Origin of the sequence: Georgenia satyanarayanai (assembly GCF_900116375.1) — a bacterium.
In the GTDB taxonomy this organism is placed as follows: domain Bacteria; phylum Actinomycetota; class Actinomycetes; order Actinomycetales; family Actinomycetaceae; genus Oceanitalea; species Oceanitalea nanhaiensis.
On the sequence record NZ_UETB01000001.1, the window covers coordinates 668,400 to 781,958 of the forward strand.

Below are 113,559 nucleotides of genomic sequence, written 5' to 3' on the forward strand. Positions count from 1 at the left end.
AGGTCGTCGACGACGAGGCCCTCAAGGACGAGCTCGCGGCCGCCGCCCCGTACGCGGACTGGCTGGCCGAGCACACGCTCCACCTCGCCGACCTTCCCGACCGCGAGCACGTGCTGCACTCCCGGTCCTCGGTCACGCGGCGTCAGCAGGTGTTCGGCTACAGCGAGGAGGAGCTGCGCATCCTGCTCGCGCCGATGGCGCTCACCGGCGCGGAGGCGCTCGGCTCGATGGGCACCGACACGCCCCTCGCCGTGCTCTCCACCCGGCCCCGGATGCTCTTCGACTACTTCGCCCAGCAGTTCGCCCAGGTGACGAACCCGCCGCTGGACTCCATCCGCGAGGAGCTCGTCACGTCCCTCGGCGGGGCGATCGGCCCCGAGCCGAACCTCCTCGCCGAGGACCCCGAGCACGCCCGCAAGCTCGTCCTGCCCTTCCCGACGATCGACAACGACCAGCTCGCCAAGGTCGTCAACGTCGGCAGCGCACGCGCCGGCAAGGGCCTGCGCTCCGTCGTCGTCTCCGGGCTCTACCCGGTCGCGGGCGGGGGAGCGGCGCTCGAGCAGCGGCTGGAGGAGATCTTCGCGGAGGTCGACGCGGCGATCGAGGACGGTGCCAGCTTCATCGTCCTGTCCGACCGTCACTCGACGGCGGCCCTCGCCCCGATCCCCTCGCTCCTCCTCACGGCGGCGGTGCACCACCACACGCTGCGCCGGCGCACCCGCACCAAGGTCAGCCTGCTCGTCGAGGCGGGGGACGTGCGCGAGGTCCACCACGTGGCGCTCCTTGTCGGCTACGGCGCTGCCGCGGTCAACCCCTACCTCGCCATGGAGAGCGCCGAGGAGCTCGTCCACACGGGCGTCGTCACCGGGCTGAGCCCCGAGCAGGCGGTCTCCAACGTCATCCGCGCCCTCGGCAAGGGCGTGCTCAAGGTGATGAGCAAGATGGGGATCTCGACCGTCTCGTCCTACCGCGGTGCGCAGGTCTTCGAGTCGCTGGGCCTGTCCCGCGAGCTCGTCGCCCGCTACTTCACCGGCACCCCCGCCCCGCTCGACGGCGTCGACCTGGACGTCCTCGCGGCCGAGGTGGCAGCCCGGCACGCGACCGCCTACCCGCCGTCGGGCATCTCGCCCGCACACCGCAGCCTGCGCAGCGGCGGGGAGTACCAGTGGCGGCGGGACGGCGAGCCGCACCTCTTCGACCCGGAGACGGTCTTCCGCCTCCAGCACGCGACCCGCTCCCGCCGGATGGACGTGTTCCGCGACTACACCCGCCGGGTGGACGAGCAGTCCGAGCGCCTCATGACCCTGCGCGGCCTGTTCCGGCTGCGCGAGCGCGCCCCCGTCCCGGTGGACGAGGTCGAGTCGGTCAGCGAGATCGTCAAGCGCTTCTCCACCGGCGCGATGTCCTACGGCTCGATCTCCGCCGAGGCGCACGAGACCCTCGCGATCGCGATGAACTCCCTCGGCGCGAAGTCGAACAGCGGTGAGGGCGGGGAGGACGCCGACCGGCTCCACGACCCGCGGCGCCGCTCGGCGATCAAGCAGGTCGCCTCTGGCCGGTTCGGCGTGACCGCGGACTACCTCACGAGCGCGGACGACATCCAGATCAAGGTCGCCCAGGGCGCCAAGCCCGGGGAGGGCGGACAGCTGCCCGGCACCAAGGTCTACCCGTGGGTCGCCGACACCCGCCACTCCACCCCGGGCGTCGGGCTCATCTCCCCGCCGCCGCACCACGACATCTACTCCATCGAGGACCTCGCCCAGCTCATCCACGACCTCAAGAACGCCAACCCCGAGGCGCGGGTGCACGTCAAGCTCGTGAGCGAGGTCGGCATCGGCACGGTCGCGGCCGGTGTCGCCAAGGCGCACGCCGACGTCGTCCTCGTCTCCGGCCACGACGGCGGGACGGGCGCGAGCCCGCTCACCTCGCTCAAGCACGCGGGCGGACCGTGGGAGCTCGGGCTGGCCGAGACGCAGCAGACGCTCATCGTCAACGGCCTGCGCGACCGGATCGTCGTGCAGACCGACGGGCAGCTCAAGACCGGGCGTGACGTCGTCATCGCGGCGCTGCTCGGTGCGGAGGAGTACGGCTTCGCGACGGCGCCGCTCGTCGTCGCCGGCTGCATCATGATGCGCGTGTGCCACCTGGACACCTGCCCGGTCGGCATCGCGACGCAGAACCCCGAGCTGCGCGAGCGCTTCACCGGCAAGGCCGAGCACATCGTCGCCTTCTTCGAGTTCATCGCCCAGGAGGTGCGCGAGCTGCTCGCCTCGCTCGGCCTGCGCTCGCTCGACGAGGCGGTGGGCCGGGCCGACCTGCTCGACACCGGCGAGGCCGTCGGCCACTGGAAGACGGCGGGCCTGGACCTCTCCCCGATCCTCGCGGACATCGACCCGGCGCCCGGCTCCGCCCGCCGCCGCATCCGCGAGCAGGACCACGGCCTGGAGAAGAGCCTGGACGTCACGCTCATCGAGCAGGCGCGTCCCGCGCTCGACGACGGCACCGCGGTGCAGCTCGAGCTCCCGGTCCGCAACGTCAACCGCACCGTCGGCACGCGTCTGGGCCACGAGGTCGTCAAGCGCCACGGCGCGGCGGGCCTGCCCGACGGCACGATCGACATCACCCTGCGCGGGACCGCCGGCCAGTCCTTCGGCACGCTCCTGCCGCCGGGGATCACGCTGCGCCTGCTCGGCGACGCGAACGACTACGTCGGCAAGTCGCTGTGCGGAGGGCGCGTCGTCGTGCGGCCGGAGGAGGAGTCGCGGCTCGTCGCCGCGGACAACACCATCGCCGGCAACGTCATCGGCTACGGCGCGACGTCGGGGGAGCTGTTCCTCTCCGGACGGGTCGGTGAGCGCTTCTGCGTGCGCAACTCCGGCGCGACCGCCGTCGTCGAGGGGGTGGGCGACCACGCCCTCGAGTACATGACCGGCGGCACCGTGCTCATCGCCGGGCCCACCGGCCGCAACCTCGGCGCGGGCATGTCGGGCGGCACCGCCTACGTCCTCGACCTCGACCGCGGGCGCGTCAACGCCCCCGCCGTGGCCGACGGCGAGCTCCTCCTCGTCGACCTCGACGCCGAGGACCGCTCCATCGTCCTCGACCTGCTCCGTCGCCACCACGAGCACACCGGCTCCACCGTGGCCGCCGAGCTCCTTGCCGACGCCGACGCCGCGTGCGCCCGCTTCGTCAAGGTCCTGCCCCGCCGCTTCGCGGCCGTCTCCGCCGCCCTCGCCGACGCCGCCCAGGAGGGTCTGGACGCCGGTTCCCCGGACGTGTGGAGCACCATCCTGGAGGTGTCCAATGGCTGACCCCCGCGGTTTTCTCACCTACCGGGAGCGGGAGCTGCCTGCCCGCCGCCCGGTCCCGGTCCGCATCCTCGACTTCCGCGAGGTCTACGAGCGGCGGCAGGAGGACGCGCCGGCGCTCACCCGCCAGGCCACGCGCTGCATGGACTGCGGCGTGCCGTTCTGCCACGCCGGCTGCCCGCTGGGCAACCTCATCCCCGAGTGGAACGAGCTCACCCGCCGCGAGGACTGGGAGGCGGCGATCGGCCGTCTCCACGCGACGAACAACTTCCCGGAGTGGACCGGCCGTCTGTGCCCGGCGCCCTGTGAGAGCGCGTGCGTCCTGGGGATCAACCAGCCCCCGGTGACGATCAAGAACATCGAGCAGTCCATCGCGGACAACGCCTGGGACCAGGGACTGGTGACCCCCCAGGTGCCGGACCGGCAGACCGGTCGCACGGTCGCCGTCATCGGCAGCGGCCCCGCGGGCCTGGCCGCGGCCCAGCAGCTCACGCGGGCGGGCCACACCGTCGCCGTCCTCGAGCGCGACGACCGCATCGGCGGGCTGCTCACCTACGGCATCCCCGACTTCAAGATGGAGAAGGTCCAGGTCGAGCGCCGGGTCGCGCAGATGGAGGCGGAGGGCACGATCTTCCGCCCCGGTGTCGATGTCGGTACCGACGTCACCGGCGAGCAGCTGCGCGAGCGGTACGACGCCGTCGTCCTCGCGCTCGGCTCCACGGTCCCGCGCGAGGTCCCGGTCCCCGGCCGCGACCTCGACGGCGTCCACGTCGCGATGGACTACCTCGTCCAGTCGAACCGGGTCGTCGCCGGCGACGACGTCCCGGACCAGGCGACGGCGGCCGGCAAGGACGTCGTCATCATCGGTGGCGGCGACACCGGCTCCGACTGCTTCGGCACCGCCCGTCGTCAGGGCGCCCGGTCGGTCACGCAGATCGACATCAACGTCCGCCGCGGCGACGAGCGAGCACCGGGGGAGCCGTGGCCGATGGACCCGCGGGTCTTCACGGTCTCCACCTCCCACGAGGAGGGCGGGGAGCGGGTCTTCGGCTCCGCCACGCTCGAGTTCGTCTCCGACGGCAGCGCCGGCCCCGGGAAGGTGACCCACGTCCGGATGGTCGAGGTCGTCCGGCACGCCGACCGCTCGACGACGCCCGTGGAGGGCACCGAGCGGCTCATCCCCGCCCAGCTCGTCCTCATCGCCATCGGCTTCGAGGGCGTGCCCCGCGGCGGGCTCGCCGACCAGCTCGGAGTCGCCGTCGACGAGCGTGGGCGTGTCGTCCACGACGAGATGTTCGCCACGTCCGTGCCGGGAGTGTTCGTCGCCGGTGACGCCGGCCGCGGGCAGTCGCTCATCGTCTGGGCGATCGCGGAAGGCCGGTCCTGCGCGGCAGCGGTGGACCGTTACCTCGACGGCGGCAGCGAGCTGCCCGTCCCGGTGACGGCGTCGAGCGCCCCGCTCGGGGCCGGGATCGCGAGCCTGGGCGCATAGCCGAGCGGGAGGGACGTTCGCCGGGCGAACGTCCCTCTCGCGAGGACGGATCGGGCGTTAGGCTGATCACCATGCGTAGAGCAAAGATCGTGTGCACCCTTGGCCCGGCTACAGAGTCGGCCGACCAGATTCAGGCGCTCGTCGACGCCGGCATGGACGTGGCCCGGATCAACCGAAGCCACGGCTCCGCTGCCGAGCACGAGGCCGTCTACAACCGCGTCCGGGACGCCGCCCAGGCTTCCGGCCGCGCCGTCGCCGTCCTCGTCGACCTCCAGGGGCCGAAGATCCGGCTCGGGCGGTTCGTCGAGGGGGAGGTCGAGCTCAGCGAGGGCCAGACCTTCACCATCACCACCGAGGACGTCCCCGGCACCGCGGAGATCGCGTCGACGACGTACGCGGGCCTGCCCGGTGACTGCACCCCCGGCGACCGCATCCTCATCGACGACGGCCGCGTGGCCGTGCGGATCCTCGAGGTCGACGGCCCCCGCGTCGTCACCCGCGTCGAGGTCGCCGGCCCCGTCTCCAACAACAAGGGCCTCAACCTGCCCGGCGTCGCCGTGAGCGTCCCGGCCCTGTCGGACAAGGACAAGGAGGACCTGCGCTGGGCGCTGCGCCTCGGCGCCGACGTCATCGCGCTGTCCTTCGTCCGCTTCGCCGCCGACATCGACGACGTCCACGCGATCATGGACGAGGAGGGACGCCGCGTCCCGGTCGTCGCCAAGATCGAGAAGCCGCAGGCCGTGGAGAACCTCGTCGAGATCGTCGACGCCTTCGACGGCATCATGGTCGCCCGCGGCGACCTCGGCGTCGAGCTGCCGCTCGAGGAGGTCCCGATCGTCCAGAAGCGGGCCGTCGAGCTCGCCCGCCGCAACGCCAAGCCGGTCATCGTCGCCACCCAGGTGCTCGACTCGATGATCACCAACCCGCGCCCCACCCGCGCGGAGGTCTCCGACTGCGCCAACGCCATCATCGACGGCGCCGACGCGGTCATGCTGTCCGGTGAGACCTCGGTGGGCCAGTTCCCGATCGAGGCCGTCCGCACCATGGCCCGCATCGTCGAGCACACCGAGGAGGAGGGCAGCGAGCGCATCGCGCCGCTGGGCACCACGCCGCACACCCGCGGTGGTGTCATCACCAGGGCCGCCGCCGAGATCGGTGAGCTGCTCGGCGTGAAGTACCTCGTCACCTTCACCCAGTCCGGCGACTCCGCGCGCCGCATGTCGCGGCTGCGCTCCTCGATCCCGCTGCTCGCCTTCACCCCGCTCACGGCCACGCGCAGCACGCTGGCGCTGAGCTGGGGCGTGCAGACCTACGAGGTCCCCGAGGTCGCCCACACCGACGAGATGGTCGCCCAGGTGGACAAGGTCCTCACGAGCTCGGGCCTCGCCGAGGACGGGGACCGCATCGTCATCGTCGCGGGCATGCCCCCGGGCCAGGTCGGCAGCACGAACTCCATCCGGGTCCACAAGGTCGGCGAGCTGCCCAGCTCCAACTGACCCGCGGTCGCCTGACGACTGCACGACACAGCCCCGCCGGGCCAGCCCGGCGGGGCTGTGTCGTCCCGCGAGGGCGGGCGACGACGGCCTGGGCCGGCGAGCGTGCGGGCGGTCAGGCGGTCGTCGCCTCGCCGGCCGCCGGCGGCGACCCGAGCGCTCCCGCAATGCGCTGCTCGACGGCGTCGGTGGCACCGGTGGGCAGGACGACGAGGCCCTCGAGCTCGCGCGTGGCCCGGCGGTAGGCGGACTGCCGCTCGGCGTGGCCGGCACCCGGGTCCTCCGCCAGCGCGAGGAATCGCTTGGCGCGCAGGAGCGCCTGCTGCTCGGCGGGGGAGAAGTCCGAGGTGCGCCGCCGGCGTGCCTCCTGCTCGGCCCTGTCGAAGGCTGTCTCGTAGCGGCGGACCGCCTCCCGGTAGGCGGCGAGGTCGGCGGGCTCGGTGAGCAGCTGGTCGGGGTCGTCGGGCCGGGCGGCCTCGGCGTCGCGCCGCGCCCGGTGGAAGTCGACCGTGAGCGGTTCCCGCATGCACCCGCATCGGCTACACCGACCTGGTCCTCGCCCCCGGCCTCGAGCCGGACGTCGCGGCGACCCCAGGGCTGACGGAGGCGATCGAGCTGGGCTGGTCTCGCACCTCCTACCTGCGCGACACGGTCGAGGCCACGTGGGACGCCATCCGGGAGACCGGCAGCGGGCGCGTCGTCTTCACCGTCCCGCCCGAGCCGTCCCCCGCCGGCGGCACAGCCCTCAAGCCACTCTTCCTCGCCTGCGACCACTGGCGGGCGCGCGGCGTCCTGGACCGCGTCGACGTCCACCTCGTCACGCCCTACGACGCCGTCCTCGACCTGCCCTTCCTCGACCGGCACCTCGAACCCGCGCTCGAGCGCTTCGGCGTCACGGTCCACCACCGCGCGACGGTGGCGGCCGTCGACGCCGCGCGCCGCACCGTCACCCTCTCGAGCGACAACGGCACCCGTGAGCTCGACGGCGTCGGCTGGGCGTCGGTGGTCCCGCACTACCGGGCCCCGGAGTGGGTACGCCCGTTCGCGGGGGAGCACCCCGCGGGGCTGGTCGACGTCGACCCCGAGACGCTCGCGCACCGCACCGTCCCGCGGCTGTGGAGCCTGGGGGACGTCGCCGACACCGGCACGCGCCCCTCCGGTGGCGCGCTGCGCCGCCAGGTCCAGATCCTTGCCGACAACATCCAGGCCGCGCGCAAGGGCCGGCCGCTGCGGCGCTACGACGGGTACACGGTCATCCCGATCACCGTGGACCGCCGGCGGCTGCTGCTCGCCGAGTTCGACCGTCACGGCGCGCCCACGCCGAGCATCAGCGCGGTCGACCTCACCGTCCCGCGCCGGCCGCTGTGGTTCTTCGACCGCTACGTCGAGCCGGTGGTCTACTACCGCCGCCTGCTCAAGGGCAAGGTCTGAACCTGCGCGCCTGGTGCCCCGGGCGGGACTTGAACCCGCACTGTGCTGATTTTGAGTCAACCGCCTCTGCCAATTGGGCTACCGGGGCGAGCGCACCGTCACCTTAGCGGGCGCGTCTGCCAGGGCCCAACCCGCACCGCCGTGCGGAAGATGCGGTGGATCACTGGATCCGCCGGAGCGCCGTCGGGCGGTCCGGGCGGGCGGGCGAGTAGTCTTGGCGCCGTGAGTGAGAACAACGAAGCCGGCCCGGTCGAGGCTGCCACTGCCGATGACATCGTCCTGCCCGTCCGCGAGGACCTGCCGAAGGCCCCGGAGGGCGACGCACGCCGCGTCGTCGTCGCCGAGGACGAGACGCTCATCCGGCTCGACATCGTCGAGACGCTGAAGGAGGCGGGCTTCGACGTCGTCGGCGAGGCGCCGGACGGGGAGACCGCGGTGCGGCTCGTCTCCGAGCTGGAGCCCGACGTCGTCGTCATGGACGTCAAGATGCCCGGGATGGACGGCATCTCGGCGGCCGAGAAGATCATGGCCGACCGCACCTGCGCCGTCGTCATGCTCACCGCCTTCTCCCAGGCCGAGCTCGTCGAGCGGGCGCGTGACGCCGGGGCGATGGCCTACGTCGTCAAGCCCTTCACGACGGCGGACCTGCTGCCCGCGCTCGAGATCGCCATCTCGCGCTTCCAGGAGATCAGCTCCCTGGAGTCGGAGATCGCCGACCTCAACGAGCGCTTCGAGACCCGCAAGCGCGTGGACCGCGCCAAGGGCCTCCTCATGACGAAGATGGGCCTCAGCGAGCCGGAGGCCTTCCGCTGGATCCAGAAGACGTCGATGGACCGCCGCCTCACCATGCGCGAGGTCGCCGACGCCGTCATCGACCAGGTCGGCGCGAAGTAGTCGCCGTCGGCCGCCTACGGGCGGTCGACGAGCATGCACGTGAGACGGGCGGTGCACACGCGCCGCCCGTCCTCGTCGGTGACGGTGACGTCGTAGGTCGCCAGCCGCCCGCCCAGGTGCAGCGGGGTGGCGACGGCGGTGACGAAGCCGGAGCGGACCGCGCGGTGGTGCGTGGCACTGAGGTCGACGCCGACCGCCCCGCGTCCCTGCCCGGCGTGGAGCGTCGCCGCCACGGAGCCGACCGTCTCCGCCAGCGCGGCCGACGCGCCCCCGTGGAGCAGCCCGACGACCTGTGTGTTGCCCTCCACCGGCATCCGGGCCGACACGTGCTCGGGGCCCGCCGTGAGGAACTCGATGCCGAGCCGCTCGGTGAGCGTGCCCAGGCCGCCGACGGAGTCCTGGAGGCGCGCGAGGAGGTCGGGGTCGGTGCTCGTCATGGGCCCAGCCTGCCACGGTGATCCCGCGCACCGGCCCGCCACTGGAGCGCGGTGTCGGTGGCGCCGCCTAGGGTTGGGGCGTGAGCACGAGCACCGACCGCCCCCGCCTCCTCGTCGTCGACGGCCACTCCATGGCCTTCCGCGCCTTCTACGCGCTGCCCGTGGAGAACTTCTCGACGACGACCGGCCAGCCGACCAACGCCGTCTTCGGCTTCACCTCGATGCTGATCAACCTGCTGGCGGCGGAGGAGCCCACCCACATCGCCGTCGCGTTCGACGCCGGGCGGACCACCTTCCGCACCGAGCAGTACAGCGAGTACAAGGCCACGCGCGACCAAACCCCCGAGCCCTTCCGCGGCCAGGTCGCCCTCATCGTCGAGGTGCTCGACGCCATGGGCATCCCGCACCTCACCAAGGAGGGCTTCGAGGCGGACGACATCATCGCCACCCTCGCAACCCAGGGCGCGGCCGACGGGCTCGACGTCCTGGTCATCTCCGGGGACCGGGACACCTTCCAGCTCGTCCGTGACGACGTCACCGTCCTCTACCCGGTGAAGGGCGTCTCCTCCCTCGCGCGGATGACCCCGCAGGCGGTCCTCGACAAGTACGGCGTCCCGCCCGAGCGCTACCCCGACCTCGCCGCCCTCGTCGGCGAGACGAGCGACAACCTCCCGGGCGTGCCGGGCGTGGGCCCGAAGACGGCCGCGAAGTGGATCGGCGCCTACGACGGGCTCGAGGGCATCCTCGCGCGCGCCGAGGAGGTCACCGGCAAGGCCGGGCAGTCGCTGCGCGACCACCTCGAGCAGGTGGCCCTCAACCGCAAGCTCAACCGCCTGCTCACCGACGTCGAGCTGCCGGTCAAGGTGGACGACCTCGGCCGCAAGGCGGTGGACCGTGAGGCCGTCCACTCGGTCTTCGACGCCCTCGAGTTCGCGGTGCTCCGCGAGCGGCTCTTCGCCAACCTGCCCGCCGAGGCGGCCCCCGCGGCCGAGCAGGGTGTCGACGTGACCGTCGCCGCCCTCGGAGCCGGCGAGCTCGCCGGCTGGCTCGAGCCGCGCCGCGGCCAGCTGCTCGGCCTCGAGGTCACCGGCACCGCCGCGCAGGGCACCGGGGACGCGTGGGCCATCGCCCTCGCAGACGACGCCGCCACCGCGGCCACGCTCGACCTCACCTCGATCACCCCGGAGGACGACGCCATCCTCGCCGCCTGGCTGGCCGACCCCACCGCCGCCAAGACCCTCCACGACGCCAAGGCCGCCGCCCACGCGCTGTCCGGGCGCGGCCTCACCCTCGCCGGCATCGCCTTCGACACCGCCGTCGCCGCCTACCTGTGCCGCCCGGACCAGCGCCGCTACGACCTCGCCGACCTCACGCTGCGCCACCTGCGCCGCGAGCTCGTCGCCGAGGAGGACGCCGGCGGCCAGGGCATGCTCGTCCTGGACGACAGTGCCGCCGGCCGGCAGGCCGGGGTGCGCGCCGTCGCCGTCCGCGACCTCACCACCGTGCTCCAGGGCGAGCTCGAGGACCGCGGCGCCGGCCACCTGCTCGCCGACCTCGAGCTGCCCGTCCTCGGGGCCCTGTCCCGCATGGAGCGGGCCGGGATCGCCGCGGACCTCGAGTACCTCCGCGAGCTCGAGGACCGCTTCGGGACCGCCGTCGAGGACGCGGCCGCCGCCGCCTACGGCGTCATCGGCCACGAGGTCAACCTCTCCTCCCCGAAGCAGCTCCAGGAGGTGCTCTTCACCGAGCTGGAGATGCCCAAGACGAAGAAGACCAAGACCGGCTACACGACCGACGCCGACGCCCTGGCCGACCTCTTCGCCAAGACCGAGCACCCCTTCCTCGCCCACCTGCTCGCCCACCGCGACGCGATCCGGCTGCGGCAGACGGTCGAGGGGCTGCTCCGCTCGGTGGCGCCCGACGGTCGCATCCACACGACCTTCCACCAGACGATCGCCGCGACCGGCCGTCTCAGCTCGACCGATCCCAATCTCCAGAACATCCCGGTGCGCACCGAGGAGGGCCAGCGGATCCGCCGTGGATTCGTCGTCGGCGAGGGCTTCGCCAGCCTGCTGACCGCCGACTACTCCCAGATCGAGATGCGGATCATGGCGCACCTGTCGGGGGACCCGGGCCTCATCGACGCCTTCCGCAGCGGGGAGGACCTCCACTCCTACGTCGGCTCGCGCGTCTTCGAGGTGCCCACCGACCAGGTGACCAGCGCGATGCGCGCGAAGATCAAGGCGATGAGCTACGGCCTGGCCTACGGCCTGTCCGCCTTCGGGCTCTCGCGTCAGCTGCGGATCGAGGTCGGTGAGGCCCGCACGCTCATGGACGACTACTTCGAGCGCTTCGGCGGGGTGCGCGACTACCTCGCCGGGGTGGTCGACGAGGCACGCCGCACCGGATACACCGAGACGATCATGGGCCGGCGCCGCTACCTGCCCGACCTCACCAGCGACAACCGGCAGCGCCGCGACATGGCCGAGCGGATGGCGCTCAACGCGCCCATCCAGGGCAGCGCCGCCGACATCATCAAGGTGGCGATGGTCGAGGTCGAGCGCGGCCTCGACGCCGCCGGGCTGCGTTCCCGCCTCCTGCTCCAGGTCCACGACGAGCTCGTGCTCGAGGTCGCGCCGGGGGAGGAGGAGGCCGTGGAGGCCCTCGTCCGCGAGCGGATGGCAGCCGCCGCCGAGCTCCAGGTGCCCCTCGACGTCTCGGTCGGTCACGGCCGGTCCTGGCACGAGGCCGCCCACTGAGAGACCGGAGGACGGGGACATGAGCGGGGTGGGCTTCTGGGAGGTGGACCCGGCCGCCGCGGCGCGGGCGAACGGCCACTGGTGGAGCGAGAACGCCGCCGAGTACGTCGACGAGCACGGCGCCTTCCTCGGTGACGCCGACTTCCGCTGGTGCCCCGAGGGCCTGCGCGAGGAGGAGGCCGGCCTGCTCGGCGACGTCGGCGGGCTGCGCGTGCTCGAGGTGGGCGCCGGTGCCGCGCAGTGCTCGCGGTGGCTCGCCGGGCGCGGCGCGCACGTGCTGGCCACGGACATCGCCCCCGGCATGCTCGCCCAGTCCGCCGAGCTCGACCGCCGGACGGGGAGCCGCGTGCCCGCCGTGGTCGCCGACGCCCGCGCTCTGCCGCTGGCCGACGCGAGCGTCGACCTCGCCTTCACGTCCTTCGGGGCGATCGCCTTCGTCCCCGACGCCGCCCGGATCCACGCCGAGGTGTCCCGCGTGCTGCGACCCGGCGGCCGGTGGGTCTTCGCCGTCGTCCACCCCGTGCGGTGGGTCTTCCCCGACGACCCCACCTCCGCTGGCATGAAGGTGCTGCGCTCCTACTTCGACCGCACCCCCTACGTCGAGACGGACGACGACGGCGCGCCCCTCTACGCCGAGTACCACCGGACGATCGGCGACCACGTCCGGGAGGTGACCTCCGCCGGCCTCGTCATCGACGACGTCGTCGAGCCGGAGTGGCAGGAGGACAACCGGCAGGTGTGGGGCGGCTGGGGGCCGCACCGCGGTCGGTACGTCCCGGGCACCGCCATCGTCGTCACGCACCTGCCCTGACCGGCGCACGGAGGGAGCCGGCACACGCCAGCCGTCAGCGCGACGGGGGCGCGCGGCGAGACGGGCGGGGATCCGGCCGTCGGCGGTGGAGGCGGGTGCGGGCGGGACCTTCGGCGGCGAACGGGGCCGCGAGGCGCCGTTAGGGTTGTCCGTGGTCCCGGCGCCCCCGCGCCACCCCCCGAGCCCAGGAGCCACACGTGCGAATCGGTCTGCTCACCGGCGGCGGAGACTGCCCCGGCCTCAACGCGGCGATCCGAGCGGTCGTCAAGCGCGGCCTGGGGGAGTACGGGCACTCGATCATCGGCTTCCGCAACGGCTGGAAGGGTGTCGCCGAGGGGGACGTCATGCCGCTCACCCGGAACGACATCCGCGGGGTCCTCGACACCGGTGGCACGCTCCTCGGCACCGCCCGCTTCCACCCGCACTCCGCCGACGGCGGCCTGGACGCCGTGCGCGCCACGCTCGAGGCCGAGCGGATCGAGGCGCTCATCTGCATCGGCGGCGACGGCACCCTCCACGCGGCGAGCAAGGTCGCCGAGACGGGCACGAAGATCGTCGCGATCCCCAAGACCATCGACAACGACGTCGCCGGCACGGACCGCTCGATCGGTTTCGACACGGCCGTCCACATCGCCACCGAGGCCATCGACCGCATCCACACGACGGCGGAGAGCCACAACCGCGTCATGGTCGTCGAGCTCATGGGCCGCTCCGCCGGGTGGATCGCCGTCCAGGCCGGGATCGCCGGCGGTGCGGAGGTCGTCCTCACCCCCGAGGAGCCCTTCGACATCGACAGGATCACGCGCTACCTCAAGCACCGTCACCGGGCCCACGCCTCCTTCTCGATCGTCGTCGTCGCCGAGGGCGCCGTCCCGGCCGAGGGCACCTCGATGGAGTGGGAGACGAAGTACGGGACGTTCGGCGAGATCGTCTCCGGTGCCGTCAGTGAGCGCGTCGCCGAGGAGATCGCCGCACGCACCGGTTTCGACACCCGCGTCACCGTCCTGGGCCACGTCCAGCGCGGGGGCACGCCGCTGCCCTCGGACCGTATCCTCGGCTCGCGCTTCGGCGTCGCCGCGGTCGACGCCCTCCAGCAGGGCCACACGGGCGTCATGACCGCCCTGCGCGGCGAGGAGGTCGTCCTCGTGCCGCTCGAGGAGGTCGCGGGCAGGGCCAAGCCGGTGCCGGCAGAGCTCATCCAGGTGGCCAACGCGCTGGCCTGAGCGATTCTTGTCCCCACCGGTCGGGACGAGTAGGATCACCCGAGGTGACGTGTGCTCGCGGCTGGCGACACCTTGGTGGACGGAGCTCCGCCGGGAGTGTGGTGGGTCGCGGTGTGCGAGCCGAACCCATCATCCGCACTATTCCCTGTCCGCATCGGAGTCCGTAACTCAATGACCATCACTACGCCCACTCAGCCGACTGCCCCGCAGGTCGCCATCAACGACATCGGGTCGGCCGAGGAGCTCCTCGCCGCTATCGACGAGACCATCAAGTACTTCAACGATGGCGACATCGTCGAGGGCACCGTCGTCAAGGTCGACCGGGACGAGGTCCTCCTCGACATCGGTTACAAGACCGAGGGCGTCATCCTCTCCCGCGAGCTGTCGATCAAGCACGACGTCGACCCCGACGAGGTCGTCTCCGTCGGTGACCAGATCGAGGCGCTCGTCCTCCAGAAGGAGGACAAGGAGGGCCGGCTTCTCCTGTCCAAGAAGCGCGCGCAGTACGAGCGGGCCTGGGGCACGATCGAGAAGATCAAGGAGGAGGACGGCGTCGTCACCGGCACCGTCATCGAGGTCGTCAAGGGTGGCCTCATCCTCGACATCGGCCTCCGCGGCTTCCTCCCCGCCTCCCTCGTCGAGATGCGCCGCGTCCGCGACCTGCAGCCCTACGTGGGCAAGGAGCTCGAGGCCAAGATCATCGAGCTCGACAAGAACCGCAACAACGTCGTGCTCTCGCGCCGCGCGTGGCTCGAGCAGACCCAGTCCGAGGTCCGCTCCACCTTCCTGCAGACCCTGCAGAAGGGCCAGGTCCGTCAGGGCGTCGTGTCCTCGATCGTCAACTTCGGTGCGTTCGTCGACCTCGGCGGCGTCGACGGTCTCGTCCACGTCTCCGAGCTGTCCTGGAAGCACATCGACCACCCGAGCGAGATCGTCGAGGTCGGCCAGGAGGTCACCGTCGAGGTCCTCGACGTCGACATGGACCGCGAGCGGGTCTCCCTGTCGCTCAAGGCGACGCAGGAGGACCCGTGGCAGGCCTTCGCCCGCACCCACGCGATCGGACAGGTCGTCCCGGGCAAGGTCACCAAGCTCGTCCCCTTCGGCGCCTTCGTGCGTGTCGAGGACGGCATCGAGGGTCTCGTCCACATCTCCGAGCTGGCCGTGCGCCACGTCGAGGTGCCCGAGCAGGTCGCGAAGGTCGGTGACGAGGTCTTCGTCAAGGTCATCGACATCGACCTCGAGCGTCGCCGGATCTCGCTGTCCCTCAAGCAGGCCAACGAGGGTGTCGACCCGAGCAGCGACGACTTCGACCCGTCGCTGTACGGCATGGCCGCGGAGTACGACGAGCAGGGCAACTACAAGTACCCCGAGGGCTTCGACCCGGAGACCAACGAGTGGCTCGAGGGCTACGACGCCCAGCGCGAGGCCTGGGAGGCGCAGTACGCCGAGGCCCACTCCCGCTGGGAGGCCCACAAGCAGCAGGTCGCCGCTGCGATGGAGGCCGACGTCGAGGCGTCGACCACCACGAGCTCCAGCTCGAGCTCCAGCTCCAGCTCCAGCAGCAGCAGCTCCTCTGCCGGCGCCGGTTCGGCCACGTCCTACACCTCGGCCCCGGCCGAGGCAGCGGGCACGCTGGCCTCTGACGAGGCGCTCGCCGCGCTCCGTGAGAAGCTCACCGGTAACTGACCCGAGCTGACCGACGGCCCGTCACCCGAGAGGGTGGCGGGCCGTCCGTCCGTGGGCCGGGCGTTACGCTCGCCCGGTGCGTACCGTCCTCGTCACCGGCTTCGGCCCGTTCTCCGACCACGCGGACAACCCCTCCGCCCTCGCCGTCGACGCCCTCGCCCGTGAGTGGCCGGCTCCCGACGGCGTCGCCCTCGTCACCCGGACCCTCCCGGTCTCCTTCGCCCGCGCCACCGAGCGCGTGCGGACGCTCGTCGCCGAGCACCGCCCGGCCGTCGTCCTCGGCGTGGGCCTTGCCGCGGCGCGGGACCGGATCTCCCTCGAGCGTGTCGCCCTCAACCTCCTCGACGCCCGCATCCCCGACGTCGACGGCGCGCAGCCGGTGGACGTCCCCGTCAACCCGGGCGAGCCGCTCGCCCGCGCGGCCACGCTGCCCGTCAAGGCCGCGCTCGGTGCCCTGCGCGACGCCGGGCTGCCGGCCGAGCTCTCCCTCTCCGCCGGCACCTACGTGTGCAACGCCGTCATGTACGCCGCGCTGGCGGCCGTGCCCGACGGCGTCCCCGCCGGCTTCGTCCACGTCCCCGCCGCCGACGTCGTCCCCGTCGCCGACGTCGTCACCGCGCTGGGCATCGTCCTCGACACCGTGCTGACGAACCCGGTGGACGTCGTCGTCCCCGGCGGACGGGAGGACTGAGGTGCTCCGGCTCGGACTCACCGGAGGCATCGGCGCCGGGAAGTCGACGGTGGCGCGGGAGCTCGAGCGGCTCGGCGCCGTCGTCGTCGACGCCGACGCGGTCGCGCGTGAGGTCGTCGCGCCCGGCACACCGGGGCTCGCCGCCGTCGCCGCGGAGTTCGGCGAGGAGGTCCTGGCACCGGACGGTGCGCTCGACCGCGCCGCACTCGGGCGCGTCGTCTTCGCCGACCCCGCCGCCCGGGCGCGCCTGGAGGAGGTCACCCACCCGCTCATCGCCGTGGAGACCGCCCGGCGCGTGGCCGACCTCCCGCCCGGGACCGTCGTCGTCCACGACGTGCCGCTCATCGTCGAGCGCGGCCTGGCCGACCGGTACGACCTCGTCGCCGTCGTCGGGGCGGACGAGGACGTCCGCCTTGAGCGCCTCGTGCGCGACCGCGGCATGTCCCGCCAGGATGCGCTCGCCCGGATCGCCGCGCAGGCCACCGACGCGGAGCGACGGGAGGTCGCCGACGTCTGGCTCGACAACTCCGGCAGTCCCGAGGACCTGCTCGAGCAGGTGCGCCGGCTGTGGCACGAGCGGCTGCTCCCGGAGGCGCGTCGGGACTAGGCTCTTGTGCTGCACGTAGGTACGTGCTGTACTTAGAAACGTGACCGACACGAACGAGCCGCGCTGGCCCGCACCGTGGGTGCGTGCCGCGCTCCCGACCGCGGTCCTCGCCTCGCTCGAGGACGGCGCCCTGCACGGCTACGGCATCGCCCAGCGGCTCGCCACCCAGGGCCTGGGCCGCCCCCGGGGCGGCTCCCTGTACCCGTTGCTGAGCGCGCTCGAGGCGGACGGGGCGGTCACGGCGTCCTGGGACCAGGGGGAGAGCGGCCCCGGCCGCCGCAGCTACGCCCTCACCGCGGACGGAGCCGAGCGGCTCCGTCGGGAGCGTGCGGCCTGGGCGGCCCTCGTCGACGCACTGAGCCGATCTCACCTCTCGGAGGACCGTCATGGCTGACCCCGTTCTCGACCTCGCCGACGACTTCGCCACCGCCCGAGGTGTCCCCGACGACGTCGAGTGGGCCCGGACGGCCGCCGCCCGGCTGCTCCTCGAGGGGGTCCGCCCCGCCCTCGCGCGGCGGGGCCTCGCCGCGGCCCGCGAGCAGGTCGCCGAGACGGGGGAGTCGCCCGGGGAGCTGTTCGGCCACCCCCTCGAGTGGGTCAGCGAGCAACGCGAGGCCTGGCGTGCCGAGGAGGAGCCGCTGACCGAGCCGCCACGCGCCACCCCGGTGCGGGAGCTGGCGCTGGTGAGCCTCGTCGGTGCGGCGTGGATCGCCGTCCTCATCCTCGTCGTCGCCCTCGTCCAGCGAGAGTGGCGCCAGCCCTACACGTGGCCGCTCATCCTCGCCCCGCTCCTCCTCGCGACGGCGGGCCAGGTCCTGCGGGGCGTCTATGAGCGCGTCGGACGTGCCCGCTCCCAGCGCGCGGCGGTGGTGGCCACCGGTCTGGGCCTCGTCGTGCTCGCGGTGGGTATCGCCGGGTTCTTCCTCGGCACCCAGGACGCGGTGGTCGTCGAGGCGAGCACGCTGTGGCTGCTCGCGTCAGCGGCCGTCCACGCCGCCCTGGCCGTCCTCCTCGCGAGGCTGTGGCCCGCGCCGCAGCGGCGCGACGTGACCGCGGCGCCGGCGTCGTCGTCCGACGTCGCCTGGTTCGCCGAGCTCGGTGCCACGCTCCGGCAACGGGGCGACATGACCGACCGGCGGGTCGAGCAGATCCTCGCGGAGACACGTGGCCACGCGGCGGACGCCGGCACCCCGGTGGCGGCGGAGTTCGGGCCGGCCGCCGAGTACGCCGCCCGCTTCCCGGCGGACGAGCCGGTCGCCGCCCGGCGGCGTGCCTGGTTCTTCAGTGCCCTGTCCCTCGCGCCCGCTGCGCTGCTCGTCGGCTACACCCTCGAGGAGGGGTGGCGGTGGGGCTCCCCGCACCTGTCCGCCCTGCTGTGGCTGCTGCTCGCGGGCGGTGCCGCCGTGGCGGGCTGGCGCAGGGTGCTGCGCTCCCGCTGAGCCGGCGTCCGCCCCTCGCGAAGTCGTCCCGCCGATGTCGGTGGCCCGACGTACCGTTGTGCCATGCGTCCCGTCACCGACCTGCAACGGTCCGTCGCGCCGATCGAGGTCGTCTCTGAGTACACCCCCTCCGGCGACCAGCCCACCGCCATCGCCGAGCTCGCCGAGCGTCTTCGGGCGGGGGAGAAGGACATCGTCCTCCTCGGTGCCACCGGCACCGGCAAGTCGGCGACGACGGCGTGGCTCGTCGAGCAGGTGCAGCGGCCCACCCTCGTCATGGCGCCGAACAAGACGCTCGCGGCGCAGCTCGCCACGGAGTTCCGTGAGCTGCTGCCCAACAACGCGGTCGAGTACTTCGTCTCCTACTACGACTACTACCAGCCCGAGGCCTACGTCCCGAGCACGGACACCTTCATCGAGAAGGACTCCTCCATCAACGACGAGGTCGAGCGCCTGCGCCACTCGGCGACGAACAACCTCCTCACCCGTCGGGACGTCGTCGTCGTCGCGTCCGTCTCGTGCATCTACGGCCTGGGCACGCCCCAGGAGTACGTCGACCGGATGGTCCAGCTCAAGGTCGGCGACACCATCGAGCGCGACGACCTGCTGCGGCGCTTCGTCCAGATGCAGTACACCCGCAACGACCTCGCCTTCACCCGCGGCACCTTCCGCGTCCGGGGCGACACGATCGAGATCATCCCGGTGTACGAGGAGCTCGCGATCCGCATCGAGATGTTCGGTGACGAGATCGACGCGCTGTACACCCTGCACCCGCTCACCGGGGAGGTGGTCCGGCGCGAGGACTCGATCCACCTCTTCCCGGCGAGCCACTACGTCGCAGGACCGGAGCGGATGGAGCGCGCCATCGCGACGATCGAGCAGGAGCTGGAGGAGCGGCTGGAGGAGCTGGAGTCCCAGAACAAGCTCCTCGAGGCACAGCGGCTGCGCATGCGCACCACCTACGACATCGAGATGATGCGCCAGATCGGTACGTGCTCGGGCATCGAGAACTACTCACGGCACATCGACGGCCGCGGCCCGGGCACCGCGCCGCACACCCTCCTCGACTACTTCCCGGAGGACTTCCTGCTCGTCGTCGACGAGTCGCACGTGACCGTCCCGCAGATCGGGGCCATGTACGAGGGCGACATGTCACGCAAGCGCACTCTCGTCGAGCACGGCTTCCGGCTGCCCAGCGCGATGGACAACCGGCCGCTGCGCTGGGAGGAGTTCCTCGAGCGCATCGGCCAGACCGTCTACCTCTCCGCCACACCCGGCGCCTATGAGCTGTCCCAGTCCGACGGCGTCGTCGAGCAGATCATCCGCCCGACGGGCCTCGTCGACCCGCAGGTCGTCGTCAAGCCGACGCAGGGCCAGATCGACGACCTCCTCGGGGAGATCCGCGCACGTACCGAGCGCGACGAGCGCGTCCTCGTGACGACGCTGACGAAGAAGATGGCCGAGGACCTCACCGACTACCTCCTCGAGAGAGGCGTCAAGGTCCAGTACCTCCACTCCGAGGTGGACACCCTGCGGCGCGTCGAGCTGCTGCGTGAGCTGCGGCTGGGCACCGTCGACGTCCTCGTCGGCATCAACCTCCTGCGCGAGGGGCTCGACCTGCCCGAGGTGTCCCTCGTGGCGATCCTCGACGCGGACAAGCAGGGCTTCCTCCGCTCGGCGACCTCCCTCATCCAGACGATCGGTCGCGCGGCCCGCAACGTCTCCGGCGAGGTCCACATGTACGCGGACTCGATCACGGCGGCGATGGCCGAGGCCATCGAGGAGACCAACCGGCGCCGCGAGAAGCAGGTGGCCTACAACGAGGAGCACGGGATCGACCCGACCCCGCTGCGCAAGCGGATCGCGGACGTCACCGACATGCTCGCCCGCGAGGCGATCGACACCGCCGAGCTCCTCGAGGGCGGCTACCGCAAGGCGGGCAAGGGACCGAGCTCGAAGGAGAAGCAGGTCACCGGATCGGCCCTGCGCGACCGGCTCGGCACCGCCGCCGCCAGCGACCTCGCCGACCTCATCCACCAGCTCGACCAGCAGATGCGTGGAGCCGCCGAGGAGCTCCAGTTCGAGCTCGCCGCCCGGCTGCGTGACGAGATCGGTGACCTCAAGAAGGAGCTGCGCCAGATGCAGGCGGCGCAGTGACGGGCCTCACCGGACGGCTACGTGCCGGGGTGCCGGACATGTCGTAAGGTTGCGCGGCGGAGGGGAGTATTCCCCAACGGTGGTGTCGTCATCACAGCGGGTCAGTACCCGCTCGGTGCCACCGGCGCACGACGGCGGACCCACCGCCGCCACGTGCGCGGAAGAGACCTCCGGTACCTCGCCATCTACGTACCGGAGGCACAGTGGACGTCCATGCCATTGCCTGGATCGCCCTCATCGGCATCATCCTCACGATGATCACCGTCGACATCGTCGGCCACGTCAGGACCCCGCACGCACCGACGCTGCGGGAGGCCGCCTGGTGGTCGGTCGCCTACGTCGCCATGGCGCTCGTGTTCGGCGTCATCGTCTGGTTCGTCTGGGGATCGACGTACGGCGGGGAGTACTTCGCCGGCTACATCACCGAGAAGAGCCTGTCGGTCGACAACCTCTTCGTCTTCGTCATCATCATCGCGGCCTTCCGTGTCCCCCGGAACTACCAGCAGGAAGTGCTGCTGGCCGGCATCGTCATCGCCATCGTCCTGCGCGGCGTGTTCATCGCCCTGGGCTCCGCCGCGATCGACAACTTCTCCTGGGTCTTCTACCTCTTCGGCGCCTTCCTCGTGTGGACGGCGATCTCCCAGGCACGGCAGGGCGTGGAGACGGTCTCGGAGGACGAGGAGTACCAGGAGAACGGGTTCGTGCGCCTCGTGCGCCGCTTCGTGCCGGTCACCGAGGACTACGTCGGCGGCAAGCTCGTCACCAAGATCGACGGCAAGCGGATGATCACCCCGATGCTGCTCGCGATCCTCGCCATCGGCAGTGCGGACATCCTCTTCGCGGTCGACTCCATCCCGGCGATCTTCGGCCTCACGCAGGAGCCCTACCTCGTCTTCGCGGCCAACGCCTTCTCGCTCCTCGGCCTGCGCCAGCTGTACTTCCTCATCGACGGCCTCCTCGACAAGCTGGTCTACCTCCACTACGGCCTGGCGGCGATCCTCGGCTTCATCGGCGTCAAGCTCATCATCCACGCCCTGCACACCAACGAGCTGGGCTTCATCAACGGCGGTGAGGAGTGGCACGGCCTGCCCGAGCCGGGCATCGTCGTCTCGCTGCTGTGGATCATCGGTGTGCTCGCCATCACGGTGGTCGCCAGCATCGCCAGGAACAGGAAGGACGCACGCGAGGCGGGCCAGCCCGCCCGCTGACGCTTCCCGACGGCCCGGTAGCCCCGTGGGGCACGCCGGGCCGTCGTGCTACCAGCCGCGCTCCCGCCACTCCGCGAGGTGCGGCCGCTCCACCCCGAGCGTCGTCGGGAGCCCGTGGCCGGGCCATACCACGGTGTCGTCCGGGTAGACGGCGAAGAGCCGCTCCTCGACGTCGTCGAGCAGGCTGGTGAAGTCCGCCGCGCCGGAGGTCCTGCCGACCCCGCCGGGGAAGAGGCTGTCCCCGGTGAGCAGGTGGACACGGCCCGGCCGAGGGGCGTCGACGGGCTCGGTGAGCGCGAGGGCCACCGAGCCAGGGGTGTGGCCGCGCAGGGCGACGACGTCGAGCTCCAGCTCCCCGACCGTGAGGCGGTCGCCGTGGGCGAGGTGCTGGTCGACCCGCACCGGGAGGTCCGCGACGTCCGCGGCACCGGCCGCCGTCCGCGCACCCGTCGCGGCGACCACGGCGGGCAGCGCGCGGTGGTGGTCCCAGTGGCCGTGGGTGGTGACGACGGTCCGCAGCGCGCCCGTGCCGACCATCGCGAGGATCGCCTCGGCGTCGTCCGCGGCGTCGACGAGGAGCTGCTCGCCGGTCCGTGCGGTGAGGAGGTAGACGTTGTTGTCCATGGCGGAGACGGCCAGCCGCTCCAGCCTGGCGCCGCCCAGCGGGGTGAGGTCGCTCATGACCCCGATCCTGCCAGCCGCGACACGCCCGTGACGTCGAACACACGTACAGGCGCCCCGGCGGCTGGGCTCGTATCATCGCCGGGTGAGCGATCAGCTACTCGTCCGTGGTGCGCGCGAGCACAACCTCCGCAACGTCGACCTCGAGCTTCCTCGGGACAGCATCGTCGTCTTCACCGGGCTCTCCGGCTCGGGCAAGTCCTCCCTCGCCTTCGACACGATCTTCGCCGAGGGGCAGCGGCGTTACGTCGAGTCGCTGTCCTCCTACGCCCGGCAGTTCCTCGGGCAGATGGACAAGCCGGACGTCGACTTCATCGAGGGCCTGAGCCCCGCCGTGGCCATCGACCAGAAGTCCACGAGCCGCAACCCGCGCTCCACCGTCGGCACGATCACCGAGATCTACGACTACCTGCGCCTGCTCTACGCGCGCGCCGGCACCCAGTACTGCCCGGTGTGCGGGGAGCGGGTGACCGCCCAGTCGCCGCAGCAGATCGTCGACCGCCTCCAGGAGATGCCCGAGGGCACGCGCTTCCAGATCCTCGCGCCCGTCGTGCGTGGCCGGAAGGGCGAGTACCTCGACCTCTTCCGTGAGCTCCAGTCCACCGGCTTCTCCCGTGCGCGGGTGGACGGCGCCGTCGTCTCCCTCGCGGAGCCGCCCACGCTGGAGAAGAAGATCAAGCACGACATCGACGTCGTCGTCGACCGTCTCGTCGTGCGCGAGTCCATGCGCCAGCGCCTCACCGACTCTGTCGAGACCGCCCTGCGCCTGGCGGACGGCCTGCTCGTCGTCGAGCTCGTCGACCTCCCGGGGGACGACCCCGAGCGGGAGCGCCGCTTCTCCGAGAAGCGCGCCTGCCCCAACGACCACCCCCTGTCGCTGGAGGAGATCGAGCCGCGGACCTTCTCCTTCAACGCGCCCTACGGCGCGTGCCCGGAGTGCTCGGGCATCGGCTCCAAGCTCGAGGTCGACCCCGAGCTCATCGTCCCCGACGAGGAGCTCTCCCTCGCCGACGGCGCGGTCCAGCCGTGGGCCCGTGCCTCCTCGGAGTACTTCCTGCGCCTCCTCCGTGCGCTCGGGGAGGAGCTCGGCTTCTCCGTCGACGTCCCGTGGCGCAGCCTCCCGGCCCGCGCCAAGGAGGCGGTGCTCCGCGGCAAGGACCACGAGGTCCACGTGAGGTACCGCAACCGCTGGGGCCGTGAGCGCGCCTACTCGACCGGCTTCGAGGGCGCGGTCACCTATGTCGAGCGCAAGCACGCCGAGACCGAGTCCGACTCCTCCCGGGAGCGGTACGAGGGCTACATGCGAGAGGTGGCGTGCTCCGTGTGCAAGGGCGCGCGGCTCAAGCCCGAGGTCCTCGCCGTCAAGCTCGGTGGCCTGTCCATCGCCGACCTGTGCGCGATGCCCATCGAGGACATCGCCCCCTTCCTCGACACCCTCGAGCTCGGCGCGCGCGAGCGGGCCATCGCCGGGCAGGTGCTCAAGGAGATCTACGCGCGCCTCGGCTTCCTCGTCGACGTCGGGCTCACCTACCTCACCCTCGCCCGGCCCGCCGGCACCCTGTCCGGTGGCGAGGCGCAGCGCATCCGCCTCGCCACCCAGATCGGCTCCGGGCTCGTCGGCGTGCTCTACGTCCTGGACGAGCCGAGCATCGGCCTGCACCAGCGTGACAACCGCCGGCTCATCGACACCCTCGTGCGCCTGCGCGACCTCGGGAACACCCTCATCGTCGTCGAGCACGACGAGGACACGATCCGGGTGGCCGACTGGATCGTCGACATCGGTCCGGGCGCGGGGGAGCAGGGCGGCCACATCGTCCACTCCGGCCACCTGCCCGAGCTGCTGACGAACGAGGAGTCCCTCACCGGTGCCTACCTCTCCGGCCGCCGCTCCATCCCGCAGCCCGAGGTCCGCCGCCCGACCGACAGGAACCGCAAGGTCCGCGTCGTCGGCGCCCGGGAGAACAACCTCAGGAACGTCACGGTCGACTTCCCGCTCGGCGTCCTCACGGCCGTCACGGGCGTGTCCGGCTCGGGCAAGTCCAGCCTCGTCAACGGCATCCTCTACACGGTCATGGCGAACGAGCTCAACCGGGCCCGTCGTGTCCCCGGCCGCCACACCCGCGTCACCGGCCTCGAGCACCTCGACAAGGTCGTCCACGTCGACCAGAGCCCCATCGGGCGTACGCCGCGCTCGAACCCCGCCACCTACACCGGCGTGTGGGACCACGTGCGCAAGCTCTTCGCCGACACCCCGGAGGCCAAGGTCCGTGGCTACGGTCCCGGCCGCTTCTCCTTCAACGTCAAGGGCGGACGCTGCGAGGCGTGCAAGGGCGACGGCACGCTCAAGATCGAGATGAACTTCCTCCCGGACGTCTACGTCCCCTGCGAGGTGTGCCACGGGGCGCGGTACAACCGCGAGACCCTCGAGGTGCGCTTCAAGGGCAAGACGGTCGCCGAGGTCCTCGACATGCCGATCTCCGAGGCCGCCGAGTTCTTCTCCGCCTCGCAGAAGATCTCCCGCTACCTCACCACCCTCACCGACGTCGGGCTCGGCTACGTCCGCCTGGGCCAGAGCGGCACGAGCCTTTCCGGTGGTGAGGCGCAGCGCGTCAAGCTCGCCTCCGAGCTGCAGCGCCGCACCAACGGCCGCACCGCGTACGTGCTCGACGAGCCGACGACGGGCCTGCACTTCGAGGACATCCGGCGTCTGCTCGAGGTCCTGCAGAACCTCGTCGACAAGGGCAACACGGTCATTGTCATCGAGCACAACCTCGACGTCATCAAGAACTCCGACTGGGTCATCGACATGGGCCCCGAGGGCGGCTCGGGCGGCGGCATGGTCATCGCCGAGGGCACGCCGGAGCAGGTGGCGACGATCGAGGGCTCGCACACCGGGCGGTTCCTCGCGGAGGTCCTCGAGACGGGCAAAGCCGGGGTGGCGGCCGTCACAGCGGGCTAGGGTGGCGCCATGGGCGCACTCCACACCTACACGGTGACCGTCGACTGGACCGGCGCGGACGAGGCCGGGACCCGGAGCTACACCTCCTACTCCCGTGACCACGAGGTGCGCGTCGAGGGCAAGCCGGCCCTGCTCGCCACCTCCGACCGCAAGGTCGCCGCGGACGTGTCGCGGTACCGCGCCGAGGAGCTGTTCGTCGGTGCGGTCTCCCAGTCGCAGATGCTGTGGTTCCTGCGCACCGCGGCGGCGCACGGTGTCGTCGTCGTCGGCTACACCGACGTCGCGACGGCCACCGAGCGCGTCGAGGGCGCCAACTCGGGGCCGTTCTCCGACGTCGTGCTGCGCCCGCGGGTGACCTATGCCGAACCGATCAGCGAGGAGGCGGCCGCGCGCCTCCACGAGGACGCCCGCGCGCAGAACCACATCGCCCGCTCCCTCAGCTGCCCCGTGCGGGTGCAGCCGGCACCGCCCGCCCGGGAGGCGCACGTAGGCTGAGGGGCATGGCCGACCCGTCCACCTACCGCCCGCGCCCGTCGGAGATCCCGACGTCCCCCGGGGTCTACCGCTTCCGCGACGCGCACGGCCGGGTCATCTACGTCGGCAAGGCCAAGAACCTCCGCTCGCGGCTCGGCAGCTACTTCCAGGACGTCGCGAACCTCCACCCGCGCACCCGTCAGATGGTGACGACCGCCGCCTCCGTGGAGTGGACGGTCGTGGAGACCGAGGTGGCGTCCCTCGCCCTGGAGTACTCCTGGATCAAGGAGTACGACCCCCGCTTCAACATCAAGTACCGCGACGACAAGTCCTACCCCTACCTCGCGGTGACGATGTCCGAGGCGGTGCCCCGCGCCACCGTGATGCGCGGCGCCCGCCGCAAGGGCAACCGCTACTTCGGGCCGTACGGGCACGCGTGGGCGATCCGCGAGACCGTCGACCTCATGCTGCGTGTCTTCCCGGTGCGCACGTGCTCCAACGGCGTCTACCGGCGTGCCGAGCGCTCCGGGCGGCCCTGTCTCCTCGGCTACATCGACAAGTGCGCGGCCCCCTGCGTCGGGCGTATCTCCGTGGAGGACCACCGCCGTCTCGCCGAGGACTTCTGCGCGTTCATGGGTGGCCAGACGCGTCCCTTCGTGCGCCGCCTCGAGAGCGAGATGAAGGCGGCGGCCGGCGAGCTCGACTTCGAGCGCGCGGCCCGGCTGCGCGACGACCTCGGCGCCCTCAAGCGGGTCGTGGAGAAGAACGAGGTGGTCCTGCCGGACGGCACCGACGCCGACGTCTTCGCGATGGCCTCCGACGAGCTCGAGGCCTCCGTCCAGGTCTTCCACGTCCGGGACGGGCGGGTCCGCGGCCAGCGCGGCTGGGTGGTGGAGAAGGTCGAGGAGGCCACGGACGCCGAGCTCGTCGAGCGCCTGCTCCAGCAGGTCTACGGCGATCTCGGCACCGACGCCGACGACGAGGCCGAGTCGGCCCGCACCTCCGCCGTGCCCCGGGAGGTGCTCGTGCCCGTCCTGCCCGCCGACCTCCCGCAGGTGGCGGACTGGCTCAGCGGCCTGCGCGGCTCGGCGGTGTCCGTGCGGGTGCCGCAGCGCGGGGACAAGCGCGCCCTCGCGCAGACGGTGCAGCGCAACGCGGAGCACGCGCTCGTGCTCCACAAGACCAGGCGCGCCGGCGACCTCACCACCCGCTCCCAGGCGCTGGCCGACCTCGCCGAGGCGCTCGACCTCGAGGAGGCGCCCCTCCGCATCGAGTGCTACGACATCTCCCACACCCAGGGCACGCACCAGGTGGGGTCCATGGTCGTGTTCGAGGACGGCCTGCCCCGCAAGAACGCCTACCGCCGCTTCGTCGTCCGCGGCGCCGACGGCAGCGGAGCACGCGACGACACCGAGGCGATCGCCGAGGTGCTCACCCGGCGCTTCCGCCACTACCGCTCCGCCCGCGAGGGCGCGGTCGACGACGACGGCAAGCCGATCACCTCCGGTCCGGTGGACCCCGAGACGGGGCGTCCGACCCGCTTCGCCTACCCGCCCAACCTCGTCGTGGTCGACGGCGGACAGCCGCAGGTCGCGGCGGCGCAGCGGGTCTTCGAGGAGCTGGGCGTCGAGGACGTCGCGCTCGTCGGCCTCGCCAAGCGGCTCGAGGAGGTGTGGCTGCCGGGGGAGGACTTCCCCCTCGTGCTGCCGCGCACCAGCCCCGGGCTCTTCCTCCTCCAGCGGCTGCGCGACGAGGCCCACCGCTTCGCCATCGCCGCCCACCGCGGACGGCGGAGCAAGGCGATGACCCGCTCGGTCCTCGACGACGTCCCCGGCCTCGGCCCCACCCGCGCCAAGGCGCTGCTCGCGCACTTCGGGTCGGTGGCCGGCCTGCGCAGGGCGACGGCGGAGGAGGTGGCCGCGGTCAAGGGGGTGGGCCCGCGCACCGCGCAGGCGGTCGTCGACGCGCTCCGCACAGCGCCCACCGCACCGACGGGTGCCTCCGCCGACGACGTCACCGCACCCACCGGTGCCCCGTCCGACGCCGCCGCGGAGGCGGACGCGTCTGTCGCGGCCGGGCACGGTGCAGCCACCGAGGACGCCGACGGCGACGGGCCGGGCCTGGCATCCTAGGGTGATGAGCACCTCAGGAGGACAGCGCCCGGACACGGGCGAGCAGAGCGCACCGCCGACCGTCCCGGAGGGCATCCCGCTGCTCGAGGCCGAGACGGCGCCACCCGAGGCGGACCGCCGAGAGCTCCTCATCATCACCGGGATGTCCGGTGCCGGCCGCACCCGCGTGGCCAACACCCTCGAGGACATGGACTGGTTCGTCGTCGACAACCTGCCGCCGCGGATGCTGGAGCCGCTCGCCCGCCTCATGACGGCCTCCGGCGGCGGGGTGAAGCGGCTCGCCGCCGTCGTCGACGTCCGCAGCGGGGAGTTCTTCGCCGAGCTCCTCAGCGTCCTGGACGACCTGCGCCGACACGGCCTGGACTACCGCATCCTCTTCCTCGAGGCCGACGACGCCGAGCTCGTGCGCCGCTACGAGCAGGTGCGCCGTGCCCACCCCCTCCAGGGCGACGGGCGCATCCTCGACGGCATCGCCGAGGAGCGTGAGCTCCTCTCCGAGCTGCGGCGCCGCGCCGACTCGATCATCGACACGACGAAGTTCAGCCCCTACGACCTCGCCCGGCACATCCGCCAGCGTGTGGGGGAGGCCGGGACCCAGCCCGTCCAGATCACCCTCGTGTCCTTCGGCTTCAAGCACGGCCTGCCGCTCGACGCGGACCACGTCGTCGACGTCCGCTTCCTGTCCAACCCGTACTGGGTGACCGAGCTGCGGCACCTGTCCGGCAAGGACGAGGCCGTCAACCGCTACGTGCTCGACCAGCCCGGTGCGCAGGAGTTCATCGACCGCTACGTCGAGACCCTCGAGCCGGCGATCGCCGGCTACGAGCGTGAGCTCAAGCACAACGTGACGATCGCCGTCGGCTGCACCGGGGGACGCCACCGCTCCGTCGCCGTCTCCGAGGCGATCGCCGAGGGCCTGCGCTCGCGCGGCCTGCAGGTGCGCAACCTCCACCGCGACGTGGGGCGGGAGTGACCACGGAGCAGTGGCCCTCGGCGGGTGCCCGCGGGCCGCGCGTCGTGGCCCTCGGCGGTGGGCACGGCCTGGCTGCCACCCTCGGGGCGCTGCGCCACGTGTGCAGCGCGCTCACCGCCGTCGTCACCGTCGCCGACGACGGCGGGTCCTCCGGCCGTCTGCGGCACGAGCTGGGCAAGCTCCCGCCGGGCGACCTCCGCATGGCGCTGTCCGCGCTGTGCGACGACTCGGAGTGGGGACTGACCTGGCGTGACGTCCTCCAGCACCGCTTCCGCTCGTCCGGACCGCTCGACGGGCACGCGCTGGGTAACCTCCTCATCGTCGCCCTGTGGGACCTGCTGGGCGACGAGGTCGCCGGCCTGGACTGGGTGGGTCGGCTGCTCGGCGCCCGCGGCCGGGTGCTGCCCATGGCGGCCGTGCCGCTCGACATCGAGGCGCGGGTCCGGATGGGTGACACGGAGCAGGAACGGGTCGTGCGCGGCCAGTCCCGGGTGGCCGTGACGAGCGGCAACATCGCCTCGGTCCGCCTGATCCCGGAGGAGCCGCCGGCCCACCCCGAGGCCGTCCGCGCCGTCCGCGAGGCCGAGTGGGTCGTCCTCGGGCCCGGCTCCTGGTACACCTCCGTCATCCCGCACCTTCTGGTGCCCGACCTCGCGCGCGCCCTCGCGGAGACCGACGCCCGGCGGGCCGTCACGCTCAACCTCTCGGCCCAGCCGGGGGAGACGGAGGGCATGTCGGCGGCCGACCACCTGCGCACGCTCGTCGAGCACGGGCCGGACCTGCGCATCGACGTCGTCCTCGCCGACCCGACCGCCGTCGACGACATCGACGGTCTGCTCGCCGCCGCCCGGGATCTGGGTGCGCAGGTACTGCTGCGACAGGTCAGCGCGGGGGACGGGACGCCCCGTCACGACCCCCTGCGGCTCGCCGCCGCCTACCGTGACGCGTTCGAGGGTGTGCTGGGCGATGTGGGGGAGGCCACGGGGTCCGCGTGAGGATCAGGCCGCAGGGCATGAGAAGGTGCAGGCTGGCCCCTGACCAGGGGCCGTGGGACGAGGGAGCACGGTGAGCGGGAGGAAGTCGGCCATGTCGTTGACGGCGTCCGTCAAGGACGAGCTGGCCAGGCTGCAGGTGGACAAGATGTCCGCGCGCAAGGCCGAGGTCGCTGCGATGCTCCGCTTCGCGGGCGGGCTGCACATCATCTCCGGGCGCATCGTCATCGAGGCCGAGCTCGACCTCGGCGTCGCGGCTCGTCGCCTGCGCCAGGCGATGGCGGAGATCTACGGCCACTCCAGCGACGTCGTCGTCGTCTCCGGCGGTGGTCTCAAGCGCGGCAACCGCTACGTCGTGCGCGTGGTCAAGGACGGGGAGTCCCTGGCGCGGCAGACAGGCCTCCTCGACGGCCGCGGCCGGCCCGTGCGCGGGCTCCCGCCCGGCGTCGTGTCCGGTGGCGTCGGCGAGGCCGTGGCCGCGTGGCGCGGCGCCTTCATCGCCCGCGGCTCGCTCACCGAGCCCGGCCGCTCCTCGGCCCTCGAGATCACCTGCCCCGGCCCCGAGGCGGCCCTCGCGCTCGTCGGTGCCGCGCGTCGGATGGAGGTGTCCGCCAAGGCCCGGGAGGTCCGCGGCGTGGACCGCGTCGTCGTCCGCGACGGCGACGACATCTCCGCGATCCTCACCCGCATGGGCGCGCACGACGCCGTGCTCACCTGGGAGGAGCGCCGTACCCGCCGCGAGGTGCGCGGCACCGCCAACCGCCTGGCGAACTTCGACGACGCGAACCTGCGCCGCTCGGCCCGCGCGGCCGTCGCGGCCGGCGCCAGGGTCGAGCGCGCCTTCGAGATCCTCGGCGAGGGCGTGCCCGACCACCTCCTCCAGGCCGGACAGCTGCGTCTCGCGCACAAGCAGGCGAGCCTCGAGGAGCTCGGCGCCCTCTCCGACCCGCCGCTCACCAAGGACGCCATCGCCGGGCGGATCCGCCGGCTGCTCGCCATGGCCGACAAGCGCGCCCACGAGCTCGGGATCGGCGACACCGAGGCCGTCCTCACCCCGGACATGTACGACCTCTGAGCCGCGGCGTGACCCCCGTCACCACGGCGGGGGAGGGTTCGCCGAGAGCGGACAGGTCGCTCGTGTCCACGTCGGACCTACGTCCCTGCGGCCCCTTTTGTCCCGGTGTAGGTTGGGTGCTGATGGCGGCCCAGCCTTCACGGCGGGCCTGCCACAGCGCCCATCGGGCGCTACTTCGACAGTCGACTTGTGTGTGCGCCGAGCGGCGCACTAGAGGAGGACATAGTGACCATCCGCGTCGGTATCAACGGCTTCGGCCGCATCGGCCGCAGCTTCTTCCGGGCCGCGCTCAAGAGCGGTTCGGACCTCGAGATCGTGGGCGTCAACGACCTCACCGACAACAAGACCCTCGCCCACCTCCTCAAGTACGACTCCATCATGGGCGTGCTCGACGAGGAGGTCTCCTTCGACGAGGAGTCCATCACCGTCGGTGGCAAGAAGATCCACGTCTCCGCGGAGAAGGACCCCGCCCAGCTCCCGTGGGGCGACCTCGGTGTCGACATCGTCATCGAGTCCACCGGCCGCTTCGTCGACCGTGAGTCCGCCAAGGCCCACCTCGACGCCGGCGCCAAGAAGGTCATCATCTCCGCGCCCGGCAAGGACGTGGACGCCACCTTCGTCATGGGTGTCAACCACACCGACTACGACGCCGAGCAGCACCACATCTTCTCCAACGCCTCCTGCACGACCAACTGCCTCGCCCCGATGGCCAAGGTCCTGCACGAGAACTTCGGCATCGTCCGTGGCCTGATGACCACGATCCACGCCTACACGGCCGACCAGAACCTCCAGGACGGCCCGCACAAGGACCTGCGCCGCGCCCGCGCCGCCGCCCTCAACATGGTGCCGACCACCACCGGTGCGGCCAAGGCCGTCTCCCTCGTGCTCCCCGAGCTCAAGGGCAAGCTGGACGGCTACGCCATGCGCGTGCCGACCCCGACCGGCTCCGCCACCGACCTCACCTTCACGGTCGAGAAGGAGGTCACGGTCGAGGAGGTCAACGCCGCGATGAAGGCCGCCGCCGAGACCCCCGAGCTCCAGGGCATCCTCAAGTACACCGAGGACCCGATCGTCTCCCAGGACATCGTCGGCGACTCGCACACCTCGATCTTCGACGCCGGCCTCACCAAGGTGATCGGCGACCAGGTCAAGGTGCTCAGCTGGTACGACAACGAGTTCGGCTACTCCAGCTCGCTGGTCAAGCTCGCCACCTACGTGGGCGAGCGTCTCTGAGGCTTCGCCTCCACCCAGCAGTGAACACGGACGCCCGCGTGCCGCCGAACGCGGCACGCGGGCGTTCGTGCGTCCGCACCGACTCCTAGGAGAGCCATGAAGACCATCGACACCCTGGGCGACCTGCGCGGCAAGCGCGTCCTGGTCCGCTCCGACTTCAACGTCCCGCTCGACGGGACGACCATCACCGACGACGGCCGCATCCGCGCCGCCCTGCCGACCCTCACCGCCCTGCTCGACGCCGGCGCGAAGGTCATCGTCACCGCGCACCTCGGCCGCCCCAAGGGCGCCCCGGAGCCCAAGTACTCCCTCGCCCCCGTCGCCGAGCGTCTCGGCGAGCTGCTCGGCCGCGAGGTGCTCCTCGCGGAGGACACCGTGGGTGAGGACGCCAAGGCCAAGGCCCAGTACCTCGAGGAGGGCCAGGTGCTGCTCCTCGAGAACATCCGCTTCGACGCGCGGGAGACCTCCAAGGACGAGGCCGAGCGCGGCGCCCTGGCCGACGAGCTCGCCCTGCTCGCCGACTTCTTCGTCTCCGACGGCTTCGGCGTCGTCCACCGCAAGCAGGCGAGCGTCTACGACGTCGCCCAGCGCCTGCCGCACGCGGCCGGCCACCTCGTGTTCAAGGAGATCGACTCCCTGAGCAGGGCGACCGGTGACCCGGAGCGGCCCTACGCCGTCGTGCTCGGTGGCTCGAAGGTCTCCGACAAGCTCGGCGTCATCGGCAACCTCCTCACCAAGGCCGACCGCCTCCTCATCGGTGGCGGCATGGTCTTCACCTTCCTCGCCGCCAAGGGCTACGACGTCGGCACCTCCCTCCTCGAGGAGGACCAGGTCGAGGCCGTCAAGGGCTACCTGCGTGACGCGGAGGCCAACGGCGTCGAGATCGTCCTGCCCACCGACATCGTCGTGGCGCCGGAGTTCAAGGCGGACGCCCCCGCCACGGTCGTCCCGGCCGACGCGATCCCCGCCGACCAGATGGGCCTGGACATCGGTCCCGACTCCGGCCGCCTCTTCGCCGAGAAGATCGCCGACGCCAAGACGGTCGTGTGGAACGGCCCCATGGGCGTCTTCGAGTTCGACGCCTTCTCCGCCGGCACCAAGGCCGTCGCCCAGGCGATGCAGGACGCCGCCGGCTTCACCATCGTCGGAGGCGGCGACTCCGCCGCCGCCGTCCGCGTCCTCGGCTTCGACGAGGACAAGTTCGACCACATCTCCACCGGTGGTGGCGCCAGCCTCGAGTACCTCGAGGGCAAGGTTCTGCCCGGCGTCGCGGTTCTGGAAGACTGAGGCTATGGCTAACGACACCCCGCGCCGTCCGTTGATGGCGGGCAACTGGAAGATGAACCTCGACCACCACGAGGCCACCCACCTCGTGCAGAAGCTCGCCTGGGAGCTCAAGGACAAGAAGCACGACTACTCGGCCGTCGAGGTCGTCGTCGTGCCGCCGTTCACCGACCTGCGCTCCGTGCAGACCCTCGTGGACGGCGACAAGCTCGAGGTCCGCTACGGCGCGCAGGACGTCTCCGCCCAGGAGAAGGGCGCCTACACCGGCGAGATCTCCGCGGCGATGCTCGCCAAGCTGGGCGTCAGCTACGCCGTCGTCGGGCACTCCGAGCGCCGTCAGTTCCATGCCGAGGACGACGCCCTCGTCGGTGCGAAGGCCAAGGCCGCCCTGGCCCACGGCATCGTCCCGATCATCTGCGTCGGTGAGGGCCTCGAGGTCCGCCAGGCGGGCGACCAGGTGTCCTACACCCTCGCGCAGGTCGACGGCGCCTACGCCGGGCTCGACGCGGAGGCGGCCGCCACGACGGTCATCGCCTACGAGCCCGTGTGGGCCATCGGCACCGGCGAGGTCGCCACCCCCGAGGACGCGCAGGAGGTCTGCGGCGCGATCCGCGGGCGCCTCGCGGAGCTGTACAGCCAGGAGGTCGCCGACTCCGTCCGCGTCCTGTACGGCGGCTCGGTCAAGTCCGGGAACGTCGCCTCGATCATGGCCAAGGAGGACGTCGACGGCGCACTCGTCGGAGGCGCCAGCCTGCAGGCCGAGGAGTTCGCGGCGATCGTCCGCTACCAGCAGCACGCCTGACACACCACGGTCCCCGGCCGCGCTCTGCGACCGGGGACCGTGGCGTGTCCCGACCAAGTTGGTCCACGACGAGGCCGTCATCACTTATCCTTGACGAGTTGCGGCTGCGCCGCCGCCCGCCCGTACACCGAAAGGAGCCTCCGGCTCGTGGATGCCCTCCGGATCGTTCTCGAGGTGCTGCTGGTCCTCACCAGCATCTTCCTCATCCTGTCCATCCTCATGCACAAGGGGAAGGGTGGTGGGCTCTCGGACATGTTCGGTGGCGGGATCAGCTCGTCGATCGGCTCCTCCGGCGTCGCCGAGCGGAACCTCAACCGCATCACGATCGGCATCTCCCTCCTGTGGGGGACGGCCATCGTCCTGCTCGGCCTCATGCAGCGTTTCGTCTGAGCAGGGAGAACCACCATGGCTGGAGGAAGTGCGATCCGCGGGTCCCGCGTCGGTGCGGGCCCCATGGGCGAGGCCGAGCGCGGCGAGGCCGCCCCTCGGGTCCGGGTGTCGTACTGGTGCGCCAAGGGCCACGAGACGAGCCCGAGCTTCGCCACGGAGCCGGAGATCGTCGTCCCCGAGACGTGGGACTGCCCGCGCTGCGGGCTGCCCGCCGGCCAGGACCGCGAGGCTCCGCCGGAGCCACCGCGCAACGAGCCGTACAAGACGCACCTCGCGTACGTGAAGGAGCGTCGGACCGACGCCGACGGTGAGGCCCTCCTTGAGGAAGCCCTCACCGCCCTCCGCGCCCGCCGCGGCACCCCCACGCGCTGACAGCGCGCCCCCACCCCACCCCCACCCCACCCACCTCGCGCCGAGCGCTGAGTTGTTACTGCGCTCTCCCACCGTCGTCGAGCGCTGAGTTGTTACCGGGCTCTCCCACCGTCGTCGAGCGCTGAGTTGTTACCGGGCTCTCCCACCGTCGCCGGGCGCTGAGTCGTTGGCGACGGCGTGTACCGGGCGCCGGAGCGCACGCGGCGTCGACGGTCCCCGTCACGCTGCAACGACGGCGCCGACCCGGCCCGCGCGGGGGCCTGCGGTCGACGGCGGTCACGACTCATTGGGTCGGCGGCACGTCGACTTTCGTGCGACCCCGTAACAAGTCAGCTGTCGGCGGTGAGGGGTGGGGGTGTGGGGGTGGGGATGGGGTGCGGGGTGGGGGGGGGGAAGCCGGGTCAAGGGAGGGCTGAGGTGGCCGCGAGGTCGACGAGCCACAGCGTGCGGCCGCGCGCCTGCACCCGGCCGGCGGGGACGGACTCGCCGTCGCCGGTACCTCCCACCGCCTCGGGCAGCGACGTGCCCTCGAGGGCGGCGGCGACGGCGGGAGCCTTGCCCTCGCCGGAGACGACGAGCCACACCTGGTGCGCCGTGCACAGCGTCGGCAGGGTGAGGCTGATGCGCTCGGGCGGTGGCTTGGGGGAGTCGTGCTCGGCGAGGGCGCCGAGGGACTGGTCCCCGAGGCTCGGGCGGCCCGGGAACAGGGAGGCGACGTGCCCGTCGGGCCCCATCCCGAGCAGGACGACGGCGAGCTCCGGCACCGCCTCACCAGGTGCGGCGTGCCGCGCCAGCTCCTCGGTGTAGGCCCGCGCGGCGGCGTCGACGTCGGCGACGGCGTCCGGACCCGGGACGGCGTGGACGTGCTCGGGGCGCAGCGGCAGGTCGCCGAGCAGTGCCTCGACCGCCTCCCGGTCGTTGCGGTCCGCGTGCCCGGCGGGGACGAAGCGCTCGTCCCCCCACCACACGTGGACGGCGGTCCAGTCGACCGCGTCGCGCAGCGGGTCCGCGGCCACGGCGCGCAGGGTGTCGACGAGGATGCTGCCGCCGGTGAGGGCGACGTGCACCGGGGTCGCCACCGACTGCGCGTCGACCAGGGCGAGCAGGAAGCGGGCCGCCGTCGCGCGGGCGAGCAGCTCGCCGTCGGGGTGGACGACGACGGGTGCGGTGGTGCTCATGACCGCACCTCCGCCGGGACGACGAGCGGCAGCCCGCGGGTGAGGACCCGTCCGTAGGTCTCGTCGGCGTCGAGCCGGCGCAGCTCCTCGGTGAGGCAGTCCGCGAGGGCGCGCTCCACGAGGTTGATCCGCTGGTCGATCCGGCCGGGACGACTGAGGATGGCCACGCTCGCACCCGGGGTGCGTCGCAGCGTGATCGGTCCCCGCTCGCGCTCGAGCTCGACCCGGGTGACGGCCTTGGAGTCCTCGACGTCGATCTCGACCGGGACGCCGAAGGAGTCGGCCAGCCAGGCCGCGAGCATGTACACCGACGGCCGGTTCCTCGCGCCGGTCACGCGGGCGGCGAGGATCGGCTCGTGCGGCGGCTCGTCGAGCGTGGCGGCGAGCAGCCCGCGCCACAGGGTGACCCTGGACCAGGCGAGGTCCGTGTCCCCCGGGACGTAGCCCGGCGCGAGGGCGCGCAGGGTGGCGAGCGGGTCTGCCGACGCGGTCGCGTCGGTGATCCGGCGTTGCGCCATCGCGCCGAGCGGGTCGCGGCTCGGCTCGGCCGGCGGCTCGCCGGTCCACCACACGACGATGGGGGCGTCGGGCAGGAGGAGGGGCATGACGAGGGTGTCGACGGCGCCGGCCGGCTCGCCCTTGGGCTGGAGGATGACGACCTCGCTGAGGCCGGCGTCCCCGCCCACGCGGATCTCCGCGTCGATGCTGGCCGGGCCGTTGCCGCCCTCGGGGACGACGGCGATGATCCGGCAGGGGTGCTCCCGGGAGGCGCCGTTGGCGGCGTTGATCCCGTGCTCGGCGCCGGTGAGGTCGTCGGCGACGATGATGAGGGTGAGGACCCGGGTGAAGGTGTTGGCGCCGCTCGAGCGGCGCATCGCCGCGAGGCGGTTGCTGACCGCGGAGGCGGTCGTCGCGTGCATCGTCGTGATCATGGTCGTCTCCTCTACGGCATCCGCCAGCGGCGGCCGTCGCGTGCCAGCATCTCGTCTGCGCTCGCCGGGCCCCAGGACCCGGGGCGGTAGGGCTCGGGGCTGCCGGCGGACTCCCAGTACTCGGTGATCGGGTCGAGGATCTGCCAGGACAGCTCGACCTCCCGCTGGTGGGGGAAGAGCGGCGGGTCGCCGAGGAGCACGTCGAGGATGAGCCGCTCGTAGGCCTCGGGGGAGTTCTCCGTGAAGGCGTTGCCGTAGCCGAAGTCCATCGACACGTCGCGCACCTCCATCGCCGTACCCGGCACCTTGGCGCCGAAGCGGATGGTCACGCCCTCGTCGGGCTGGACCCGGAAGACGATCGCGTTCTGCCCTAGCTCGCCGGACGTGCCGAGGTCGAAGGGCAGGTGCGGGGCACGCTTGAAGACGACGGCGATCTCCGTGACGCGTCGCCCGAGACGCTTGCCGGCACGCAGGTAGAAGGGGACCCCGGCCCAGCGGCGGGAGTCGACCTCCAGCCGCATCGCGGCGTACGTCTCGGTGATCGAGTCCGGCGCGATGCCGTCCTCCTCGTGGTAGCCACGCACGTGCTCACCGCCCTGCCAGCCGGCGGCGTACTGCCCGCGTGCCGTCGACCGTCCGAGGTCCTCGCCGAGGCGGACGGCGGAGAGCACCTTCTCCTTCTCCCGCCGCAGGGAGTTCGCGTCGAAGGAGAAGGGCTCCTCCATCGCGGTGAGCGCGAGGAGCTGGAGCAGGTGGTTCTGGATGACGTCGCGGGCGGCGCCGATGCCGTCGTAGTAGCCGGCGCGGCTGCCGATGCCGATGTCCTCGGCCATGGTGATCTGGACGTGGTCGACGTAGTGGTTGTTCCACACCGGCTCGAAGAGCTGGTTCGCGAAGCGCATCGCCAGGATGTTCTGGACGGTCTCCTTGCCCAGGTAGTGGTCGATGCGGAACACCGAGTCCTCGGGGAAGACCTCCGAGACGACGTCGTCGAGCTCGAGGGCCGACTCGAGGTTGTGCCCGAAGGGCTTCTCGATGATCACGCGGCGCCACGCGTCGGTCGTCGGCTCCGACAGTCCCGAGCGCTTGAGCTGGTTGAGCACGAGCGGGAAGGAGCGCGGCGGCACCGAGAGGTAGAAGGCGTGGTTGCCGCCGGTGCCGCGCTCGGCGTCGAGGGCCGCGACGGTCTCCGCGAGCGTGTCGAAGGCGGCGTCGTCGTCGAACTCGCCCTGGACGAAGCGGAAGCCGGAGGCGAGCTGCTCCCAGGTGCGCTCGGAGAACTCCGTGCGGGCGTGCTCGCGCACGGCGTCGTGGACGATCTGCGCGAAGTCCTCCGTCGACCAGTCGCGCCGGGCGAAGCCGGTGAGCGCGAAGGACGGCGGGAGCAGCCCGCGGTTGGCGAGGTCGTAGATCGCCGGCAGCAGCTTGCGCTTGGCCAGGTCCCCGGTGACGCCGAAGATGACGAGGCCGGCAGGGCCGGCGATCCGGGGCAGTCGACGGTCCCGGGGGTCGCGCAGCGGGTTGTCCGGCGGGGTCGGTGCGGTGCTCATGGTCTCCTCACGGCCCTGTGGTCAGGTGGTCCGGCGCGTCAGACTACCCGTGAGCCAGGCGAGGGCGTCGGGGGTGTCCACGCGCAGGCGCAGCACCGGTCGGCCGAGGCCGGTGAGGACCCGCGCGTCCGCGTCGGCCTGGGCCGTGACGAGCTCGGCGAAGTCGAAGTCGCGCCCGGGGATCGACACGTGCGCGGGTGCGCCGCCGGTGATCATGAGGAAGACCCCGTGGCGCGGGCCGCCCTTGTGGAGCTGGCCGGTGGAGTGCAGGTAGCGCGGGCCCCAGCCGAAGGTGACGGGGCGTCCCGTGCGTCCGGCCAGGGAGTCGCGTGCACCGCGCAGCAGGTCCGGCGCGCGCCCCTCACGGTCCAGGTAGGCGAGGACGGCGAGGTAGCCGTGCTCCGGGTCGAGCCGGTCGAGGAGGGCGGTGACGGCGTCGGGCACGGTCCGCGCGCCGGCGAGCAGCGTCCGCGGCGCGCGCACCTCGACGCCGGAGTCGCTGAACGCGGGCGGTTCGAGGGAGGGCATGCCCCCGAGGAACTCGCGCGTGGCCTGCTTCGTCGCCTCGACGTCGGGCTGGTCGAAGGGGTTGACGCCGAGCAGCCGCCCGGCGACGGCGACGGCGTGCTGCCACAGGAGGAACATCCCGCCGAGGGAGCCGGCGACGGTGACCTCGGTGGCGTCAGCGTCCGCAGCGAGGTCCGCGCTCACCGCCACCCGCCGCGCGCCGTCGGCGACGTCGTCGAGCTCGGGGCCGGCGTCCTCGTCGGTGAGCGGTGTCAGGAGGACCGGGAGCGTGCGCTCACCGCGCGCGGCGAGCTCGGGGGCGTGCTCGTCGACGACGACGGGGACGAGTCCGTGCCCGTTCTTGCCGAGCGACTCCGCGAGCAGCTGCTCGGCCCACGCGCCGAAGTGGTAGAGCCCGCTGCCGGCGTCGACGAGGAGCACCGTCTCCCGCAGCGGGCGCGTCGCGGCCAGGGCCGCGGCGAGGACGAGGGCGGGGTTGGCCTCGGTGTCCTCGGCGAGGAAGGGCGCGATCTCGGCGGCCTCGTCGAGGAGCCGGCCGACGTCGACCCCCGCCAGCGCGCTCGGCACCAGTCCGTAGGCGGACAGTGCGGAGAAGCGGCCGCCCACCCGCGGGTCTGCGCTGAAGACGGCGCGGTAGCCCTCCTCGCGGGCGAGCTCCTCGAGCGGCGAGCCCGGCTTGGTGACGACGACGACGTGCCGGGCTGCGTCGCGCCCCGCGGCCTGCAGGGCGGCGACGAAGGCCCGCCGGTGGGAGTCGGTCTCCACCGTGGTGCCCGAGCGGGAGGCCACGACGAGCACGGTGCGTGCGAGGTCGCCCTCCAGGGCACGCTCCACCTGCGTGGGCGCCGTCGAGTCCAGCACGGTGAGCGGCGTGCCGAGGGAGCCGGTGATGACCTCCGCGGCGAGCGAGGCCCCACCCATGCCGGCGAGGACGACGTGGTCCAGCCCCTCGGCTCGCAGCTCCTCACGCAGCGCGGTGAGCCGCTCGACGAGCTCACGGGAGGTCGTGTGCAGGTCGGTCCACCCGAGACGGTCACCCACGGCAGCGTCCTCGCCCCACAACCCGGCGTCCTGCGACGCGAGCCGGGAGGCGACGCGCTCGTCGAGGAGCGCGGGGACGGCGTCGTGCACGGCCTGCGCCGCCGCCCCCGTCGCGCTCACCTCGACGACCGCGGTCTCCTCGTCACCCGCCCAGGTGACGATCGCGGGGCTCATTGCCGGCCTGGCGCCTGCAGGCCGGTCTCGACCCGCTCGCTCAGCTGGTCCCAGCTCTGCTGGAACTTCTTCACGCCCTCCGTCTCGAGGGCGTCCATGATCTCGGCGTAGGAGATCCCGAGGCGCTCGAGGCCGTCGAGGACCTCGCGGGCCTCGGCGTAGCGGCCGCGCACCGTGTCGCCGCGCAGGTTCGCGTGGTCGGCGACGGCGCGGAGGGTCGCCTCGGGCATCGTGTTGACGACGCCGGAGGTGACCAGCTCGTCGACGTAGCGCGTGTCGGGGTAGGCGGGGTCCTTGACGCCGGTCGAGGCCCACAGCAGCCGCTGCGGGCGGGCACCGGCCGCGGCGAGAGCCTGCCACCGCTCGGTCCCGAAGATCTCCTCGAAGGCCTCGTAGGCGAGCCGCGCGTTGGCGACGGCCACCTCACCGCGCAGGGCGCGCGCGTCGTCGTCGTCGAGGGCGTCGAGCTTGGCGTCGACCGCGGCATCGATGCGCGAGACGAAGAAGGAGGCGACGGAGTGGATCGTCGAGAGGTCCACCCCGGCGAGCTGGGCCCGCTCCAGGCCGTCGGTGTAGGCCCGGGCGACCGCGCGGTACCGGTCGAGGGAGAAGATGAGCGTGACGTTGACGCTGATGCCCTCGGCGATCGCCTCGGTGATGGCCGGCAGCCCCTCGTTGGTCGCCGGGATCTTGACGAGCAGGTTGGGCCGGTCGACGAGCTTCCACAGCTCGCGGGCCTGGGCGATGGTCGCCTCGGTGTCGTGGGCGACGTACGGGTCGACCTCGATCGAGACGCGCCCGTCGACACCCCCGGTGCGCTCGTAGACGTCGAGGAAGCGGTCGCAGGCGTTGCGGACGTCGGACGTGGTGAGGGCGGTGATGGCGGTGGAGACGTCGGCGCCGTCGGCCGCGAGGGCGGCGAGGTCGGCGTCGTACCGGTTCCCCTCCGACAGCGCGGAGGCGAAGATCGAGGGGTTCGTCGTCACTCCGACGACGTGGTCCTCGGCGAGGAGCGAGGCGAGGGACTGCGCCCCACCGCCCTCGAGGCGTTCCCGGGACAGGTCGTCCAACCAGACGGAGACACCGAGCTCGCTCAGCTCGGCCAGGTGGTTCGTCATTGCTCCTCCTCGCGTGGGGCGGGCCCCGGCGGCGGCTGCCGCCGGGGCCCGGGTCGTGCTACTTGGGCAGGTCGCCGGTCCCGCCGGGGGCGGCGTCCTGGTCGGTGCCGGGGGAGTCCTGGCCGGCCGCGGCCAGCGACTCGCGTGCCTTGGCGACGGTCGCCTCGGCGGTGATGCCGAACTCCTCGTACAGGCGCTCGTAGGCGGCCGAGGCGCCGTAGTGCTCGATGCTCACGCAGCGGCCGGCGTCCCCGACGATCTCGTGCCAGCCCTGGGCGATGGCGGCCTCGACGGAGACACGGGCCTTGACCGAGCCGGGCAGCACCTCCTCCTGGTAGGCGTCGTCCTGGAGGGCGAACCACTCGCGGCACGGCATCGACACGACGCGCGTCGCGACACCGTCGGCCTGCAGGGCCTCGCGGGCCGCGAGCGCGACCTGCACCTCGGAGCCGGTGGCGATGAGAATGACCTGCGGCGTACCGCCGGTGGCCTCGGCGAGCACGTAGGCGCCACGGGCGACGCCCTCGGCGCTGGCGAGCGTGTCGCCCTCGGCCGCACCCGTGCCGCGCGCCGGGTTGGGCACGTTCTGGCGGGTGAGGACCAGGCCTGCAGGACGCTCGGTGTTCTCGAGGATGGTGCGCCACGCGACGGTCACCTCGGCGGCGTCGCCGGGACGGACGACGTCGAGACCGGGGATCGCGCGCAGCGCGGCGAGGTGCTCGATGGGCTGGTGGGTGGGGCCGTCCTCACCCAGACCGATGGAGTCGTGCGTCCAGACGAAGGTGCTCGGGACGCCCATGAGGGCGGCCAGACGCACCGGCGGGCGCATGTAGTCGGAGAAGGTGAGGAAGGTGCCGCCGTAGGGGCGGGTGAGGCCGTGCAGGGTGATGCCGTTGAGGATGGAGCCCATGGCGTGCTCACGGATGCCGAAGTGCAGCGTGCGGCCGTAGGGGTTGCCCGGGAACATCTTCGTGGAGCGCTCGACGGGGAGGAAGGACGGCTCGCCCTTCATCGTCGTGTTGTTCGAGCCGGCGAGGTCGGCGGAGCCGCCCCACAGCTCGGGCAGCACGGGCGCGAGCGCGCTGAGCACGGAGCCCGACGCGGAGCGCGTGGAGACCGCCTTGCCCTCCTCGAAGGTGGGCAGCGCGTCGGTCCAGCCCTCGGGCAGCTCGCGGGCGCTGAGGCGGTCCAGCAGGGCCGCACCGTCGGGGTTGGCGGTGCGCCACGCCTGGTAGGCGGTGTCCCACTCGGCGCGGGCGGCGGCGCCGCGGTCGCGGACCTGGCGCACGTGGGTGATGACCTCGTCGCTCACCTCGAAGGTCTGCTCGGGGTCGAAGCCGAGGATCTCCTTGAGGCCGCGGACCTCGTCGCCGCCGAGAGCCGAGCCGTGGATGGCGCCGGTGTTCTGCTTGGTGGGGGCGGGCCAGCCGATGATCGTGCGCAGCGCGATGATCGTCGGGCGGTTCGTCTCGGCCTTGCCGGCCGCGATCGCGGAGGCGAGGGCGTCGACGTCCTCGGTGTAGCCGGTCCCGCCGTCGGTCCAGTCCACGCGCTCGGTGTGCCAGCCGTAGGCGGCGTAGCGCGCGAGGACGTCCTCGGTGAAGGCGATGTTCGTGTCGTCCTCGATCGAGATCCTGTTGTCGTCCCAGATGACGACGAGGTTGCCGAGCTCCTGCACGCCGGCGATGGCGCTGGCCTCGGAGGTCACGCCCTCCTGGAGGTCGCCGTCGGAGGCGATGACGTAGACGTGGTGGTCGAAGGGGCTGGTGCCCGCGGCGGCGTCCGGGTCGAGGAGGCCACGCTCGCGGCGGGCGGCCATCGCCATGCCCACGCCGTTGGCCAGTCCCTGACCGAGCGGGCCGGTGGTGACCTCGACGCCCTCGGTGTGGCGGTACTCGGGGTGGCCGGGGGTCTTGGAGCCCCAGGTGCGCAGCGCCTTGAGGTCCTCGAGCTCCAGGCCGTAGCCGGAGAGGTAGAGCTGGATGTACTGGGTGAGGGCACTGTGCCCGGCGGAGAGGACGAAGCGGTCCCGGCCCACCCAGTGCGGGTCGGCGGGGTCGTGGCGCATGACGTTCTGGTAGAGCAGGTAGGCGGCCGGGGCCAGGCTCATCGCCGTGCCGGGGTGGCCGCTGCCGACCTTCTCGACGGCGTCGGCGGCCAGGACGCGCGCGGTGTCCACCGCGCGGCGGTCGAGGTCGGTCCACCCGGCCTGGGTGCTGGTCTCACTCACTGGGTCTCCCTCGGTGTGGGGTCACGGCCGGCCGGGGACCCGACCGGTACGTCTACGGATAAGCCGACCCTATCGCCGTGGCCTGCTGCAGTGAGATTGTTGCCAGATGGTGGCCACGCCGCACCCGGTGTGAGCAACTAGGCACCTCCGCCCGGCGCGCGGACTGGCCGTTCCCGGGGAGCGGCCCCGTAGTATGGGGGTTGCCCGCGCGACAGTCGGAGCGCGAGATGGGAAGTGGAACGACGCGTGCGTAGTGTGCAGCCGGCGCCCGGGCGCCAGACCGAGGAGGTGGCACCCCACGTGTCCGACCGTTCGACGTTGCGGTCCAGCCCCGGCCCCACCGGCCCGGCCACCACCCGCGCCGACCGCGCCAAGGCCTACGTCGCGCTGACCAAGCCACGCATCGTCGAGCTCCTCCTCATCACCACCGTCCCCACGCTCTTCCTCGCCGCCGACGGCTGGCCGGGCCTGTGGCTCACCGTCGCCACGGTCGTCGGCGGCTACGCGTCCGCCGGATCGGCGAACACGTGGAACATGATCATCGACCGGGACATCGACCGGCTGATGAACCGGACGAAGCAGCGCCCGCTCGTGACCGGGGTGCTGTCCGTGCGGCAGGCGACCGTCTTCGCGATCGTCCTCGGGGTCTTCTCCGTCCTGTGGTTCGGCCTGCTCGTCAACTGGGCCTCGGCGTGGTTGTCCCTCGCCGCCGTGGCCATGTACGTCGTCGGCTACACGCTGCTGCTCAAGCGGCGCACGACGCAGAACATCGTCTGGGGCGGCGCAGCGGGCTGCATGCCCGTGCTCATCGGCTGGTCCGCGGTGACCGGCACGGTGGAGTGGCCCGCGCTGGTCCTGTTCGGGATCATCTTCTTCTGGACCCCGCCGCACTACTGGCCGCTGTCCATGCGCTTCAAGAAGGACTACGCGCGCGCCGAGGTACCGATGCTCCCGGTGGTCGCCTCGGACACGAAGGTCGCCGTCCAGATCCTGCTCTACGGCGTGGCCATGGTGGCCTGCTCGCTCGTGCTCGTGCCCGTGGCGGGGATGACGTGGGTGTACGCGGTCATCACCGCCGTCGCCGGCGCCTGGTTCATCGCCGGCTGCCTGCGCCTGCTGGCCCGCGCCCGCCACCCCGAGCGCGGCAAGCTCGCGGCGATGAAGGTCTTCCACGCCTCGATCACCTACCTCACCATCGTCTTCGTCGCCGTGGCGGTCGACCCGTTCCTCCCGGTGTAGGCGTGACGTGACGCGCACGACGACGACGTCTGCCGCGCGGCCGGGGCCCTCGACCGCACCGGCGCTGGAGCGCGCCCTGGAGGAGTACCTCGCCCACCTCGGCGTCGAGCGCGGGCTCAGCGAGCACACGCTGTCCGCCTACCGGCGCGACCTCAGCCGCTACGCCACCTACCTCACGGCCCGCGGACGCCGGGAGCTGGGGGAGGTGGTCGCGACGGAGGTGGCCGAGTACGTCGAGGCGCTGCGCACCGGGTCCGACGGCGGACGGGCGCTGGCGGTCTCGTCCGCGGGGCGCGCCGTCGTCGCCGTCCGCGGGTGGCACCGCTTCGCGGTGCTCGAGGGGCAGGCCGCCCACGACCCGAGCGCCGACGTGCGCGCCCCCGCGACGTCGCGGCGGCTGCCCAAGGCGCTGAGCACCGACGACGTCGAGCGGCTGCTCGAGGCAGCCTCGCTCGGCGAGGGGCCGGTGCCGCTGCGCGACCGGGCGCTGCTCGAGGTGCTCTACGGCACCGGGGCGCGGATCAGCGAGGCCGTCGGCCTGTCCGCCGACGATCTCGATCTCGACGGCGGCACGGTGCGCCTGTTCGGCAAGGGCCGCCGGGAGCGGGTGGTGCCGGTGGGCCGCTACGCGATCGAGGCGGTGGAGGCCTACGTCGTGCGTGCCCGCCCGGAGCTAGCGCGCGCGGGCCGGGGGACGGCGGCACTGTTCCTCAACCAGCGCGGTGGGCCGCTGAGCCGGCAGAGCGCGTGGGCGGTGCTCCAGACCGCCGGTGCGCGCGCCGGGCTCGGCGAGCACGTCTCCCCGCACACGCTGCGGCACTCCTTCGCCACCCACCTGCTGGCCGGCGGTGCCGACGTCCGCGTGGTTCAGGAGCTGCTCGGCCATGCCTCGGTGACGACGACGCAGATCTACACCCAGGTGACCGTCCAGGCGATGCGCGAGGTCTACGCCACCGCCCACCCCCGCGCCCACGCCTGACGAGCCACGCTTCGGGACCGCCCCTCCCAGCCGCGACAGCGCACCTCCCGCCGAGAGCGCACTTACCGCCGACAGCGCACTTACCGCCGACAGCGCACTTACCGCCGGCGCTCCGACGTGCGGGCCCGGCCGCGGGCGCCCATCCTGGCTGCACCCCGACCGAGGAGGACCCATGGGACTCGGAGACATGGCCAAGAAGGCCAAGGATGCCCTGAGCAGCGAGAAGGGCGAGCAGACGAGCGACAAGGTGCTCGACGGCGCTGCGGACCTCGCGAACAAGGCGACCGGAGGCAAGCACGCCGACAAGATCCAGCAGGGCCGGGACGCCGCCGACGATCGGATCGGCACCACGGACACCGGCCCCACGAGCACCACCACGCACGGCACGGGCGGGAGCGACGGCGTCAACGCCGTCGGCAACGCCGGCGGCAGCGGGCACGGCTCGGGCACCACGGCCGCCGGCGCGGAGAGCCCCGGCCCCGAGGAGTCCACGGGCCGCCACCGCGCCTGACTCCGTCACAGACCGCTTCACCTCTGCACCGACGGCCGACGACCTCCGACGAGCGCCCGCGCTCGGGAGGGCGTCGGCCGTCGGCGTGATGGAGGGATCCCGCTGTCGGCGGGGTTGCAAGCCGGCGAGAGGGGGGCGCCGGGCACGGGGGGACGTCGAACACGGGGACGCTTCCGCGTGCCGCTCGCTTCGGACGGCTCCGGCGAACTAACGTGGAGGGGTGAGCGACGCACACCAGCCGACCCTGATCGACGCCTCCGGCGACGGGCAGGTCGCCGACTTCCCCGAGCCGGCGCCGCTCGACTCCCACGGACCGGCGCGCATCATCGCGATGTGCAACCAGAAGGGCGGGGTCGGCAAGACGACGACGACGATCAACCTCGGCGCCGCGCTCGCCGAGTACGGCCGTCGTGTCCTCATCGTCGACTTCGACCCGCAGGGCGCCGCCTCCGCGGGCCTCGGCGTCAACGCCAACGAGCTGGACCGCACCATCTACTCCGTGCTCATGGAGCCGCGCTCGGACGTGCGGGAGATCATCCACGAGACGGCGATCGACAACCTCGACATCGTCCCGGCGAACATCGACCTGTCCGCGGCCGAGGTCACCCTCGTCACCGAGGTCGCCCGCGAGCAGGCGCTCACCCGGGTGCTGCGCCCGGTCCTTGACGACTACGACCTCATCCTCGTCGACTGCCAGCCCTCCCTCGGCCTGCTCACCGTCAACGCGCTCACCGCCGCGCACGGCGTGATGATCCCGCTCGAGGCCGAGTTCTTCGCGCTGCGCGGCGTCGCCCTCCTCATGGAGACGATCGACAAGGTGAGCGAGCGGATCAACCCGCGCCTCGAGCTCGACGGCATCCTCGTGACGATGTACGACGGCCGCACCCTGCACGCCCGCGAGGTCCTCGAACGGGTCCGGGAGGGCTTCGGGGAGCGCGTGTTCGACACGATCATCAACCGCACGATCAAGTTCCCCGACGCCACCATCGCCACCGAGCCGATCACGAGCTACGCGCCCACCCACCCCGGTGCGCACGCCTACCGGCGCCTGGCCCGTGAGCTCGTCGCCCGCGGTGACGTCGCCTGAGGCGGCCGCGGCCGCACCCCCGAACCCGCAGCCCGCGGCCGCCGGCGCCGCACCGGAGAGCCGCACCGCCTTCGCGGTGACGCTGGAGAACTTCTCCGGCCCGTTCGACCTCCTGCTCTCCCTCATCGCCAAGCACAAGCTCGACATCACCGAGGTCGCGCTGGCGAAGGTCACCGACGAGTTCATCGCCCACCTCGCCGGCCAGGCCGAGTGGGACCTCGGGCAGGCGAGTGAGTTCCTCGTCGTCGCCGCGACGCTGCTCGACCTCAAGGCCGCCCGCCTGCTGCCGCGCGGCAGCGTCGAGGACGAGGAGGATTTGGAGCTCCTCGAGGCCCGCGACCTCCTTTTCGCCCGGCTCCTGCAGTACCGCGCGTACAAGGAGGTCGCTGCCGACCTCGAGCGCCGCTGGGCCGTGGGCACCCGCTCCTTCCCGCGCTCGGTGAGCCTCGAGCCGCACTTCGCGGCCCTGCTGCCCGAGCTCGTCATCCGCGTCGGTCCCGAGCGCCTCGCGCAGCTCGCTGCCGCCGCCTTCGCCCCGCGCCCCGGGCCGCCGCAGGTGGACCTGGGGCACCTCCACGCGCCGGTGGTGCCGGTGCGCGAGCAGGCGGCCCTCATCGTCGACCGGCTCCGCCGGCAGCGCAGCACCACCTTCCGCGCGCTCGCCGCCGACGCCGAGTCGACCGCCGTCGTCGTCTCCCGCTTCCTCGCGCTGCTCGAGCTGTTCCGTGAGGGCGCCATCACCTTCGACCAGGCGCAGCCGCTGGGCGAGCTCACCGTACGGTGGTCGGGCAGCGAGGAGGGCGACGTCGTCGTCGCCGACGACTACGACGCCACGGACGAGGACGAGGACGAGGAGGAGGGGACGAGCGATGACTGACGCCACCGAGCCGGGGGCGCCGCGCTACGAGCCGGTCCCCGACGATGCCATGCCGCGCGAGCACCTCGCCGCGCTCGAGGCGATCCTCATGGTGATCGACGAGCCCGTGCCCGCCGCCCAGCTCGCCAGCGTCCTCGGCCTGCCCACCGGGCAGGTCACCGAGCTGCTCACCGAGCTCGCCGCGGACTACGCGGGGGAGCGGGGCGGGCGCCCGCGCGGCTTCGAGCTGCGCGAGCTCGCCGGGGGGTGGCGCGTGTACTCGGCGCCCGCCTACGCCGACGTCGTGGGCCGCTTCGTCGTCGACGGACAGACCGCCCGCCTCACCCAGGCCTCGCTCGAGACGCTCGCCGTCATCGCCTACCGCCAGCCCGTCTCGCGCGGGCGGGTGGCCGCGATCCGCGGCGTCAACGTCGACGGCGTGGTCCGTACCCTCCTCGCGCGCGGCCTCATCGAGGAGGCCGGCCACGACGACGACGGCGGCGCGGTCCTCTACCGGACCAGCTCCCACTTCCTCGAGCGGATGGGGCTCGGCTCGCTCGCCGACCTGCCCCCGCTCGCCCCCTACCTGCCCGACCTCGACACCCTGGACGACCTGGAGGGAGACCTGCGATGACGACCGACGTGCACCAGCCCGGCGGCACCCGCCTGCAGAAGGTCCTCGCCGCTGCGGGCTACGGCTCCCGACGCGCCTGCGAGAACCTCATCGCCGACGGGCGGGTGACGGTCGACGGGCAACGCGTCGACGAGCTCGGCACCCGCGTGGACCCGGCCACCGCCGTCATCCACGTCGACGGCGTGCGGCTCCAGCTCGACGAGACGAGGGTGACGCTGGCGCTCCACAAGCCCGCCGGCGTCGTCTCCTCGATGAGCGACGAGCAGGGCCGCCCGGACCTGTCCCAGTACGTGTCCGACCGCGCCGAGCGGCTCTTCCACGTCGGGCGCCTCGACGAGCAGACCGAGGGGCTCATCCTCCTCACCAACGACGGCGAGCTCGCCCACCGCCTCGCGCACCCCTCCTACGAGGTGGCCAAGACCTACGTCGCCACCGTCGAGGGCGAGGTGCCGCGCGCCCTGGGCCGCCGGCTGCGCGAGGGCATCCGCCTCGAGGACGGCCCGGCGCGCGCTGACCGCTTCACGGTCCTGGAGACCACGCCGCGCGCGTCCGTCGTCGAGATCGAGCTGCACGAGGGCCGCAACCGCATCGTGCGCCGCATGCTCGAGCACGTCGGCCACCCGGTGACCCGCCTCGTGCGCACCCGCTTCGGCACCGTGCGCCTGGGCCAGCTCAAGCCGGGCCACACGCGCGTCATCTCGGGCACCGAGCTCGGCACGCTGATGTCGAGCGTCGGCCTGTGAGCCGGACGGTACTCTGTCCCGGGCGCCGCGCCGGGCGGCCCGCGGGCAGGGAGGAAGCAGCAGCGTGACGAGCCAGGCGGCACCCCTGACGACGGGCCCCGTCCAGGTCGTCGGCACCGGGCTGCTCGGGACGAGCATCGCGCTGTGCCTCAGCGGCCAGGGCGTGCCGGTCCAGCTCTCCGACGCCTCGCCCTCCGCCCTCGCCCTCGCGCGCGACATGGGCGCCGGTGAGCCCGTCCACGACGCGAGCCCCGAGCCCGTCGTCGTCGTCGTGGCCACCCCGCCCGACGTCGCCGGGCCGGTCGTCCTCGACATGCTCCGCCGCCACCCCGCCGCCGTCGTCACCGACGTCGCCAGCGTCAAGGCCGTCATCGCCGCCGAGGTCGCCGCGGGGGCCGACGACGGCGCCCGCGCCCGGTACGTCGGCTCCCACCCGATGGCGGGCCGGGAGCGCTCCGGCGCCGTCGCCGCGGACGCGGACCTCTTCGCAGGCCGGCCCTGGGTCATCGCCGCCCACGACGGCGCCTCCGCCGCGGCGACCGCCGCCGTGCGCGGCCTTGCGCTCGACCTCGGCGCCCTGCCCGTCCCGCTCGCCCCGCAGGAGCACGACGACGCCGTCGCCCTCGTCTCCCACATCCCCCAGCTGGCGGCGTCGCTCGTCGCGTCCCGGCTCGTCGACGCGCCCGAGGCGGCGCTGTCCCTCGCCGGGCAGGGGCTGCGCGACGTCACCCGGATCGCCGCGTCCGACCCGCGGCTGTGGGCCGCGATCCTCGCCGGCAACGCCGGGCCCGTCGCCGCGGGCCTGCGCGAGCTGCGCGCCGACCTGGACGCGCTCATCGCCGGCCTGGACCGCGCCGCCGCCGAGGGGCCGCTGGCGCCCGGCGCGATGGGGGCGGTGAGCGCCGTCGTCTCCGCCGGGAACACCGGCGTGGGGCGGGTGCCGGGCAAGCACGGTGGCGCGCCGCGCCGCTACGCGACCGTCCAGGTGCTCGTCCCCGACGAGCCCGGTGAGCTGGGCCGCCTCTTCGGTGAGGTGGGCGAGATCGGCGTGAACATCGAGGACCTCCTGCTCGAGCACTCGGCCGGCGCCCGGGTGGGCATCGCCCACCTGTCGGTGGTGCCGGCCGCGGCTGCCGGGCTGGAGCAGGAGCTGACGACCCGCGGATGGAGAGTGGTGGCGGAATGACCGCACCGGTGACGGTGGCGATCGACGGGCCCTCGGGCTCGGGGAAGTCGACGATCAGCAGGCGGCTCGCCGCCGCGGAGGGCCTGGCCTACCTCGACACGGGGGCGATGTACCGCGCCGCGACGTGGTGGTGCCGCCGCCGGGGCGTCGAGCTCACGGACGCCGCCGCGGTCGCCGCGGCGACCGAGGTGATGCCGCTCGACATGGGCGTGGACCCGGGCGACCCGACGATCACGTGCGACGGCGTCGACATCACCGCCGCGATCCGGCTGTCGGAGATCTCCTCGGTCGTGTCCGCGGTCGCGACGAACCTCGACGTGCGTGCCCAGCTGCGCGAGCGGCAGCGCGCCATCATCGCCGCCGAGCGGCGGCCCGGCGGGCACAGCGGGGGCCGCGGGATCGTCGCCGAGGGACGCGACATCACGACCGTCGTCGCCCCCGACGCCGACGTGCGCATCCTCCTCACCGCCGACGAGGCCGCGCGCCTGGCGCGCCGCGCCCGTGAGCTGCACGGCACCGTGGACGACCGGGCCATCGCCGCGACCCGCGACGAGGTTGTCGGTCGCGACGCCCAGGACTCCACGGTCTCCACCTTCCTCACCGCCGCCGACGGCGTCGTCACCATCGACTCCTCGGCCCTGGACATCGACCAGACGCTCGCCGTGGTCCGGCGCGTCGTCGCCCAGGCCCGGCAGGAGGAGCAGTGAGCACCGCGCGGCCCGCGGCGCAGCCCTCGCGCGGCTCGCGGGTCAAGGCCGAGGACATCCACCGCTGGGGTCCGGTCTGGTCCCGCCGCGTGGGCCAGTTCCTCGACCACGTGTGGTGGAGCACCAAGGTCTACGGCGCGGAGAACGTCCCGCGCACCGGGCCGGTCATCATCGCCTCCAACCACACCGGCGTCATCGACGGCCCGCTGCTGCACGGCGCGGTCCCGCGCGGCTCGCACTTCATCATCAAGCAGGAGTTCTGGGACTCCCCGCTCGGCTTCCTCATGACGCTCGCCGGGCAGATCCCGGTGGACCGGCGGAACGGGCGGGCGTCACTCGCCGTCGCCCAGCAGATGCTCCACGAGGGGCGCGTCGTCGGGATCTTCCCCGAGGGCAACCGGGGCAGCGGCAACGTCCAGTCCACCCGGGCGGGCGTCGCGTGGCTCGCCGTGCACGGCAACGCGCCGGTCGTGCCGGTGGCGTGCCTGGGCACGCGGCCCGCCGGCAAGAAGGTCGGGTACGTCCCGCCGCCGCGCTCGCGCCTCCACATCGTCTTCGGCGAGCCGATCGTCCTGGACACCGAGAAGCGTGAGGGCGGCAACCGCGAGGTGATGACCCGGGCCATGGAGCAGATCCACCGCGGCCTGGCCGCGCACGTCGAGGACGCCGTCCGCCAGACCGGCATCCCCCTCCCCACCCACTGACACACGCACCAACCCGCCCCCTCTCGCCCACCCCCGCCCCCTCACCCCTTGCGCCGAGCGCTGACTTGTTACGGACGTCGGGTCGGTAACAAGTCAGCGCTCGGCGCGTGTGGGGGAGGGCCGCCTTCCAGCGGGCGTGGCGGCCGGCGCCGGCACCCGACGGCCACGCGCCCCCTCGCTGCGCCGAGCGCTGACTTGTTACGGACGTCGGGTCGGTAACAAGTCAGCGCTCGGGGCAAGAGAGGCGCGAGGGGGGAGGGCGGAGGGGGGTGGGGGTGGGGGTGGGTGCTAGCTGACGTCGCGGCGGGCGGTGCGCCACAGGCCGACGGCGAGGGGCACCCCGATCCACACGGCGGCCGACGTCGCGAGCTGGGCCCACGTCGTCGCCGTCATCTCCCCGGCCATGAGGGCGGTCATCGAGAAGTCGAGGTTGAGCCACTTCGCCGGCTCCTGCAGCGCGTCGACGAGCATGGTGAGCAGCGACCACAGCGTGGGCAGCGCGAGGTAGGCGACGATCGCGACCGGCGTGCTGAGGAACGCCAGCCCGAAGGCCAGGCCCTGCGAGACGAGGAGCAGCAGGGCGAGGAGCATCCCGCCGAGGACCGACCACTCCATGGCCCAGGACCCGTCGCCGTCCAGCGCCACCATCCCGACGACGTTGAACAGCGCCCCCGCCAGCAGCGCGGCGGCCATGACCGCCACGCCGAGGCCGAGCGCGGAGACGAGCTTGGCGGCGTTCACCCGGGTGCGGCGCGGCTCGAGGGTGAAGGTCGTCAGCGCGGTCCGCTGGGACCACTCGCCGGTGGCCGCCATGATGCCGATGAGCGGGAGCAGCAGGAGCTGGGCGAGCGAGGACGCCATGGTGAGCTCCTGCCACGTGCGCTGCTCCGGCTCCCCGGTGAACAGGACGAGGGCGATGAGCCCGGCGTTCAGCAGGACGATCACCGCCAGCAGCCACACCCCGGCGCGGGTGTCGACCTGCTTGCGCAGCTCGACGAGCGTGAGCCGGGTGAAGGGCACGGGCGGGGGAGCGGTGCGGGTCGTCGTGGGGCGGGCGGTCGTCGTGGTCGCGCTCATGCTGCGGCCTCCTCTCGCCCGTGCTGGGCGGTCGTGTCGAAGAACAGGTCCTCCAGGCCGGTGGCGGCCGAGGGACGCAGGTCGGTGAGGACGACGGCGGCGCCCAGGGCGGTCCGTCCGACCTCTTCCGCGGTGGCCGACGTCGTGAGGCCGGCGCCGGCGCGGGTCACCTCGTGCCCGGCGGCGGTGAGCGCACGGGCGAGGGAGTCGTCGTCGAGGCTGTGCACCTGCGTCCCCGGGGTGGCGAGGAGCTCCTCGACACTGCCCTGCGCGACGACGCGGCCGCTGCCGATGATGACGAGGTCGTCGGCGACGGCCTCGACCTCGCGCAGGAGGTGGGAGGACAGGAGCACGGTGCCGCCGGCGTCGGCGAAGTCGCCCAGCAGCGCCCGCATCCAGCGGATGCCGGCCGGGTCGAGTCCGTTGACGGGCTCGTCGAGGATGAGCACCTCCGGCTCGCCCAGCAGCGCGTGCGCCAGGCCGAGGCGCTGACGCATGCCGAGGGAGTAGGTGCGGGTGCGCGCACCCGCCTCCGAGGTGGTGAGGCCGACGGTGGCGAGGACCTCCTCCACCCGTCCGGGACGCAGCCCCATGAGGCGGGCCGACAGGTGGAGCACCTCACGGCCGGTGCGCCCGGCGTGCTGGGCGGAGGCGTCGAGGAGGACCCCCACCCGGCGGCCGGGGTTGGCGAGCTCGCGGAACGGCGAGCCGAGGATGGTGGCGCGTCCCGACGTCGGCGTGGTGAGGCCGGTGAGCATGCGCATGGTGGTGGACTTCCCGGCACCGTTGGGGCCGAGGAAGCCGGTGACCCGGCCGGGCCGGGCGGTGAAGGAGACGTCGTCGACGACGGCGCGGGTGCCGTATCGCCGGGTGAGGTGCTCTGCGGTGATCATGGGGTCCACCTTCCCGTCCCGTGAGCGCACGGGGATCGGCGGTCCGGCTCGGACGGGTCAACCTTTCGGCTGACGACGGCGGGCCCACCGGTGGACCGGGTGCCGGCTCGCCGTCCCTAGGCTGGTCCCATGCACCCCGCCGCTCCTCCTGCACCCGCGCTGCCGGCCCGGGCGGCGGGCGCTCCGGTCGACGCGCCGAGCCGGCCGCCCGCCCTGCGGCCGTGGTCCCGGATCTGGCGGTACCTCGCCGCCTCCGGTATCGCCCTGGTGCTGTGGGTCTCGGTGGCCGCTGACTTCCTTCCGGTGGACGGTGCGCCGCTGCCCGAGGACGTCGAGGCCCGGATCGGTGGAGCACTCGTGCTCGACGCGCTGCTCGGGCTGGCGGCCCTCGCGATGCTGCCGCTGCGTCGCCGCCACCCGGTGCTCGTCGCGACCCTCGCCGGCGCGATGTCGGGCGTCTCCGCCTCCGCCGTGGGGGCCGGGGTGGTCGCCGCGGTGTCGGTGTCGACGTGGCGGCGGTGGCGCTGGGTCGTGCCCGTCGTGGCCGTCTGGACCGGCGCCACGGTCTTCTACGAGCTCGTCTGGCGGTCGAGCATCGCCGACGACGGCGCCACGGTCGGCTTTGCAGCCCTCGCCGGTGGGCTCGCGATGGGGATCATCGGCACCTGTGTGGCCACGGGCTTCTACATCGGCGCCCGCCGGGAGCTGGTCGCGACCCTGCGCCAGCGCGCGGAGACTGCCGAGCGGGAGCAGGCGGCCAAGGCGGACGCGGCCCGCGGGGCCGAGCGCACCCGCATCGCGCGCGAGATGCACGACGTGCTCGCCCACCGGATCTCGCTCGTCGCCATGCACGCTGGTGCCCTCGCCTACCGCACCGACCTGTCCCGGGAGGAGACCGCCGAGGCGGCCGACGTGATCCAGCGCAGCGCGCACCTCGCGCTGAGCGAGCTGCGCGAGGTGCTCGGTGTGCTGCGTGCCGACGGCACGCCGGTTCCCGACGACGGCGCCCCGGCCGAGCCGCCGCAGCCGCTCCTCACCCAGGTGCGCGAGCTCGTCGACGGCGCCCGCGTGCAGGTCGAGGCGGTCCTGGACCCGGCCGGCCTTCCTGGCGGGGACCTGCGCGCCCTCGTGGACCTCCCGGCGACCACCTCGCGCACCGCGTACCGCGTCGTGCAGGAGGCACTGACCAACGCGTGCAAGCACGCGCCGGGGAGCGACGTCGTCGTCCACCTGGCCGGGGGACCGGGCGGTTTGCTCACGGTGGAGGTCCACAACGGGCCCCCCGTGTGGGGTCGGCCCGTGCCGGCGGCACCCGGGAGCGGGTTCGGCCTCGTCGGCCTGGCCGAGCGGGTCGCGCTCGCCGGCGGCGTGCTCGAGAACGTGTCGGGGCCGGACGGCTCCTTCACCGTGCGATGCTGGCTGCCGTGGGAGGAGAGCCGGTGAGCGCGTCGCGCGTGCGCGTGGTCGTCGTCGACGACGACGCCCTGGTCCGCACCGGCCTGCGGCTCATGCTCGGCGGGAGCGACGTCGTCGAGCTCGTCGGGGAGGCGGGCGACGGGCACGAGGGGCTGACCGTCGTCGAGCGGGAGCGACCGGACGTCGTCCTCATGGACATCCGCATGCCCGGCCTGGACGGGCTCGCAGCGACGCGGCGGCTGACCGAACGCGGCTCCAACGCACGCGTCATCGTCCTCACGACCTTCGACACCGACGAGATGGTGCTCACGGCCCTGCGTCACGGGGCGGCCGGCTTCCTCCTCAAGGACACCCCGCCCGCCGAGCTGGTCGACGCCGTCGTCCGGGTCGCGCGAGGGGAGCCGATGCTCTCCCCGAGCGTCACCGCCCAGGTCATCACCGCGGCCACCCGCACCCCGGACGACACGCGTGAGAAGCAGGCCAGCGAGCGGGTTTCCCGGCTCACCGACCGGGAGCGGGAGGTGGCGATCGCCATCGGCCGGGGGCTGTCCAACGCCGAGATCGCGGCCGAGCTGTACCTCGGGCTGGCGACCGTCAAGACACACATCGGCCGGTTGTTCACCAAGCTCGAGGCGAGCAACCGGGTGCAGATCGCGCTGTGCGTCCACGACGCCGGCCTCACCTGAGCGGCCGCCCCGCGCGCGGCGGTTAGCGCGGGGAGGCCCGGACACGCGACAATGGCCGGCGTGAGTGACACCGAGGACTTCCCGACCACCCCGGCCGACGAGGAGCAGCGCGCCGCGGCCCTGCGAGCCGGGCTGTCCGACTACGTGCTGGACGAGGAGGACGCCGCCCTCCTCGCGTCCGCCGACGACGCCCCCGCCGAGGACCGCCGGGAGGCACCGCTGCCGGTGCTGGCCGTCGTCGGCCGCCCGAACGTCGGCAAGTCCACGCTGGTCAACCGCGTGCTCGGCCGCCGCGAGGCCGTGGTCCAGGACGTCCCGGGCGTCACCCGTGACCGCGTCAGCTACCCCGCCGAGTGGGCCGGGCGCCGCTTCATGCTCGTCGACACCGGCGGCTGGGAGCACGACGCCGCCGGGCTCAACGCGCGCGTGGCCGAGCAGGCCGAGATCGCCATCGCGATGGCGGACGCCGTCATGTTCATCGTCGACGCGACCGTCGGCCCCACGAGCACCGACGAGCAGGTCGTCCGCATGCTGCGGAAGTCCGGCAAGCCGGTGGTCCTCGTCGCGAACAAGGTCGACTCACCGGCGCAGGAGTCGGACGCCGCGGCGCTGTGGTCCCTCGGGCTGGGCCAGCCGTGGTCGGTGTCCGCGCTCCACGGGCGAGGCTCGGGCGACGTGCTCGACGCCGCCATGGCGGTGCTGCCGGAGGTGTCCGGGGTCGCCTCCCCGCTGCCCGAGGGCGGGCCGCGGCGGGTGGCGCTCGTCGGGCGCCCGAACGTCGGCAAGTCCAGCCTTCTCAACGCGATCGCCGGCCGGCAGCGCGTCGTCGTCGACGACGTCGCCGGCACCACCCGCGACCCTGTGGACGAGCTCGTCCTCCTCGGCGACCGCCCGTGGTGGCTCGTCGACACCGCAGGCATCCGCCGCCGGGTGCACCAGACCAAGGGCGCGGACTTCTACGCCTCGCTGCGCACGCAGGCGGCGCTGGAGAAGGCGGAGGTCGCCGTCGTCCTCATCGACTCCTCGGTCCCGCTGACCGAGCAGGACACCCGCGTCATCCAGCAGGTCATCGACGCCGGGCGCGCGCTCGTCATCGCCTACAACAAGTGGGACCTCATGGACGACGACCAGCGCCACCTCCTGGAGCGTGCGGTCGAGCAGGACCTCGTCCAGATCCAGTGGGCGCCGCGCGTCAACATCTCCGCCAAGACGCGCTGGCACGTCGACCGGCTCACCAAGGCGCTGGACACCGCGCTGGGCGGCTGGGACACCCGCATATCCACGGGCAAGCTCAACTCCTTCCTCGGTGAGCTCACCGCGGCGAACCCGCACCCGGTGCGCGGCGGCAAGCAGTCGCGCATCCTCTTCGCGACGCAGGCCGACAGCCGCCCGCCGCGCTTCGTCATCTTCGCGACCGGGTTCATCGAGCACGGCTACCGCCGCTTCATCGAGCGAAAGCTGCGGGAGAAGTTCGGCTTCGTCGGCACGCCGATCGAGATCAGCGTGCGCGTGCGCGAGAAGCGGCGCCGCTGATGGCCGCGGTGTCCCGGCGTCACGTCCTGCTGCGGTGGGGCCTGCCCCGGGACCCGCGTGCCGGTGAGCACGTCCTCGGCTTCGTGCTGACGACGGTCGTGACGATCGTCGCCACGCGTGGCCTCCTCCAGCTCACCGGCTTCCCGCAGGTCGGCGGGGAGACGCTGCACGTGGCGCACGTGCTGTGGGGCGGGCTGTTCATGGCGCTGGCCATGGTGCTCGCGCTGTCCTTCGCCGGGCCGGTCATCCGGCCCCTTGTCGCCTTCCTGGGCGGCGTCGGCTTCGGCCTGTTCATCGACGAGGTGGGCAAGTTCCTCACCCAGGACAACGACTACTTCTTCCAGCCGGCGCCGATGGTCATGTACGTCACGCTGGTGGCGCTCGTCGTCCTCGCCGACGTGCTCCACGGGCGCCGTCCGCCGCACCCGAGCGAGCAGCTCGCGGCCGCCGCGGACCATGCGGTCGCCGGGCTGGCGGGCGGGCTGAGCCCGCAGCGCCGGGAGGTGGCCCGTGAGCTGCTGCGGCAGGGGAGCGGTGGCCGGGGCGAGAAGGAGGTCGAGGCGCTGCTCGCCGCCGTCCCCGACGACCACAGCGAGCTCCCCGACCCGCTCGAGCTTGCCACCCGCAAGGTCCGCAGCCTGCTCCGTGGCGTCGTGCGCGGCTCGTGGACGACGGCGGTGGCGGGTGCGCTCCTCGTGCTCGCCCTGGGAGGGGGCGTCGTCGTCATGCTCACCGCCGACGACGGCGCGCCCGCCTGGTCGCTGTGGGCGGCGGCCGCATCCTCGGTGCTCGTCGTCGCGGTCGCGGCGCGCGCGTGGACGCTGCTGGGCCGGGACCGCTACGACGCCTTCCAGTGGATGCGGCGGGCGTTCACGCTCCAGCTGCTCGTCACGGTGGTGGGGCTGTACCGGCTCGACCCGTGGCCGGCCACGGCGGTCATGGCGATCGCGCTGCTCGGGCTCGGCGTCGTCCAGGCGGAGAAGGTCCGTCTGGAGCAGACGGGGCAGGGCGGCGTCCACCAGGCGTAGTACTCCAGACTGCCCTTCCGGCCCATGGGCCGGCTGGATCGACCGCTGTAGCGTCGGTGCCCTTGGTGGGTCCAGTCCTACTCTGCGGGGAGCGGTTCATGGTGGCGCAGCAGCACGCCGGCACGGAGGAGAGCGCAGCCCCGGCGGTGGCCAGGCAGCGTCCCGATCCGCGCGAGGTCCGTTCGCCCGGAACCTCTGAGGTAGGCAGGAACGTCAGCGTGAGGGGAGTCCTGGACCTGCAGCGAGCGGCCGGGAACCGGGCCGCGACCGTCGTCGTGCAGCGGGTCCTCATCGCGGGGGTGAACGTCTGGGTCGACGGCGGCTACGTGCACTGGAGCATGAACGGCAACCGGTACCACTTCAACTTCTCGACCGCGACGCCGCACGTGACCCTCGACGGCGAGCGGATCCACTACTTCTTCACGCGCGACGGGCTGGAGTTCAAGGACGCGCGCCCCGAGAAGTCGGAGCAGGGCGGCGCGCACAAGAAGCACACCAAGAAGAAGTTCAGCGAGCTTCCCGACACCGTGCGGGACTACGTGGTGACGAACTTCGACGCGATGCTCGCGCTCCTGTGAGCCGGGTGCCCACACGGCGCGCGGCCCCCAGCCCGCGGGGGTCCGGCGTCGCCGGTGGGCGAGCGTGACGCCGCGCACACCGGCCCGTCGCAGTTTCTGATCCAGCCCGTCTCTGGGGTAACCTTCTCGAGGTTCGTTCGCGAGCCACACGGGCTGTGGCGCAGCTTGGTAGCGCACCTGACTGGGGGTCAGGGGGTCGTGGGTTCAAATCCCGCCAGCCCGACGTTTTCTGAGGCGCGGCACTGTTGATCACACGGTGTCGCGCTTTGGTCGTTCTCGGTTTGTGGCCCGTCATCACTCGGTGCACGCCCGTCTCTCAGGAGTGCTGTCGCCGACGCACTTTCGAGATCCGGTGTCAGAGGGCCGTCCTACCGTCAGTCCATGGTGGGGCAACAGACGTACACCGATGAGGAGCTCACAGCCGCGGTGAGCCGGTGCCACTCGTGGCGCGGTGTCCTCCGCGAGCTTGGCCTGAGTGGTACGTCGTCGCGGGCTATCGCCTGCGCTCGGGCACAGGCTGATCATCTCGACCTCGACTACAGCCACTTCCACCGCCAGTTCCGATGGCAGGAGGGCGATCTCCGCAAGGCTCTCGGTGAAGCCCACGGGTGGCCTGAGGCGCTCAGGCTCCTCGGGTTGATGCCGGGTTCACTCGACGTGCTGAAGGGACACGCGCTGCGCCTCGGCATCGACGTCTCGCATCTCGACGGGACCGCTCCATCCCTTCCGAGTGCGACCGAGAGTCGTCCGTGCGCCTCCCATCTCCGGCGTGCCGGTCCACTCCTCGCCGCAGCGTGGTTCATTCTCTGCGGAGACGACGTCTCGTGGCCACTGGAGCCCGCGCGCTATGACCTTGTCGTCGACGGCGACGCGGGCATGCGGCGCATTCAAGTCAAAACGACGACCGTACGTACGCAGGGCGGCTGGAAGGTCTATCTCTCGACCACGGGTAAGCAGCGTCGGACGTACAAGCCGGACGAGATCGACGCATTCTTCGTCATCGACGGCAGTCTCGGCATGTACCTGATTCCGTTCCCGGCAGTAGGCGGGCGTCAAGCCGTCCATCTGAGCGCGTACGAGCAGTACCGACTTCCTCCATTTCCTACGTCAGAACATTCAGCCCAGTGGGAGGGGTTCGAGCAGGCGGCTGAGTGACGTACCTCGTCCTGCGTCCGCCCTCTCTCAGCCCGCGAGCCACGCGAGCAGGTCCGCCGTGAACTCCTCCTCGAAGGCACCGTGGAGACCGTGCGGCGCGCCCGGGTACACCGTGAGCGTGGCGTCGGCGAGCAGCTCCGCCGTCTTGGGAGCGGAGGCGGCGAAGGGGACGATCTGGTCGTCGTCCCCGTGCGCGACGAGGACGGGGATGGTGATCGCGCGGAGCTCGGCCGTGTAGTCGACGGCGGAGAACTGGGCGATGCAGTCGTACGCGGGCGCGAGGCCGGCCTGCATGGACAGCCGCCAGAACTGGTCACGAACGCCCTGGGAGAGGTCGGAACCGTCACGGTTGCCGCCGTAGAACGGCACGGACAGGTCCTGGTAGAACTGCGAGCGGTCGGCGAGGACGCCGGCCCTGATCCCGTCGAACGCCTCGAGCGGGGTGCCCTCGGGGTTCTCGGGCGTCTGGAGCATGAGCGGCGGGACTGCGCCGAGCAGGACCGCCCGGTTGACGCGTTCGGACCCGTGCCGCGCCAGGTAGTGCACCACCTCACCGCCGCCGGTCGAGTGGCCGACGAGGACGGCGTCGCGCAGGTCGAGCGCCTCGAACACCGCCGCGAGGTCGTCGGCGTAGTGGTCCATGTCGTTGCCGTCGTAGGTCTGCGTGGAACGGCCGTGTCCCCGCCGGTCGTGGGCGATGCCCCTGAAGCCGGCATCCGCCACGGCCTTGAGCTGACGGTCCCAGGCATCGGCGTTGAGCGGCCAGCCGTGGCTGAAGACGACGGGAGGACCGTCGCCCCAGTCCTTGTAGAAGATCTCGAGGCCGTCCGGGGTCGTGACGACGGGCATGGCTGTCTCCTTCGTGTCGAGCGGGCGGGTGGCGGTCAGACCGCGTGCCTGCGTGGGCTGTCCTCGCGGTGGCCGGCGTGGGCGAGCGCCCACTCGAGGGCGTGGTCGGCGATCTCCTCCCAGCCGTCCTGGGAGGTCATGAGGTGGGCACGCCCCGGATAGGTCTCGTGCTCGGTCAGGGTCCCGGGAGCGCGGTACTTGCGCGCGTTGGCCCGCTGGACCGACGGCGGCATGATGTGGTCGTCCGAGCCGGAGAGGAAGAGCAGTGGCGGGCGCGCGGCGTTGCGGTAGTCGACCCAGATGTCCTGGTGGCCGGGCCGGAAGTTCGCCAGCACGCCGTTCCACAGCGTGCCGCCGGAGGCGGGGATCGCGTAGCGCTCGTAGGCCCGGCGCGCCTGGGACGAGGTGAACCCGACGTTCGTGAAGGCGTAGCTGAACTGCTCGAAGGTCAGGGGGACCGCCTTCCGCCGGTTGGCGGGCGAGCGGAGCACGGGCAAGGTGGACCGCACCTGGGACAGCGGCGTCGTGCGCACCCCCTCCGTCGGAGCGGAGCTGAGGGCGACGCCGACCGCTCCGCAGCCACGGTCCAGCAGGACCTGGGTGAAGGCGCCACCGGCGGAGTGGCCGATGATGATCGGCGGCGTGGGGAGGTCGCGGACGACGGAGATCAGGTGGCCGACGATCTCAGCCCCGGTGACGGACGCGATGGGGGAGGGGTCGGCGTTGAGCGCCTCCACCTCCACCTCGAAGCCCGGGTAGGGCGGCGCCAGGACCCGGAAGCCCTTGGCCTCATAGTGAGCCCTCCAGTCCTCCCAGCTGCGGGGCGTCACCCAGAAGCCGTGGACGAGGACGACGGTGTCGGGGGTCGGTGGTCTCATAGGAGAACGCTAGGAAGGTGCCCGCGGCCGGGGCATCAGTCAGCTGACTGTCGTCGCACCGCACGACGACCGAGATCGCACCCGCAGCGGGTCTGGACGGCCCCACACACGACGAGGACAATCGCCGCCATGCGCGACCTGGTCGGCCGTACGGCCGAGCTGGACCTCCTGCGCACCGAGGTGGGCGGCGCGGCGCAGAGGGTCGGTGTGTTCCTGCACGGTCCACCGGGCATCGGGAAGACCGCACTCCTCAGGTGTGCGCAGGAGCTCGCGCACGACACCGGCATGACGACGCTCGAGTGCGCGGGCGCGGCCTCGGAGGCACACGTCCCGTACGCCGGTCTGCACCAGCTGCTCCAGCCGCTGCTCGGGGACGTGCCCGACGGCGACCACCGGTTCACGCTCCTGCGCCGCTCGGTCGGCGCTCTGGACGCCGCGGCCGACGCACCGGATCCCGTCGCCGTCGCCCTCGCCACGCTCGGACTGCTTCGCGCCGCCGCTGCGACGAGGCCCCTCCTGCTGGCGGTCGACGACGTCCACTGGCTCGACCCGTCCACCGTGCGCGTGCTCGCGTTCGTCGCCCGCCGCATTCGCGGCGACCCCGTGCTCCTCGTGTGCACGAGCCGGGTGCCGCCGGAGAGCGCCCTCACCGACGTGCTCTTCCGGACGGTCGCGCTGGAGCCGCTCGATGGACCGGGGGCCCTGTCGCTCGTCCGGGCGCATGCGCCCGACCTCCCTCCGGCCCTGCGCGACCGGCTGCTCCGCGAGGCGGAGGGGAACCCGCTGGCGCTCGTCGAGCTCGCCCGCGCCTGGCGACGCATCCCCGGTGGCACGGTCGTCACCGACCCCCTGCCCCTCACTGACCGGCTCGAGACCGTCTTCGCCGACCGGGTGGCTGCGCTCCCCGCCGTCGGGCAGGACCTGCTCCTGCTCGCGTCCCTCACCCAGCGGACTCGGGGCGCATCGGGGACGGGCACGGTCACCGAGCTGATCACCGCGGCGCGCCACCTCGGCCACGCCGCGGCCGCGGCAGCGGACCTGGAGCCCGCAGAAGCCGCCGACCTCCTCGACGTGCGCGTGCCCGGCGTCCACTTCCGCCACCCGCTCATCCGCTCCGCGGTCGCGCGCACGGCGGGGGAGAGCCGGCGCCGGGGCGGTCATGCCGCCCTCGCGCGGTCGGCGACGGACCCGGACCGCGCCGTCTGGCACCGCGCGTGTGCCGCGACGGAGCCCGACGAGGAGGTGGCTGCCGCGCTCGAACGCTGCGCCGACCGGGTGCGCCGCCGCGGCGCCGTCAGGGAGTCCGTCGAGATGCTCGAGCGATCGGCCGCGCTCACCCCAGACCCAGCCACCCGTGGTGGTCGGCTCGTCACCGCGGCCGACCACGCCGCCGACCTCGGGCACGAGGAGGCGGTGGACCGTCTCCTGGCCGAGGCCCACGAGCTGCCACTGACTGAGGTGGACCGCGCGCGGGCCGAGTGGCGTCGCTACCGCCCCCCGGAGGTGATCGGCGACTACACGCGTATGCGTGAGCTCGTCACCGCCCTCGCCCGGCTCCACGCGGCAGGCCGGCAGGACACCGCGCTCGACGCCCTCGCACCGGCTGCTGAGATCGCCTACTGGCGTGGGATCGAGCCGCGGTGCCGTGACCTGTTCTGCGGCGCCGTCGAGGGCCTGGTCGCGGCGCCCGACCCGCGCGTCCTCACCGCCCTCGCGCTGTCGGCCCCCGTCTCGCAGGCGAGGAGGGTGCGGGCGGGGATCGCCGCCCTCGGCGTCCACACCGTCGACGACGCCGAGACGCTCGCTCTCGTCGGACGGGCGGCGGCGGTGGTCGGGGACGCCGAGGCAGCAACGGCCCTTCTCCTCAGATCCGTCGAAGGGCTGCGGCAGCAGGGTCGTCTGGGCATGCTCACGACGGCGAACGCCACGCTCGCATGGACCTGCTGGCACCTCGGGAGGTGGGAGGAGGCGGCCACAGCGGCCCGCGACGCCCGCCAGAGCGGGCTGGAGCGAGGGCGTGCGCGCGTCGCCGCCGAGGTGATGAGCTCGGCACTCGACGCGGTTCGTGCCGACCCCGGCGCCGCGCTGGACCGGTGCACGCGGGTCGACGGCGCCCTCTCCGCCACGCCCTCGGCCACGCTCCGCGAGATGTCGGCATTCGCCCGCACGACGGCGCTGCTCGTCCTCGGTCGGGACCAGGAGGCCTGGGACGTCATCCAGGAGCGCTTCACGAGCACCGACACCAGGCCGCTCGCGGAGTCGGTGACGAGCATCCAGCACGGCACCCTGCCCGTGTACGTGGACGCCGCGGCCCGTGTCGGTGCCGTCGCCGACGCCCGTGCGGTCGTCGCCCGGTTTGCGGGCGGTGGCGCGGACTCACCGCTGCTGACCGCGTCCCTCGTGTACTCCCGCGCGGTCCTGGCCGCGCCGGAGGCTGCCGAGTCACTGCACCGGGCAGCGGTCGACGCGCTGGCCGGCTGGCCGTTCCTCCGTGCCCGCGTGCGGCTCTCCCTCGGGCGCCTGCTGCGCCGCGAGCGGCGGGTGACCGAGTCCCGGCCACACCTGCGGGCTGCGCGAGACAGCTTCGACACCCTGGGGGCACTGGCATGGGCCGCCGCGGCGCGGCGTGAGCTGCGCGCTGCGGGCGAGGCCGACGGCCACGACGCCTCGACCGGCGCACCACTCCTCACGGCGCAGGAGCAGCTCATCGCCGCGCTGGCTGCCCAGGGGCTGACGAACCGGGAGATCGGAGCGCGCCTCTACCTCTCGCCTCGCACGGTCGGGTCGCACCTGTACCACCTGTTCCCCAAGCTCGGGGTGACGTCGCGCGCGCAGCTCGGCCAGGTCATGCCGTCAGTCGACCGGCGGCCGCTCCCGTAGTCACCGGGGGCCGGCAGCACCTGCGCGACCTCGTTCCTCAGCCGGCAACCCCGGTCCGGTACGCCCAGACGGCAGTCTGCAGCCGGTCTCGCGTGCCGAGCTTCGTCATCGCACGCCCGAGGTGCGACTTCACGGTGGACGGCTCGACGTACAGCGCCGCGGCGATCTCGACGTTCGACATCCCCTCCGCGAGCAGCCGGACGATGTCGCGCTCCCGTGGGGTGAGCACGCCGGCGGCCTCGTCGGGGTCCGGGGCCGGGCGGCGGCGGGCGAACTCGGTGATGACCCGGCGGGTGACCGCCTGGTCGATCGTGCCCTCTCCTCGTGCGAGGCGGCGGATCGCGTCGGCGATCTCCTCGGGGTCGGAGTCCTTGAGGACGAAGCCGCCCGCGCCGGCCTCGAGGGCGCCGAAGACGTACTCGTCGAGGTCGAAGGTGGTGATGACGAGGACGGCGGGCAGGTCACCCGTGCGCTCGGCGACGATCTGCCGGGTCGCGGCGAGCCCGTCCCCGCCGGGCATGCGCACGTCCATGCAGACGACGTCGGGACCCGTGCGGCGCACCATCGTCACCGCCTCCGGTCCGCTGGATGCCTCACCGACGATCTCGATGTCCCCGGCGTCCTCCAGCAGCACCCGGAACCCGGCGCGCACCACGAGCTGGTCGTCCACCAGCGCCACCCGGATCATCGCTCTCCCTCAGTCTCGGTGACGGGGACGTGCAGCCGCACGCGCCACCCGCCGTTCTCGGTCGGGCCCGCCTCGAGGACGCCGCCCACCAGCGCCGCGCGCTCGCGCATGACGGCCAGCCCGGTGCCGCCGTGCTGTCCCGTCGGGTGGGCGGCTCCCTGCGCGGCGGGACCGTTGTCGACCTCGAGCACGACACCCGTCGGCTGGTGAACCACCCGCACCCGGACGGGCGCGCCCGGGGCGTGCTGCCTCGCGTTCGTCACCGACTGCTGCGCCACCCGGTAGACCGACACGTCGGCGAGCGGGGGGAGCGGTGACGGCGACCCCTCCTCCTCGAGCCGGACGTCGCCACCGAGCTCCCGCGCGGCCCGGACGAGGTCGCCCAGCGCGCCCACACCGGGAACGGGGCTCAGCGGGTCGCCGTCGTCGTCACGCAGCAGCCCGACCACCTGCCGGAGGTTGTCGAGCGTCTCCCGACCCTGGTCGCGCAGCCACACCGCACCGGCACGCGCCGCCTCAGGGTCGCGGTCGACGAGCCGCTCCACCGCGGCGGCCTGGACGACCATGCCCGAGAGGTGGTGGGCCGCGACGTCGTGCAGCTCGCGGGCGAGGCGCGCCCGCTCCTCGCCGACGGCGGCCTGCACCCGCGCGTCGCGCTCCTGCTCGAGCCGGGTGGCCCGCTCCTCGAGGAGCCACAGGCGCTCCTGGCGCGCGGCCAGGTACAGGCCGAACAGCAGGGACGCGCCCCACAGCAGCACCGGGGACACGGCGTTCTGCAGGAGCACGTCCGTGCCGGCCCCGCGCACCGCGGACACCAGGGTGGCGCCTACCGTCTCGACGACGACGGCGCCACCCACCAGCCGCAGCGCCCGGCCCAGCGGGAGGTGCGTCCCCGCCGTCACGGCGACGACGGCCGCCGTGATCGTCCGCACGGACAGGTCCGGGGCGAGAGCGACGAGGGCGACCTGTGTCGCGACGACCGCCACGACACAGGCGACGAGCGCCACGCGCCGCACCGCCAGCGCCAGGGACTGGACGACGACGAGCACGAGGAGCCACGGAGCGGTGGACGAGGGGGGCGCCGCGTCGGCGGGAACGAGCTCGATCGTCGCGGCGGCGATGAGAACCATGACCACCGCCACGACGGCGGCGAGCGCCGTGTCCCGTGCGAGGGGGCCGTGGAGCCTGAGCCGCGAGAGCCGCGCGTCCCACCACGTCCCGGCGCTCGTGACCGGGGTGGTGTCCATGGTCGCCAAGCCTCCCACGCCCACCGGTCAGTACGTGATGTCGGGGGAGAGCAGCAGCAGCTGGTTCACCGCCATCGACGTCGCGGCGAAGGCGAGGAGCAGCACGCTCGCGGTACCGATCCGGACCCACCCGGTGCGCGCCCGCACCTCGGCGACCACCCGCCACCCCGCGGCGAGCAGACCGAGCACCCCGACCGCGGTGGTCACCTGCACGGCCCGGACGAGGAGCTCCGGCACCGGCTGGAGGTTCATCACGGCGATGAGGACGTACGCCCACCCGGCCAGCGCGACGACGGTGACGACGGCCGCCAAGCGCGTCAGCCGGCGGGGCAGCCGGACGGGAGCCGGTGCGCCCGCGGCCTCCCGCGGTCCGGGCGCTGCCCCGTCGTTGCCGACGGCGGCGGTGCGGCGACGGGCACGGACGCGTCGCATGGCCGCACCGACCGGCCACGCCAGGGCGGTGAGCAGGAGCACCGCCGCGCCACCGGCGAGCGCGGGGATGCTGGCGGAGCGCGCGGCCCCGACCGGGACCATCGACATCGCGGAGTCGTGCCCGATCATCTCGACCTGCCCGGCGTCGTCGGCCCGGACCGTGAGGACACGGTGCCCGCCGACCTGCTGGTAGACCCACGGCTCGATCTCCGTGTACTCCGCCGCCCCCAGCTGCCCCGGCCCCGGGGTGAACCGGACGCGATCGCCGTCCACGACCACCGCGCGGGTGGGCTGGAGGGGACCGGTGGCGGTGAGGAAGGTGGAGTGGAAGCCACGGGTCGACTCGTACGCGCCGGCCAGCGCCTGCGCGTGCTCCTCGCGGACGTCGGCGGGGACGGTGCTCTCGGTGGCGCCGGGGCCGGGGTAGTACCGGTCGGCGAAGGCGTCGAGCAGCTCGTCCCGCAGCAGGTACGCGGCGCCGTCGGTGCCGGTGCTGCTGAGCGAGAGGTACAGGCCGGTGCCGTCGTCGGGCCACAGCTGCAGGTGGGAGTGGAACGCGGTGGTGTCACCGCCGTGGCCCACCACGCGGTGGCCGTGGCGGGACTCGTCGAACCAGCCCAGGCCCATGCGCGGTCCCTGGGCGAGGATGCCGAGCGCGTCGGCGTCCAGCGCCGGCTCCATCATGAGGGCGCGGGTGGCGGGGGAGAGGATCTCCTGGTCGCCCGCGGGGTGGCCCAGGTGCGCGAGCATGAAGCGCGCCATGTCGGTCGCCGTGCCGCTCAGCGCGCCCGCCGGGGGCTGACCGACGACCTCGAAGGGCAGCGGGTCCTCCTCGGCCGTCGGGTAGCCGAGCGCGACGTCCGCGGCGAGGTGGTCCGGCAGCGGCTGCGCGAAGGACGACGACGTCATGCCCGCGGGCTCCAGCACGTGCGCGGCAACGTACTCCTCGAAGGGCATGCCGCTCACCGCCTCGACGACGTACCCGGCGAGGGCGTTGCCGTAGTTCGAGTACGCCGGGGTGGTGCCCGGCTCGAAGACCTGCTCCGGCGGGTCGGTGACGAGAGAGTCGCGGAGGTCCGGTGTCGTGTCCGTACCGATGAGGCCGGTGATGCGCTCCTCGAAGCCGGGCGTGTGGGTGAGCAGGTGCCGCAGCGTGACGGGGTGCTGCAGGCCGAGGTCCAGGCCGGTGTACTGCTCGACGTCGGTGTCCAGGTCCACCTCGCCGCTCTCGACGAGCTGCATGACCGCCGTCGCCGTGAAGAGCTTGGAGACCGAGCCGACCCGGAAGAGCGTGCGGTCCGGGTCGACGGGCATCCCGGCGTCGACGTCCGCCTCTCCGAACCCGCGGGAGGTGACGATCTCGCCGTCGTGCACGACGGCGACGGTCGCGCCGGCGATGTTGCCCTCCTCGAGGGCGGCAGGGAGCGTCTGGTCGAGCCAGGCGTCGACGTCGGAGCGCTCGAGCGGGGCGGCGGACGCCCCCGGCTGCTCGGGAGACGGGGGCGTGGCCTCGGGGGCGGTGCCGCACGCCGCGAGGGTGGCGGCGACGCCCGCGAGCGCGAGTGCGATCCGCTGGGCGGTGCCGTGACGGGTCTGCGTGGGCATGGTGTCCTCCTACTGCCGCGAGCGCCCCGGCGGCTCCGGGGCGTCAGGCTCGCGACTTGTTCCCAGGCTGGCCGGTGGCGCTGCGCGGACGCTTCGGCCGCAGTGGGGCACGCGGTGCCGACCTTTGGGGGAAGGGCGCCTCCTCCTCAGGGCCGCTCGAGGTGAGCGGCGCCCGCGGCGACAGTCCGGCCGCTGAGCTCACACGCGGCTCACAGGATCGTCAAAGCACCGGCGAAGCCGGCGGTGGCGGAATGGGAGCTGTCCAGTTCCCAGCGCACCCAGGAGCCCCCGTGCCGAACCTGCTGCTCGTCCTCGCCGACGTCGTCGCCGTCGTCCTGCTGACCTTCGCCCTCTACCTGCCCCGGCACCGTCGACGTGACCTCGCCGTCGCCTACCTCGGCGTCAACGTCGGCGTCCTCGCCGTCGCCGCGGCCCTGTCCTCGAGCACGGTCGGAGCCGGCCTCGGCCTCGGACTGTTCGGCGTGCTGTCGATCATCCGCCTGCGCTCGAGCGAGCTGTCCCAGCGCGAGGTCGCCTACTACTTCTCCGCCCTCGCCCTCGGGCTGCTCGGCGGGCTCACCGTCACCACTCCCGCCGTCAGCATCGCCTTCATGGGCCTCGTCGTCGCGGTCATGTACGTCGGCGACCACCCGCGTCTGCTGCCGCGCCTCCGCTCCCAGACGGTGCTGCTCGACCGCGCGATCAACCGCGAGGACGAGCTCGCCGCCCACCTCGCCGACCTTGTCGGCGGGCGGGTGCACTCGGCCAGCGTCCAGCGCCTCGACCTCGTCAACGACACCACCCTCGTCGACGTCCGGTACAGCGTCCCCTCGTCTCGACGGCGCAGGTCTGTCGACGACGACCTCGCGGCACCGGCCCGTGAGTCGCACGCGTCGACCGCCCTCGCCTCGCGTCCTGCTGCGAGCCTTCGCACGGCAGCCCTCGCCGCCACGGCACCGGTGACCCGATGAGCACCATCGACCTCGCGCTGCCGCTCGACCGGCTCACCGCCGTCGGCCTCGACGACCTCAACTCGCGGGCAGCCCGCCTCACCCGGGTGGATCGCAAGTACCTCCTGCCCCTCGACGACGTTGCCACCCTGCTGGCAGACCTCCCAGTCGCCGTCGCCGCGCTCGAGATCGACGGGCGGCGCACCTTCGGGTACGAGTCGGAGTACCTCGACACCCCGGAACTAAACTCCTTCGCGCTCACCGCCCGCCGCAGGCGCAGGCGGTACAAGGTCCGCACGCGCACCTACCTCGACACCGGTGAGAGCTGGCTGGAGGTCAAGACCCGCGGTCCCCGCGGCACGAGCGTCAAGGTCCGTCGCCAGCGCGGGAGCGGAGCAGCGTCCCGGCTCACCAGTGCCGAGCGCTACTTCGTCGCCGACACACTGCGCGACGCGGGCGTCGACCCGGCACCGGTCCCGTCCCTCGCGCCCGTGCTCCTGACCCGCTACCGCCGGGCCACGCTCCACCTCCCCGACGACGACGCCCGCGCCACCATCGACACGAATCTGGCGTGGACAGACGCGGACGGTCACCACCGCGACGCCCCCGACATCGCCGTCGTCGAGACGAAGACGGCGTCCACCGCGTCCGCGGTCGACCGGCTCCTGTGGGCACACGGGCACCGTCCGACGGCGGTCTCCAAGTTCGCCACGGGCCTCGCCCTGCTCCACCCCGACCTCCCCGCCAACCGGTGGCACCGGACGGTCCGCCGTCTCGACGACGCCCACCGCCCCCACTGACCCGAGAGAGACACCACCATGCGCACCATCACCCGACCGCTCGCCTCCCTGCTCCTCCTCGGCGGCCTCGTTCTTGCCGGCTGCTCCTCGTCCGGCGCCGGCTCCGCCACGGACGCCACCGAACAGGTCGTCACCTCAGACGCCACCGGGACCACGACGACCGCGAGCACCGCCGCCCCCGTCTCCGTCGAGGAGGCGCTCGCGGCCAACATCCCGGCTCACGAGACCGAGAGCGAGTGGGACACGGCCACCGAGGTCACCATCGGCCTCGCCGACGGCGCGTCCACCGTCTCCGGTGACGGCGCCACCGTCGACGGGGACACCGTGACCATCACCCAGCCCGGCACCTACCGCTTCACTGGCACACTTTCCGACGGGCAGGTGGTCGTCAGCTCCACCGCCGACGGCGTGGTCCGCCTCGTCCTCGACGGCGCCGACATCACGAGCTCGACGTCCGCAACGATCGCCGTCGAGGACGCCGAGCAGGCCGTCGTCGTCCTCGCCGAGGGCTCGGTCAACTCCCTCGCCGACACCGCCCGCACCGTCGCGGAAGACGCCGATGAACCCGACGGCGCCCTCTTCTCCCGCGTCGACCTCACGATCACCGGCGCCGGCTCCCTGGCCGTCACCGGCAGCACGAACGACGGCATCGCCGCCAACGACGGCCTCGTCATCGACTCCGGCACCCTCACCGTGGACGCCGTGGACGACGGGATCCGCGGGAAGGACTACCTCGTCGTCTCGGGCGGTGACGTCACCGTCACCAGCGGGGGCGACGGGCTGAAGTCCGACGACGAGGAGGACACCACGGCCGGGTACGTCGCCGTCCTCGACGGCACCGTCTCCGTCGACGCCGGTGCGGACGGCCTGGACGCAGCCTCCGACGTCATCGTCGGTGGCGGCACGCTCGACGTCACCACGGGCGGTGGCACCGGCCAGACGCTGGCGGACGACGCGTCCGCGAAGGGGCTGAAGGCGAACGTCACCGTCGTCGTCGGGGGCGGCAGCACCACCGTGGACGCCGCCGACGACGCTCTCCACTCCGACGCCGCCGTCACCGTCACCGGAGGCGCGCTCACGCTCGCGAGCGGTGACGACGGCGTCCACGCCGAGCAGTCGCTCGCGGTCACGGACGGCACGCTCGCAATTACCGGGTCCTACGAGGGCCTGGAGGCCTCGACCATCACGATCTCGGGCGGCGACGTCTCCCTCGTCGCCTCCGACGACGGCATCAACGCGGCCGGGGGCGACGCGGAGGCCGACGGCATGCCCGCGGGCCCGGGCGAGGAGGCGGCGGGGGAGTACTCCGTCACCGTGACTGGCGGAACCGTCGCCATCGACGCCGGCGGGGACGGCCTCGACTCCAACGGCACGGTCGACATGAGCGGCGGGACGGTCGTCGTCTCCGGCCCCACCATGAACGGCAACGGCGCGCTCGACGTCCAGGGCACCTTCACCATCGACGGCGGCGTGCTGTTCGCGGCCGGCAGCTCCGGCATGGCGACGGCCCCCGGCACGGACTCGCCGCAGGCTTCGATCCTCGCGACCTTCGACACCCAGCCCGCGGGGACGGTGGTCGCGGTCGCGACGGCCGACGGCGAGGTGGTGGCTTCCTTCGAGTCGGCCAAGGCGTTCTCCTCGGTCGTCCTGTCCAGCGGTGAGATCGTCGCGGGTGAGACCTACGAGATCTCCGTCGGTGGCACCGTGGCCGGCACCGCCACCGCCGGGCTGTACGACGACGGCGACCTCACCGGGGCGAGCACCGTGGCCACCGTGACAGGTGGCGAGTACGCCGCGGGTGGCATGGGGAGCGCACCCGGCGCCGGTGGACCAGCGGGCGCGCCGGGCGCCGGTGGCGAGTTCGGCGGTGACGTCGGCGAGCGGCCCGAGCCCCCGGCCGGTGGATTCGGGGCGCCCGGGACCTTGCCGGGTCGTGGAGACGGCGCGACGGAGACGACTGAGGACGACGCCGAGACGCCGACGACAACCTGAACACGTGTCCCGCTGCCCCGGCCCTGCACGTCAGGTCCGGGGCAGCAGCGCACCACACGGCGCACGCGGTGCCTCACAGGAACACCACAGCCAGTCCTCAGGTGGGACCAACGGTCCCGCGCGATGATGGCGCCATGACCACCTCCGCAGCCTCCGCGGGGCGCGACGCGTTCACCCGCGCGGACGGCTCCCCGATCCGAGCGCTCGTCGTCGACGACGAACCCGCGCTGGGCGATCTGCTCGCCACCGTGCTGCGTTACGAGGGCTGGCACGTCGACACCGCGGCGACCGGCCACGCTGCCGTCCGCCTCGCCAAGCGCGAGACACCCGACGTCGTCGTCCTCGACGTCATGCTCCCGGACCTGTCCGGGCTCGAGGTCCTGCGCCGCATCCGTGCGTTCCACCCGAGGGTGCCCGTCCTCTTCCTCACCGCGAAGGACGCCGTCGAGGACAGGGTTGCCGGGCTCACGGCCGGCGGTGACGACTACGTGACCAAGCCCTTCAGTCTCGAGGAGGTCGTCGCTCGGCTGCGGGCGCTGCTGCGGCGCGCCGGTGCCACCGCGGCGAGCGAGGACAACGTCATCGTCGTCGGGGACCTGCGGATGGACGAGGACAGCCACGAGGTGTCGCGCGGCGGCGAGCCGGTCGCGCTCACGGCCACGGAGTTCGACCTGCTGCGCTACCTCATGCGCAACCCGCGGCGCGTGCTGTCCAAGGCGCAGATCCTCGACCGCGTCTGGCAGTACGACTTCGGCGGCCGCGCGAACATCGTCGAGCTCTACGTCTCCTACCTGCGGCGCAAGATCGACGCCGGACGAGACCCGATGATCCACACGGTGCGCGGCGTCGGCTACCTCCTCAAGCCCGCGGCCGACGTGCCCGGCGCGGGTGCCGTCGAGTGAGCCGCTGCACGCTGCGCCGTCGGTTGATCGCGGTGCTCGTCGGACTGGTCGCCGCCGTGGCCCTTGCGACGGGCGTCCTGTCCACCCTCGCCCTTCGCGGCTCGCTCATGGACCAGCTCGACGAGCGGGCGCTGGCCTCCAGCCAGCGTGCCGTCGGCGCCCAGCACGAGGGCCCTGCGGGGACCCCACCGCCCACCCCGCCCGACCCGGCCTCGGCCCCGCCTGGCCTGGAGGTCCCCGGGCAGCCGACCGGGACCGTCAACGTCTCCGTCGGCGAGGACGGGACCCGGTCGGGCTACATCGACGACGACGGGGCGTTGCGTCCACTCACAGACGACCAGGAGGAGGCGCTGCTCGCCGTCACCGCGGAGGAGGGGCCCACGACGGTCGAGCTGGACGGTCTCGGCTCGTACCGGGTCGTCGCCGTCAGTGCCCCCGACGGGACTGTCGTCACCGGCGTGTCCACCGACGAGGTCGATGCCACGGTTCGTGACTACGTCGGCGCAGAGGCCGGCATCGCGCTGGCCGGTATCGTCCTCGCGGCACTGGCGGGCGGGCTGCTCGTGCGCCGCCAGCTGCGGCCGCTCGACGACGTCGCCGCAACCGCCACGCGGGTGGCCGGACTGCCGTTGCACGAGGGCCAGGTCGCGCTGGGCGAGCGGGTCCCTGCCCAGTACACCGACCCGGCCACCGAGGTGGGCCAGGTGGGTGCAGCCCTCAACCAGCTCCTCGGACACGTCGAGAGGGCGCTGCAGGCGCGGCACGAGAGTGAGACGCACGTGCGCCAGTTCGTCGCCGACGCCAGCCACGAGCTGCGCACACCGCTCGCCTCGATCCGCGGGTACGCCGAGCTGCTCCGGCGCCTACCCGGCGGACTGCCGGACGAGGCGAGGCAGGCGCTGGCCAGGGTCGAGTCCGAGTCGCAGCGGATGACGGCGCTCGTCGAGGACCTCCTGCTGCTGGCCCGGCTCGACGCCGGCCGCCCGCTCGAGCGGGTCGAGGTCGACCTCGCCCTGCTCGCCGTCGACGCGGTCGCCGACGCGCACGTCGCCGCGCCGGACCACACCTGGGAGCTCGACCTCCCCGACCCCGAGACCGACCACCCGGTGACCGTGGTCGGGGACGAGGACCGGTTGCGGCAGGTGTTCGCGAACCTGCTCGCGAATGCGCGGGTGCACACCCCGCACGGGACGACGGTGACGACGACGGTCCGACGCGAGGGCGCCGTCGTCGTGCTCCGCGTGCTCGACGACGGGCCCGGCATCCCCGACGACCTCGTCCCGCGCCTGTTCCGCCGCTTCGCGCGTGGTGACGCCGCCCGCAGCCCTGGCAGCGGCTCGAGCGGGCTTGGCCTCTCGATCGTCGACGCCGTCGTCCGCGCGCACGACGGCCGGATCGACGTCGACGGAGATGCGGGCGCCACGGCCTTCACGGTCACCCTCCCGGCAGCGGGCTGAACCGCACTCGCGCGGTGGCGTCAGACCGTGCTCGCGGGTGGGGCGGCGTGCCAGGACGGTGGTCAGGCCTCGCGCCCGTCCTGCGAGGTGTCGGTCCCCGGCGGTCCGGGGAGCGGGGAGCTCGCGGCCACACCCTTCTCGGCGGCCGCCGTCCGCACCGCGTCGATGACCAGCTCCACGGAGCGTCGCAGCGGTGAGGTCGTGCGGTAGGCGATCGACACGGTGCGCATGACCGGCTCGTCCAGGGCCACGATGTCGACGCCGGCAGGCAACCAGGTGAGGCCGAGGTCGGACACGAGCGTCACCCCGAGACCGCCGGCGACCATCGCCAGGGCCGTGGACTGCTCCTCGACCTTGTGGCTGACCCGCGGAGCGAAGCCGTGGCGCTGGCACGCGATGCGCACGGCCCGGCCGAAGTGTGACCGCGGGCCGGGCAGGATCCACGGCGACTCCGCGAGCGCGGTGAGCGACGTCGTCCCCTCCGGCACCGTGCCGGAGGGCGCGGCGACGTGGAGGCGTTCGACGGCGATGACGACCCGGGCCAGGTCCGCGTCCCACGGCATGGTGTGGTCGGAGTAGTCGATGACGAAGGAGAGGTCGAGGGCGCCGTCGCGCACCGCCTCGGCGGTCTCCTCCGGGGCGAGCTCGACGGTCCGGACCTCGATCCCGGGGTGGTCGACGGCGAGTGCCGACAGCGCGGTCGGGAGCAGACCGGAGGCCACCGAGGCCCACACCCCGGCGTCGAGCCGCGCCGTGACGCCTTCCTGCGCCCGCTCGAGGGCCGCGGTCGCCCGCTCGACGGAGCCGAGGATGTCCTCGGCGTGCTCGGAGAGAAGAAGACCCAGCTCGGTGAGCTGGACACGGCGCCCGTGCCGCTCGACGAGCTTGACCCCGACCTCCCGCTCGAGCTGGGCGAGCTGCTGGGAGACACCGGAGGGGCTGTAGTGGAGGGCGGTGGCCGCAGCCGTCACCGTGCCGCGGCGATGAAGCTCCCGCAGCATGCGGAGTCGGCGCAACGACAGCTCCATCCGGTCAGCCTAGGTGGCCGGGGCCGTGCACACCGCGGATCTGGCCGGAGACGCCGGACCGCCCGGGACGCTCGGCGTCCCGACGCCCCGACGACCGTGCAGGATCGGTGCGCCTCGACGTGCAGGAACTGTCGATGGACGCCGCCCTGAGAGAGCCCGCACGCTGAGGTCACGGAGCGACGAGGGTGGAGGTGGTCTGGATGACGATGACCGAGGGTGGGCTGCGGCAGGCCGAGCGGACACCGGCCCTGCAGACGGCGGCCGCCGCGCGGCGGCCTCCCGTCCGGGAGCCGGAGCACGTGCTCGGCTGGACCGACCCGGTCACCGGTGCCCGGGGGTTCCTCGTCGTCGACACCCTCGTCGGCGGCCTGGCGACGGGCGGCACCCGGATGCGGGCCGGGTGCACCGTCACCGAGGTGGCGGACCTTGCGCGCGGGATGTCGACGAAGACGGCGGTGTTCGGTCTGCCCGTCGGCGGCGCGAAGGGCGGCATCGACTTCGACCCCAAGGACCCACGGGCGATCGGCGTGCTGGAACGGTTCTGCGGCGCGATGCGGCCGTGGCTCGACCGGCACTGGGTCACGGCCGAGGACCTCGGCGTGCCCCAGCACGTGATCGACGAGGTGTTCCGCCGGCTCGGGATCGGCCAGTCGTTCCACGCGGCCATCGAGCGGTCACCCCGCCCGGACCGGACGTTGCGCCGGGTGCAGGCCGGACTCGCGGCGCGGACGGAGGACGGGCTGCTCGTCGCCGACGTCATCGGCGGCTACGGGGTCGCCCAGGCGTGCCTCGGTGTCGTCTCCGCGCTCGGGAGGCACCCCGCGCGGACGACGGTCGCCATCCAGGGCATCGGCACCATGGGGGGCGGGGCGGCGTGGTACCTCCACCAGGCCGGGGTGCGCGTCGTCGCGGTCGCGGACGCCGCCGGGACCCTCTACTGCCGCACGGGCCTGGACATCCCGTCCCTGCTCGAGCTCCGTGACGAGTACGGGGAGATCGACCGGAGCCGGGTGCCCGACGACGTCGAGAGGCTGCCGCGCGACTACGTGCTCGAGCTCGCGGTCGACATCCTCGTGCCCGCCGCCATCTCCTACGCCGTCCGCACCGACAACGTCGCCGGCATCCGGGCCAGGGTCCTCGTCGAGGCCGCGAACTCGGCGACGACGCCGGAGGCCGAGGCGGCCCTCACGGCGCGCGGTGTCCCGGTCGTGCCGGACGTCGTGGCGAACGCGGGCGCCGCGGCGTGGGCGTGGTGGCTGCTCCAGGGTCAGGTGGGCACCGACCCGGCGCAGTCCTTCGACCGCCTGCGCGAGGAGATGCGCCCCAAGGTGGCGGTGCTGGTCGCCGCTTGGCGCGACGACCGGGTCCCGCCCCGGCAGGCGGCCCAGGAGCTCGCCGATGCCAACCGACGGTCACTGGCCCGCACGGCGGTCACCATCCCCTGACGGGGACCGGCGGCCCGTCAGTCCGTCGGCTCGGAGCGCTTGGCGACCAGCCGCTCGACGGCGTCGTCCAGGTGGGCGAGCAGCAGGCCCTCGGCGCGGGCGGGGGGCTCGCTCCGGATCGCCTCGCGCAGCTCCTCGTGCTCCCGCACCTGCGCGCCGAGGTCGGGGTAGGTGGTCTCGAGCTCACCGAGGCACATCCGGGTCTCGACGAGCAGCGTGCGCATCGCCCGGATGAGTCGCGGGCTCCCGGAGGACTCGACGAGCACCTCGTGGAACTCCTGGTCCGCGTCGCTGACCGCGGTGGCGTCCCCTCGTGAGGCGGCGTCGCTCATGACCCCGACGCTCCCCTCCAGCGCGCGGTAGGTCTCCTCCCGGCGCTCCTCGAGGACGATCTCCAGCGCGCCGCGCTCGATGACCGAGCGGGTGCGGTAGACGTCGGCGACGTCCTCGAGGGTGAGCTCGCAGACGAAGACGCCGCGGTTGACGACGGCGTAGAGGATCCCCTCGGACACGAGACGTTGCATGGCCTCCCGCAGTGGCCCGCGGGAGACCTCGAAACGCTCGGCGAGGTCGGCCTCGCCGAGCTGGGTGCCCGGCGGGAGCTGGCCCGTCATCACCGCGGTACGCAGCTGCTCGGCGAGGTACTCGACGGTCGACTGCCGCCGGGGCGGGCGCAGATCACTGAGGGGCATGGTCCTGCCTTCGCGTGAAGAGTGTTCCGAGGTCCGGGCGCGACGGCGTCGCTCCCGCCAGCCGAAGACCCTGCCATATCGTCACCTGGTTGGCCGTGAGCACCGGCTTGCCCAGCTGCGCCTCCAGCTCCGGGAGGACGGACAGCGTCCGCATCGCGGTGTCCGGGACGAGCAGTGCCGCGGCGTCGGGATGGTCGTGAGCGGTGGCCAGGTCGCGGACCTCGGCCGGCCGGAGCAGCCCGACCTCCGCCGCCGAGAGGATCCCGGCGCTGCCTGTCGCCACGACCTCGACCCCCGCGGATGCGAGGTACTCGACGAAGCACGCGGCGACGTCGTCGGGATAGCTGGCGGCGACGGCGACGCGGGTGACGCCCAGGGCGGCGAGGGCCGCGACGAAGGCGATGCTCGTGCTCGACGTCGGCACCCCGGTGACCCGGGCGAGCTCGGTGACCTGCTGCCGAGCGCCGTCGTGCCCGAAGACGAAGCTGCCCGAGGTGCAGGCCCACATGACCGACTGCGGGCGGTGCGCGGCGAGTGCGGCCGCCCCGCCGGCGAGCCGCTGCGGGGCGCCGAGGTCGAGGAGCTCGGGGACGGCGTGCAGGTCGGTGCCGTAGACGTGCGCCACAGGCAGCCGGACACCGAGCGGTCCGGCTGCCGCGGCGTACTCGTCCTCGGCCGCGTGGCCGGGGTAGATGATGCCGACCGTCGTCGGCGGCCTCATAGCGCGGGCTCCTCGTCCTGCGACGCGAGGGAGCGCGGCTCGTTCGTGCCCTCGTCGAACACGCCCCGCAGCCACCGCCCCGGCCCGACCATCGGCAGACCCAGACGACCGAGGCAGGCCCACACGGTGAGCTGGTTGGCGGTGAGCACCGGTTTGCCGAGCCGCTTCTCGAGCGGGTCGATGATGTCGTAGGTCGGCAGGTTCGTGCACGAGACGAAGACCGCCTCCGAGCGCGGGTCGTCGGCCGCGAGGATGAGCTCGGCCACCGTGCGGTAGTTGACCCTCCAGATCCCACCGCCGAGGCCGAGGTAGTGCGAGCGCAGGACCTTCACGCCGAGCTCGCCGAGGAAGTCGACCAGCCGCTCGGTGAGCGGGGCGTCGTAGGGGGTGATCACCGACATCCGGGACAGGCCGAGCTCGCGGACGGCCTCGGCGAGGGCGCCGGACGTCGTCACCGCCGCGGGCGCGCCGGCCTCGAGGATCGCGGCCCGCAGCTCGGCCTCGTACGGGAGGCCGTGGACGAAGCTGCCGGAGGCGCACAGGTAGGCGACGACCTCGGGGTCCACGCCGAGGACCCCACGCGTCGCCGCCTGGAGGTGGCGGCGCTCGGAGACGAGCTCGGCCATCTCCAGGCTCACCGGGACCGGCTCGTAGGGCGTGCGGGCGAGGTGGAAGCTGACGTCGAGGGGCGCCCAGCGCCACAGCTCGCGCTCCAGCGCGAGGTCGAAGGGGGCGATGATCCCGATGCCGCGCTGGGCGAGAGGTCCCTCGAGCTCGACGCCGGTCAGCTCCACGGGCACCTCCCCAACCGGCCGGATTGCCAGATTGTTGACAATCTAGGGACCACGCTCGTACGTTGTCAACGTGCCAGCGCAGCCCGTCGTCGTCGTGCTCCACGACGGACGCCTGCCGCCCGCCACGGCCATGGAACCGGTCACCGCTCACGCCGAGCTGCGGCCGACGGAGGAGGCCGGACTCGCCGACGCGCTGCGCGGCGCCGACGTGCTGTTCGCCTACGACTTCCTCTCCACCGCCGTGCCCGCGGCCTGGCACGCCGCCGGCTCGCTGCAGTGGATCCACGTCGCCGCCGCCGGCGTCGACACGGTGATGTCCCCGGAGGTCCGGGAGAGCGACGTCGTCGTCACAAACTCCCGCGGCATCTTCGAGGGACCCATCGCCGAGTACGTCCTCGCCCAGGTCCTCGCCCTCGCCAAGGACCTGCCCGGGTCGCTCCGGCTCCAGCGGGAGCACCGCTGGGAGCACCGGGAGTCCGAGCGGGTGGCCGGTACCCGGGCGCTCGTCGTCGGGACGGGCCCGATCGGGCGGGCGATCGCGCGCCTCCTCCGCGCCGCGGGCATGGAGGTGCACGGCGGAGGGCGCCACCTCCGCCTCGACGACCCGGACTTCACCACGGTCACCGACGCCGCCGGCCTCACCGCGGAGCTGGGCCGCGCGGACTGGGTGGTGGCCGCCGCGCCGCTCACCGAGGCCACCCGGGGGATGTTCGACGCCGCCGCGTTCGCGGCGATGGCGCCGCACGCCCGCTTCGTCAACGTCGGCCGGGGCGAGCTCGTCCGGACCGCGGACCTCGTCACGGCGCTGCGGGACGGGACTATCGCCGGGGCGGCGCTCGACGTCGTCGACCCCGAGCCGCTCCCGGCCGGCCACGCCCTGTGGGACCTGCCCAACGTCGTCCTCACCCCGCACAGCTCCGGGGACGTCCACGGGTGGCGCAGCGCCCTCACCGAGCTGTTCGCCGACAACGTCCTGCGGTGGGTCGAGGGCCGGCCGCTGCGCAACGTCGTCGACAAGTCCCTGGGATACGTGCCGAGCACCGGGAGCCGACCATGAACCCCGTCGAGATGACCGCCGTCGAACTCGTCGCCGCCTACGCCAGCGGCGCACTCTCCCCGGTGGAGGCGACGACTGCCGTGCTCGACCGGATCGAGGAGGAGGACGGGACGCTCGGCGCGTTCTGCCTCGTCGACAGGGACGGCGCGCTGGCGCAGGCCACCGCCTCGGAGGAGCGCTGGCGCGGGGGCTACCCCGCCGGCCTGCTCGACGGCGTGCCGGTGTCGATCAAGGACATCTTCCTCACCGAGGGCTGGCCGACGCTCCGCGGTTCCCGGTCGGTCGACCCGCACCAGCCGTGGGACGTCGACTCGCCCGTCGCGGCGCGTCTGCGCGCCGACGGCATGGTCTTCGTCGGCAAGACGACGACGCCGGAGATCGCCTGGAAGGCCGTGACGGACAGCCCCCTGACCGGGATCACCCGCAACCCCGCGGACCCGACGCTCACCGCCGGCGGGTCCTCCGGGGGAGCGGCGGCGGCGGTCGCGGCCGGCATGGGGCCGTGCGCCGTCGGCACCGACGGCGGTGGCAGCATCCGCATCCCCGCCTCCTTCTGCGGCATCGTCGGCTTCAAGCCGACCCACGGCCGCGTGCCGATGTTCCCGGCCAGCCCCTTCGGCCCGCTCGCGCACGCGGGGCCGATGACCCGCACGGTCGAGGACGCGGCCCTCCTCATGGACATCCTCTCGCTGCCCGACCCCCGCGACCCCACCCAGCTGGCCCCGCCGTCGCTCACCTTCAGGGGCGAGTTCAACCGGGAGGTCACCGGGATGCACGTCGCCTACTCCCGGGACCTCGGCTACGTCGACGTCGACCCCGAGGTCGCCGCCGTCGTCGACGACGCCGTCGCGAAGGTCGCTGCCGCCGGGCTCGAGGTCACGGCGGCCGACCCGGGGTTCACCGACCCGCTCGAGGCGTTCGAGGTGCTGTGGGCGAGCGGCGCCGCGACACTCCTGCGGACGATGCCCGGCGCCCGGGAGACCGTGGACCCGGGCCTCGGGGAGGTGTGGGACCGGGGCGAGCGGCTCAGCGCGGTGGACTACCTCGAGGCGCGGGCGGTCGCGGCGCAGGTCGGCATCCGCATGGGCACGTTCCACGAGCGGCACAACGTCCTGCTCACCCCGACGGTGCCGATCGTCGCGTTCGAGGCGGGGCACGACGTGCCGCCGGGCAGCGGGCTGCGGAGCTGGGCGCAGTGGACGCCGTTCACCTACCCCTTCAACCTCACCCAGCAGCCGGCGATCAGCATCCCGGTGGGGTGGACCGCCGCGGGGCTGCCGGTGGGGCTGCAGGTCGTCGGGCCGCGCCACTCCGACGACCTCGTGCTCGCCGTCGCCCGCTTCGTCGAGTGGGCGCTCGGCTGAGCGGTCACGCGCGGGCGAAGGACAGCCGCTCGCCGGCGAAGCCGTGTCGCCACAGGTCGGTGCAGGCCTCGGCCATCTGGGCGAGCCCGTCCTCGATCGCCCCGAAGACGCTGCCGGGAACCCAGCCGACGTCCCCGTTGAGGAGGAGGTTGTTGCGTCCGTAGAAGATCGCGAGGTCGGTGGCGCCCTGCTCGGCGTGGGCGACCGAGCCCGGCTCGTACCCGTAGGCCGGGTTGCCGATCTCCCAGGGCTCGAAGTCGAAGAGGCACACGTCCCCGGGGATCGGGGTGACCGTCGGGTTCTCGCGGTGGGGGGCGGCGGTGATGCGGGGGAGGAGCGTGTAGACCTCGTTGCGCGCGTACTTCGCGTGGAAGGCGTCCCCGGAGAGCGGCAGCGCCCGCCACACCGCCTCGCTCGTCAGCGGCGCCTCCTCGTCGAGCAGCCGGGCGCGGCAGGAGACGCCGCGCGACTCGAGGGTGATGGAGACGTAGCGGGCCATGGCCGTCACACCGCGGTGAGGACGTCGGACCAGATCGCCAGCCCCTCGTCGATCTCCTCCTCGGTGACGACGAGCGGGGGGATCATCCGCACGACGTTCATGTGGGCGCCGCAGGTGAGCATGAGCAGGCCGCGCCGTGCGGCCTCCTGCTGGGCGGCCTGGGCGCGGGCGGTGTCCGGCTCACCGTCCTGACCGGTGAACTCGCTGCCGACCATGAGCCCCAGCCCCCGCACGTCCCCGACGGCGTCGGTGGCGAGGCGCCGTGCACCGTCGAGGAGCTGCCGCCCGCGATCGGCGGCGTTCGCCACCAGCCCCTCCTCCTCGATGACGTCGAGGGTGGCGAGCGCCGCCGCGCAGGCCACGGCGTTGCCGCCGTACGTGCCTCCCTGCGAGCCTGGCCAGGCGCGGCTCATCAGCTCGTGGGAGGCCGCGATCCCGGACAGCGGGAACCCGGAGGCGATCCCCTTGGCGATCGTCACGACGTCGGGCTCGACGCCGAAGTGCTGGTGGCCGAACCACCGGCCGGTGCGCCCGAACCCGGTCTGGATCTCGTCCATGACGAGGAGGATCCCGTAGCGGTCGGCGCGCTCGCGCAGGCCGGCGAAGAACTCCGCGGTCCCGGGGATGTACCCGCCCTCGCCGAGGACGGGCTCGACAATGAACGCCGCCGTCTCCTGGGGCGACGTCATCGTGGCGAAGAGGTAGTCGAGCTCGCGCAGCGCGAAGGCGGTGGCCTCGTCCTCCGTGCAGCCGTACCGGTAGGCGGTGGGGAACGGGGCGACGTGGACGCCGGCCATGAGGGGGCTGAACCCGGCGGAGAAACGCGTCCCCGACGTCGTCATCGACGCGGCCGCGACCGTCCGTCCGTGGAAGCCACCGTGGAAGACGACGACGTTCGGCCGTCCCGTCGCCTGGCGCACCAGCCGCAGCGCGGCCTCGACCGCCTCGCTGCCGGAGTTCGCGAAGAAGACGGAGTCCAGGGCCGGGGGCAGGACGCCGGCGAGGCGTTCGGTCAGCTCGAGGAGCGGGCGGTGCATGACGGTCGTGTACTGGCCGTGGATGAGCGAGGCCACCTGCTCCTGCGCCGCCGCGACGACGCGAGGGTGGCAGTGGCCGGTGCTCACGACGCCGATGCCCGCGGTGAAGTCGAGGTAGCGACGCCCGTCGGTACCGTGGACGTAGCTGCCCCGGGCGTGGTCGACGACGACCGGGGTGGCCTGCAGGAGACGGGGGGACAACGTCGTCATCGCAACCTCCGGGAGATGGGTTGTTGGATTGTCGACAATACTTCTACGATGTCACGGACGGCAAGGGAGGCGCACATGAGCCAGGAGACGGACGCGATCGCGACCGTGCCGACGGACCTCTTCATCGGTGGTCGGTGGACGCAGGCGCGGCGGACCATGCCTGTGGAGGACCCGTCGACGGGCGAGGTGCTCTGCGAGGTGGCGGACGCCGACCCGCAGGAGGCGATGGCCGCGCTCGACGCAGCGGCCGCGGCTCAGGCGTCGTGGGCCGCGACGGCGCCACGGGAGCGCAGCGAGATCCTCACCCGGGCCTACGACCTCATCCTCGAGCAGCGGGAGCGCCTCGCGCTCGTCATGACGCTGGAGATGGGCAAGCCACTGGCCGAGGCGCGCGGCGAGGTCGCCTACGCGGCGGAGTTCTTCCGCTGGTTCGCCGAGGAGGCGGTCCGGATCGACGGCGGGTACATGCCGGCGCCGGCCGGCGGTGCGCGCTTCCTCGTCATGCGCCAGCCCGTGGGGCCGAGCGTCCTCATCACGCCGTGGAACTTCCCGATGGCGATGGGGACGCGCAAGATCGGGCCGGCCATCGCGGCCGGGTGCACGTCCGTCATCAAGCCGGCCGCCCAGACGCCGCTCTCGACCCTCGCCCTGGCGGACATCCTCGTCCAGGCGGGCCTGCCCGACGGCGTCGTCAACGTCGTGACGACCAGCCGCTCGGACGAGGTCATGACGCCGCTCATCCTCGACCCGCGGTCCCGCAAGCTCTCCTTCACCGGGTCCACGCCGGTGGGCAAGCACCTGCTCGGGCTCGCCGCGAGGACGGTCATGCGCACCTCGATGGAGCTCGGCGGGAACGCGCCCTTCCTCGTCTTCGCCGACGCCGACCTCGAGGTGGCCGTCGACGGCGCCATGCAGGCGAAGATGCGCAACATCGGGCAGGCGTGCACCGCGGCGAACCGGATCCTCGTCCACCGGGACGTCGCCGAGGAGTTCGCCGACCGCCTGACGCGCCGGATGGGGGAGCTGCCGCTCGGACGCGGGGTGGAGGAGGGCGTCGTCGTCGGCCCGTTGATCAACCGGGCGGCCGTCGAGAAGGTGCACGGACTCGTGCGCGACGCCGTCGACCGCGGTGCGACCGCACGCCTCGGCGGGGAGCCGGTTGAGCGGCCCGGGTACTACTACCCGGCGACCGTGCTCACCGACGTCCCGCGCGATGCCGAGCTCGCCGGCACGGAGATCTTCGGACCCGTCGCGGCCATCACCCCGTTCGACACCGAGGAGGAGGCGGTGGCCCTGGCGAACGACACCCCGTACGGGCTGGTCTCCTACGTGTTCACGCGTGACCTGAACCGCGCGCTCCGGGTGAGCGAGGCGCTCGAGGCGGGGATGGTGGGGCTGAACCAGGGGGTCGTGTCGAACCCCGCGGCGCCCTTCGGAGGGATCAAGGAGTCCGGCCTGGGACGGGAGGGCGGCTCCACCGGGATCGAGGAGTTCCTCGAGACGAAGTACGTCGGTATCGCCCTGCCGTCCTGACGGTGCGGCACAGCAACCGCCTCGGGGCCGGGGGGCCGTGCTGCCCGAACGCGCAGCCTTTCGGGCCGGGTCACGCAGGACCATGGCCTGCGGGGGAGCGGCGCGGGTAGCGTCCGCCGTAGCCGCTCGCCGAGCGGTCTCGCCGGGGTCAGCCCTCCGGGAGCGGCCTCGACGCCCCCAGGCCGGGACGAGTGACCGGCCCGTCCGCACAGGAGACTGGCATGGCCGACGAGGCGGAGTTCGAGGCCCTCAAGGGCCGGATCGTGGAGCTGGAGAACCAGCTCAAGTCGCAGCAGGTCAAGCGCGGGGCCAAGGACCTCAGCCCCGAGGACCTCCAGGCGTACGCCAAGGTGCGCGACGTCATCGCCGCGGACTACGGGGAGTTCTGCGGGATCAACGACTGCTTCCGATGTATCAGCCGCTGCGCCGTGTGTGCGGTCTGCGTGGTCCGCTGCATCGAGGTCTGCATCCACGAGTGCACCTGCGGCCCGTGCAACGTCGGTGGCCTCGGGAACCTCGGGAACGCCGCAGGGCGCTTCGGTGGACTGGGCTACTGACAGCACCCCGGCCGGGGCCGGTGGCGGGCTGCGGCTCGCTCCCGGCCTCGACGTCGTGCCGCTCGGGCAGGACCTCCTCCTCGCCACCGCCACCGCGCGCCTGCGCCTGGAGGGCGAGGTCGCGCAGCTCGTCCGTGACCGCCTGGTCCCCACCCTCACCGACCTCACCCCCCGGCGCACCGTCATCGCCGCGTTCCCCGACGCCGTCGCCGACGACGTCGGGCGGCTGCTCGACACCCTCCTCGACGCCGGGATCGTCATCGAGGACGACGACGGCGTGCCCCACCCGCCGTGGGTCCAGCTCGTGACGGCGTCGGCGGAGGAACGCCGCGCGGTCGCCGAGCGTGCCCGCACCCTGCGGGTCGCCGTCGTCGGCAACGGCGAGGGCGCGCGGGCCCTGACGACGTCTCTGACGGCCGCGGGGATCGGTGGCGTGAGACTCCTCGACCTCGCCGCGGGGACAGTCCCCGACCGCGACGGGGTCACGCGTGCCGTCGCCGGCAGCGACCTCGCGGTGACCGCTGTCGACCCGGAGCTGTCGGCCGTGCGGATGTGGGTCAACGCCGCCGGCCTGGAGCACGACGTGCCCTCGCTGCACGTGGCCTGGCACGGCACCCGCGCCGTCGTCGGCCCACTCGTCCTGCCGGGGGAGGGGCCGTGCTACCTCTGCTGGCGGATGCGGGCGCTGGCCTGCGAGGACGACTTCGCGGCCGCCATGGCGCACGAGGAGATGCTCGACCGGGCACGGCAGGCACCCGGCCGACCGCGCCCGGTGCTGCCCGCCCTGCTGCCCGGCGCGGCTGCCGTCGTCACCCGCGAGGTCCTCGCCGCCGCGGTCGGCGTGTACCCGGCGCGGCTGCCCGGTCACGTCCTCACGCTCGACGGCACCACCGGCAGCCAGGTCCGCCACCCGGTCCTCCAGCGACCCGACTGCGCCGCCTGCCGAAAAAAAGACCACCGGCCCTCGCGGGAGCAACCGCCGCTCGCGACGCTGGCCGGGACGAGGAGCGGTAGGACGGACTTCGACCGGATCGCCGCGCGGACGGTGAGCCCGGTCAGCGGGTTGGTCCGCGTGCTGGATGCCGTCACCAAGGACGTCGAGGAGCCCGAGCTGCCCGTCGTCGTCCGCGCCGAGCTCGCCAACGCCCGCTTCCAGAGCGGACCGGAGGGGTTCGTCGGGTGCTCCGGGAAGGGCGCGACCGTCGAGGCCGCTCGCAACGGCGCCCTCGGCGAGGCGCTCGAGCGCTACGCCTCCCTCACCTGGGAGCCGGACCGCCGGGTCTCCGCCACCCGCGACGCGCTCGACGGGCCGTCCCTGGACCCACGTGACCTCGTCCTCTTCGCGGAGGACCAGTACGCCGACCTGCCGTTCCGGCCCTACTCGGCACGGACCGAGCTCGAGTGGGTCCCCGCCCGCTCGCTCACCACGGGGGCCGAGGTCTGGGTGCCGCTGCTGGCCGTCCACCTCGGCTACGACGTCCACCACCACGACTCCTACCTCTTCCCCGCGACGTCCAACGGCTTCGCCGCCGGCGCGACGCTCACCGACGCCGTCCGTGCCGGACTTCTCGAGGTGGTCGAGCGCGACGCGTTCCTCATCGCCTGGGCGCACCGGCTCGCCGGACGGCGCAGCCCCGCCGCGTCCGTGCCCGACGACGTCGTGCGGCGGGTCGCCGCGGGGTACGCCCGCCGGGGCGTGAGCATCGACGTCCACCAGCTGCCCACGGACACCGCCGTGACGGTCGTCATGGCGGTCGGGTGGAGCGCGGAGGCACCGGCCGCCGTCGTCGGCCTGGGGGCCGACCTCGACCCGGTCGCCGCCGCCCGGGGCGCCGTGCTCGAGGTGGGCCAGGTGCGGCCGGCGCTGCGCGCGCGACTGCGCCGTCCGGGGACCGCCGCCCGGCTCCGCGAGCTCGTCGCCGACCCGGCCCGGGTGACCGAGCTGGAGGACCACGATCTCCTGTACGCCGACCCCGCGACGGCCGCCGCGGGTCTGGGGTACCTGCGCGAGGCTCCGAGCCTCCCGTGGGACGCCACGGCACCCCAGGACACGGGGCTCACCGCCCTCGTGTCCTCGCTGACGGCGGTCGCGGGGGACGTGCTGTACGTGGACACCACCCCACCGGACGTCGCCGAGCTCGGGGTGAGCGTCGCCCGTGGCATCGTGCCCGGGTTCCAGCCCATCCACTTCGGTGCCGCCCAGAACCGGCTCGGCGGGGAGCGGCTCCACCGCATGCCTGCCGACCTCGGCCTGGTCCCACGCGTGGCAGGCCGCGAGGACCTCAACCTCACCGCGCACCCCCTGGCCTGACGATGGCGAGCGACCCCGGAACCTTCCGCGACCACCAGCCACTCGCCTGGACCTTCCACCGCGGCACGGCGCGCTGGGTCTTCACCGACACCGGCGGCGTGAACCCGCCCGTGCAGCCCGGCCGGGAGCACGCCGGTGCACCATGGACCGCCCTCCCGGACGGACCGGCGGTGAGGCGCCCGCTCTCGCAGGTGCTCGCGGACCGTGTCTCGTGCCGCAGCTTCCGGGACGAGCCGGTGGACCTGCCGCGCCTGGCCACCCTGCTGCGTGGCTGCTACGCGCTCGGCGCGCGGCTCGCGCTCGAGGACCTCGAGGTCGTCGAGCGGCCGAACCCCTCGGCGGGCGGGCTCTACCCGCTCGAGCTCAGCCTCATCGTTCGTGACGTCGACGGCCTGGCACCGGGCGTCCACCACTACGTGCCCGGGGCCGACGGCCTCGAGCTGCTGCGCGAGGGCCCCTTCCCCCGGGAGTGGGTGGAGTACCTGTTCATGGGGCAGCCGTGGGTGGCACAGGCGAGTGCCGTCGTCGTGCTCAGCGCTGTCACGGGCCGGTCGTTGGTCAAGTACGGCGACCGCGGCTACCGGTACCTGCTCCTCGAGGCCGGGCACGTGACCCAGACCCTCGTGCTCCTCGCCACCGGCCTCGGCCTCGGGACCGTCAACGTCGGCGGCTTCTACGACGACGAGCTCGCCGGGCTGCTCCGGGTGGACGCCGAGCGCGAGGTGCCGCTCTACGCGACGGCGATCGGGGTGCCGGCGGCCGAGGGCAGGATGGCCCGGCGGGCGCTTCCCGGAGGATCCTGAGCCCGCCGCACCTTGACCGACGGGACGGTCGTGGACGAGTGACCGACCCGCCGTCGTCGATCGGCGCGCTCGGGGCTGGTGAGGCCGGATTCGTCCGGCGTATTGTGACCGAGATAACACACGAGACGAGGCTCTATCGCCGTAGCGGCCCCGCTCGTCGCACTGGTGGGTGCCACGGCCATGGCGGTGACCGTCGCCGGCACCGAGCACCGCGAGCACGTCAGGTGGAGTGAAGGAGCCCGTCATGGGAGTGGTCAACCGTGCATTCGGGGGACGGCGCGGCCGCAGCGACTCGCGACTGCCTCCCGGGCAGACCATCGTGGACGACTGGCCCGTCCTCACGGCGGGCCCGACGCCTGATGTCGGGGCGCACGAGTGGAGCTTCACGATCACAACGGAGGGCGGTCTCGAGCACCGATGGGACTGGAGTGAGCTCCACGCCCTGGGGGTGGAGGACGTCGTCACCGATGTTCACTGCGTCACCCACTGGTCAAGGCTGGACATGCCCTGGCGAGGGGTTCCCGTCGACCTGCTCTTCGAGGACGTCGAGACGGGCTACGACTATGTGATGGTCCGCAGCTACGGCGGGTACACCACCAACCTCCCCCTCGAGGACCTGCTCGACGGGAAGGCGTGGATCGCCACGGAGGCCGAGGGCAGTCCGCTCACTCCCGAGCATGGTGGCCCCGCGCGACTCCTCGTCCCTCATCTCTACTTCTGGAAGAGTGCCAAGTGGCTTCGCGGAATGCAGATGATGCCCTCCGACGAACCGGGCTTCTGGGAGCAGAACGGGTACCACCTCCGCGGCGACCCGTGGTTGGAGGAGCGGTACTGGTGACCGGCGCCTTCCGCGTCGGGTGGCACGTCGGACGGTTGGCCAGCAGGCGCCGCGAGACCGAGTCAGCCGTCCGTCTCGAGCTGGACGTGCCCAGCTGGCCCGGGAGCCTTCCCGGGTCGCACCTGGACATCCGCCTCACCGCACCTGACGGTTACCAGGCGACCCGGTCGTACTCGCTCGCGTCGTCGGGCGACACGACTCGACTGGTCCTGGCTGTCGACGAGGTGCCCGGAGGCGAAGTCTCACCGTTCCTCGTGCACCAGCTCGAGCACGGCGAGGACATCGAGGTGCACGGCCCGCTCGGACGCTTCTTCGTCTGGACGCCCTCGGACGTCGACCGGTCCCCGGTCCAGCTCATCGCGGGCGGATCGGGCGTCGTGCCGCTGTTCTCGATGGCGTCGGCCCGTGAGCGCGAGGCGGGCGGTGCCGACTTCCGGCTGCTGTACTCGGTCCGCACGCCGGGTGACGTGTTCTTCGCTCAGGAGCTGGCGGCACTGTCCGGCACGACCGTCGACGTCGTGCACACTCGCCAGTCCCCTCCGGGATCGGTCGACTCACCGGGGAGACTCACCCGCGACACGGTCGCCGGACTGGTCTTCCCCGCATCCGCAGGACCGCGCATCTTCGTCTGCGGACCGACGCCGTTCGTCGAGGCGGTCGCCGGATGGCTGCTCGATCTGGGGCACGACGCGGCGCGGGTGCGCACGGAACGGTTCGGGGGCAGCAGATGAACCATCTCGACGGGAACGCGCTCGCCGGAGTCTTCGCCGACACGCTCGGCGTCGAGATCACCACGGCGATCGGCCAGTGCGGAAGCTGTCGTCGCTCCTTCGAGCTCGCCCGCGCGCGCGCCTCCGTCACAGCCATGGGCGCTGTCATGCGGTGCGCCGGTTGCGACTCCACGCTGGCCGTCATCGTCGACAACGGACACGAGCGGCTCGTGAACTTGTCGGGCCTGGCCTACATCAGGGTGGCCCGCCCGTGACCGGACAGCGGGAAGGGGCGCGCGGAGCAGCGGACGACGCCCCCGAGGTGCGGCCGCGACGTCAGAGGGTGCGCAGGACGAGCATGAACTGACCGCCGCCCGGCTCGACCTGCGTCGTGACGGGCAGGTCCGGGGAGAAACGGGACAGGCGGTCGACCAGCCAGGCGGCGGCTGCGTCGGCGTCCTCGCGGCTCGGGCAGCGTGCCACCACCTCGCGGCCCTTCTTGCGCGCGAGCCGCTCCACGGTCGCAGCGATCGGTGCGGGGTCGACGACGAACAGGTCGGGCGACCACGGCACGACCGGCTTCACGGCTCCCTTGCGCGTGTTGCAGGCGCGGTGGGCCAGACGCTCGGTGCCGGCCGCGGCCTTCTTCCCCTTGGCGAGGCCGGTGTCGACACTGGGGCCGAGGTCGGAGTTGACCGAGGCGTTCGGGTCGACCGGCTCGTCGCACAGCCAGCAGCGCCACGAGTCCCGTTCACCGACCGTGTCGAGGTTGCTCATGTGCGCACGGTAGCCCGGCAGCGCGGCGTGCCGCCGGTGTGCCCACGCGCCGCCAGTGCACCGCCTTGTGCTCCAGTCCCACGACCAGGCCGACCAGCACGTGGCCCCTCACTGGCGTCGGGATCGCAGGCGGGATCACGGCGACGACGGCGGACCTCACCTGCACGGCACCGGGCGACGGCGTCGTGTGGATGACCGTGAGCCCGGCGGGCAAGCTGAGCAACCGCAGCCGCAGCATCTCACCCGACGCCGACGTCGTCGCCAGCGTGACGGTCGCGCGGGAGTCGTGCGGGTAGGACGCCGGCGCTCACCCGGCGACCGCGTAGACGACGAGCCCGAGCATGCCGACGGCGACCGACCAGAGGCTGGCGGCACGCAGCCGCCGCGCCCGGGGTGCGCTGTGGTCCTCTCGGTGGCGCAGGTGGAAGGTCGTGGCACAGACCAGCGCGACGACGAGTGCGACCCTCGCGACGACGAGACCGATGATGCCGACCGTCTCTGCGAGGGTGTCACTCACCGGTCTGCTGTCGCCGCGTGCCAGCGCTGCAGCAGGCGGAGGCGCCCGCCGGAGTTGGGCAGCTCGACGTGCTTGGCTCCGTACCTCAGGAGGTAGACGAAGCGGTCCCCGAAGAGCGTCGGCCGGCCCTCGCGGACCTCGGCAACCTCGTGCCAGGGATAGGTCTTGCGCCGGAAGAGCGCCACGAGGTGCACGCCCTCCGCGTCCACGGCGACCCGGCGGCGGAACTCCTCGGCCGCGACGAAGAGGAACGCGGCGGCCGCAGGCAGCGGGATCCAGCGGCGCCACCCCCTGTCCGCGACGCCGTCGCCGCCGAGGAGCCCGGGCACCGTGACGGCGATGTACAACGCAGCGACCACGAGGAAGAGGACGGCCGCCCACGGTCTGCCCACGCGCCACGACTCCTCCGAGGGCAGTCGCTCGTCCTCGCGCGGCCGGTCGTCGTCGGGACCCATCAGCCCAGCATGCCGGGCGCCCCGGACCCGGGCCACCGCGGATAATCCGTCGCGGCGCGCGACGTGCCCCCGTATGGTCGTCGCCCGTGGACATCGACGCTCGCGCCCTCGACGACGCCCTGGCCGACGCCTCCTTCTCCGGGGTGGTGACCGTCGACGTCGGGGACCGGCGCATCCTCGAGCGCACGGAGGGATACCTCAACCGCCCGCTCCAGGTGCCGATGACCGCCGACACGCAGATCGCCGTCGCGAGCGGGAGCAAGGCCTTCACCGCCGTCGCCGTCATGCGGCTCGTGGAGGACGGCGCGCTCCGGCTGGACCAGCAGGTCCGGGCGCTGCTCGGCGAGGACCTGCCCCTGGTGGACGACGCCGTCACCGTCGAGCACCTCCTCGGCCACACCTCGGGCATCGGGGACTACCTCGACGAGGACTCCGGCTGGGAGGCGCCGGACTACGTCCTCACCGTGCCGCCGCACACGCTCACCACGGCGGCCGCGTTCCTCCCGCTGCTCGAGGGACACCCGCAGAAGTTCGCGCCGGGGGAGCGCTTCTCCTACTGCAACAGCGGGTACATGGTCCTCGCGCTGCTCCTCGAGCGGGTTGCGGGGGAGGGCTACCACGACGTCGTCCGGCGACTCGTCCTCGCTCCCGCCGGCCTCGAGGCGACGGACTTCCTCCCGCTCAACGCGCTGCCCGCCGGCGCCGCCACCGGGTACGTGCACGACGACGGCGACCTCACCAACACCCTTCATCTCCCCGTCCTCGGCAACGGTGACGGCGGGGCGTTCACGACGGCGGCCGACCTCCACCGCTTCTGGTGCGCGCTCCTCGACGGGCGGGTCGTGTCGCCCGAGAGCGTCGAGACCCTGACCCGGCCCCGGCACGACGTGCCCGAGGAGGACATGCGCTACGGCCTGGGCTTCTGGCTGCACCGGACCGCGGACGTGCTCGTCCTCGAGGGCTACGACGCGGGTGCGTCCTTCCGGTCCACCCACGTGGTCGGCTCGCGCACGACGGTGAGCGTGCTCGGCAACACCTCCGAGGGGGCGTGGCCGGTCATCGCGGCGCTGGCGGAGGTTGTCGACGCGTCCGTCGCCTGAGCCACGTCCGGGCCGCACCGCGGGGGCGCCAGCGTCCCCGCTGCGGCACGCTGGTCGCGTGCGGCAGCATGCGCGACGGACCGAGCGCCTTGACGCGGCCGTCCTCGCGCAGGGCGGCTGCTGCTTCTGGTGCGGCCAGGAGTTCGGGCGGCTCGTGGCGCCGACCGTGGACCACGTGGTGCCGCGGGCCAAGGGCGGACCGTCGTGGGCGGAGAACGAGGTGGCCGCGTGCCGGCGGTGCAACGCCGAGCGGGGCCAGCGCTCCCCGGTGGAGTGGCTGGAGGAGTGCGTGCGCCGCGGCTGGCCCGCGGACCCCACCGCGCTGGGCGCCGTGCTCGACCGCCTGGACGCCGCGATCGACGTCCACGGAGGGCAGCGGCGCGCGCGGCCCTACCTGCGGTCCCAGCGACGGCGGCTGCAACGGTCGGGCTGAGCGGTTACGACGCCGGGCGGCCGGTGACGGCGACGTGCCGGCGCCGGAGCACGTCGAGGTGCTCGGTCGACCTGGGCAGGCGCACCGACTCGCCGTCGTGACGGACCAGCTCGACGACGTTCTCACCCCACCGGCTGTAGAGGCGGACCTCGCCGATCTCCTCCCAGCGGTAGGTGCGCTGTCGCATCTCCCGGTGGTGCACGCCGACGTCGTCGACGAGGACGCGGGCGCGCAGCTCGTACAGCGCCTGGACGGAGAAGGTGCCCACGAGAATGGTGCGGACCACCGCGAGGACGACGTCCCCCGTGGTCTCGACGTCGCCTGTGCTCAGGTCGAGGGCCACCATCACGAGGTTGGCAGCCGCGAGGACGGCCGCGAGGATGCCGAGCCAGCGGCGCCCCACGGACCAGGACTCCTCCGTCGTCGTCGGACTCACGACTCCAGCATGTCAGGCGAGGAGGGCGTCGAAGCAGGAACCGCCGTCGCCGGTGCTGGCGGATGGTCCGCCGTCGTCTCCACCGGCACGCGAGCGCCGTCGTCCACCGTCAGACGACCCGCTGTCGACTCGCGCCGCGGCGCCTCTCGTCCCGGGCCCGGGCGACGAGGTCCGGTGCTGCGGCCGCCCACGTCGGGTAGCGGAAGGTGAACCCGGCGTCCGCGAGCCGCCCGGGGACGACGCGCCGGCTCTTGAGGAGCAGCTCGGTGTCGGTCCGCAGGGCGAGGGCGCCGACCTCGGCCATGAGCCGGGTGGCCGGCAGGCCGACCGGCCGTCCCCACGCGCGGCGCAGCACCCGCATGAAGGCGCGCTGCTGAAGCGGCTCGGGAGCGGCGAGGTTGACCGGGCCGTCGATGTCGTCGCGCTCGAGGAGGAGCTCGACGGCGCGCACGAAGTCCTCACCGTGGATCCACGACACGTACTGCCGCCCGCCGTCGACAGGTCCGCCCAGCCCGACCCTGGCCATCCACGACATGTAGTCGAAGATGCCGCCACGGTCCGGGGTCATGACCATCGCGGTGCGCAGGGCGACGCGGCGGGTCGCGGGCGTGTCGGCTTCCGCCTGCGCCTCCTCCCAGCGCCGCGCGATCCGCACGCTGTACTCCCAGTAGAGGGGGACGTCGGGCTCCTCGCCGCCGATGACGCCGGTGCTCTCGTCGTGGGGGAGGTCGCCGGGCCGGCTGCGGGCGTCGGCGTAGATGGTGGCGGTGCTCATCTGCAGCCAGACCCGCGGCGGACGCTCGGCCCGCGCGATCGCCGCGCCGACGGCGCGGGTGGAGTCGACGCGTGAGGACATCATCTGGCGCAGGTTGGCGTCGGTGTACCGGCAGCTGACCGACCGTCCGGCGAGGTTGACGACGGCGTCCGCGCCGTCGACCTCCTCCGCCCACGCGCCGAGGGTGCGTCCGTCCCACACGACGTGCCGGACACCGTCCTCGAGCTGCTCGGGCCGGCGGCTGAGGACGACGACGTCGTCACCTCGCGCGGCGAACGCTCGCCGCAGCGCTCCGCCGACCTGTCCGGTTCCTCCCGGGACCACGATCTTCACGGGGCGAGCCTAGTGATCTCGGATCGGTTCTCCACATCCCTTGCATGATCGAACGTGTGTTCGATATCATAGTCACAAGGAGGCGCCGAGGATGACACTGAGCGAGCGGGAGGACATCGATCCGGACGGCGACGCGCCGCTCGGGTCAGAGTCCGGGGCGCTCGCCGAGGCCCGGGTTGCCGAGCTCCTCAGCGAGCTCGCCGCCGACTCACCGCTCCACTCCAGCGACCTCGTCGCGCCCACCGTCCTCGAGCCGCCGGCTCATGCCGACTTCGCGACCTTCCGGCTCTCGAAGTACGCGGAGACCGAGCCCACCGACTGGGCGCGGCAAGCGGTCGGTGAGCTCGCGCCCGTGCCGCGGGCGCTGGGGGACTACCTCGAGCACCTCCCGCCCGGCCCGCGACTGGCCCAGGTCCTCGACGTCGTCGAGACCGTCGAGGACGTCGACGAGTACTCGCTCGTCGAGGTTGTCGCTGCGTACCGGCGGATGGAGTCGTGGGCGGCTGCGCGCACCGCACGAGCGGCCGCCGCTCTCAGCAGGCGGCCCGCACTCAACCCCACGTGGCCGGGCAAGGTCGCCGGGCGTGACCGCGGGGAGTGCGTCGTCGGTGAGGAGCTGTCGATGCGGCTGCGGATGAGCCGCCAGAGCGCGATGCGGATCGTCGAGACCGGCCGCGGGTTCGAGGGGCTCTTCCACCTCACCGCTGAGGCGTTGGAGGAGGGGCAGATCGACTACCCCCGTGCGCAGGCGATCGTCCGGGCGCTGGAGGACCTGCCCACCGACGTCGCGATGGCCGCCCAGTGGGAGGTCCTCGAGAAGGCTCCCGGTCGGACGCTGCGCCAGGTGCAGAGCGACCTCTCGCGCGCCGTCATCGCCGTCGACCCGGACCACGCGGACGAGCGGCACCGGCGCGCCCGGCAACGTCGCTGCGTGTACCGGCCCCAGCCCCTGCCCGACGGCATGGCCCGGGTGGTGGCGACGGTGCCGGCCGCTGACGCCGTCGCCTTCGACCTCGCCCTGGACTCCGCCGCCCGTGCCGCCAAGCACCAGGGGGACAAGCGCACCCATGACCAGCTCCGCGCCGACGCCTTCGCGCTCATGGCGCATACCGCGCTCGCCTGCGGCCACATCGGCCCGGACGCTGCCCTGCGAGTGTGCAGCTGTGGCGTCATCGCTGAGCCGGCCGACGGAGGCTCAGCATTCGACGCGGAGGACACCGCCCTCCCGCCGGGCGTCTCACCACCCGAGGTCGCGGACGCGTCCCCACCACCGCCGACGACTCCACCAGGGGAGACAGGCGAGCCACCTCCGTCGGGTCCTGCCGCTCCTGAGGCTCCAGTCGTCGTCGATCCGCCGGGTGCTCCGTCACCCGAGCCGGGCACCGCGTGTTCATCGGACCCTCCACCGCCCGAGCGAGGCCTCCGCCGCCGTCCCACCACGAGCACCTCCTCTCCGCCGTACCCCGGGCACCGGCTCCCCGGCGGGCTCCTGCCCACCGTCCGCCTGGGCTCGCTCGGCGGCCGCAAGGTCGACGTACGGATCACCGTCCCGCTCGGTGACTTCCTTCCCGCGCCGGGGGAGCAGAGCCCGCTCGAGCGGATCGTCGAGCCCGTGGCAGAGCTCGAGGGGTACGGCCCGGTCCCACCCGTCATCGCGAGAGCCCTGGCTGCCGGCGGCGTGTGGCGCAGGCTCGTCACCGACCACGGCACGGAGCAGGTGATCGACGTCGGCCGCACCCGGTACCAGCCGCCGGCCGCCATGGCCGACCTCGTCAGGGAGCGCGACCGCACCTGCACCCGGCCCGGCTGCTCTTGCGCGGCTCGCCACGCCGAGATCGACCACGAGCACGAGTGGCAGCATGGTGGCGCCACCTCGGTGGAGAACACCGGCCCGAACTGCGGACGCGACCACCGCGTCAAGACGATCGGGGCCTACACCGTCGCCCACGGCTCCGACCGCACCTACGCGTGGGCCGGTCCCACCGGCCACGGGTACCTTCGCCGGCCCGACGGCACGATCGTCACGATGCCGCGGCACACTGCCGAGGGGCTCCGGGCACTGGGGCGGCGGTCGGTACGGGAGCGCGAGGCCATCGACCCGGCGTTCGTCGACGGCGTCCTCGCCGAGATCGCCGCCGGCACCGACGTCGGCGGCAGCTGGGTGCCCGCCGGCGGGCTGCGGAGCACCCTGCTGTGGCCCGGGGTCGACGACGGGCCGTCATGGGCAGCCGACGACGAGCCGCCGTTCTGACGCACGCCCCCGAGCGGCCACGGCAAGCGGGGGTCTGGTCGAACTGGCCCCCTCGCTGCCACCATCTGTCCACTGCCCCCGGAACGACCCGAGAGACCGACGATGGCTGAGCCGGCGAGAGAGTCGAACAAGACAGATGTCAAGAAGGCCCTCGACTCCTACCAGGCCAGGCGCGGGGAGTTCCGCGTCCTCGACATCCCGGATCTTCGGTACCTCATGGTCGACGGCCATGGGGACCCCAACACCGCTCCGGACTTCACCGCCGCGGTCGAGACTCTCTACCCGGTCGCCTATGCGGTGAAGTTCGTCAGCAAGGAGCAGCTCCGCCACGACTACGTCGTCCCACCGCTCGAGGGCCTGTGGTGGGCGAGCGACATGGACGCCTTCACCTCGGCACGCGACAAGTCCCGGTGGGACTGGACGCTGCTGCTCCTCGTCCCGTCCTGGGTCCCCGCCGAGCTCGTCGACGCGACCGTCGAGCACGTCCGGACCACCAAGCGACCCGCCCGCATCGACGACCTCCGCGTCGCCACCCTTCGTGAGGGCACCTGCGTCCAGACGCTCCACGTCGGCGCATTCGACGACGAGGGCCCCGTCCTCGAGCGCCTCCACCACGAGGTCCTTCCCGCCCGGGGACTGCGTCCGGCAGGCACCCACCACGAGATCTACCTCAGCGACGTGCGCCGCGTCGCGCCCGAGCGGCAGCGCACCATCCTCCGCCAGCCCGTCACCCCCGCTTGACCTCCCCACCCTCCCGCTACCGTGGTCCCATGCGCACCATCGGTAACGTCCTGTGGCTCCTCCTCGCCGGCTGGTGGCTCGCGCTGCTCTACGTCGTCGCCGGTGTCATCGCCTGCGTCCTCATCATCACCATCCCCTTCGGCATCGCCTCCTTCCGCCTCGCGAGCTTCGTCCTGTGGCCCTTCGGCCGCCGGTCGGTCTTCCGGCGGGACGCCGGCGCCCTCGCCCTCGCCGGCAACGTCCTGTGGATCCTCCTGCTCGGCTGGGAGCTCGCCGTCGCCCACATCCTCGCGGGCCTGTTCCTGTGCGTCACCGTCGTCGGCATCCCGTTCGGCATCGCGTGCTGGAAGATGGTGCCGCTCGCCCTCCTCCCGCTCGGCCAGCGGATCGTCCCCGTCCGCGACGGCGCGGCCACCCTCGCGGCCCCCGTCGGACGGGCCTGAGCGTGCGCGTCGCCGTCATCGGCCTCGGGGACATCGCCGCCAAGGCCTACCTCCCCGTCCTCACGGCCACGCCCGGAGTCACGCCGGTCCTCGTCTCACGCCGCCACGAGACGGTCGACGCCGTGGGGGAGCGCTACCGCGTCGCGGACCGGTTCACTGACCTCGACGACGCCGTCGCCTCCGGCCTGGACGCCGCGACGGTCCACGCCCCGACGGACGCGCACGCGCAGATCGTCGAGACGCTGCTCCGCCACGACGTGCCGGTCCTCGTCGACAAGCCGATCGCGCCTTACCTCGAGACGTCCGCACGGCTCGTCGAGCTCGCCGCCGAGCGCGGTGTCTCCCTCGCCGTCGGCTTCAACCGCCGCTGGGCGCCGGCGTACCGCGCGCTCGCGGACTGGCCGGACAGGGACGTCGTCACGCTCCAGAAGCACCGGTCCCATCCCCTCGCCGACGCGCGGCGCATGGTGCTCGACGACTTCATCCACGTCCTCGACACCCTCCGCTTCCTCGTGCCGTCCACCCTCGCGGACCTCACCGTCTCCGTCCGTCACGACGACGCCGGGCGCAGCCGCCGTCTCTCGGTCCAGTTCACCGGTGAGGAGGGCCGCCTCGCCGTCGGGACGATGAGCTGGACCTCCGGCGGCTCCCACGAGCTGCTCGACGTCGTCGGGGGCGGCCGGCGCCGTCAGGTGACCGACCTCGCCGACGTCGTCGACCACGACGGCGGGGAACGGCTCGTCCGGCGCGACGGCTGGCGTCCGGCCACCGAGCTGCGCGGCTTCGACGCCATGTGCGCGGACTTCCTCGGTGCCGTGCGCGAGGGCCGCCGCCTCGACGCGAGCGACGCGCTCGTCACCCACGAGCTGTGCGAGCGGGTCGTGGAGGTGGCCTCCTCACCCCGCTGACGCCCGCCACAGGCGCGCGGGCCGACCCGTTCCCACGGGGAGGTACGCTGTCCGGCAGCAACACGTGCTCCGGGGTCGGTGCAATTCCGAGCCGGCGGTGACAGTCCGCGACCCGTGCGTCCCACGACGCCCGGTTGACCTGGTGGAACTCCAGGACCGACGGTGAAAGTCCGGATGGGAGGCAGCACGTGGCGCCGCCGTCCTCTGCCGACGGTGGCGTCATTGGTGTCCCCCTGCCCCCGGTCTGGTACCGACAGGGAAGGGGACAGGCATGCCGGACGTCTCGTGGGCGCTCGGGCGCGCGACCGAGCTCGCCGAGCGAGGGCCGCAGCACGGCGGCAACCCCCGGGTGGGATGCGTCCTCCTCGCCGCCGACGGCGCGGTGGTGTCCGAGGGCTGGCACGGCGGGGCGGGCACGGCGCACGCCGAGGCGGCCGCCCTGGCCGGCGCCGACCCGGCCCGCCTCCGCGGCGCGACCGCGGTGGTCACGCTCGAGCCCTGCCACCACAGCGGTCGGACCCCGCCGTGCTCACGGGCCCTGCACGCCGCGGGCATCGCACGTGTCGTGCACGCGGTCGGCGATCCCGACCCGGTGGCCTCCGGTGGTGCGCGGTGGCTCGCCGGCCAGGGCGTGGACGTCCTCACCGCTGAGGACGCGGGCGTGCCCGTGGACGTCACCGGCCGGGCGGCACGCGTGTCCGCCGCCTGGGTGACCGCCATGCGCCGTCGCCGGCCCTGGGTGGTCGGCAAGTCCGCGATGAGCCTGGACGGGCGGGTCGCCGCAGCGGACGGCACGTCGCGCTGGATCACCGGCGCGGCCGCCCGCACCCACGCGCACACCGTGCGGGCCGACGTCGACGCCGTCGTCGTCGGCACGGGCACCGTGCTCACCGACGACCCGGCGCTCACCGCCCGCCGTGCGGACGGCACGCTCGCCTGCCACCAGCCGCTGCGCGTCGTCGTCGGCCGGCGCGCCGTCCCGCCCGGGGCTGCGCTGCGCCAGGCGCCGGGCGACTGGCTCCACCTCCCCACGCGCGACCTCCGCGCGGCCCTCGACCAGCTCTGGGACGCAGGGGTGCGCCGGGTCCTCGTCGAGGGCGGGCCCACCCTCCTGAGCCGCGCGCTGCGCGAGCACCTGGTCGACGAGCTCCACGCGTACCTCGCCCCCGTCCTGCTCGGTGGCGGCCTGCCGGCGGTCACCGACCTCGGCGTCTCGACCCTGGCCGGCGCGCCGCGCTGGCGCCCCGTCACGACCCGGACACTGGGCGAGGACCTCCTCGTCGTCGCCCACCGACCCGAAGGAGATCTCTGATGTTCACCGGACTCGTCGAGGAGGTCGGCACCGTCACGCGGCGGACCGACCTCGGCGACGCCGCCGTCCTCACCGTCGCCGCCGACACCGTCCTCGACGGTCTGCGCCCGGGCGACTCCGTCGCCGTCGCCGGCGTGTGCCTCACGGTGACCACCCACGACGATCACGGCTTCACCGCCGACGTCATGCCCGAGACGCTCCGCCGGACCACCCTCGGCGCGCTGGCCCCCGGGCACCGCGTCAACCTCGAGCGTCCTGTCCGCCCCGACGGCCGACTCGGCGGGCACCTCGTCCAGGGCCACGTCGACGGCGTGGGGACCGTGCTCGACCGGCGCCCCGGCCCCCGCTGGACCGAGCTCGACGTCGCACTGCCGGCGAGCCTGGCCCGGTACGTCGCCGAGAAGGGCTCCGTCAGCGTCGAAGGCGTGTCCCTCACGGTCACCGGCGCCGGGGCCGACTCCTTCGGCGTCGCGCTCGTCCCCACCACCCTGGAGCGGACCACGCTCGGCGACGTCACCCCCGGGGACCGGGTGAACCTCGAGGTCGACGTCGTGGCCAAGTACGTCGAGCGGCTCCTCACCGCGGGGGTCGGCGCATGAGCACGACGGCGACGCGCCCCGGTGCGGCACCCGGCGCGTCACCGGACGACCGGGTCGAGGCCGCTCTCGGCGAGCTCCGCGCGGGGCGTCCCGTCCTCGTCGCCGACGGCCACGACCGGGAGGACGAGGTGGACGTCGTCCTGCCCGCCGCCACCGCCGAGGCCGCGTGGGTGGCCTGGACCGTCCGGTACAGCTCGGGCTACCTCTGTGCGCCGCTGCCGGCGCACCGCGCCGACAAGCTCCACCTCCCGCTCATGGTGGCCCGCTCGCAGGACCCTCGGGGGACCGCCTACACCGTGTCCGTCGACGCCGCCGACGGTGTGGGCACCGGAATCTCCGCGGCCGACCGGGCCCGGACCCTCCGCGTCCTCGCCGACCCCGCTTCCGGCCCTGCCGACCTCGTCCGGCCCGGCCACGTCCTGCCGCTGCGCGCCGTGGGCGGGGGCGTGCTCGAGCGGGGCGGGCACACCGAGGCCGCCGTGGACCTGTGCCGTCTCGCCGGCGTGGGCGAGGTCGCCGCCATCGCCGAGCTCGTCGAGGACGACGGGACGATGACCCGCCGCCCCCAGGCGGCGGCCCTCGCGCGGCGCCACGGCCTGGTGCTCCTCACCGTGGCGGATCTCGTCACCTACCGGGTCGAGCGCAGCGCCGTCCTCGGGCTCGCGGCCGGCCGCTCGGAGGACAACCACCACGACCTGCTGACGAAGCGGGCGGCCATCGGCCACCACCTGCCCGGCCCCGACCCGGCCGGCGCCCACCCCGGAGAAGCCGGGACGACCGAGGAGGAGCACGCGTGAGCGGAGCCGGAGCACCCACCATCACCCCCGACGGCACTGGCCTGCGGGTGACCGTCGTCGCCGCCCGGTGGCACACGACCGTCATGGACGGCCTCGTCGCGGGCGCCCTCCGGGCTGTCGAGGAGGCGGGCGCCACCGTGGCGCTCGAACGGGTGCCGGGCACCTTCGAGCTGCCGGTGGCCGCCGCGGCGGCCGTCCGTGGCGGCGCGGACGCCGTCGTCGCCCTCGGGGCGGTCGTCAGGGGCGAGACCCCGCACTTCGACTACGTCTGCCAGGCGGCCACCGCCGGCCTCACGGAGGTCTCGGTCCGCACGGGCGTCCCGGTCGGGTTCGGCGTGCTGACGACCGACGACGAGGCGCAGGCGCTCGACCGCGCCGGCCTGCCCGGCTCGCGGGAGGACAAAGGTGCGGAGGCGGCCCAGGCCGCGATCGCGACCGCCCTCGCCGTGCGGCGCCTCGCCGGCTGAGCCGGCGGCCCGTCACAGCAGCAACCAGCACCCCAGTGTCCCGGCGGCCCCGAGCCACACCCAGCCGGGCAGCCCGAGGGGCAGCTCGGGCGCCCGGCCGCTGAGCTCTCGCCACGCCCGGTCGACCAACGGCCACGTGCACGCGAACAGCGCGCCACCCAGGACCGGGCCCCAACCGGCGGCGAGTAGCCGGACGAGCCAGGTGAGCGCGAGCACCGCCGCGCCCGGCACGAGGGCCGCGACGACGACGAGCGTGAGCAGCATGGACACGACCTGCTGACCGCGCGACCGGTCCTCGGCCTCCGCAGCCCGCATCTCAGGGACGTTCGACATCCGGATCACTCCCCAGCAACCCAGGGGCGTGGCGAGCGCGTCGCCGACGCCCTCGTTCCACTACGACCGGCCCCGGGGAGCAGCGCTCGACGGCCGGGACCATCACCATGATGCCACCGTGCCGCCGGGTACCTCGGCAGCCCCGTCCCTGGCGCGTCGGGCGTCGTCAGCTCGTGAGGGCCACCTCCGACACCGTCTGCCCGGCCTCGTCCAGCGCGACGGTGCCTGACGCGCCGCCGACCCTCAGCTCGTAGTCACCGAGGAAGCCCGACACCCGCACGCGCCCCTCGCCGTCGGTCCGCAGCGTCGTCGCCGGCAGCCACCACTCCTCCTTGACGAGCCGCCGCAGCGCGTCGTACGCGGGCTTGGGGGTGCCGTCGCCGCGGACGAGGCCGGCCGGTGCTCCCAGCCACGCGCCGTCGTCGGTGATGCCCCAGTAGGTGATCGCCTGGACCGACGGGTGGGACAGCAGGGACCGGTAGTGCCGCACGATCTCGTCCGCCTGGCGCTCCTCGCCCTCGGGCGTCGAGGGCCAGGACGGGACCTGGTAGTCGTTGAGGTCGACGATCTCCGGCGGCATGAGGTCGCCGGAGAGCAGGGTGTTCTCGGTGAGGTGCAGGGGCAGGCCGAACCGCGCGAACCGGTCGACCATGGCGAGCATCTTCTCCTCGCCCCAGTAGCCCTGGTGCATGTGCGTCTGCAGCCCGAGGGCGTCGACCCGGACGCCCGCCTCGAGCACGTCCTCGATGAGGCGCTCGTAGTCGGAGGAGAGGTCGAAGTCGTTGAGCAGCAGGGTCGCCGACGGGTTCGTCGCACGCGCCTCCTCGAAGGCGAGCCGCACCGTGGGCACCCGCCCCTGCTCGCGACACAGGCGCGTGATGGCGTTCTCGTGCTCCTCGTTGACGAAGACCGGCATGATGACGACCTCGTTGATGGCGTCCCAGGTGTCGACGACGCCGGCGAAGTCACCGACCTCCCGCCGGATCCGGGCGCGCAGCACCTCGGCGACCTCCGCGGTCGGCAGCTCCCGCAGCCAGTCCGGCGCGAGCGTGTGCCAGGCGAGCGGGTGGCCCTTGACCGCGACGCCCCGGTCCTGGAACCACCGGGCGGTGCGGAGCAGGCGCTCGGTGTCCGGGCGACCGCGCTCGGGCTCGAAGCCCGCCCAGTAGAAGGGCAGCGTCGCGGTGTTGAAGACGTCGAGCCACAGCGCCGCGAGGTGCTCGCCCTGGTCGGGTGCGGCCCCGCCGAAGACGTTCTCGACCGGACCGGACGTCTCGCCGTTGGCGAGCGGGATGAGGTCGAACCCGATGTTGCCGAAGGCGAAGCGGTGGCGGACCTGCTCGACGGTCACGTCCGTGTCCGTCAGGGGCGCGCCGTCGGCGTCGCGGACGGTGACGGTCGCGTGGGCGGTCCGGTGCGCCATGGAGGTGTCGACAGGGGTGGGGGCAGAGGGCGTCATCGCGGTCTTTTCCGGGTCGGGGCAGGACATGGCCGACGCTACCTCCTCGTCAGGCGTCGCGAATCCCTTCCGCTCGGCCCGCCGACGGCGGATCATTGACGCCATGACGATCGAGGTGCGCCCCGCCGTCGACTTCGAGGACGTCGCGGCGGTGGTCGGCCCGAAGCGGCCGGACGCGAACGTGTGCTGGTGCCTGAGCTACCGCCTGCCCTCCAAGGAGCACCTGTCCTTGCGTGGCCCGGCCCGGGGGGAGCGGGTGCGTGGGCTCGTCGCCGAGGAGCCCCCGCCCGGGGTGCTGGCCTACGACGGCGACGACGTCGTGGGCTGGGCCGCCGTCCACCCCCGCGCGGACACGAGCTTCGCCCGCAACCGGAGGATCCCGCACGTCGACGACCTGCCCGCCTGGTCGCTGTGGTGCGTGCGGGTACGCCCGGGGCACCGCGGCCAGGGCATCGTCCACCACCTCGTCGCCGGCGCCGTCGAGCTCGCGCGCTCCTGCGGCGCGCCCGTCGTGGAGGCCTACCCCGTCGACAACGACGGCGCGAAGGTCGACCTCACGATGGCCTACGTCGGTACTCGCGCCGTCTTCGAGCGCGCCGGCTTCGTCAAGGTCGCCGACACGACGTCGGTCCTCAATGGGTTCCCCCGCGTCCTCATGCGCCGCGACCTGCGCTGAACCCCGGCGGCCCCTGGAGCGTGGCCCGCACCGCCTCGAGCCGCGCGACCGCGTCCTCGAGCAGCGCCTCGTCCGTGCCCCTGACGACGACGTTCGTGCCGCGCAGGTCCCCGTCCGTGAAGGGGTAGGACCCGACGGTCAGCTGGGGCAGCTCGCCGGCGAGCTGCCGAAGCTGGGCGGCGACGCGCCCCTCGCCGACGTCGAAGCGCACCTCGCGCGACCGGATGGGCACACCCGCGGCGAGGGTGGGCAGGAGCGCGTCGAGCATGGCGACGAAGATGCTCGGCACGCCGGCCATGACGTGGACGTTGCCGATGCTGAAGCCCGGCGCACCGGAGACCCCGTTGACGATGAGGGTCGCGCCGTCGGGGATGCGGGCCATGCGCAGCTGGTCGGCGGTGGGGGTCGCCCCGCGGCCGGCGAGGGCCTCCTCGAGGAGGGCGCGGGCGTCGGCGCGGACGTCGATGCCCACCCCGAAGGCCGCAGCGACGGCGTCGGCAGTGATGTCGTCGTGGGTGGGGCCGATCCCACCGGAGGTGAAGACGTGGGTGTAGCGCTCCCGCAGCGCGTTGAGCGCCGCGACGATGACCTCGTGGTCGTCCGGGACGACCCGGATCTCCGCGAGGTCGATGCCCACGCGCGTGAGCTCGCCGGCCAGGTGGTGGGCGTTGGCCTCCCGGGTGCGCCCGGAGAGGATCTCGTCGCCGATGACGAGGACGGCGGCAGTGGGGTTGGGCATGTGCACAGCGTGCCGCCGTCCCGGCACCTCGCACAATCGCAGAGCACGACCGGCGGCTACGCTGCCGGGCAGCGGGAGACCGACCGCCCGCCCGAAGGGAGCCCTCCGTGCCGATCGACCTCAACGCCGACGTCGGGGAGTCCTTCGGCGCGTGGACCATGGGCGACGACGCCGCCATCCTCCGCGTCGTCACGAGCGCCAACGTCGCCTGCGGCTTCCACGCGGGGGACCCGCGCACCGCCCGCCGCACCTGCGCCCTCGCCGCCGAGGCGGACGTGGCCGTCGGCGCACACGTCTCCTACCGCGACCTCGCCGGCTTCGGGCGCCGCTTCCTCGACGTCGACCCGGCCGAGCTCGTCGACGAGGTCGTCTACCAGGTGGGGGCCCTCCAGGCGCTGGCCGCGGCCGCGGGCACCGAGGTCCGGTACGTCAAGCCGCACGGCGCGCTGTACAACACGATCGTCCACCACCGCGCGCAGGCCCGCGCCGTCGCCACGGCCGTCCGCACCGTCGACCCCGGCCTGCCGGTCCTCGTGCTGCCGGGGTCGGTGATCGAGGAGGAGGCGCGGGCCGCGGGGCTGCGTCCCGTCGTCGAGGCCTTCGCCGACCGCGCCTACCTGCCCGACGGCACCCTCGTCCCGCGCTCCCAGGCCGGCGCCGTCGTCACCGACCCGCAGGAGGTGGCCGGCCGGGTGGTCCGGATGGCCACCGAGGGGACCGTCACGGCGGTGGACGGCACGACCGTGGCCGTGCGGCCCGAGAGCGTGTGCGTCCACGGTGACACCCCCGGCGCCGTGGCTCTCGCCACGGCGGTGCGCGCCGCGCTCGACGCCGCCGGCGTCCCGGTGGCCGGCTTCCGGTGACCGGCCGCGAGGTCCGCCCGGTGGGGGAGCGGGCGCTGCTCGTCGGCTGCGCCGACCTCGCCGAGGTGCTCGGCCTGCACGCCGCGCTCTCCGCGTCCCCGCTGCCGGGCCAGGCCGAGGTGCTCGCCGCCGCCCGCACCGTCCTCGTCCGCGCCACCGACCGGCCCGCCCGGGACCGGCTCGCCCCCGTCCTGCGTGACCTCCCGGCGCCGCCGGTGCCCCCGGCGGCGGGGGACGTCGTCGTCATCGACACCGTGTACGACGGCGCGGACCTCACCGCCGTGGCCGAGCACACCGGGCTGAGCGTCCAGGGCGTCGTCGGGGCGCACTCGGGGGAGGAGTGGACGGCGGCCTTCGGGGGCTTCGCGCCCGGGTTCGCCTACCTCGTGGGGCCGACGACTCTGGCCGTGCCGCGGCGGGCGAGCCCGCGCACCGCCGTCCCGGCCGGGTCCGTCGCCCTCGCGGGTACCTTCTCGGCCGTCTACCCCCGCTCCTCACCGGGCGGCTGGCAGCTCATCGGCCGCACCGACGCGCCCATGTGGGACCTCGACCGGCGGCCGCCGGCACTGCTGCGGCCCGGTGACAGGGTCCGGTTCCGGCCCGTGCGGGAGCGCGTGACGACGTCCGGCCCGGCCGAGGCACCGGGACGTCACGGACCCGCGGGTGCGCACTCCGGACCGGCAGCGCCCACCGGCGGCGCCGGGGAGTCCGCCGCGCCGGGCACGGGCGCCGCCACCGTGACCGGCTCCGCCCTCACCGTGCTCGCCGCCGGTGCGCAGAGCCTCCTGCAGGACCTCGGCCGCGCCGGGCTGCTCGACCTCGGCGTCAGCCCCTCCGGCGCCGCCGACCGCGGCTCCGCACGCCAGGCCAACCGCCTGGTCGGCAACGACGGCGGCGCGGCCGTCGTCGAGACCGTCCTCGGCGGCCTGGAGCTGCGCGCGACCCGTCACCAGGTCCTCGCCGTCTCCGGCGCCCAGGTCCCGCTCACGATCCTCCACGTCGACGAGGAGCTCACCCACCCGCCGACCGACGCGCCGTTCCTGCTGCCCGACGGGCACGTCCTGCGGCTGGGCCACCCGTCGGCGGGACTGCGCGCGTACGTCGCCGTCCGCGGGGGCGTCACCGTGCCCGAGGTGCTCGGCAGCCGTTCCACCGACCTGCTCTCCGGCGTCGGCCCGCCGCCGCTCGCCGCCGGCACCGTGCTGCCCGTCGGCCCACCGCCCGGACGCGCCGTCGGGCAGCCCGAACCTGCCCGCGTGCGGGTGACCGAGGAGCTGGCCGTCGGCGTCGTCCTCGGGCCGCGGGCCGACCGGGTGACGCCCGAGTCCCTCGAGCGCCTGCTCGGCCAGGCCTGGACGGTCACCGACCGGTCCAACCGGGTGGGTCTGCGCCTCGACGGCGCGCCCCTCGAGCGCGCCGACGACGCCGAGCTGGACAGCGAGGGCACCGTCGCCGGAGCGGTGCAGCTGCCCTCCGACGGTCGCCCCGTCGTCTTCCTCGCGGACCACCCGGTGACCGGCGGGTACCCCGTCCTCGCCGTCGTCCGGGACGCCGACCTCGACACCCTGGCGCAGGCCCGCCCCGGGGACCGGCTACGCTTCCGGGACGCCGTGCTGCCTTGCGAGGACGCGGCGCAGACGTAGGTTGTGTGAAGAGGCACCGTCAGCACACGGGGGGTAGGACAACGCATGGGCGACGCCGAGATGACCATCGACACCGACGAGCAGGAGCGTTCGGCGCCGACCTCGGTGCCCTCGCGCAAGGCTCCGGACCAGCAGAGCCCGCTGCGCCGGAGCAGCGACGACCCCACCCTCGGCGACGGCCGCAAGCCGCCCACGACCTTCGCCTGGGCCCCCACGCCCACCCTCACCGACCGGCGGGTGCTCGAGTCGCCCGCGTTCGTCGTCGTCGACGACGTCGCCAGCCGCGAGGCCGCCGGAGCGCGTGTGGCCGAGGGGCTCGAGCGACTCGGACGCCCGGTCGAGCGCATGACGGCGGACGGCACCCGTCCTCGCAGCACGCGCCCGTCCGGACCGCTCCACCACCCGCTCGTCGTCCACGTCGGCTCGGCCAGTGCGCTGCACGGGCCGGCCGGCGACACCGTGGCGCGCACGGTGAGCACCTACCGTCCCGGCGCGACGATCGTCTTCACACCCGGCCTGCAGGGCGAGCCGTCCGCCGGGGCCGAGGAGCTGCGGTCCCGCGTCGAGGCGATGGTCGCCACGGCCGACGTCGTCATCGCCACCACCGGTGACCTCGAGCTGCTCTACCCCGGCGAGGCGCGGGAGAACGTCCTGCGCCGGTGGGTCGGGTCGGGACCGGGCATCGTCATCGTCTCCGCGGCCGGGGAGGGCGCGTGGGCCGCCAACGCCGTCGGCGTGACGGCCACCGTGAGCGGGCGGGGCGCGGCCGACGCGGGGGACGCCTTCGTCGCCGGTGTGATCGACGCGCTGTGGAAGGCCGGCCTCCTGGGCGTCGCCAACCGCGCGGACCTGCGCACCCTGGTGTGGGGCACGCTGCACGAGCTCGTCGAGAACGCCGCCGTCGCCGCCTCGGTCGCCGCCCGCTCCGACGGCCTCGCGCCCACCCGCGAGGAGCTCGACGCCGCCCGCGGCATCCCCCGCCTGGGCCGGTAGCCCCGCCGGGACGCGCGACGCAAGCGCCGGGGGCAGGGGGCGCCCGAGGGTGACGGATCTCTAGCGCCGGCCCGCGGACGCTGGCCGTAGGCTGGAGCGGACATGCAGTGCTCCTACTTCGACGCCGCCCGCTGCGGCTCGTGCACCCTCATGGGGCGCCCCTACGCCGAGCAGCTCGCCGGCAAGCAGGAGCACGTGCGCACCCTGCTCGCCGCGCACCGCGAGCTGCGCTGGCTCGAGCCGCTCGCCAGCGGCGAGGACGGCTACCGGAACAAGGCGAAGATGGTCGTCGGGGGCAGCGTCGGCGCACCGACGCTCGGCATCCTCGACGCCGAGGGCCGCGGCACCGACCTGCGCGCCTGCGGCATCATCGCCCCGGGCATCCGCGCCGCCTTCGAGCCGCTCACCCGGTTCATCACGACGGCGGGACTCACCCCCTACGACGTGCCCAGCCGGCGCGGGGAGCTGAAGAACCTCGTCGTCACCGAGTCACCCGACGGTGAGCTCATGGTGCGCCTCGTGCTGCGCTCCTCCGAGGCGCTGCCGCGGGTCCGCAAGCACCTGCCGGGGCTGCGCGAGGCACTGCCGCGGCTCGCCGTCGCCTCCGTCAACCTCCTGCCCGAGCACAAGGCCGTGGTCGAGGGGGAGGAGGAGGTCCTCCTCACCGAGCAGCAGACCCTGACGATGCGCCTGGGGGAGGTGGACCTCCACCTGCGCCCGCAGGGCTTCTTCCAGACGAACACCGCCGTCGCGGCGGCCCTCTACGCCCAGGCCAGCCGGTGGGTGGAGGAGGTCTCGCCGTCCTCGGTGTGGGACCTGTACTGCGGGGTCGGCGGCTTCGCCCTCCACTGCGCCGCACCGGGACGCGAGGTCGTGGGCATCGAGACGAGCGAGGCGGCCGTCGCCGCCGCCGAGCGCAGCCGGCTCGACGCCGGGCTCGACTCCCTGCGCTTCCTCGCCGGGGACGCGACCGCCTTCGCGCTCTCCGCGCCCCGGTCTCCCGAGCTCGTCATCGTCAACCCGCCGCGGCGCGGCATCGGCGCCACGCTCGCGGGCTGGCTCGAGGAGTCCGGGGTGCGCCACGTCCTCTACTCCAGCTGCAACGCGACCTCACTCGCCCGCGACCTCACCGCCATGCCCTCGCTCGTGCCCGTCCAGGGCCAGGTGCTCGACATGTTCCCGCAGACGCCGCACGCGGAGGTGCTCGTCCGGCTCGAGCGCCGCTGAGGCCTCCCGCTGCCGCCCGCCGCCTGCCGTGGCAGGCTCGGGGCGACGGAGGGAGCGGGGATGGACGGACCGGACCGGCGGCGCTCGGCCTGGGTCGCGGCGCTCATCGGCGTGGGTGTCATGGCGGCCGTCGACGAGATCGTCTTCCACCAGATCCTCGCCTGGCACCACTTCTACGACCGCTCCACCCCGCAGGTCGGGCTCATGGCCGACGGCCTGCTCCACGCCGCCGAGCTCGTCATGCTCGTCGCCGGGATCTTCCTCGTGGCCGACCTCGCCCGGCGCCGCGCGCTGCACCACGGCGCCGTCGCCGCGGGCCTCCTCCTCGGCGCGGGCGGCTTCCAGCTCTTCGACGGTGTCGTCGTCCACAAGGTGCTGCGGCTCCACCAGGTGCGCTACGACGTCGACCTCCTCGCCTACGACGTCGCGTGGCTCGCCTCCGGGGCCCTGCTCGCCCTGGCCGGGATGCTCCTGCTCCTGCGCACCCGGCGCGCATGAGTCCCTGGCTGCCCGGCGCCCTCGCCGCCGTCGTCCTGGTCGGCGGCTACCTCACGCTCCTCGCGCGCCGGCCGGCCGGCCTGCCTCCGTGGCCGGCGTGGCGCACCGCCGCCTGGGTGGCCGGTGCGCTCACCGCCGCGGCCGCACTGGCGCCGCCGCTCACGGAGGCGGCGGGCGGCGACCACCGCGCCCACATGGCCCAGCACCTGCTCCTCGGCATGTACGCGCCGCTGGGGCTGGTGGCCGCGGCGCCCGTCCGGCTCGCCCTCGGCTCCCTGCCGACGCGCGGTGCACGCCGGCTCTCGGGCCTGCTGCGCAGCCGCCTGCTCCAGGTGCTCTCCCACCCGGTGGTCGCGGCGGTCCTCAACGTCGGCGGGATGGTCCTCCTCTACCTCACCCCGCTCCACGAACGCGCGGCCGCGAGCCCCGCCCTCACCGCCGTCGTCCTGGCGCACTTCCTCCTCGCCGGCTGGCTCTACACGTGGTCGGTCGCCGGACCTGACCCCGCCCCGCACCGGCCCGGGCTGCCGGTGCGGCTGGGCGTCCTCGTCGTCGCCGCCGGCGCCCACGCCTACCTCGCCAAGACGCTCTACGCGCGGGCGGTGGAGGGCCACCACGGGACGGCGCACGCGGAGGCCGGCGCCCAGCTCATGTACTACGGGGGCGACGGCGCCGAGCTGCTCCTCGCCGTCATGCTCCTCGCCGGCTGGTACCGACGCGCGCGGCCGCGTGCGTCCAGCCCGGGTACGCGGGTGGCCGAGGCCTGAGCCGTCCGACGCGCGTCCCCAGGTGGCCCGTGTCACCCTGACTGCCCGACGACCTGGAGGAGACACCGTGCGCGCGATGGTCTACCGCGGCCCGTACAAGATCCGCGTGGAGGAGAAGGACATCCCGCGGATCGAGCACCCGAACGACGCGATCGTCAAGGTGCAGCTGGCTGCCATCTGCGGCTCCGACCTGCACCTCTACCACGGGCTGATGCCGGACACGCGGGTCGGGACGACCTTCGGCCACGAGTTCATCGGCGTCGTCCACGAGGTCGGGTCCTCGGTGCAGAACCTCACGCCGGGCGACCGCGTCATGGTCCCCTTCAACATCTCCTGCGGCTCGTGCTACTTCTGCTCCCGCGGGCTGCTGTCCAACTGTCACAACGTCAACCCCAACGCGACCGCCGTCGGCGGCATCTACGGCTACTCCCACACCACCGGCGGCTACGACGGCGGGCAGGCCGAGTACGTCCGGGTGCCCTTCGCGGACGTCGGACCGACGGTCATCCCGGACTGGATGGACGACGAGGACGCCGTCCTGCTCACCGACGCCGTCGCCACCGGCTACTTCGGCGCCCAGCTGGGGGAGATCCGCGAGGGGGACACCGTCGCGGTCTTCGGCGCCGGCCCCATCGGCCTCATCGCGGCCAAGACGGCGTGGTTCATGGGCGCGGCGCGGGTCATCGTCATCGACCACCTCGAGTACCGGCTGGAGAAGGCGCGCACCTTCGCCCACGCCGAGACGGTGAACTTCGCCGAGCTCGACGACATCGTCGTCCACCTCAAGCGCACCACCGACGGCCTGGGCGCGGACGTCGCCATCGACGCCGTGGGCGCCGAGGCCGACGGCAACCTCCTCCAGCACGTCACCTCGGCCAAGCTCAAGCTCCAGGGCGGCTCGCCCGTCGCGCTCAACTGGGCCATCGACGGCGTGCGCAAGGGCGGCACCATCTCCGTCATGGGTGCCTACGG

At 73.4% G+C, this 113,559-nt stretch carries 106 protein-coding genes, 2 tRNA genes, 1 pseudogene and 1 riboswitch (2 of these 110 running past the window's edge); of the genes and pseudogenes, 78 read left to right on the plus strand and 31 right to left on the minus strand.

Annotated elements, in window-relative coordinates; genetic code table 11:
* The 3 genes from gltB to pyk all read left to right on the plus strand — a co-directional run.
* Positions 1-3,311: the 3' portion of a glutamate synthase large subunit gene (gene gltB, locus DSZ44_RS02920; RefSeq protein ID WP_110851055.1), read on the plus strand. It extends 1,261 nt beyond the left edge of the window; only the last 3,311 of its 4,572 coding nucleotides appear in the window; its start codon lies off the left edge, out of view; it ends in the stop codon at positions 3,309-3,311.
* On the plus strand, positions 3,304-4,800 hold the full coding sequence (locus DSZ44_RS02925) for a glutamate synthase subunit beta (protein ID WP_110851056.1): 1,497 nt from the start codon (positions 3,304-3,306) through the stop codon (positions 4,798-4,800). Before gltB ends, DSZ44_RS02925 begins: the two co-directional genes overlap by 8 nt.
* Before the next feature lie 71 nt (positions 4,801-4,871).
* Positions 4,872-6,296, plus strand: a complete 1,425-nt coding sequence (gene pyk / locus DSZ44_RS02930) for a pyruvate kinase (RefSeq protein ID WP_110851057.1) — start codon at positions 4,872-4,874, stop codon at positions 6,294-6,296.
* Between the two features lie 112 nt (positions 6,297-6,408).
* Here pyk and DSZ44_RS02935 read toward each other — a convergent pair whose 3' ends face one another.
* Positions 6,409-6,819 (minus strand): hypothetical protein, encoded by a 411-nt coding sequence (locus DSZ44_RS02935; protein ID WP_110851058.1) that lies wholly within the window; start codon positions 6,817-6,819, stop codon positions 6,409-6,411.
* Between the two features lie 389 nt (positions 6,820-7,208).
* On the opposite strand from DSZ44_RS02935, the gene DSZ44_RS02945 reads away from it, so the two are divergent.
* A complete protein-coding gene (locus tag DSZ44_RS02945) occupies positions 7,209-7,724 on the plus strand; it encodes an NAD(P)/FAD-dependent oxidoreductase (protein ID WP_110851060.1) in 516 nt (171 codons plus the stop codon).
* Between the two features lie 11 nt (positions 7,725-7,735).
* Here DSZ44_RS02945 and DSZ44_RS02950 read toward each other — a convergent pair.
* Positions 7,736-7,812, minus strand: a tRNA-Leu gene (locus tag DSZ44_RS02950).
* A 185-nt stretch (positions 7,813-7,997) separates the two neighbouring features.
* Between DSZ44_RS02950 and DSZ44_RS02955 the strand changes: the two genes are divergently transcribed.
* A complete protein-coding gene (locus tag DSZ44_RS02955; RefSeq protein WP_258369205.1) occupies positions 7,998-8,618 on the plus strand; it encodes an ANTAR domain-containing response regulator in 621 nt (206 codons plus the stop codon).
* Between the two features lie 14 nt (positions 8,619-8,632).
* Here DSZ44_RS02955 and DSZ44_RS02960 read toward each other — a convergent pair whose 3' ends face one another.
* A complete protein-coding gene (locus tag DSZ44_RS02960; protein WP_110851062.1) occupies positions 8,633-9,055 on the minus strand; it encodes a PaaI family thioesterase in 423 nt (140 codons plus the stop codon).
* An 80-nt stretch (positions 9,056-9,135) separates the two neighbouring features.
* Between DSZ44_RS02960 and polA the strand changes: the two genes are divergently transcribed.
* The 10 genes from polA (at position 9,136) to DSZ44_RS03010 (ending at position 21,636) form a co-directional block, all read left to right on the plus strand.
* Entirely contained in the window at positions 9,136-11,814 is a 2,679-nt protein-coding gene (gene polA, locus DSZ44_RS02965; RefSeq protein WP_110851063.1) for a DNA polymerase I, read from the plus strand.
* 19 nt (positions 11,815-11,833) lie between these two features.
* Positions 11,834-12,625 carry a class I SAM-dependent methyltransferase gene (locus tag DSZ44_RS02970; protein WP_110851064.1) on the plus strand — a complete coding sequence of 264 codons (792 nt, stop codon included), beginning with the start codon at positions 11,834-11,836 and terminating at the stop codon, positions 12,623-12,625.
* 197 nt (positions 12,626-12,822) lie between these two features.
* Positions 12,823-13,848 (plus strand): 6-phosphofructokinase, encoded by a 1,026-nt coding sequence (locus DSZ44_RS02975; protein ID WP_110851065.1) that lies wholly within the window; start codon positions 12,823-12,825, stop codon positions 13,846-13,848.
* A 171-nt stretch (positions 13,849-14,019) separates the two neighbouring features.
* Positions 14,020-15,534, plus strand: coding sequence for a 30S ribosomal protein S1 (gene rpsA / locus DSZ44_RS02980; RefSeq protein ID WP_110851066.1), 1,515 nt, complete (start codon positions 14,020-14,022; stop codon positions 15,532-15,534).
* 76 nt (positions 15,535-15,610) lie between these two features.
* A complete protein-coding gene (locus DSZ44_RS02985; RefSeq protein WP_110851067.1) occupies positions 15,611-16,225 on the plus strand; it encodes a pyroglutamyl-peptidase I in 615 nt (204 codons plus the stop codon).
* 1 nt (position 16,226) lies between these two features.
* On the plus strand, positions 16,227-16,832 hold the full coding sequence (gene coaE / locus DSZ44_RS02990) for a dephospho-CoA kinase (protein WP_110851068.1): 606 nt from the start codon (positions 16,227-16,229) through the stop codon (positions 16,830-16,832).
* 40 nt (positions 16,833-16,872) lie between these two features.
* Positions 16,873-17,226 carry a PadR family transcriptional regulator gene (locus DSZ44_RS02995; protein WP_110851069.1) on the plus strand — a complete coding sequence of 118 codons (354 nt, stop codon included), beginning with the start codon at positions 16,873-16,875 and terminating at the stop codon, positions 17,224-17,226.
* The gene (locus DSZ44_RS03000; protein ID WP_110851070.1) at positions 17,219-18,271 is read left to right on the plus strand and encodes a hypothetical protein; all 1,053 of its coding nucleotides are present in this window, start codon (positions 17,219-17,221) and stop codon (positions 18,269-18,271) included. The genes DSZ44_RS02995 and DSZ44_RS03000 overlap by 8 nt, the downstream gene beginning before the upstream one ends.
* A 63-nt stretch (positions 18,272-18,334) precedes the next feature.
* Positions 18,335-20,428, plus strand: a complete 2,094-nt coding sequence (gene uvrB / locus DSZ44_RS03005; protein WP_110851071.1) for an excinuclease ABC subunit UvrB — start codon at positions 18,335-18,337, stop codon at positions 20,426-20,428.
* Between the two features lie 203 nt (positions 20,429-20,631).
* Entirely contained in the window at positions 20,632-21,636 is a 1,005-nt protein-coding gene (locus DSZ44_RS03010) for a TerC family protein (protein ID WP_110851072.1), read from the plus strand.
* 48 nt (positions 21,637-21,684) lie between these two features.
* Here the strand turns inward: DSZ44_RS03010 and DSZ44_RS03015 are convergent, their stop codons facing one another.
* A complete protein-coding gene (locus DSZ44_RS03015) occupies positions 21,685-22,317 on the minus strand; it encodes an MBL fold metallo-hydrolase (protein ID WP_110851073.1) in 633 nt (210 codons plus the stop codon).
* Between the two features lie 85 nt (positions 22,318-22,402).
* Between DSZ44_RS03015 and uvrA the strand changes: the two genes are divergently transcribed.
* The 11 genes from uvrA to DSZ44_RS03070 all read left to right on the plus strand — a co-directional run bounded on the left by uvrA (position 22,403) and on the right by DSZ44_RS03070 (position 35,003).
* Complete coding sequence (uvrA, locus tag DSZ44_RS03020) at positions 22,403-25,276, plus strand: excinuclease ABC subunit UvrA (RefSeq protein ID WP_110851074.1); 2,874 nt, start codon at positions 22,403-22,405, stop codon at positions 25,274-25,276.
* A gap of 9 nt (positions 25,277-25,285) precedes the next feature.
* Positions 25,286-25,771, plus strand: coding sequence for an OsmC family protein (locus DSZ44_RS03025; RefSeq protein WP_110851075.1), 486 nt, complete (start codon positions 25,286-25,288; stop codon positions 25,769-25,771).
* Positions 25,772-25,776: 5 nt separating this feature from the next.
* Positions 25,777-27,882 (plus strand): excinuclease ABC subunit UvrC, encoded by a 2,106-nt coding sequence (gene uvrC, locus DSZ44_RS03030; RefSeq protein WP_110851076.1) that lies wholly within the window; start codon positions 25,777-25,779, stop codon positions 27,880-27,882.
* Positions 27,883-27,886: 4 nt separating this feature from the next.
* The gene (gene rapZ / locus DSZ44_RS03035) at positions 27,887-28,855 is read left to right on the plus strand and encodes an RNase adapter RapZ (protein ID WP_110851331.1); all 969 of its coding nucleotides are present in this window, start codon (positions 27,887-27,889) and stop codon (positions 28,853-28,855) included.
* Positions 28,852-29,850 carry a gluconeogenesis factor YvcK family protein gene (locus DSZ44_RS03040; protein ID WP_110851077.1) on the plus strand — a complete coding sequence of 333 codons (999 nt, stop codon included), beginning with the start codon at positions 28,852-28,854 and terminating at the stop codon, positions 29,848-29,850. Before rapZ ends, DSZ44_RS03040 begins: the two co-directional genes overlap by 4 nt.
* Before the next feature lie 91 nt (positions 29,851-29,941).
* Positions 29,942-30,922 carry a DNA-binding protein WhiA gene (gene whiA, locus DSZ44_RS03045; RefSeq protein WP_110851078.1) on the plus strand — a complete coding sequence of 327 codons (981 nt, stop codon included), beginning with the start codon at positions 29,942-29,944 and terminating at the stop codon, positions 30,920-30,922.
* 225 nt (positions 30,923-31,147) lie between these two features.
* Complete coding sequence (gap, locus tag DSZ44_RS03050; RefSeq protein WP_110851079.1) at positions 31,148-32,155, plus strand: type I glyceraldehyde-3-phosphate dehydrogenase; 1,008 nt, start codon at positions 31,148-31,150, stop codon at positions 32,153-32,155.
* A gap of 96 nt (positions 32,156-32,251) precedes the next feature.
* The gene (locus DSZ44_RS03055; protein WP_110851080.1) at positions 32,252-33,442 is read left to right on the plus strand and encodes a phosphoglycerate kinase; all 1,191 of its coding nucleotides are present in this window, start codon (positions 32,252-32,254) and stop codon (positions 33,440-33,442) included.
* 4 nt (positions 33,443-33,446) lie between these two features.
* Positions 33,447-34,241 carry a triose-phosphate isomerase gene (gene tpiA, locus DSZ44_RS03060; protein WP_110851081.1) on the plus strand — a complete coding sequence of 265 codons (795 nt, stop codon included), beginning with the start codon at positions 33,447-33,449 and terminating at the stop codon, positions 34,239-34,241.
* Between the two features lie 147 nt (positions 34,242-34,388).
* On the plus strand, positions 34,389-34,631 hold the full coding sequence (gene secG / locus DSZ44_RS03065; RefSeq protein WP_110851082.1) for a preprotein translocase subunit SecG: 243 nt from the start codon (positions 34,389-34,391) through the stop codon (positions 34,629-34,631).
* Between the two features lie 15 nt (positions 34,632-34,646).
* Entirely contained in the window at positions 34,647-35,003 is a 357-nt protein-coding gene (locus DSZ44_RS03070; RefSeq protein ID WP_110851083.1) for an RNA polymerase-binding protein RbpA, read from the plus strand.
* Positions 35,004-35,404: 401 nt separating this feature from the next.
* Here the strand turns inward: DSZ44_RS03070 and pgl are convergent, their stop codons facing one another.
* From pgl to tkt, 6 genes are read right to left on the minus strand one after another with little or no spacing between them, the layout of a single operon-like run.
* Positions 35,405-36,181, minus strand: a complete 777-nt coding sequence (gene pgl, locus DSZ44_RS03075; RefSeq protein WP_110851084.1) for a 6-phosphogluconolactonase — start codon at positions 36,179-36,181, stop codon at positions 35,405-35,407.
* Complete coding sequence (locus DSZ44_RS03080; RefSeq protein WP_110851085.1) at positions 36,178-37,113, minus strand: glucose-6-phosphate dehydrogenase assembly protein OpcA; 936 nt, start codon at positions 37,111-37,113, stop codon at positions 36,178-36,180. The genes pgl and DSZ44_RS03080 overlap by 4 nt, the downstream gene beginning before the upstream one ends.
* A gap of 11 nt (positions 37,114-37,124) precedes the next feature.
* Positions 37,125-38,663 (minus strand): glucose-6-phosphate dehydrogenase, encoded by a 1,539-nt coding sequence (gene zwf, locus DSZ44_RS03085; RefSeq protein WP_110851086.1) that lies wholly within the window; start codon positions 38,661-38,663, stop codon positions 37,125-37,127.
* 21 nt (positions 38,664-38,684) lie between these two features.
* Entirely contained in the window at positions 38,685-40,406 is a 1,722-nt protein-coding gene (locus DSZ44_RS03090) for a phosphoglucose isomerase-related protein (protein WP_110851087.1), read from the minus strand.
* The gene (gene tal / locus DSZ44_RS03095) at positions 40,403-41,524 is read right to left on the minus strand and encodes a transaldolase (RefSeq protein ID WP_110851088.1); all 1,122 of its coding nucleotides are present in this window, start codon (positions 41,522-41,524) and stop codon (positions 40,403-40,405) included. The genes DSZ44_RS03090 and tal overlap by 4 nt, the downstream gene beginning before the upstream one ends.
* A gap of 58 nt (positions 41,525-41,582) precedes the next feature.
* On the minus strand, positions 41,583-43,754 hold the full coding sequence (gene tkt / locus DSZ44_RS03100; RefSeq protein WP_110851089.1) for a transketolase: 2,172 nt from the start codon (positions 43,752-43,754) through the stop codon (positions 41,583-41,585).
* Between the two features lie 300 nt (positions 43,755-44,054).
* On the opposite strand from tkt, the gene DSZ44_RS03105 reads away from it, so the two are divergent.
* From DSZ44_RS03105 to DSZ44_RS03150, 10 genes are all read left to right on the plus strand, one after another.
* Positions 44,055-44,993, plus strand: coding sequence for a heme o synthase (locus DSZ44_RS03105; protein WP_181424514.1), 939 nt, complete (start codon positions 44,055-44,057; stop codon positions 44,991-44,993).
* A gap of 7 nt (positions 44,994-45,000) precedes the next feature.
* Entirely contained in the window at positions 45,001-45,972 is a 972-nt protein-coding gene (xerD, locus tag DSZ44_RS03110) for a site-specific tyrosine recombinase XerD (RefSeq protein WP_220035064.1), read from the plus strand.
* 172 nt (positions 45,973-46,144) lie between these two features.
* On the plus strand, positions 46,145-46,483 hold the full coding sequence (locus tag DSZ44_RS18940; protein ID WP_110851090.1) for an antitoxin: 339 nt from the start codon (positions 46,145-46,147) through the stop codon (positions 46,481-46,483).
* 220 nt (positions 46,484-46,703) lie between these two features.
* Entirely contained in the window at positions 46,704-47,570 is an 867-nt protein-coding gene (locus DSZ44_RS03120) for a ParA family protein (RefSeq protein ID WP_110851091.1), read from the plus strand.
* Positions 47,557-48,447 carry a segregation and condensation protein A gene (locus DSZ44_RS03125; RefSeq protein WP_181424515.1) on the plus strand — a complete coding sequence of 297 codons (891 nt, stop codon included), beginning with the start codon at positions 47,557-47,559 and terminating at the stop codon, positions 48,445-48,447. Before DSZ44_RS03120 ends, DSZ44_RS03125 begins: the two co-directional genes overlap by 14 nt.
* Positions 48,440-49,060, plus strand: coding sequence for an SMC-Scp complex subunit ScpB (scpB, locus tag DSZ44_RS03130; RefSeq protein WP_110851093.1), 621 nt, complete (start codon positions 48,440-48,442; stop codon positions 49,058-49,060). Before DSZ44_RS03125 ends, scpB begins: the two co-directional genes overlap by 8 nt.
* The gene (locus DSZ44_RS03135; protein ID WP_110851094.1) at positions 49,057-49,803 is read left to right on the plus strand and encodes a pseudouridine synthase; all 747 of its coding nucleotides are present in this window, start codon (positions 49,057-49,059) and stop codon (positions 49,801-49,803) included. The genes scpB and DSZ44_RS03135 overlap by 4 nt, the downstream gene beginning before the upstream one ends.
* 64 nt (positions 49,804-49,867) lie before the next feature.
* Positions 49,868-50,989 carry a prephenate dehydrogenase gene (locus tag DSZ44_RS03140; protein ID WP_110851095.1) on the plus strand — a complete coding sequence of 374 codons (1,122 nt, stop codon included), beginning with the start codon at positions 49,868-49,870 and terminating at the stop codon, positions 50,987-50,989.
* Entirely contained in the window at positions 50,986-51,696 is a 711-nt protein-coding gene (cmk, locus tag DSZ44_RS03145) for a (d)CMP kinase (RefSeq protein ID WP_110851096.1), read from the plus strand. The genes DSZ44_RS03140 and cmk overlap by 4 nt, the downstream gene beginning before the upstream one ends.
* Positions 51,693-52,400: a lysophospholipid acyltransferase family protein gene (locus DSZ44_RS03150; protein WP_110851097.1), complete on the plus strand. Its 708-nt coding sequence runs from the start codon at positions 51,693-51,695 to the stop codon at positions 52,398-52,400. The genes cmk and DSZ44_RS03150 overlap by 4 nt, the downstream gene beginning before the upstream one ends.
* Before the next feature lie 288 nt (positions 52,401-52,688).
* On the opposite strand, the gene DSZ44_RS03155 is transcribed toward DSZ44_RS03150, so the two are convergent.
* Positions 52,689-53,477, minus strand: coding sequence for an ABC transporter permease (locus tag DSZ44_RS03155; protein WP_110851098.1), 789 nt, complete (start codon positions 53,475-53,477; stop codon positions 52,689-52,691).
* On the minus strand, positions 53,474-54,370 hold the full coding sequence (locus tag DSZ44_RS03160) for an ABC transporter ATP-binding protein (RefSeq protein WP_181424516.1): 897 nt from the start codon (positions 54,368-54,370) through the stop codon (positions 53,474-53,476). The genes DSZ44_RS03155 and DSZ44_RS03160 overlap by 4 nt, the downstream gene beginning before the upstream one ends.
* Before the next feature lie 129 nt (positions 54,371-54,499).
* Between DSZ44_RS03160 and DSZ44_RS03165 the strand changes: the two genes are divergently transcribed.
* From DSZ44_RS03165 to DSZ44_RS03195, 7 genes are all read left to right on the plus strand, one after another.
* Entirely contained in the window at positions 54,500-55,813 is a 1,314-nt protein-coding gene (locus tag DSZ44_RS03165) for a sensor histidine kinase (protein WP_110851100.1), read from the plus strand.
* Positions 55,783-56,472: a response regulator transcription factor gene (locus DSZ44_RS03170; protein WP_110851101.1), complete on the plus strand. Its 690-nt coding sequence runs from the start codon at positions 55,783-55,785 to the stop codon at positions 56,470-56,472. The genes DSZ44_RS03165 and DSZ44_RS03170 overlap by 31 nt, the downstream gene beginning before the upstream one ends.
* A 51-nt stretch (positions 56,473-56,523) precedes the next feature.
* Entirely contained in the window at positions 56,524-58,005 is a 1,482-nt protein-coding gene (gene der, locus DSZ44_RS03175) for a ribosome biogenesis GTPase Der (protein WP_110851102.1), read from the plus strand.
* The gene (locus DSZ44_RS03180) at positions 58,005-59,033 is read left to right on the plus strand and encodes a hypothetical protein (protein ID WP_110851103.1); all 1,029 of its coding nucleotides are present in this window, start codon (positions 58,005-58,007) and stop codon (positions 59,031-59,033) included. The genes der and DSZ44_RS03180 overlap by 1 nt, the downstream gene beginning before the upstream one ends.
* Positions 59,034-59,251: 218 nt before the next feature.
* A complete protein-coding gene (locus tag DSZ44_RS03185; protein WP_110851104.1) occupies positions 59,252-59,611 on the plus strand; it encodes a hypothetical protein in 360 nt (119 codons plus the stop codon).
* A 149-nt stretch (positions 59,612-59,760) separates the two neighbouring features.
* A tRNA-Pro gene (locus tag DSZ44_RS03190) sits at positions 59,761-59,834 on the plus strand.
* 158 nt (positions 59,835-59,992) lie between these two features.
* The gene (locus DSZ44_RS03195) at positions 59,993-60,766 is read left to right on the plus strand and encodes a group I intron-associated PD-(D/E)XK endonuclease (protein ID WP_110851105.1); all 774 of its coding nucleotides are present in this window, start codon (positions 59,993-59,995) and stop codon (positions 60,764-60,766) included.
* A gap of 27 nt (positions 60,767-60,793) precedes the next feature.
* Here the strand turns inward: DSZ44_RS03195 and DSZ44_RS03200 are convergent, their stop codons facing one another.
* Both DSZ44_RS03200 and DSZ44_RS03205 read right to left on the minus strand, forming a co-directional pair.
* Positions 60,794-61,615, minus strand: a complete 822-nt coding sequence (locus DSZ44_RS03200) for an alpha/beta fold hydrolase (RefSeq protein ID WP_110851106.1) — start codon at positions 61,613-61,615, stop codon at positions 60,794-60,796.
* 35 nt (positions 61,616-61,650) lie between these two features.
* A complete protein-coding gene (locus DSZ44_RS03205; protein ID WP_110851107.1) occupies positions 61,651-62,493 on the minus strand; it encodes an alpha/beta hydrolase in 843 nt (280 codons plus the stop codon).
* A 129-nt stretch (positions 62,494-62,622) separates the two neighbouring features.
* On the opposite strand from DSZ44_RS03205, the gene DSZ44_RS03210 reads away from it, so the two are divergent.
* Positions 62,623-65,373: a LuxR family transcriptional regulator gene (locus tag DSZ44_RS03210; RefSeq protein WP_110851108.1), complete on the plus strand. Its 2,751-nt coding sequence runs from the start codon at positions 62,623-62,625 to the stop codon at positions 65,371-65,373.
* A gap of 37 nt (positions 65,374-65,410) precedes the next feature.
* Here the strand turns inward: DSZ44_RS03210 and DSZ44_RS03215 are convergent, their stop codons facing one another.
* Genes DSZ44_RS03215 through DSZ44_RS03225 form a run of 3 tightly spaced genes read right to left on the minus strand, consistent with a single transcriptional unit; the run spans position 65,411 to position 69,345 of the window.
* Positions 65,411-66,061 carry a response regulator gene (locus DSZ44_RS03215; RefSeq protein WP_110851109.1) on the minus strand — a complete coding sequence of 217 codons (651 nt, stop codon included), beginning with the start codon at positions 66,059-66,061 and terminating at the stop codon, positions 65,411-65,413.
* Entirely contained in the window at positions 66,058-67,308 is a 1,251-nt protein-coding gene (locus tag DSZ44_RS03220; RefSeq protein WP_110851110.1) for a sensor histidine kinase, read from the minus strand. The genes DSZ44_RS03215 and DSZ44_RS03220 overlap by 4 nt, the downstream gene beginning before the upstream one ends.
* Positions 67,309-67,335: 27 nt before the next feature.
* A complete protein-coding gene (locus tag DSZ44_RS03225) occupies positions 67,336-69,345 on the minus strand; it encodes a serine hydrolase domain-containing protein (protein ID WP_110851111.1) in 2,010 nt (669 codons plus the stop codon).
* 290 nt (positions 69,346-69,635) lie between these two features.
* On the opposite strand from DSZ44_RS03225, the gene DSZ44_RS03230 reads away from it, so the two are divergent.
* The 5 genes from DSZ44_RS03230 to DSZ44_RS03250 all read left to right on the plus strand — a co-directional run bounded on the left by DSZ44_RS03230 (position 69,636) and on the right by DSZ44_RS03250 (position 75,446).
* Positions 69,636-70,316: a DUF4956 domain-containing protein gene (locus DSZ44_RS03230; RefSeq protein ID WP_220035066.1), complete on the plus strand. Its 681-nt coding sequence runs from the start codon at positions 69,636-69,638 to the stop codon at positions 70,314-70,316.
* A complete protein-coding gene (locus DSZ44_RS03235; protein WP_110851113.1) occupies positions 70,313-71,095 on the plus strand; it encodes a polyphosphate polymerase domain-containing protein in 783 nt (260 codons plus the stop codon). Before DSZ44_RS03230 ends, DSZ44_RS03235 begins: the two co-directional genes overlap by 4 nt.
* Positions 71,096-71,113: 18 nt before the next feature.
* Positions 71,114-73,087, plus strand: a complete 1,974-nt coding sequence (locus DSZ44_RS03240) for a carbohydrate-binding domain-containing protein (RefSeq protein WP_110851114.1) — start codon at positions 71,114-71,116, stop codon at positions 73,085-73,087.
* Positions 73,088-73,221: 134 nt separating this feature from the next.
* Positions 73,222-73,989, plus strand: coding sequence for a response regulator transcription factor (locus DSZ44_RS03245; protein WP_110851115.1), 768 nt, complete (start codon positions 73,222-73,224; stop codon positions 73,987-73,989).
* Positions 73,986-75,446, plus strand: a complete 1,461-nt coding sequence (locus DSZ44_RS03250; protein WP_110851116.1) for a sensor histidine kinase — start codon at positions 73,986-73,988, stop codon at positions 75,444-75,446. Before DSZ44_RS03245 ends, DSZ44_RS03250 begins: the two co-directional genes overlap by 4 nt.
* A gap of 62 nt (positions 75,447-75,508) precedes the next feature.
* Here DSZ44_RS03250 and DSZ44_RS03255 read toward each other — a convergent pair whose 3' ends face one another.
* Positions 75,509-76,474, minus strand: a complete 966-nt coding sequence (locus DSZ44_RS03255; RefSeq protein ID WP_110851117.1) for a LysR family transcriptional regulator — start codon at positions 76,472-76,474, stop codon at positions 75,509-75,511.
* Between the two features lie 200 nt (positions 76,475-76,674).
* Here DSZ44_RS03255 and DSZ44_RS03260 point away from each other — a divergent pair, with 200 nt between their 5' ends.
* Positions 76,675-77,919 carry a Glu/Leu/Phe/Val dehydrogenase dimerization domain-containing protein gene (locus DSZ44_RS03260; protein WP_258369183.1) on the plus strand — a complete coding sequence of 415 codons (1,245 nt, stop codon included), beginning with the start codon at positions 76,675-76,677 and terminating at the stop codon, positions 77,917-77,919.
* 17 nt (positions 77,920-77,936) lie between these two features.
* On the opposite strand, the gene DSZ44_RS03265 is transcribed toward DSZ44_RS03260, so the two are convergent.
* Genes DSZ44_RS03265 through DSZ44_RS03275 form a run of 3 tightly spaced genes read right to left on the minus strand, consistent with a single transcriptional unit; the run spans position 77,937 to position 80,126 of the window.
* Positions 77,937-78,611: a GntR family transcriptional regulator gene (locus DSZ44_RS03265; protein ID WP_110851118.1), complete on the minus strand. Its 675-nt coding sequence runs from the start codon at positions 78,609-78,611 to the stop codon at positions 77,937-77,939.
* Entirely contained in the window at positions 78,598-79,332 is a 735-nt protein-coding gene (locus DSZ44_RS03270; protein ID WP_110851119.1) for a maleate cis-trans isomerase family protein, read from the minus strand. The genes DSZ44_RS03265 and DSZ44_RS03270 overlap by 14 nt, the downstream gene beginning before the upstream one ends.
* Entirely contained in the window at positions 79,329-80,126 is a 798-nt protein-coding gene (locus DSZ44_RS03275) for a maleate cis-trans isomerase family protein (RefSeq protein WP_110851120.1), read from the minus strand. Before DSZ44_RS03275 ends, DSZ44_RS03270 begins: the two co-directional genes overlap by 4 nt.
* Before the next feature lie 130 nt (positions 80,127-80,256).
* Between DSZ44_RS03275 and DSZ44_RS03280 the strand changes: the two genes are divergently transcribed.
* Positions 80,257-81,183, plus strand: coding sequence for a D-2-hydroxyacid dehydrogenase (locus DSZ44_RS03280; RefSeq protein WP_110851335.1), 927 nt, complete (start codon positions 80,257-80,259; stop codon positions 81,181-81,183).
* Positions 81,180-82,547, plus strand: a complete 1,368-nt coding sequence (locus tag DSZ44_RS03285; protein ID WP_110851121.1) for an amidase — start codon at positions 81,180-81,182, stop codon at positions 82,545-82,547. The genes DSZ44_RS03280 and DSZ44_RS03285 overlap by 4 nt, the downstream gene beginning before the upstream one ends.
* Positions 82,548-82,551: 4 nt before the next feature.
* Here DSZ44_RS03285 and DSZ44_RS03290 read toward each other — a convergent pair whose 3' ends face one another.
* Both DSZ44_RS03290 and DSZ44_RS03295 read right to left on the minus strand, forming a co-directional pair.
* Positions 82,552-83,046, minus strand: coding sequence for a DUF3830 family protein (locus tag DSZ44_RS03290; protein ID WP_110851336.1), 495 nt, complete (start codon positions 83,044-83,046; stop codon positions 82,552-82,554).
* Between the two features lie 5 nt (positions 83,047-83,051).
* Positions 83,052-84,293, minus strand: coding sequence for an aspartate aminotransferase family protein (locus DSZ44_RS03295; protein ID WP_110851122.1), 1,242 nt, complete (start codon positions 84,291-84,293; stop codon positions 83,052-83,054).
* A 75-nt stretch (positions 84,294-84,368) separates the two neighbouring features.
* Between DSZ44_RS03295 and DSZ44_RS03300 the strand changes: the two genes are divergently transcribed.
* The 7 genes from DSZ44_RS03300 to DSZ44_RS03330 all read left to right on the plus strand — a co-directional run bounded on the left by DSZ44_RS03300 (position 84,369) and on the right by DSZ44_RS03330 (position 91,320).
* Positions 84,369-85,826: an NAD-dependent succinate-semialdehyde dehydrogenase gene (locus DSZ44_RS03300; RefSeq protein WP_110851123.1), complete on the plus strand. Its 1,458-nt coding sequence runs from the start codon at positions 84,369-84,371 to the stop codon at positions 85,824-85,826.
* Between the two features lie 221 nt (positions 85,827-86,047).
* The gene (locus DSZ44_RS03305) at positions 86,048-86,383 is read left to right on the plus strand and encodes a hypothetical protein (RefSeq protein WP_110851124.1); all 336 of its coding nucleotides are present in this window, start codon (positions 86,048-86,050) and stop codon (positions 86,381-86,383) included.
* A complete protein-coding gene (locus DSZ44_RS03310; RefSeq protein ID WP_110851125.1) occupies positions 86,367-88,694 on the plus strand; it encodes a TOMM precursor leader peptide-binding protein in 2,328 nt (775 codons plus the stop codon). Before DSZ44_RS03305 ends, DSZ44_RS03310 begins: the two co-directional genes overlap by 17 nt.
* A gap of 2 nt (positions 88,695-88,696) precedes the next feature.
* Positions 88,697-89,497 carry a SagB/ThcOx family dehydrogenase gene (locus DSZ44_RS03315; RefSeq protein WP_110851126.1) on the plus strand — a complete coding sequence of 267 codons (801 nt, stop codon included), beginning with the start codon at positions 88,697-88,699 and terminating at the stop codon, positions 89,495-89,497.
* Between the two features lie 244 nt (positions 89,498-89,741).
* Entirely contained in the window at positions 89,742-90,335 is a 594-nt protein-coding gene (locus DSZ44_RS03320) for a molybdopterin-dependent oxidoreductase (protein ID WP_110851127.1), read from the plus strand.
* Complete coding sequence (locus tag DSZ44_RS03325; RefSeq protein ID WP_309146699.1) at positions 90,332-91,066, plus strand: FAD-binding oxidoreductase; 735 nt, start codon at positions 90,332-90,334, stop codon at positions 91,064-91,066. The genes DSZ44_RS03320 and DSZ44_RS03325 overlap by 4 nt, the downstream gene beginning before the upstream one ends.
* Complete coding sequence (locus tag DSZ44_RS03330) at positions 91,063-91,320, plus strand: DUF6510 family protein (protein WP_110851128.1); 258 nt, start codon at positions 91,063-91,065, stop codon at positions 91,318-91,320. Before DSZ44_RS03325 ends, DSZ44_RS03330 begins: the two co-directional genes overlap by 4 nt.
* 61 nt (positions 91,321-91,381) lie before the next feature.
* Here DSZ44_RS03330 and DSZ44_RS03335 read toward each other — a convergent pair whose 3' ends face one another.
* On the minus strand, positions 91,382-91,822 hold the full coding sequence (locus tag DSZ44_RS03335) for a hypothetical protein (RefSeq protein ID WP_110851129.1): 441 nt from the start codon (positions 91,820-91,822) through the stop codon (positions 91,382-91,384).
* 65 nt (positions 91,823-91,887) lie between these two features.
* Here DSZ44_RS03335 and DSZ44_RS18180 point away from each other — a divergent pair, with 65 nt between their 5' ends.
* Entirely contained in the window at positions 91,888-92,118 is a 231-nt protein-coding gene (locus DSZ44_RS18180; RefSeq protein WP_181424518.1) for a hypothetical protein, read from the plus strand.
* 11 nt (positions 92,119-92,129) lie between these two features.
* Here the strand turns inward: DSZ44_RS18180 and DSZ44_RS03345 are convergent, their stop codons facing one another.
* Positions 92,130-92,339 (minus strand): hypothetical protein, encoded by a 210-nt coding sequence (locus tag DSZ44_RS03345; protein ID WP_110851131.1) that lies wholly within the window; start codon positions 92,337-92,339, stop codon positions 92,130-92,132.
* Positions 92,336-92,794 (minus strand): PH domain-containing protein, encoded by a 459-nt coding sequence (locus DSZ44_RS03350; protein ID WP_110851132.1) that lies wholly within the window; start codon positions 92,792-92,794, stop codon positions 92,336-92,338. Before DSZ44_RS03350 ends, DSZ44_RS03345 begins: the two co-directional genes overlap by 4 nt.
* Before the next feature lie 86 nt (positions 92,795-92,880).
* Between DSZ44_RS03350 and DSZ44_RS03355 the strand changes: the two genes are divergently transcribed.
* Positions 92,881-93,894 (plus strand): serine hydrolase domain-containing protein, encoded by a 1,014-nt coding sequence (locus DSZ44_RS03355; RefSeq protein ID WP_220035067.1) that lies wholly within the window; start codon positions 92,881-92,883, stop codon positions 93,892-93,894.
* A gap of 58 nt (positions 93,895-93,952) precedes the next feature.
* Positions 93,953-94,327 (plus strand): HNH endonuclease, encoded by a 375-nt coding sequence (locus DSZ44_RS03360; protein ID WP_110851133.1) that lies wholly within the window; start codon positions 93,953-93,955, stop codon positions 94,325-94,327.
* A gap of 4 nt (positions 94,328-94,331) precedes the next feature.
* Here the strand turns inward: DSZ44_RS03360 and DSZ44_RS03365 are convergent, their stop codons facing one another.
* Together DSZ44_RS03365 and DSZ44_RS03370 are read right to left on the minus strand one after the other, a co-directional pair.
* Positions 94,332-94,763 (minus strand): hypothetical protein, encoded by a 432-nt coding sequence (locus DSZ44_RS03365; RefSeq protein WP_146237464.1) that lies wholly within the window; start codon positions 94,761-94,763, stop codon positions 94,332-94,334.
* Between the two features lie 109 nt (positions 94,764-94,872).
* Complete coding sequence (locus DSZ44_RS03370; RefSeq protein WP_110851135.1) at positions 94,873-95,871, minus strand: TIGR01777 family oxidoreductase; 999 nt, start codon at positions 95,869-95,871, stop codon at positions 94,873-94,875.
* A gap of 91 nt (positions 95,872-95,962) precedes the next feature.
* On the opposite strand from DSZ44_RS03370, the gene DSZ44_RS03375 reads away from it, so the two are divergent.
* The 8 genes and pseudogenes from DSZ44_RS03375 to ribH all read left to right on the plus strand — a co-directional run bounded on the left by DSZ44_RS03375 (position 95,963) and on the right by ribH (position 103,389).
* Complete coding sequence (locus tag DSZ44_RS03375) at positions 95,963-98,122, plus strand: HNH endonuclease signature motif containing protein (protein ID WP_110851136.1); 2,160 nt, start codon at positions 95,963-95,965, stop codon at positions 98,120-98,122.
* A gap of 102 nt (positions 98,123-98,224) precedes the next feature.
* A complete protein-coding gene (locus DSZ44_RS03380) occupies positions 98,225-98,863 on the plus strand; it encodes a GyrI-like domain-containing protein (protein ID WP_110851137.1) in 639 nt (212 codons plus the stop codon).
* 29 nt (positions 98,864-98,892) lie between these two features.
* On the plus strand, positions 98,893-99,306 hold the full coding sequence (locus tag DSZ44_RS03385) for a YccF domain-containing protein (RefSeq protein ID WP_110851138.1): 414 nt from the start codon (positions 98,893-98,895) through the stop codon (positions 99,304-99,306).
* A 2-nt stretch (positions 99,307-99,308) separates the two neighbouring features.
* Positions 99,309-100,214, plus strand: coding sequence for a Gfo/Idh/MocA family protein (locus DSZ44_RS03390; protein WP_110851139.1), 906 nt, complete (start codon positions 99,309-99,311; stop codon positions 100,212-100,214).
* A gap of 60 nt (positions 100,215-100,274) precedes the next feature.
* Positions 100,275-100,406, plus strand: a riboswitch (FMN riboswitch).
* 79 nt (positions 100,407-100,485) lie between these two features.
* Positions 100,486-101,526, plus strand: a complete 1,041-nt coding sequence (gene ribD / locus DSZ44_RS03395; RefSeq protein WP_110851140.1) for a bifunctional diaminohydroxyphosphoribosylaminopyrimidine deaminase/5-amino-6-(5-phosphoribosylamino)uracil reductase RibD — start codon at positions 100,486-100,488, stop codon at positions 101,524-101,526.
* Positions 101,526-102,125, plus strand: coding sequence for a riboflavin synthase (locus DSZ44_RS03400; protein ID WP_110851141.1), 600 nt, complete (start codon positions 101,526-101,528; stop codon positions 102,123-102,125). Before ribD ends, DSZ44_RS03400 begins: the two co-directional genes overlap by 1 nt.
* Positions 102,122-102,760 (plus strand): annotated as a pseudogene (gene ribB / locus DSZ44_RS03405) (3,4-dihydroxy-2-butanone-4-phosphate synthase); the annotation flags it as partial. The gene DSZ44_RS03400 and the pseudogene ribB, both read left to right, overlap by 4 nt.
* A gap of 158 nt (positions 102,761-102,918) precedes the next feature.
* The gene (gene ribH / locus DSZ44_RS03410; protein ID WP_110851143.1) at positions 102,919-103,389 is read left to right on the plus strand and encodes a 6,7-dimethyl-8-ribityllumazine synthase; all 471 of its coding nucleotides are present in this window, start codon (positions 102,919-102,921) and stop codon (positions 103,387-103,389) included.
* Positions 103,390-103,401: 12 nt separating this feature from the next.
* Here the strand turns inward: ribH and DSZ44_RS03415 are convergent, their stop codons facing one another.
* The gene (locus tag DSZ44_RS03415) at positions 103,402-103,722 is read right to left on the minus strand and encodes a hypothetical protein (RefSeq protein WP_110851144.1); all 321 of its coding nucleotides are present in this window, start codon (positions 103,720-103,722) and stop codon (positions 103,402-103,404) included.
* Between the two features lie 166 nt (positions 103,723-103,888).
* On the minus strand, positions 103,889-105,181 hold the full coding sequence (locus DSZ44_RS03420) for an endo-1,4-beta-xylanase (RefSeq protein ID WP_220035068.1): 1,293 nt from the start codon (positions 105,179-105,181) through the stop codon (positions 103,889-103,891).
* 103 nt (positions 105,182-105,284) lie between these two features.
* On the opposite strand from DSZ44_RS03420, the gene DSZ44_RS03425 reads away from it, so the two are divergent.
* Positions 105,285-105,857, plus strand: coding sequence for a GNAT family N-acetyltransferase (locus DSZ44_RS03425; protein WP_110851146.1), 573 nt, complete (start codon positions 105,285-105,287; stop codon positions 105,855-105,857).
* Here the strand turns inward: DSZ44_RS03425 and DSZ44_RS03430 are convergent.
* The gene (locus tag DSZ44_RS03430) at positions 105,835-106,596 is read right to left on the minus strand and encodes a competence/damage-inducible protein A (RefSeq protein ID WP_110851147.1); all 762 of its coding nucleotides are present in this window, start codon (positions 106,594-106,596) and stop codon (positions 105,835-105,837) included. The two genes, DSZ44_RS03425 and DSZ44_RS03430, sit on opposite strands and share 23 nt — an antisense overlap.
* 158 nt (positions 106,597-106,754) lie before the next feature.
* Between DSZ44_RS03430 and DSZ44_RS03435 the strand changes: the two genes are divergently transcribed.
* The 7 genes from DSZ44_RS03435 to DSZ44_RS03465 all read left to right on the plus strand — a co-directional run.
* A complete protein-coding gene (locus DSZ44_RS03435; protein ID WP_373681223.1) occupies positions 106,755-107,459 on the plus strand; it encodes a LamB/YcsF family protein in 705 nt (234 codons plus the stop codon).
* Positions 107,456-109,102 (plus strand): 5-oxoprolinase subunit B/C family protein, encoded by a 1,647-nt coding sequence (locus DSZ44_RS03440; protein WP_110851149.1) that lies wholly within the window; start codon positions 107,456-107,458, stop codon positions 109,100-109,102. Before DSZ44_RS03435 ends, DSZ44_RS03440 begins: the two co-directional genes overlap by 4 nt.
* 45 nt (positions 109,103-109,147) lie before the next feature.
* Complete coding sequence (locus tag DSZ44_RS03445) at positions 109,148-110,095, plus strand: carbohydrate kinase family protein (protein WP_110851150.1); 948 nt, start codon at positions 109,148-109,150, stop codon at positions 110,093-110,095.
* Between the two features lie 102 nt (positions 110,096-110,197).
* A complete protein-coding gene (rlmC, locus tag DSZ44_RS03450) occupies positions 110,198-111,322 on the plus strand; it encodes a 23S rRNA (uracil(747)-C(5))-methyltransferase RlmC (RefSeq protein WP_110851151.1) in 1,125 nt (374 codons plus the stop codon).
* Positions 111,323-111,382: 60 nt separating this feature from the next.
* Positions 111,383-111,820, plus strand: a complete 438-nt coding sequence (locus DSZ44_RS03455) for a DUF2243 domain-containing protein (protein WP_110851152.1) — start codon at positions 111,383-111,385, stop codon at positions 111,818-111,820.
* Positions 111,817-112,587, plus strand: coding sequence for a cytochrome c oxidase assembly protein (locus DSZ44_RS03460; RefSeq protein WP_110851153.1), 771 nt, complete (start codon positions 111,817-111,819; stop codon positions 112,585-112,587). The genes DSZ44_RS03455 and DSZ44_RS03460 overlap by 4 nt, the downstream gene beginning before the upstream one ends.
* Positions 112,588-112,654: 67 nt before the next feature.
* Positions 112,655-113,559, plus strand: the 5' portion of a protein-coding gene (locus DSZ44_RS03465; protein ID WP_110851154.1) for a zinc-dependent alcohol dehydrogenase. The gene runs 244 nt beyond the window's last position; 905 of the gene's 1,149 nt are visible here — the first part of the coding sequence; it begins with the start codon at positions 112,655-112,657; its stop codon lies beyond the right edge, outside the window.

Coding starts and splice junctions, on each gene's coding strand:
- DSZ44_RS03320 (WP_110851127.1), top strand. CDS start 89,742: ATGGGAGTGGTCAACCGTGCATTCGGGGGACGGCGCGGCCGCAGCGAC.
- DSZ44_RS03400 (WP_110851141.1), top strand. CDS start 101,526: ATGTTCACCGGACTCGTCGAGGAGGTCGGCACCGTCACGCGGCGGACC.
- DSZ44_RS03240 (WP_110851114.1), top strand. CDS start 71,114: ATGCGCACCATCACCCGACCGCTCGCCTCCCTGCTCCTCCTCGGCGGC.
- DSZ44_RS03180 (WP_110851103.1), top strand. CDS start 58,005: ATGGCCGCGGTGTCCCGGCGTCACGTCCTGCTGCGGTGGGGCCTGCCC.
- DSZ44_RS03295 (WP_110851122.1), bottom strand. CDS start 84,293: ATGACGACGTTGTCCCCCCGTCTCCTGCAGGCCACCCCGGTCGTCGTC.
- DSZ44_RS03460 (WP_110851153.1), top strand. CDS start 111,817: ATGAGTCCCTGGCTGCCCGGCGCCCTCGCCGCCGTCGTCCTGGTCGGC.
- DSZ44_RS03080 (WP_110851085.1), bottom strand. CDS start 37,113: ATGATCACGACGATGCACGCGACGACCGCCTCCGCGGTCAGCAACCGC.
- DSZ44_RS03385 (WP_110851138.1), top strand. CDS start 98,893: ATGCGCACCATCGGTAACGTCCTGTGGCTCCTCCTCGCCGGCTGGTGG.
- DSZ44_RS03025 (WP_110851075.1), top strand. CDS start 25,286: ATGGGCGCACTCCACACCTACACGGTGACCGTCGACTGGACCGGCGCG.
- DSZ44_RS03425 (WP_110851146.1), top strand. CDS start 105,285: ATGACGATCGAGGTGCGCCCCGCCGTCGACTTCGAGGACGTCGCGGCG.
- DSZ44_RS03200 (WP_110851106.1), bottom strand. CDS start 61,615: ATGCCCGTCGTCACGACCCCGGACGGCCTCGAGATCTTCTACAAGGAC.
- DSZ44_RS03015 (WP_110851073.1), bottom strand. CDS start 22,317: ATGAGCGACCTCACCCCGCTGGGCGGCGCCAGGCTGGAGCGGCTGGCC.
- pyk (WP_110851057.1), top strand. CDS start 4,872: ATGCGTAGAGCAAAGATCGTGTGCACCCTTGGCCCGGCTACAGAGTCG.
- der (WP_110851102.1), top strand. CDS start 56,524: ATGGCCGGCGTGAGTGACACCGAGGACTTCCCGACCACCCCGGCCGAC.
- rlmC (WP_110851151.1), top strand. CDS start 110,198: ATGCAGTGCTCCTACTTCGACGCCGCCCGCTGCGGCTCGTGCACCCTC.
- DSZ44_RS03155 (WP_110851098.1), bottom strand. CDS start 53,477: ATGAGCGCGACCACGACGACCGCCCGCCCCACGACGACCCGCACCGCT.
- DSZ44_RS03195 (WP_110851105.1), top strand. CDS start 59,993: ATGGTGGGGCAACAGACGTACACCGATGAGGAGCTCACAGCCGCGGTG.
- DSZ44_RS03255 (WP_110851117.1), bottom strand. CDS start 76,474: ATGGAGCTGTCGTTGCGCCGACTCCGCATGCTGCGGGAGCTTCATCGC.
- DSZ44_RS03375 (WP_110851136.1), top strand. CDS start 95,963: ATGACACTGAGCGAGCGGGAGGACATCGATCCGGACGGCGACGCGCCG.
- uvrC (WP_110851076.1), top strand. CDS start 25,777: ATGGCCGACCCGTCCACCTACCGCCCGCGCCCGTCGGAGATCCCGACG.
- cmk (WP_110851096.1), top strand. CDS start 50,986: ATGACCGCACCGGTGACGGTGGCGATCGACGGGCCCTCGGGCTCGGGG.
- DSZ44_RS03305 (WP_110851124.1), top strand. CDS start 86,048: ATGGCCGACGAGGCGGAGTTCGAGGCCCTCAAGGGCCGGATCGTGGAG.
- DSZ44_RS03420 (WP_220035068.1), bottom strand. CDS start 105,181: ATGACGCCCTCTGCCCCCACCCCTGTCGACACCTCCATGGCGCACCGG.
- DSZ44_RS03430 (WP_110851147.1), bottom strand. CDS start 106,596: ATGCCCAACCCCACTGCCGCCGTCCTCGTCATCGGCGACGAGATCCTC.
- DSZ44_RS03160 (WP_181424516.1), bottom strand. CDS start 54,370: ATGATCACCGCAGAGCACCTCACCCGGCGATACGGCACCCGCGCCGTC.
- DSZ44_RS02960 (WP_110851062.1), bottom strand. CDS start 9,055: ATGACGAGCACCGACCCCGACCTCCTCGCGCGCCTCCAGGACTCCGTC.
- DSZ44_RS02925 (WP_110851056.1), top strand. CDS start 3,304: ATGGCTGACCCCCGCGGTTTTCTCACCTACCGGGAGCGGGAGCTGCCT.
- DSZ44_RS03235 (WP_110851113.1), top strand. CDS start 70,313: ATGAGCACCATCGACCTCGCGCTGCCGCTCGACCGGCTCACCGCCGTC.
- DSZ44_RS03165 (WP_110851100.1), top strand. CDS start 54,500: ATGCACCCCGCCGCTCCTCCTGCACCCGCGCTGCCGGCCCGGGCGGCG.
- DSZ44_RS03055 (WP_110851080.1), top strand. CDS start 32,252: ATGAAGACCATCGACACCCTGGGCGACCTGCGCGGCAAGCGCGTCCTG.
- rpsA (WP_110851066.1), top strand. CDS start 14,020: ATGACCATCACTACGCCCACTCAGCCGACTGCCCCGCAGGTCGCCATC.
- whiA (WP_110851078.1), top strand. CDS start 29,942: ATGTCGTTGACGGCGTCCGTCAAGGACGAGCTGGCCAGGCTGCAGGTG.
- tpiA (WP_110851081.1), top strand. CDS start 33,447: ATGGCTAACGACACCCCGCGCCGTCCGTTGATGGCGGGCAACTGGAAG.
- DSZ44_RS03335 (WP_110851129.1), bottom strand. CDS start 91,822: ATGAGCAACCTCGACACGGTCGGTGAACGGGACTCGTGGCGCTGCTGG.
- DSZ44_RS03215 (WP_110851109.1), bottom strand. CDS start 66,061: ATGATCCGGGTGGCGCTGGTGGACGACCAGCTCGTGGTGCGCGCCGGG.
- rapZ (WP_110851331.1), top strand. CDS start 27,887: ATGAGCACCTCAGGAGGACAGCGCCCGGACACGGGCGAGCAGAGCGCA.
- DSZ44_RS03380 (WP_110851137.1), top strand. CDS start 98,225: ATGGCTGAGCCGGCGAGAGAGTCGAACAAGACAGATGTCAAGAAGGCC.
- DSZ44_RS03270 (WP_110851119.1), bottom strand. CDS start 79,332: ATGAGGCCGCCGACGACGGTCGGCATCATCTACCCCGGCCACGCGGCC.
- ribD (WP_110851140.1), top strand. CDS start 100,486: ATGCCGGACGTCTCGTGGGCGCTCGGGCGCGCGACCGAGCTCGCCGAG.
- DSZ44_RS03260 (WP_258369183.1), top strand. CDS start 76,675: ATGACGATGACCGAGGGTGGGCTGCGGCAGGCCGAGCGGACACCGGCC.
- DSZ44_RS03455 (WP_110851152.1), top strand. CDS start 111,383: ATGGACGGACCGGACCGGCGGCGCTCGGCCTGGGTCGCGGCGCTCATC.
- DSZ44_RS03445 (WP_110851150.1), top strand. CDS start 109,148: ATGGGCGACGCCGAGATGACCATCGACACCGACGAGCAGGAGCGTTCG.
- uvrB (WP_110851071.1), top strand. CDS start 18,335: ATGCGTCCCGTCACCGACCTGCAACGGTCCGTCGCGCCGATCGAGGTC.
- scpB (WP_110851093.1), top strand. CDS start 48,440: ATGACTGACGCCACCGAGCCGGGGGCGCCGCGCTACGAGCCGGTCCCC.
- DSZ44_RS03350 (WP_110851132.1), bottom strand. CDS start 92,794: ATGGGTCCCGACGACGACCGGCCGCGCGAGGACGAGCGACTGCCCTCG.
- DSZ44_RS02935 (WP_110851058.1), bottom strand. CDS start 6,819: ATGCGGGAACCGCTCACGGTCGACTTCCACCGGGCGCGGCGCGACGCC.
- DSZ44_RS03070 (WP_110851083.1), top strand. CDS start 34,647: ATGGCTGGAGGAAGTGCGATCCGCGGGTCCCGCGTCGGTGCGGGCCCC.
- zwf (WP_110851086.1), bottom strand. CDS start 38,663: ATGAGCACCGCACCGACCCCGCCGGACAACCCGCTGCGCGACCCCCGG.
- DSZ44_RS03245 (WP_110851115.1), top strand. CDS start 73,222: ATGACCACCTCCGCAGCCTCCGCGGGGCGCGACGCGTTCACCCGCGCG.
- DSZ44_RS03090 (WP_110851087.1), bottom strand. CDS start 40,406: ATGAGCCCCGCGATCGTCACCTGGGCGGGTGACGAGGAGACCGCGGTC.
- DSZ44_RS03210 (WP_110851108.1), top strand. CDS start 62,623: ATGCGCGACCTGGTCGGCCGTACGGCCGAGCTGGACCTCCTGCGCACC.
- DSZ44_RS03300 (WP_110851123.1), top strand. CDS start 84,369: ATGAGCCAGGAGACGGACGCGATCGCGACCGTGCCGACGGACCTCTTC.
- DSZ44_RS03285 (WP_110851121.1), top strand. CDS start 81,180: ATGAACCCCGTCGAGATGACCGCCGTCGAACTCGTCGCCGCCTACGCC.
- DSZ44_RS18940 (WP_110851090.1), top strand. CDS start 46,145: ATGGGACTCGGAGACATGGCCAAGAAGGCCAAGGATGCCCTGAGCAGC.
- DSZ44_RS03315 (WP_110851126.1), top strand. CDS start 88,697: ATGGCGAGCGACCCCGGAACCTTCCGCGACCACCAGCCACTCGCCTGG.
- tal (WP_110851088.1), bottom strand. CDS start 41,524: ATGACGAACCACCTGGCCGAGCTGAGCGAGCTCGGTGTCTCCGTCTGG.
- DSZ44_RS02970 (WP_110851064.1), top strand. CDS start 11,834: ATGAGCGGGGTGGGCTTCTGGGAGGTGGACCCGGCCGCCGCGGCGCGG.
- DSZ44_RS03415 (WP_110851144.1), bottom strand. CDS start 103,722: ATGTCGAACGTCCCTGAGATGCGGGCTGCGGAGGCCGAGGACCGGTCG.
- DSZ44_RS03290 (WP_110851336.1), bottom strand. CDS start 83,046: ATGGCCCGCTACGTCTCCATCACCCTCGAGTCGCGCGGCGTCTCCTGC.
- DSZ44_RS03205 (WP_110851107.1), bottom strand. CDS start 62,493: ATGAGACCACCGACCCCCGACACCGTCGTCCTCGTCCACGGCTTCTGG.
- DSZ44_RS03135 (WP_110851094.1), top strand. CDS start 49,057: ATGACGACCGACGTGCACCAGCCCGGCGGCACCCGCCTGCAGAAGGTC.
- pgl (WP_110851084.1), bottom strand. CDS start 36,181: ATGAGCACCACCGCACCCGTCGTCGTCCACCCCGACGGCGAGCTGCTC.
- DSZ44_RS03280 (WP_110851335.1), top strand. CDS start 80,257: ATGGAACCGGTCACCGCTCACGCCGAGCTGCGGCCGACGGAGGAGGCC.
- DSZ44_RS03265 (WP_110851118.1), bottom strand. CDS start 78,611: ATGCCCCTCAGTGATCTGCGCCCGCCCCGGCGGCAGTCGACCGTCGAG.
- DSZ44_RS03000 (WP_110851070.1), top strand. CDS start 17,219: ATGGCTGACCCCGTTCTCGACCTCGCCGACGACTTCGCCACCGCCCGA.
- DSZ44_RS03435 (WP_373681223.1), top strand. CDS start 106,755: ATGGGCGACGACGCCGCCATCCTCCGCGTCGTCACGAGCGCCAACGTC.
- DSZ44_RS03220 (WP_110851110.1), bottom strand. CDS start 67,308: ATGGACACCACCCCGGTCACGAGCGCCGGGACGTGGTGGGACGCGCGG.
- DSZ44_RS03225 (WP_110851111.1), bottom strand. CDS start 69,345: ATGCCCACGCAGACCCGTCACGGCACCGCCCAGCGGATCGCACTCGCG.
- DSZ44_RS03330 (WP_110851128.1), top strand. CDS start 91,063: ATGAACCATCTCGACGGGAACGCGCTCGCCGGAGTCTTCGCCGACACG.
- DSZ44_RS03170 (WP_110851101.1), top strand. CDS start 55,783: ATGCTGGCTGCCGTGGGAGGAGAGCCGGTGAGCGCGTCGCGCGTGCGC.